Annotated in this window: 102 protein-coding genes and 5 pseudogenes (2 of these 107 cut by a window edge); 57 read left to right on the top strand and 50 right to left on the bottom strand. The window is 65.4% G+C overall.

The features are described 5' to 3' along the window. The 4 genes from RX327_RS36740 to RX327_RS36725 all read left to right on the top strand — a co-directional run. Nucleotides 1-232, top strand: partial view of a DUF427 domain-containing protein gene (locus tag RX327_RS36740; RefSeq protein ID WP_317248801.1) — the end only. 647 nt of this gene lie to the left of the window's left edge; the window shows 232 of its 879 coding nt (coding positions 648-879); the start codon falls outside the window, past its left edge; the stop codon is at nucleotides 230-232. A 36-nt stretch (nucleotides 233-268) separates the two neighbouring features. After that, a complete protein-coding gene (locus RX327_RS36735) occupies nucleotides 269-2,032 on the top strand; it encodes an MOSC and FAD-binding oxidoreductase domain-containing protein (RefSeq protein ID WP_050382666.1) in 1,764 nt (587 codons plus the stop codon). A gap of 42 nt (nucleotides 2,033-2,074) precedes the next feature. Further along, nucleotides 2,075-2,533, top strand: a complete 459-nt coding sequence (locus tag RX327_RS36730) for a VOC family protein (RefSeq protein WP_202814533.1) — start codon at nucleotides 2,075-2,077, stop codon at nucleotides 2,531-2,533. A 551-nt stretch (nucleotides 2,534-3,084) separates the two neighbouring features. Then, a complete protein-coding gene (locus RX327_RS36725) occupies nucleotides 3,085-3,444 on the top strand; it encodes a hypothetical protein (RefSeq protein ID WP_028334583.1) in 360 nt (119 codons plus the stop codon). 92 nt (nucleotides 3,445-3,536) lie between these two features. Here the strand turns inward: RX327_RS36725 and RX327_RS36720 are convergent, their stop codons facing one another. Further along, the gene (locus tag RX327_RS36720) at nucleotides 3,537-5,195 is read right to left on the bottom strand and encodes an FAD-binding dehydrogenase (RefSeq protein ID WP_317248800.1); all 1,659 of its coding nucleotides are present in this window, start codon (nucleotides 5,193-5,195) and stop codon (nucleotides 3,537-3,539) included. Nucleotides 5,196-5,473: 278 nt separating this feature from the next. On the opposite strand from RX327_RS36720, the gene RX327_RS36715 reads away from it, so the two are divergent. From RX327_RS36715 to RX327_RS36695, 5 genes are all read left to right on the top strand, one after another. Further along, nucleotides 5,474-5,941 carry a hypothetical protein gene (locus RX327_RS36715; protein WP_317248799.1) on the top strand — a complete coding sequence of 156 codons (468 nt, stop codon included), beginning with the start codon at nucleotides 5,474-5,476 and terminating at the stop codon, nucleotides 5,939-5,941. 155 nt (nucleotides 5,942-6,096) lie between these two features. Beyond that, nucleotides 6,097-6,285 carry a hypothetical protein gene (locus RX327_RS36710; RefSeq protein ID WP_038377541.1) on the top strand — a complete coding sequence of 63 codons (189 nt, stop codon included), beginning with the start codon at nucleotides 6,097-6,099 and terminating at the stop codon, nucleotides 6,283-6,285. A gap of 18 nt (nucleotides 6,286-6,303) precedes the next feature. Beyond that, on the top strand, nucleotides 6,304-6,894 hold the full coding sequence (locus RX327_RS36705; RefSeq protein WP_317248798.1) for an SCO family protein: 591 nt from the start codon (nucleotides 6,304-6,306) through the stop codon (nucleotides 6,892-6,894). A gap of 154 nt (nucleotides 6,895-7,048) precedes the next feature. After that, nucleotides 7,049-8,005 carry a transporter substrate-binding domain-containing protein gene (locus RX327_RS36700; protein WP_317248797.1) on the top strand — a complete coding sequence of 319 codons (957 nt, stop codon included), beginning with the start codon at nucleotides 7,049-7,051 and terminating at the stop codon, nucleotides 8,003-8,005. Nucleotides 8,006-8,165: 160 nt separating this feature from the next. Beyond that, complete coding sequence (locus tag RX327_RS36695) at nucleotides 8,166-9,800, top strand: lysine--tRNA ligase (protein ID WP_317248796.1); 1,635 nt, start codon at nucleotides 8,166-8,168, stop codon at nucleotides 9,798-9,800. A 12-nt stretch (nucleotides 9,801-9,812) separates the two neighbouring features. On the opposite strand, the gene RX327_RS36690 is transcribed toward RX327_RS36695, so the two are convergent. Then, the gene (locus RX327_RS36690) at nucleotides 9,813-10,745 is read right to left on the bottom strand and encodes a 2-dehydropantoate 2-reductase (RefSeq protein WP_050382676.1); all 933 of its coding nucleotides are present in this window, start codon (nucleotides 10,743-10,745) and stop codon (nucleotides 9,813-9,815) included. A 259-nt stretch (nucleotides 10,746-11,004) separates the two neighbouring features. On the opposite strand from RX327_RS36690, the gene RX327_RS36685 reads away from it, so the two are divergent. After that, nucleotides 11,005-11,790: a class II aldolase/adducin family protein gene (locus tag RX327_RS36685; RefSeq protein ID WP_225160951.1), complete on the top strand. Its 786-nt coding sequence runs from the start codon at nucleotides 11,005-11,007 to the stop codon at nucleotides 11,788-11,790. Nucleotides 11,791-11,978: 188 nt separating this feature from the next. Here the strand turns inward: RX327_RS36685 and RX327_RS36680 are convergent, their stop codons facing one another. After that, a complete protein-coding gene (locus RX327_RS36680; protein ID WP_317248795.1) occupies nucleotides 11,979-12,632 on the bottom strand; it encodes a helix-turn-helix transcriptional regulator in 654 nt (217 codons plus the stop codon). Between the two features lie 200 nt (nucleotides 12,633-12,832). On the opposite strand from RX327_RS36680, the gene RX327_RS36675 reads away from it, so the two are divergent. Beyond that, the gene (locus RX327_RS36675) at nucleotides 12,833-13,177 is read left to right on the top strand and encodes a DUF952 domain-containing protein (RefSeq protein WP_317248794.1); all 345 of its coding nucleotides are present in this window, start codon (nucleotides 12,833-12,835) and stop codon (nucleotides 13,175-13,177) included. Continuing rightward, entirely contained in the window at nucleotides 13,174-14,271 is a 1,098-nt protein-coding gene (locus tag RX327_RS36670; protein WP_317248793.1) for a quinone-dependent dihydroorotate dehydrogenase, read from the top strand. Before RX327_RS36675 ends, RX327_RS36670 begins: the two co-directional genes overlap by 4 nt. A gap of 267 nt (nucleotides 14,272-14,538) precedes the next feature. Here the strand turns inward: RX327_RS36670 and RX327_RS36665 are convergent, their stop codons facing one another. The 5 genes and pseudogenes from RX327_RS36665 to RX327_RS36645 form a co-directional block, all read right to left on the bottom strand. Continuing rightward, nucleotides 14,539-15,864: an MATE family efflux transporter gene (locus tag RX327_RS36665; RefSeq protein WP_317248792.1), complete on the bottom strand. Its 1,326-nt coding sequence runs from the start codon at nucleotides 15,862-15,864 to the stop codon at nucleotides 14,539-14,541. 113 nt (nucleotides 15,865-15,977) lie between these two features. Then, nucleotides 15,978-16,710 (bottom strand): annotated as a pseudogene (locus RX327_RS36660) (MBL fold metallo-hydrolase). A gap of 22 nt (nucleotides 16,711-16,732) precedes the next feature. Next, nucleotides 16,733-17,038, bottom strand: a complete 306-nt coding sequence (locus RX327_RS36655; protein WP_317248791.1) for a DUF6460 domain-containing protein — start codon at nucleotides 17,036-17,038, stop codon at nucleotides 16,733-16,735. 96 nt (nucleotides 17,039-17,134) lie between these two features. Then, nucleotides 17,135-18,940 (bottom strand): cisplatin damage response ATP-dependent DNA ligase, encoded by a 1,806-nt coding sequence (locus RX327_RS36650; RefSeq protein ID WP_317248790.1) that lies wholly within the window; start codon nucleotides 18,938-18,940, stop codon nucleotides 17,135-17,137. Continuing rightward, nucleotides 18,937-20,013, bottom strand: coding sequence for a ligase-associated DNA damage response exonuclease (locus RX327_RS36645; protein WP_317248789.1), 1,077 nt, complete (start codon nucleotides 20,011-20,013; stop codon nucleotides 18,937-18,939). Before RX327_RS36645 ends, RX327_RS36650 begins: the two co-directional genes overlap by 4 nt. Before the next feature lie 130 nt (nucleotides 20,014-20,143). Between RX327_RS36645 and RX327_RS36640 the strand changes: the two genes are divergently transcribed. The 4 genes and pseudogenes from RX327_RS36640 (at nucleotide 20,144) to pdeM (ending at nucleotide 26,228) form a co-directional block, all read left to right on the top strand. Then, nucleotides 20,144-21,070 (top strand): class I SAM-dependent DNA methyltransferase, encoded by a 927-nt coding sequence (locus RX327_RS36640; RefSeq protein ID WP_317248788.1) that lies wholly within the window; start codon nucleotides 20,144-20,146, stop codon nucleotides 21,068-21,070. A 169-nt stretch (nucleotides 21,071-21,239) separates the two neighbouring features. Further along, nucleotides 21,240-22,466 carry an ABC transporter substrate-binding protein gene (locus RX327_RS36635; RefSeq protein ID WP_317248787.1) on the top strand — a complete coding sequence of 409 codons (1,227 nt, stop codon included), beginning with the start codon at nucleotides 21,240-21,242 and terminating at the stop codon, nucleotides 22,464-22,466. 254 nt (nucleotides 22,467-22,720) lie between these two features. Next, nucleotides 22,721-25,493: pseudogene (locus tag RX327_RS36630) on the top strand (ligase-associated DNA damage response DEXH box helicase). Between the two features lie 63 nt (nucleotides 25,494-25,556). Further along, the gene (gene pdeM, locus RX327_RS36625) at nucleotides 25,557-26,228 is read left to right on the top strand and encodes a ligase-associated DNA damage response endonuclease PdeM (protein ID WP_317248786.1); all 672 of its coding nucleotides are present in this window, start codon (nucleotides 25,557-25,559) and stop codon (nucleotides 26,226-26,228) included. 59 nt (nucleotides 26,229-26,287) lie between these two features. Here the strand turns inward: pdeM and RX327_RS36620 are convergent, their stop codons facing one another. Both RX327_RS36620 and RX327_RS36615 read right to left on the bottom strand, forming a co-directional pair. Beyond that, on the bottom strand, nucleotides 26,288-27,229 hold the full coding sequence (locus RX327_RS36620) for an IS110 family transposase (RefSeq protein ID WP_283089494.1): 942 nt from the start codon (nucleotides 27,227-27,229) through the stop codon (nucleotides 26,288-26,290). Between the two features lie 479 nt (nucleotides 27,230-27,708). Then, nucleotides 27,709-28,572 carry a LysR family transcriptional regulator gene (locus RX327_RS36615; protein ID WP_317248785.1) on the bottom strand — a complete coding sequence of 288 codons (864 nt, stop codon included), beginning with the start codon at nucleotides 28,570-28,572 and terminating at the stop codon, nucleotides 27,709-27,711. A 98-nt stretch (nucleotides 28,573-28,670) separates the two neighbouring features. Here RX327_RS36615 and RX327_RS36610 point away from each other — a divergent pair, with 98 nt between their 5' ends. Genes RX327_RS36610 through RX327_RS36600 form a run of 3 tightly spaced genes read left to right on the top strand, consistent with a single transcriptional unit; the run spans nucleotide 28,671 to nucleotide 31,748 of the window. Beyond that, on the top strand, nucleotides 28,671-29,597 hold the full coding sequence (locus RX327_RS36610) for a DMT family transporter (protein ID WP_317248784.1): 927 nt from the start codon (nucleotides 28,671-28,673) through the stop codon (nucleotides 29,595-29,597). Further along, nucleotides 29,594-30,358 (top strand): MBL fold metallo-hydrolase, encoded by a 765-nt coding sequence (locus tag RX327_RS36605; RefSeq protein WP_050385916.1) that lies wholly within the window; start codon nucleotides 29,594-29,596, stop codon nucleotides 30,356-30,358. The genes RX327_RS36610 and RX327_RS36605 overlap by 4 nt, the downstream gene beginning before the upstream one ends. Before the next feature lie 58 nt (nucleotides 30,359-30,416). Beyond that, on the top strand, nucleotides 30,417-31,748 hold the full coding sequence (locus RX327_RS36600) for a divalent metal cation transporter (RefSeq protein WP_317248783.1): 1,332 nt from the start codon (nucleotides 30,417-30,419) through the stop codon (nucleotides 31,746-31,748). Nucleotides 31,749-31,762: 14 nt separating this feature from the next. Here the strand turns inward: RX327_RS36600 and RX327_RS36595 are convergent, their stop codons facing one another. Beyond that, nucleotides 31,763-32,254, bottom strand: a complete 492-nt coding sequence (locus RX327_RS36595; protein WP_028334605.1) for an Lrp/AsnC family transcriptional regulator — start codon at nucleotides 32,252-32,254, stop codon at nucleotides 31,763-31,765. 147 nt (nucleotides 32,255-32,401) lie between these two features. On the opposite strand from RX327_RS36595, the gene RX327_RS36590 reads away from it, so the two are divergent. Beyond that, complete coding sequence (locus RX327_RS36590; protein WP_050385947.1) at nucleotides 32,402-33,712, top strand: aspartate aminotransferase family protein; 1,311 nt, start codon at nucleotides 32,402-32,404, stop codon at nucleotides 33,710-33,712. Nucleotide 33,713: 1 nt separating this feature from the next. Here the strand turns inward: RX327_RS36590 and RX327_RS36585 are convergent, their stop codons facing one another. The 5 genes from RX327_RS36585 to RX327_RS36565 form a co-directional block, all read right to left on the bottom strand. Further along, entirely contained in the window at nucleotides 33,714-34,496 is a 783-nt protein-coding gene (locus tag RX327_RS36585; RefSeq protein WP_317248782.1) for a TIGR02186 family protein, read from the bottom strand. Beyond that, nucleotides 34,493-35,422 (bottom strand): sulfite exporter TauE/SafE family protein, encoded by a 930-nt coding sequence (locus RX327_RS36580; RefSeq protein WP_317248781.1) that lies wholly within the window; start codon nucleotides 35,420-35,422, stop codon nucleotides 34,493-34,495. Before RX327_RS36580 ends, RX327_RS36585 begins: the two co-directional genes overlap by 4 nt. 347 nt (nucleotides 35,423-35,769) lie before the next feature. Further along, nucleotides 35,770-36,612 (bottom strand): hypothetical protein, encoded by an 843-nt coding sequence (locus RX327_RS36575; protein ID WP_050385919.1) that lies wholly within the window; start codon nucleotides 36,610-36,612, stop codon nucleotides 35,770-35,772. A 142-nt stretch (nucleotides 36,613-36,754) separates the two neighbouring features. Beyond that, nucleotides 36,755-40,372: a hypothetical protein gene (locus tag RX327_RS36570; RefSeq protein ID WP_317248780.1), complete on the bottom strand. Its 3,618-nt coding sequence runs from the start codon at nucleotides 40,370-40,372 to the stop codon at nucleotides 36,755-36,757. 363 nt (nucleotides 40,373-40,735) lie between these two features. Then, entirely contained in the window at nucleotides 40,736-41,323 is a 588-nt protein-coding gene (locus RX327_RS36565; protein WP_317248779.1) for a PadR family transcriptional regulator, read from the bottom strand. A gap of 161 nt (nucleotides 41,324-41,484) precedes the next feature. Here RX327_RS36565 and RX327_RS36560 point away from each other — a divergent pair, with 161 nt between their 5' ends. The 4 genes and pseudogenes from RX327_RS36560 (at nucleotide 41,485) to RX327_RS36545 (ending at nucleotide 47,411) form a co-directional block, all read left to right on the top strand. Next, nucleotides 41,485-41,892 (top strand): nuclear transport factor 2 family protein, encoded by a 408-nt coding sequence (locus tag RX327_RS36560; RefSeq protein ID WP_317248778.1) that lies wholly within the window; start codon nucleotides 41,485-41,487, stop codon nucleotides 41,890-41,892. Nucleotides 41,893-42,110: 218 nt separating this feature from the next. Continuing rightward, nucleotides 42,111-43,898 (top strand): acyl-CoA dehydrogenase C-terminal domain-containing protein, encoded by a 1,788-nt coding sequence (locus RX327_RS36555; RefSeq protein ID WP_317248777.1) that lies wholly within the window; start codon nucleotides 42,111-42,113, stop codon nucleotides 43,896-43,898. 73 nt (nucleotides 43,899-43,971) lie between these two features. After that, a complete protein-coding gene (locus RX327_RS36550; protein ID WP_317248776.1) occupies nucleotides 43,972-45,180 on the top strand; it encodes an acetyl-CoA C-acetyltransferase in 1,209 nt (402 codons plus the stop codon). 19 nt (nucleotides 45,181-45,199) lie between these two features. Beyond that, nucleotides 45,200-47,411 (top strand): annotated as a pseudogene (locus tag RX327_RS36545) (FAD-dependent oxidoreductase). A gap of 305 nt (nucleotides 47,412-47,716) precedes the next feature. Here RX327_RS36545 and RX327_RS36540 read toward each other — a convergent pair. After that, nucleotides 47,717-48,103: a hypothetical protein gene (locus RX327_RS36540; protein ID WP_244482368.1), complete on the bottom strand. Its 387-nt coding sequence runs from the start codon at nucleotides 48,101-48,103 to the stop codon at nucleotides 47,717-47,719. A gap of 284 nt (nucleotides 48,104-48,387) precedes the next feature. Next, nucleotides 48,388-49,005 carry a glutathione transferase GstA gene (gene gstA, locus RX327_RS36535; protein WP_028334618.1) on the bottom strand — a complete coding sequence of 206 codons (618 nt, stop codon included), beginning with the start codon at nucleotides 49,003-49,005 and terminating at the stop codon, nucleotides 48,388-48,390. 130 nt (nucleotides 49,006-49,135) lie between these two features. On the opposite strand from gstA, the gene RX327_RS36530 reads away from it, so the two are divergent. From RX327_RS36530 to RX327_RS36520, 3 genes are all read left to right on the top strand, one after another. Further along, complete coding sequence (locus RX327_RS36530; protein ID WP_317248775.1) at nucleotides 49,136-49,660, top strand: MarR family winged helix-turn-helix transcriptional regulator; 525 nt, start codon at nucleotides 49,136-49,138, stop codon at nucleotides 49,658-49,660. Between the two features lie 93 nt (nucleotides 49,661-49,753). Continuing rightward, on the top strand, nucleotides 49,754-51,121 hold the full coding sequence (locus RX327_RS36525; RefSeq protein WP_317248774.1) for a glutamate--cysteine ligase: 1,368 nt from the start codon (nucleotides 49,754-49,756) through the stop codon (nucleotides 51,119-51,121). 192 nt (nucleotides 51,122-51,313) lie between these two features. After that, nucleotides 51,314-51,820 (top strand): PAN domain-containing protein, encoded by a 507-nt coding sequence (locus RX327_RS36520; RefSeq protein WP_317248773.1) that lies wholly within the window; start codon nucleotides 51,314-51,316, stop codon nucleotides 51,818-51,820. Between the two features lie 103 nt (nucleotides 51,821-51,923). Here the strand turns inward: RX327_RS36520 and RX327_RS36515 are convergent, their stop codons facing one another. The 5 genes and pseudogenes from RX327_RS36515 to RX327_RS36495 all read right to left on the bottom strand — a co-directional run bounded on the left by RX327_RS36515 (nucleotide 51,924) and on the right by RX327_RS36495 (nucleotide 55,856). Then, a complete protein-coding gene (locus RX327_RS36515) occupies nucleotides 51,924-52,490 on the bottom strand; it encodes a nucleotidyltransferase family protein (RefSeq protein ID WP_050385926.1) in 567 nt (188 codons plus the stop codon). Beyond that, nucleotides 52,487-52,834, bottom strand: a complete 348-nt coding sequence (locus tag RX327_RS36510) for an MmcQ/YjbR family DNA-binding protein (RefSeq protein ID WP_050385948.1) — start codon at nucleotides 52,832-52,834, stop codon at nucleotides 52,487-52,489. Before RX327_RS36510 ends, RX327_RS36515 begins: the two co-directional genes overlap by 4 nt. Nucleotides 52,835-52,942: 108 nt before the next feature. Further along, nucleotides 52,943-53,713, bottom strand: a complete 771-nt coding sequence (gene lepB, locus RX327_RS36505) for a signal peptidase I (protein ID WP_317248772.1) — start codon at nucleotides 53,711-53,713, stop codon at nucleotides 52,943-52,945. Then, a pseudogene (tldD, locus tag RX327_RS36500) lies at nucleotides 53,713-55,136 on the bottom strand (metalloprotease TldD). The gene lepB and the pseudogene tldD overlap by 1 nt, the downstream one beginning before the upstream one ends. A gap of 273 nt (nucleotides 55,137-55,409) precedes the next feature. Beyond that, on the bottom strand, nucleotides 55,410-55,856 hold the full coding sequence (locus RX327_RS36495; protein ID WP_152977754.1) for a winged helix-turn-helix transcriptional regulator: 447 nt from the start codon (nucleotides 55,854-55,856) through the stop codon (nucleotides 55,410-55,412). Between the two features lie 143 nt (nucleotides 55,857-55,999). Between RX327_RS36495 and RX327_RS36490 the strand changes: the two genes are divergently transcribed. From RX327_RS36490 to RX327_RS36480, 3 genes are read left to right on the top strand one after another with little or no spacing between them, the layout of a single operon-like run. Then, a complete protein-coding gene (locus RX327_RS36490; protein WP_317248771.1) occupies nucleotides 56,000-56,392 on the top strand; it encodes a DoxX family protein in 393 nt (130 codons plus the stop codon). A gap of 10 nt (nucleotides 56,393-56,402) precedes the next feature. After that, nucleotides 56,403-56,906: a DsrE family protein gene (locus RX327_RS36485; RefSeq protein WP_050385949.1), complete on the top strand. Its 504-nt coding sequence runs from the start codon at nucleotides 56,403-56,405 to the stop codon at nucleotides 56,904-56,906. A gap of 35 nt (nucleotides 56,907-56,941) precedes the next feature. After that, entirely contained in the window at nucleotides 56,942-57,541 is a 600-nt protein-coding gene (locus RX327_RS36480; RefSeq protein WP_244482371.1) for a TlpA family protein disulfide reductase, read from the top strand. 97 nt (nucleotides 57,542-57,638) lie between these two features. On the opposite strand, the gene RX327_RS36475 is transcribed toward RX327_RS36480, so the two are convergent. Then, a complete protein-coding gene (locus RX327_RS36475; RefSeq protein WP_317248770.1) occupies nucleotides 57,639-58,175 on the bottom strand; it encodes an invasion associated locus B family protein in 537 nt (178 codons plus the stop codon). A gap of 12 nt (nucleotides 58,176-58,187) precedes the next feature. Then, nucleotides 58,188-58,526 carry a hypothetical protein gene (locus tag RX327_RS36470; RefSeq protein ID WP_152977753.1) on the bottom strand — a complete coding sequence of 113 codons (339 nt, stop codon included), beginning with the start codon at nucleotides 58,524-58,526 and terminating at the stop codon, nucleotides 58,188-58,190. 230 nt (nucleotides 58,527-58,756) lie between these two features. On the opposite strand from RX327_RS36470, the gene coxB reads away from it, so the two are divergent. The 9 genes and pseudogenes from coxB (at nucleotide 58,757) to RX327_RS36425 (ending at nucleotide 65,917) form a co-directional block, all read left to right on the top strand. Next, nucleotides 58,757-59,596 carry a cytochrome c oxidase subunit II gene (gene coxB / locus RX327_RS36465; protein WP_317248769.1) on the top strand — a complete coding sequence of 280 codons (840 nt, stop codon included), beginning with the start codon at nucleotides 58,757-58,759 and terminating at the stop codon, nucleotides 59,594-59,596. A gap of 81 nt (nucleotides 59,597-59,677) precedes the next feature. Then, nucleotides 59,678-61,294 carry a cytochrome c oxidase subunit I gene (gene ctaD, locus RX327_RS36460; protein ID WP_317248768.1) on the top strand — a complete coding sequence of 539 codons (1,617 nt, stop codon included), beginning with the start codon at nucleotides 59,678-59,680 and terminating at the stop codon, nucleotides 61,292-61,294. Between the two features lie 63 nt (nucleotides 61,295-61,357). Beyond that, nucleotides 61,358-62,296 carry a heme o synthase gene (locus RX327_RS36455; RefSeq protein ID WP_317248767.1) on the top strand — a complete coding sequence of 313 codons (939 nt, stop codon included), beginning with the start codon at nucleotides 61,358-61,360 and terminating at the stop codon, nucleotides 62,294-62,296. 37 nt (nucleotides 62,297-62,333) lie between these two features. Then, nucleotides 62,334-62,498, top strand: a complete 165-nt coding sequence (locus tag RX327_RS36450; RefSeq protein WP_317248766.1) for a CoxF protein — start codon at nucleotides 62,334-62,336, stop codon at nucleotides 62,496-62,498. A 5-nt stretch (nucleotides 62,499-62,503) separates the two neighbouring features. Then, nucleotides 62,504-63,133 carry a cytochrome c oxidase assembly protein gene (locus RX327_RS36445; RefSeq protein ID WP_317248765.1) on the top strand — a complete coding sequence of 210 codons (630 nt, stop codon included), beginning with the start codon at nucleotides 62,504-62,506 and terminating at the stop codon, nucleotides 63,131-63,133. Nucleotides 63,134-63,188: 55 nt separating this feature from the next. After that, nucleotides 63,189-64,085, top strand: coding sequence for a cytochrome c oxidase subunit 3 (locus RX327_RS36440; protein ID WP_317248764.1), 897 nt, complete (start codon nucleotides 63,189-63,191; stop codon nucleotides 64,083-64,085). A gap of 64 nt (nucleotides 64,086-64,149) precedes the next feature. Further along, nucleotides 64,150-64,538: pseudogene (locus RX327_RS36435) on the top strand (DUF983 domain-containing protein). Continuing rightward, nucleotides 64,535-65,305, top strand: a complete 771-nt coding sequence (locus RX327_RS36430) for an SURF1 family protein (protein ID WP_050385932.1) — start codon at nucleotides 64,535-64,537, stop codon at nucleotides 65,303-65,305. Before RX327_RS36435 ends, RX327_RS36430 begins: the two are co-directional and overlap by 4 nt. Before the next feature lie 60 nt (nucleotides 65,306-65,365). Continuing rightward, a complete protein-coding gene (locus tag RX327_RS36425) occupies nucleotides 65,366-65,917 on the top strand; it encodes a GrpB family protein (protein ID WP_050385933.1) in 552 nt (183 codons plus the stop codon). 54 nt (nucleotides 65,918-65,971) lie between these two features. On the opposite strand, the gene RX327_RS36420 is transcribed toward RX327_RS36425, so the two are convergent. Then, nucleotides 65,972-67,570, bottom strand: a complete 1,599-nt coding sequence (locus RX327_RS36420; protein ID WP_050385934.1) for a DHA2 family efflux MFS transporter permease subunit — start codon at nucleotides 67,568-67,570, stop codon at nucleotides 65,972-65,974. Beyond that, nucleotides 67,570-68,841 carry a biotin/lipoyl-binding protein gene (locus tag RX327_RS36415; protein WP_410712123.1) on the bottom strand — a complete coding sequence of 424 codons (1,272 nt, stop codon included), beginning with the start codon at nucleotides 68,839-68,841 and terminating at the stop codon, nucleotides 67,570-67,572. Before RX327_RS36415 ends, RX327_RS36420 begins: the two co-directional genes overlap by 1 nt. 195 nt (nucleotides 68,842-69,036) lie before the next feature. Between RX327_RS36415 and RX327_RS36410 the strand changes: the two genes are divergently transcribed. Continuing rightward, a complete protein-coding gene (locus RX327_RS36410; protein ID WP_050385935.1) occupies nucleotides 69,037-69,753 on the top strand; it encodes a TetR/AcrR family transcriptional regulator in 717 nt (238 codons plus the stop codon). A 6-nt stretch (nucleotides 69,754-69,759) separates the two neighbouring features. Here RX327_RS36410 and RX327_RS36405 read toward each other — a convergent pair whose 3' ends face one another. From RX327_RS36405 to RX327_RS36375, 7 genes are all read right to left on the bottom strand, one after another. Further along, complete coding sequence (locus tag RX327_RS36405; RefSeq protein ID WP_063779938.1) at nucleotides 69,760-70,476, bottom strand: dihydrofolate reductase family protein; 717 nt, start codon at nucleotides 70,474-70,476, stop codon at nucleotides 69,760-69,762. Between the two features lie 121 nt (nucleotides 70,477-70,597). Further along, entirely contained in the window at nucleotides 70,598-71,572 is a 975-nt protein-coding gene (locus RX327_RS36400) for a magnesium transporter CorA family protein (protein WP_050385937.1), read from the bottom strand. Nucleotides 71,573-71,680: 108 nt separating this feature from the next. Next, nucleotides 71,681-72,625 carry a DUF1259 domain-containing protein gene (locus RX327_RS36395; RefSeq protein WP_317248763.1) on the bottom strand — a complete coding sequence of 315 codons (945 nt, stop codon included), beginning with the start codon at nucleotides 72,623-72,625 and terminating at the stop codon, nucleotides 71,681-71,683. A gap of 44 nt (nucleotides 72,626-72,669) precedes the next feature. Next, the gene (locus tag RX327_RS36390; RefSeq protein ID WP_050385939.1) at nucleotides 72,670-72,975 is read right to left on the bottom strand and encodes a hypothetical protein; all 306 of its coding nucleotides are present in this window, start codon (nucleotides 72,973-72,975) and stop codon (nucleotides 72,670-72,672) included. 73 nt (nucleotides 72,976-73,048) lie between these two features. Beyond that, a complete protein-coding gene (locus tag RX327_RS36385; RefSeq protein ID WP_050385940.1) occupies nucleotides 73,049-73,282 on the bottom strand; it encodes a hypothetical protein in 234 nt (77 codons plus the stop codon). A gap of 58 nt (nucleotides 73,283-73,340) precedes the next feature. Further along, entirely contained in the window at nucleotides 73,341-74,732 is a 1,392-nt protein-coding gene (gene chrA, locus RX327_RS36380) for a chromate efflux transporter (protein ID WP_317248762.1), read from the bottom strand. Next, nucleotides 74,729-75,547, bottom strand: a complete 819-nt coding sequence (locus RX327_RS36375) for a sulfurtransferase/chromate resistance protein (RefSeq protein WP_317248761.1) — start codon at nucleotides 75,545-75,547, stop codon at nucleotides 74,729-74,731. The genes chrA and RX327_RS36375 overlap by 4 nt, the downstream gene beginning before the upstream one ends. Nucleotides 75,548-75,891: 344 nt before the next feature. On the opposite strand from RX327_RS36375, the gene RX327_RS36370 reads away from it, so the two are divergent. From RX327_RS36370 to RX327_RS36355, 4 genes are all read left to right on the top strand, one after another. After that, the gene (locus tag RX327_RS36370) at nucleotides 75,892-76,248 is read left to right on the top strand and encodes a hypothetical protein (protein ID WP_244482372.1); all 357 of its coding nucleotides are present in this window, start codon (nucleotides 75,892-75,894) and stop codon (nucleotides 76,246-76,248) included. 96 nt (nucleotides 76,249-76,344) lie between these two features. Continuing rightward, on the top strand, nucleotides 76,345-76,623 hold the full coding sequence (locus tag RX327_RS36365; protein WP_028334653.1) for a metal/formaldehyde-sensitive transcriptional repressor: 279 nt from the start codon (nucleotides 76,345-76,347) through the stop codon (nucleotides 76,621-76,623). 5 nt (nucleotides 76,624-76,628) lie between these two features. Next, the gene (locus RX327_RS36360; RefSeq protein WP_050385943.1) at nucleotides 76,629-77,693 is read left to right on the top strand and encodes a nickel/cobalt efflux transporter; all 1,065 of its coding nucleotides are present in this window, start codon (nucleotides 76,629-76,631) and stop codon (nucleotides 77,691-77,693) included. A gap of 166 nt (nucleotides 77,694-77,859) precedes the next feature. Continuing rightward, entirely contained in the window at nucleotides 77,860-78,948 is a 1,089-nt protein-coding gene (locus tag RX327_RS36355; protein WP_050385944.1) for a Cj0069 family protein, read from the top strand. 485 nt (nucleotides 78,949-79,433) lie between these two features. Here RX327_RS36355 and maiA read toward each other — a convergent pair whose 3' ends face one another. The 3 genes from maiA to metF all read right to left on the bottom strand — a co-directional run bounded on the left by maiA (nucleotide 79,434) and on the right by metF (nucleotide 85,108). Then, entirely contained in the window at nucleotides 79,434-80,093 is a 660-nt protein-coding gene (gene maiA, locus RX327_RS36350; RefSeq protein ID WP_050385945.1) for a maleylacetoacetate isomerase, read from the bottom strand. A 251-nt stretch (nucleotides 80,094-80,344) separates the two neighbouring features. Then, the gene (gene metH, locus RX327_RS36345) at nucleotides 80,345-84,190 is read right to left on the bottom strand and encodes a methionine synthase (RefSeq protein WP_317248760.1); all 3,846 of its coding nucleotides are present in this window, start codon (nucleotides 84,188-84,190) and stop codon (nucleotides 80,345-80,347) included. Nucleotides 84,191-84,193: 3 nt separating this feature from the next. Beyond that, complete coding sequence (gene metF / locus RX327_RS36340) at nucleotides 84,194-85,108, bottom strand: methylenetetrahydrofolate reductase [NAD(P)H] (RefSeq protein ID WP_317248759.1); 915 nt, start codon at nucleotides 85,106-85,108, stop codon at nucleotides 84,194-84,196. A 391-nt stretch (nucleotides 85,109-85,499) separates the two neighbouring features. On the opposite strand from metF, the gene RX327_RS36335 reads away from it, so the two are divergent. Next, nucleotides 85,500-86,513 (top strand): LLM class flavin-dependent oxidoreductase, encoded by a 1,014-nt coding sequence (locus tag RX327_RS36335; RefSeq protein WP_317248758.1) that lies wholly within the window; start codon nucleotides 85,500-85,502, stop codon nucleotides 86,511-86,513. A gap of 150 nt (nucleotides 86,514-86,663) precedes the next feature. Here the strand turns inward: RX327_RS36335 and RX327_RS36330 are convergent, their stop codons facing one another. Together RX327_RS36330 and RX327_RS36325 are read right to left on the bottom strand one after the other, a co-directional pair. Then, nucleotides 86,664-87,524 carry a prephenate dehydratase gene (locus RX327_RS36330; protein WP_317248757.1) on the bottom strand — a complete coding sequence of 287 codons (861 nt, stop codon included), beginning with the start codon at nucleotides 87,522-87,524 and terminating at the stop codon, nucleotides 86,664-86,666. A gap of 21 nt (nucleotides 87,525-87,545) precedes the next feature. After that, the gene (locus tag RX327_RS36325; protein ID WP_317248756.1) at nucleotides 87,546-88,286 is read right to left on the bottom strand and encodes a 3-deoxy-manno-octulosonate cytidylyltransferase; all 741 of its coding nucleotides are present in this window, start codon (nucleotides 88,284-88,286) and stop codon (nucleotides 87,546-87,548) included. 200 nt (nucleotides 88,287-88,486) lie between these two features. On the opposite strand from RX327_RS36325, the gene RX327_RS36320 reads away from it, so the two are divergent. The 6 genes from RX327_RS36320 to RX327_RS36295 all read left to right on the top strand — a co-directional run bounded on the left by RX327_RS36320 (nucleotide 88,487) and on the right by RX327_RS36295 (nucleotide 96,966). Continuing rightward, nucleotides 88,487-89,035: a cytochrome c family protein gene (locus RX327_RS36320; protein ID WP_317248755.1), complete on the top strand. Its 549-nt coding sequence runs from the start codon at nucleotides 88,487-88,489 to the stop codon at nucleotides 89,033-89,035. A gap of 215 nt (nucleotides 89,036-89,250) precedes the next feature. Then, nucleotides 89,251-91,152: an extracellular solute-binding protein gene (locus tag RX327_RS36315; RefSeq protein WP_028334662.1), complete on the top strand. Its 1,902-nt coding sequence runs from the start codon at nucleotides 89,251-89,253 to the stop codon at nucleotides 91,150-91,152. 17 nt (nucleotides 91,153-91,169) lie between these two features. Continuing rightward, nucleotides 91,170-93,041 (top strand): extracellular solute-binding protein, encoded by a 1,872-nt coding sequence (locus RX327_RS36310; protein ID WP_317248754.1) that lies wholly within the window; start codon nucleotides 91,170-91,172, stop codon nucleotides 93,039-93,041. 2 nt (nucleotides 93,042-93,043) lie between these two features. Beyond that, nucleotides 93,044-94,153, top strand: a complete 1,110-nt coding sequence (locus RX327_RS36305; protein WP_317248753.1) for a microcin C ABC transporter permease YejB — start codon at nucleotides 93,044-93,046, stop codon at nucleotides 94,151-94,153. After that, nucleotides 94,153-95,337: an ABC transporter permease gene (locus tag RX327_RS36300; protein ID WP_317248752.1), complete on the top strand. Its 1,185-nt coding sequence runs from the start codon at nucleotides 94,153-94,155 to the stop codon at nucleotides 95,335-95,337. Before RX327_RS36305 ends, RX327_RS36300 begins: the two co-directional genes overlap by 1 nt. Nucleotides 95,338-95,340: 3 nt before the next feature. After that, the gene (locus tag RX327_RS36295; protein ID WP_317248751.1) at nucleotides 95,341-96,966 is read left to right on the top strand and encodes an ABC transporter ATP-binding protein; all 1,626 of its coding nucleotides are present in this window, start codon (nucleotides 95,341-95,343) and stop codon (nucleotides 96,964-96,966) included. 112 nt (nucleotides 96,967-97,078) lie between these two features. Here RX327_RS36295 and RX327_RS36290 read toward each other — a convergent pair whose 3' ends face one another. Both RX327_RS36290 and RX327_RS36285 read right to left on the bottom strand, forming a co-directional pair. Then, nucleotides 97,079-97,921 carry a C40 family peptidase gene (locus RX327_RS36290; RefSeq protein ID WP_317248750.1) on the bottom strand — a complete coding sequence of 281 codons (843 nt, stop codon included), beginning with the start codon at nucleotides 97,919-97,921 and terminating at the stop codon, nucleotides 97,079-97,081. Beyond that, complete coding sequence (locus RX327_RS36285; RefSeq protein WP_317248749.1) at nucleotides 97,914-99,293, bottom strand: leucyl aminopeptidase family protein; 1,380 nt, start codon at nucleotides 99,291-99,293, stop codon at nucleotides 97,914-97,916. The genes RX327_RS36290 and RX327_RS36285 overlap by 8 nt, the downstream gene beginning before the upstream one ends. Before the next feature lie 207 nt (nucleotides 99,294-99,500). Between RX327_RS36285 and RX327_RS36280 the strand changes: the two genes are divergently transcribed. Continuing rightward, on the top strand, nucleotides 99,501-100,298 hold the full coding sequence (locus RX327_RS36280) for a tetratricopeptide repeat protein (RefSeq protein ID WP_317248748.1): 798 nt from the start codon (nucleotides 99,501-99,503) through the stop codon (nucleotides 100,296-100,298). A gap of 168 nt (nucleotides 100,299-100,466) precedes the next feature. Here the strand turns inward: RX327_RS36280 and RX327_RS36275 are convergent, their stop codons facing one another. From RX327_RS36275 to RX327_RS36235, 9 genes are all read right to left on the bottom strand, one after another. Next, complete coding sequence (locus tag RX327_RS36275; RefSeq protein ID WP_317248747.1) at nucleotides 100,467-101,441, bottom strand: type II secretion system F family protein; 975 nt, start codon at nucleotides 101,439-101,441, stop codon at nucleotides 100,467-100,469. Between the two features lie 9 nt (nucleotides 101,442-101,450). Continuing rightward, entirely contained in the window at nucleotides 101,451-102,428 is a 978-nt protein-coding gene (locus RX327_RS36270; RefSeq protein ID WP_317248746.1) for a type II secretion system F family protein, read from the bottom strand. Between the two features lie 11 nt (nucleotides 102,429-102,439). Continuing rightward, nucleotides 102,440-103,903 (bottom strand): CpaF family protein, encoded by a 1,464-nt coding sequence (locus tag RX327_RS36265; RefSeq protein ID WP_317248745.1) that lies wholly within the window; start codon nucleotides 103,901-103,903, stop codon nucleotides 102,440-102,442. Between the two features lie 24 nt (nucleotides 103,904-103,927). Beyond that, nucleotides 103,928-105,196, bottom strand: coding sequence for a CpaE family protein (locus RX327_RS36260; protein ID WP_317248744.1), 1,269 nt, complete (start codon nucleotides 105,194-105,196; stop codon nucleotides 103,928-103,930). Continuing rightward, complete coding sequence (locus tag RX327_RS36255) at nucleotides 105,193-105,945, bottom strand: CpaD family pilus assembly protein (protein WP_050387197.1); 753 nt, start codon at nucleotides 105,943-105,945, stop codon at nucleotides 105,193-105,195. The genes RX327_RS36260 and RX327_RS36255 overlap by 4 nt, the downstream gene beginning before the upstream one ends. A gap of 8 nt (nucleotides 105,946-105,953) precedes the next feature. Then, the gene (locus RX327_RS36250; protein WP_317248743.1) at nucleotides 105,954-107,432 is read right to left on the bottom strand and encodes a type II and III secretion system protein family protein; all 1,479 of its coding nucleotides are present in this window, start codon (nucleotides 107,430-107,432) and stop codon (nucleotides 105,954-105,956) included. 2 nt (nucleotides 107,433-107,434) lie between these two features. Then, complete coding sequence (gene cpaB, locus RX327_RS36245; protein ID WP_317248742.1) at nucleotides 107,435-108,229, bottom strand: Flp pilus assembly protein CpaB; 795 nt, start codon at nucleotides 108,227-108,229, stop codon at nucleotides 107,435-107,437. Between the two features lie 129 nt (nucleotides 108,230-108,358). Further along, complete coding sequence (locus RX327_RS36240; protein WP_317248741.1) at nucleotides 108,359-108,883, bottom strand: prepilin peptidase; 525 nt, start codon at nucleotides 108,881-108,883, stop codon at nucleotides 108,359-108,361. Nucleotides 108,884-109,055: 172 nt separating this feature from the next. Continuing rightward, nucleotides 109,056-109,220: a Flp family type IVb pilin gene (locus tag RX327_RS36235; protein WP_016842642.1), complete on the bottom strand. Its 165-nt coding sequence runs from the start codon at nucleotides 109,218-109,220 to the stop codon at nucleotides 109,056-109,058. Between the two features lie 280 nt (nucleotides 109,221-109,500). Between RX327_RS36235 and RX327_RS36230 the strand changes: the two genes are divergently transcribed. The 5 genes from RX327_RS36230 to RX327_RS36210 form a co-directional block, all read left to right on the top strand. Next, on the top strand, nucleotides 109,501-110,331 hold the full coding sequence (locus tag RX327_RS36230; RefSeq protein WP_317248740.1) for a sterol desaturase family protein: 831 nt from the start codon (nucleotides 109,501-109,503) through the stop codon (nucleotides 110,329-110,331). Between the two features lie 15 nt (nucleotides 110,332-110,346). Then, complete coding sequence (locus RX327_RS36225) at nucleotides 110,347-111,792, top strand: hypothetical protein (RefSeq protein WP_050387199.1); 1,446 nt, start codon at nucleotides 110,347-110,349, stop codon at nucleotides 111,790-111,792. 196 nt (nucleotides 111,793-111,988) lie between these two features. Continuing rightward, nucleotides 111,989-112,492: a pilus assembly protein N-terminal domain-containing protein gene (locus tag RX327_RS36220; protein WP_028334679.1), complete on the top strand. Its 504-nt coding sequence runs from the start codon at nucleotides 111,989-111,991 to the stop codon at nucleotides 112,490-112,492. Between the two features lie 172 nt (nucleotides 112,493-112,664). Next, the gene (locus tag RX327_RS36215; RefSeq protein ID WP_050387200.1) at nucleotides 112,665-113,234 is read left to right on the top strand and encodes a TadE/TadG family type IV pilus assembly protein; all 570 of its coding nucleotides are present in this window, start codon (nucleotides 112,665-112,667) and stop codon (nucleotides 113,232-113,234) included. Between the two features lie 8 nt (nucleotides 113,235-113,242). Next, nucleotides 113,243-113,300, top strand: the start of a protein-coding gene (locus RX327_RS36210; RefSeq protein WP_050387290.1) for a TadE/TadG family type IV pilus assembly protein. It continues 572 nt past the right edge of the window; only the first 58 of its 630 coding nucleotides appear in the window; it begins with the start codon at nucleotides 113,243-113,245; the stop codon falls past the right edge of the window.

The following is a 113,300-nucleotide window of genomic DNA, read 5'->3' as shown; positions in this document are numbered from 1 at the left end:
CTGCAGCTACTACTCCATCGATGAGGCACGTCTGGCGGCATGGGGGTATCCTGACCCCTATCCCGAGGTTCGCGTCATCTCCAACCTGGTGTCGTTCGAACCGGATATCGTCTCGGTCCATCTCGATGGCACCCAGCTCCATCTCGAGCCGGGCCAGACGGTGGTTGCGCATGGCCCAGATCGCAACATCGACGTCTCCGAGGTGGTCCATGAGCCAGGTGGCGGCGGCTAGGAAGCACCTTCGGTCCCTATCAAAGTGGAGTGGGGCATGGCGCGACTGCTGTCGGTGAACGTCGGACTTCCGCGTGATATCGAATGGAAGGGCCGCACCGTACACACCGGGATCTGGAAAAATCCCGTGCGTAGCCGTTGTCGGGTCGGCCGATTGAATCTGGATGGAGACGGTCAAGGCGACCTGAGCGGCCACGGGGGTGAGCAGCGAGCCGTCTTCGTCTACCAGATCGAATCGTATCGCTACTGGCAGGAACGGCTGAAGAGGACCGACTTCGTCCATGGACAGTTCGGCGAGAACTTCACGATTGAGGGATTACCCGACGATGCCGTTGGCATCGGCGACCGTTATCAGATCGGCGGCGCAGTGTTCGAGGTTACTCAGCCCCGCGTGACCTGCTATCGGGTCGGCATTCGGATGAACGAGCCGCGGATGCCGGCATTGCTGACATCCAGCGGCCGTCCGGGGTTCTACTTCCGCGTCCTGCAGGAAGGCGAAGTAGGCGCCGGCGACGAAATCATGAAGGTGGGAGAGGCGAATGAGCGAATGACGGTCGAAGAGATCAACGCGCTTCTCTATTCGCCCAATCATCCACGCGATCGATTGGAGCGCGCCTTGCGGATCGAGACGCTTTCGCCCGGATGGCGCGTGTCGTTTGAGGCGTTACTGCAGAATCAGACGACTGGCGCGGGAAGCGGCAACGCAGGGCTCGCGCCGGCAGCGGCTGCGCATCCGGCTGCACCAGGATTTCAGCCGCTCACGGTGGCAGCGATAGATCAGGAGTCCGCGGACGTCCTCTCCCTGTCGATGCGGCATCCGGACGGTCAGCCGCTGCGACAGGCTCTGCCCGGTCAGTACGTGGTCTTACGTCTTCGACGGATCGGCGGCGGGCCGCCACTCTTTCGCAGCTACTCGCTCTCGGGTCCCCTCTCGACGGAGCGCTACCGGATCAGCGTGAAAGTCGAGCCGGATGGGGCAGCCGGAACCTACCTGCGGGAGCATGTCCGCATGGGCGATGTTCTCGACGTCAGCTCGCCGCGGGGAAGCTTCATTCTGCAGTCGGGAGCGCGGCCCGTGGTGTTGCTCAGCGCGGGAATCGGAGCGACGCCTGTGCTGGCAATGCTTTACGCGCTGGCGGCGGCCCGCTCGACACGGCAGGTCTTGTGGCTGCACACGGCTCGCGACCGGCAGCACCATCCATTTGCCGCCGAAGTCCGCCGACTCATGCCCGCACTCACCCGCGGCCGCAGCTATGTCTGTTACAGCCGGCCAGGCTCGCGCGACAAGATGGGCGAGGATTGCGACGCGACCGGTCACCTGTCGCGATCGGTCCTCGACAAGGTCGGCATCCCGCGAGAGGCGGATGTCTACCTCTGCGGGCCGACTCGCTTCATGGCAGACATGAAAGAGGCGCTCGCAGCCTTGGACGTGGCGCCGGAGCGGATGCATGTCGAAATCTTCAACGGCAGCGAGTCGATGACTCCTGGTGTCGTCGGCGCAGCGACGCGAACTCCTCATCTGCCCAGGGACGACGCCAACACCGGTCCGCTGGTATCGTTCGCGCGAAGTGGCATCGCCGCGCACTGGAAGGCGTCCGCCTACCAGAGCATTTTGGAGCTGGCCGAAGCGTGCGACGTCCCGGTCCGTTGGTCGTGCCGGACCGGTGTTTGTCACAACTGTGAGAGCGGTTTGGTTTCGGGCGAGGTCGCCTATGGACCCCAGCCACTCGAGAAGCCCGCTGACGGCAACCTTCTCGTTTGCTGCTCACAACCGATTCGTGACGTCGTCATCGATTTGTGAGCCTGCGGGCGACGCAAATCAGACCGAAGAGGAGGCGTGGGCGTGATCAACACAACCAGCGCAACCGGCATAAAGCTCTCAGTCGAGGTGATCACGTTGCCGGTGAGCGATGTCCAGCGAGCGTTGCGGTTCTACGTCGACCAGGTCGGCTTCACGCTCGACGTCGACTATTCGCCGAAAGACGCATTTCGCGTCGTGCAGCTCACTCCACCGGGCTCCAGTTGCTCGATACAGATCGGTCGCGGGCTCACCGACGCGCCCGCCGGATCACTTCGCAACGTCTATCTCGTCGTCACCGATGTTGAGGTTGCGCGGAGCCGCCTGCTCGAACGTGGGGTCGAGGTCGGTGAAGTCCGGCACAAGGTGCCCGTTGATGCCTGGGATGGAGGTTTCGCACCCGGGCTCGACCCTGCTCGCAGGGACTACGCCAGCTTCGCCGACTTCTCGGACCCGGACGGCAACAGCTGGGTGTTACAGGAACGGGGGTACCGCAACGTATGACGCGCTTGTGGGAGCATTGACTAGAGAACGAAAGGAGTTCCCATGCGCACAGGCAGGAGCGCGGCGGCGGCTCCTCGCGCTATTGCCTGACCAAGCGCGGCGAGATGCTGAAGCCGATGCTGCAGGCACTCTACGATTGGGGCGAGGCCAACGCAGACACGTTCGGCGTCCGCTTCCTCAGCGCGGAGGCGGACTAGAGCAGGATGAGATCAAGCTGTGGCCGCGAACTGAGGCGCGTTCGCTCTCCCGCCCGCGACGTGGAAGCGTCAATTGCAGAAGTCCGCAAATGGCCTATGCGACAGCCTTGGGCGAGGGACATTTGCGCAATTTCGGAATATTAGAAGAATACGTCTGAGTTGCCCGACGTGTCAAGTTGCTTGGTCGAGCGCGGGCCACTGCCGGCTACTTTGCATGGGGTTGTTTTCGATATTTTGGCGACGGTCCCGTAAGTTCATGCTGCACCGGTCGAGAGAGCCGGTTTCCGGCCGGAACCTTAAGCAAGGAGAGCGCGTTCTCGCGGGATGTTGGGGGCAATCAACAAAGGAATGCTCATGCACATCCGCATCTCTACGGCATCCGTCATCGTTGCGGCGCTCTCGCTTGGAACACCTGCCTGGGCGCAGGTGCAGGGAACGCAACCGAAGGCGCTGCCGCAGGCTCAATCTGACCAGCCCAATGCCATCCGGAGCATACAGGTCGTGGACGTCAAGGATCTCAAGCCTGAGGTCCGGTCAAGGGTCGAGGCTGTCGTCGCAAAGGCAAGCGAAGACGACCTGCGGAACCTTCGCGGTTCCATCGACGCATCTGAAGAAGCGGTATCCGCGCTGAAGGCGAAGGGCCTCAGCTCGGCACAAGTTGTCGCGGTCAATCTCACCAACGGCATTCTGACGCTTTTCACCAGGACGGCCTGATCGCAACACGGCCTGGGGAACTTCCGCTCAGCAAGAAAAGCCCGCTGGTTCACGCCGGCGGGCTTTTCGACTGCACCTCAGAGTAGCACGCGTCAATTCACCGCCTTCGCCGCCGCACGTCCTGCGTTGCGCCCCGAGAACAGGCAGCCGCCGAGGAACGTTCCTTCGAGCGAGCGGTAGCCGTGCACGCCGCCGCCGCCGAAGCCGGCGGCTTCGCCGGCCGCGTAGAGCCCGCGGATGATCTGGTGATCCCTCCCGAACACGCGGGAGTCGAGATCGGTCTCGAAGCCGCCCAGCGTCTTGCGGGTGAGAATGTTGAGCTTCACCGCGATCAGCGGCCCATGCGCGGGATCGAGGATGCGGTGCGGGGAGGCGGTGCGGATCAACTTGTCGCCGATGTAGCGGCGCGCATTGTGGATGTTCATGACCTGCGCATCCTTGACGTAAGGATTGGCGATCGCGCGGTCGCGCGCCTCGATCTGGGTTTTGATGGCGTCGAGCTGCAACAGGTTGTTGCCTGCGAGCTTGTTCATGGCGCCGACGAGCTCGGCGAGATTGTCGCGCACGATGAAATCGGCGCCGTGCTGCTTGAACGCCTCCACCGGCGCCGGCGCACCCTTGTTGGTGGCCCGGCGCAAGGTCATGCGCCAGCTCTTGCCGGTCAGGTCGGGATTCTGCTCCGAGCCCGACAGCGCAAACTCCTTCTTGATGATGCTCTGGGTCAGGATGAACCAGGAATAATCATAGCCCGTGGACATGATGTATTTGAGCTGGCCGAGCGTGTCGGAGCCCGGGAACAGCGGCGCCGGCAGCCGCGTGCCCGTGGCGTCGAACCACATCGCCGACGGGCCGGGCAGGATGCGGATACCGTGGCGCGGCCAGATCGGATTCCAATTCTGGATGCCCTCGACATAGTGCCACATCCGGTCGCGATTGATCAGCCGCGCGCCGGTCGTTTCCGTGATGCCGATCATGCGGCCGTCGACATGCGCGGGCACGCCGGAGATCATGAATTTCGGCGGCTCACCCAACCGCTTCGGCCAGTTCTGCCGCACCAGCTCATGATTGCCGCCGATGCCGCCGGAGGCGACGATCACGGCCGGTGCACGGAAGGAAAAATCGCCGACGACGTTGCGCGAGGAACTTTTGCCGCGCTCGACCGAGGTCGGTTCCAGGATCACGCCGCTGACGCCGTCGACCACACCGTTGGTGACGCTGAGCGCATCGACACGATGGCGGAACCTGAAGCTCAGCCGGCCGCTCTTGGCAGCCTCGCGCGCGCGGCGCTCGAACGGCTCGACGATGCCGGGGCCGGTGCCCCAGGTGACATGGAAGCGCGGCACCGAATTGCCGTGGCCCATCGCGTCATAGCCGCCGCGTTCGGCCCAGCCGACCACGGGGAAGATGCGATGGCCCATCGCGCGCAGCCAGCCCCGCTTCTCGCCGGCCGCAAACGCCACATAGGCCTCGGCCCATTTTCGCGGCCAGAAATCCTCGTCGCGGTCGAATCCCGCGGAGCCGAGCCAGTCCTGCATGGCCAAGTCGAAGGAATCCTTGATACCGAGCCGGCGCTGCTCCGGCGAATCGACCAGGAACAATCCGCCGAACGACCAGAACGCCTGCCCGCCGAGCGATTGCTCGCCTTCCTGGTCCACGACGATGACGCGCTTGCCCGCGTCGGCGATCTCGGTTGCGGCCACGAGACCGGCAAGTCCCGCGCCAATCACGATCACATCTGCATCGTCAGCCATGTTTAGGTCCCCCGTCCCGCAGAGATTCAAGACCGCCTCATTGCGTGCGGTCAACGCCAAATGGACCTTGCCTGTGGCGGCGGAGCACCAAGCACGTGCGCCGCGCTGTTCCAGTTTGGGACCTTTCCCCACTTTCACTGCAGCGTGCGCGCAACACCCAATTTGAATTTGTTTTGACCGGCTTCGCTCGTCTGGACAAAAATCCGCGCGCACAACACGCTCACGATTGTCTTGCATCACAGACCAAACAGATTCGGTTTCGACTGGGGCTGGCCAAAATGAAGTTGATGACGGGGTTGCTCGCTGCGGTTCTCCTGCTGGCGGGAATGGGGGTGTCTCAAGCTGTAGTCAGGATCGCCGACGATCGCGGCGGCAAGATCGGCGTCTATGTCGACAGGTATCAGGACCTGCGGACTTCGGGCGAGACGGTCATCATCGACGGCCTCTGCGCCTCCGCCTGCACCATCGTCCTCGGCGCAATCCCGCACAACCGGATCTGCGTGACCTCGCATGCGACGCTCGGCTTCCACGCCGCCTGGGATTTCGGCTCCAACGGCCGCGCCGTCCCCAATCCCGAAGCCACCCATATGCTGTACCTGATGTATCCGCCGGCGGTACGCAGATGGATTTCGGAGCGTGGTGGCCTGACCCGGCGCATGATCTTCCTGCGCGGCAAGCAACTGCAGGCGCTGTACAAGCCGTGCTACCTCAACGCCCAGGCCTCGGCGCCGAAGCCCGCGCACTAGGCTCCGGCTGCTTCTCTGTTTGACGTTCGTCGGCCATTGGCCTGGGCTTACGTCGGGTTATGGACGAGCAGGCGCCGGAACAGCTCGCCATCATTTGACGGCCTGCGGCCGCCATTGCGCTTGCTGCCTGCCGGAACCGGGCTTATCTCAGGCTCATGATTCAGCCGATCTCCACCCGATCCGAGCTCGTAACGGCTCCACAGACCCGGGTGGCGTTTGCGATCCTGTGGGGCGCGGCCGGTATCGGCGGATTGGCCCTGCTTGCCGCCGCCGCGCTCTGGTTCCACTACGGGACCGCGGTGTTTTTCGAAATGATCACGGCCGGCATCTCCGCCTGCTTCTGACAAGGACGCTCTCGCATCATGCCCCGGACCACGCGCCCATTGGTGATCTTCGCTGCCTTCGCGGGCAGTCTGGCGGTCGGCCTGTTCCTCATGCTGTGGGCGATCGGCGGCTTGCGCACCGTTGCCGCGCCGGCCGCGATCGGCGGGCCGTTCCAGCTGACCGACCAGAACGGCAAAGTCGTCACCGACAAGAGCCTCAAGGGCAAGCCGACCCTGATCTTCTTCGGCTACACCCATTGCCCCGACGTCTGCCCGACCTCCCTGTTCGAGATCTCGGAGGTGCTGAAGGCGATGGGCAAGGACGCCGATCGCGTGAATGCCTATTTCGTCTCGGTCGATCCGGAACGCGACACCGCCACCGCGATGAAGGACTATCTGTCGAGCTTCGATCCGCACCTCGAGGGCCTGTCCGGCGATCCCGCCGAGACCGCCAAGGTCATCAGCTCCTACCGGGTCTATGCCAAGAAGGTCCCGACCAAGGACGGCGACTACACCATGGACCACACCGCGCTGATCTATCTGATGGACCGCGACGGCCGCTTCGTCTCGCCGTTCAATTTGAAGCGGACGCCGGAGGAGGCGGCGGCTGATCTCAAACGGTACCTCTGATCGCCATTTCCGGTTCAGAATTAACCCAATCGGCGCTCGCTTCAGGCGCTGATTCGGCTATAAGCCGTTCAATTTCCTGAAATTGCCGGTTATGCCAAATCCCTCTGTCCAGCCCTTTGCCGTCCGTTCGCGCCAGCTTCGCCTGGCCGCGAGCATGATCGCGGCTGCCTTGCTGGCCCTGGCAGGTCCTGCGATCGGGCAGACGCCTCCAGCGCAGCCGCCGGCGGCCAAGGCGGCTCCTGCGCCGGCTCCGCCCACTAGTCCGGCGCCGGCTGCACCGCAAACCGCGCCCGCGGCCCCGGCGGCAACACAGCCGGCCCCGCCCAAGGCCGCCGCCGAGGCAGCCCCGCAGGCCGTGCCCGGCTTCTGGGACCCGCGCCGGCGACCGGAGCGGCCGGACCTGTCGCGCCTGACCGTGATCCGCTTCCTGACCGAGACCGACTATCCGCCGTTCAACTACACCGGCGCGGACGGCAATCCGGCCGGCTTCAATGTCGATTTCGCCCGTGCGCTTTGCGAGGAGATCAAGGTCACCTGCACGGTGCAAATGCGCCGCTTCGAGACGCTGGTCGACGCGCTCACCTCCAACCGGGGCGATGCCATCATCGCCTCGATGGCGGTGAGCCCGCAGCTTCGCGCCCGCGTCGACTTCACCGATCCCTATTACCGCGTGCCGGCGCGCTTCGCCTCGCGCAAGGACGCGGTAATGCCGGAGATCCGGCCCGAATATCTTGAGGGCAAGAAGGTCGGCGTCATCGCCGGCTCCGCGCATGAGGCCTACCTCAAGGCGATGTTCACCGACGCCGAGATCCACTCCTATCCGGATAACGACGCGCTGCGCGCGGCGCTGCGCCGGGGCGAGGTCGATTTCATCTTCGGCGACGCCATCTCGCTGGCGTTCTGGATCAACGGCACGGATTCCGGCGATTGCTGCGCCTTCTCCGGCGGCCCCTTCGTCGAGAGCCGCTTCTTCGGCGAAGGCATCGGCATCGCCGTGCGCAAGGGCAACGACGTGCTGCGCCAGGCCCTGAACTGGGCGATGTTCCGGATCTGGGAAAAAGGCCGCTTCACCGATCTGTGGCTGCGCTATTTCTCGGTCAGCCCGTTCTAGCTCCGTCATTCCGGGGAGATGCGTAGCATCGAACCCGGAATCTCGAGATTCCGGGTCTGGTGCTGACGCACCATTCCGGAATGACGACAAACTTCCCGTCGTTTTGCATTTTGCCGCGAAAGCGTTAGTTTTCGCGGCCTTTTTGGAGAGAACCTGAGGAATGTCCGTGATTGATCCTTCTGCCAGCCCGAGCGACCTGCGTGCGCTCGCCGAACAATCCAACGCCTGGCCGTTCGAGCAGGCGAAGGCCATTGTCGCGCGGCTGAAGAAGAGCCCGAAGGACGAGGTGCTGTTCGAGACCGGTTACGGTCCCTCCGGACTGCCGCATATCGGCACGTTCGGCGAGGTCGCGCGCACCTCGATGGTGCGCCATGCCTTCCGCGTGCTGACGGAGGACAAGATCAAGACCCGCCTGCTCGCCTTCTCCGACGATATGGACGGCCTGCGCAAGGTGCCCGACAACGTCCAGAACAGAGCGCCGCTGGAAGCCAATCTCGGCAAGCCGCTGACTAAGGTGCCCGATCCGTTCGGCACCCATCCCAGCTTCGGCGCGCACAACAACGCGCGGCTTCGCGCCTTCCTCGACCATTTCGGTTTCGATTACGAGTTCGCGAGCTCGACCGACTACTACACGTCGGGCCGCTTCGACGCGACGCTGCTGCGCATGCTGGAGCGGATCGAGAAGGTGATGGCGATCATGCTGCCGTCGCTGCGCGAGGAGCGTGCGGCGAGCTACTCGCCGTTCCTGCCGATCTGCCCGCGGACCGGCCTCGTGCTCTACGTGCCGGTGACGGCGCACGACGCCAAGGCCGGCACGATCTCGTATGAAGATCCCGATACCAAGGAGACCGTCACCGTTCCTGTTACCGGCGGCCGCTGCAAGCTGCAGTGGAAGGCCGACTGGGCCATGCGCTGGGTCGCGCTCGGCGTCGACTACGAGATGGCCGGCAAGGACCTGATCGATTCGGTGAAGCTCTCCGGCGCGATCGCCAGGGCGCTCGGCGCCACGCCGCCCGAAGGCTTCAACTACGAGCTCTTCCTCGACGAGAAGGGTCAGAAGATCTCGAAGTCGAAGGGTAACGGCCTCACCATCGACGAATGGCTGCGCTACGCCTCGCCGGAATCGCTGTCGCTGTTCATGTATCGCGAGCCGAAGGCGGCCAAGCGGCTCTATTTCGACGTCATCCCGCGCAATGTCGACGACTACCAGCAGTTCCTCGACGGCTTTGCCAAGCAGGACGGCAAGCAGCAGAATCCGGTCTGGCACATCCACAACGGCAAGCCGCCGAAGGGTGACATGCCCGTCACCTTCCAGCTGCTCCTGACGCTGGTCTCGTCGTCGAACGCGGAGAATGCCGAGACGCTGTGGGGCTTCATCGGTCGCTATCGTCCCGGCGTGACGCCGCAGACGCACCCCAAGCTGGACGCGATGGTCGGTTACGCCATCAACTACTACCGCGACTTCGTCGCGCCGACGAAGCAGTTTCGCGTGCCGACGGACGGAGAGCGCGCGGCGTTGCAGAATCTGCGCGATGCGCTCGCCAACATGCCGGCGAACGCGAGCGCGGAGGACATCCAGAACGTCGTCTACGAGGTCGGCCGCCGCGAGCCGTTCCTCGACCAGGTCAAGAAGGGCAAGGACGGCCGTCCCGGCGTCACGCTCGACTGGTTCAACATGCTCTACCAGGTTCTGCTCGGCCAGGAGAAAGGCCCGCGTTTCGGCTCCTTCGTCGCCGTGTACGGCGTGCAGAACGCCGTCAACATGATCGACGGCGCGCTGGCGCGGTCGTCGTAGGGATCGCGGCGCTCATCGCCGCTCGGCCTGCGCCGCGTCGCGCAGGCCGTCGCTGGTGGCGCGCAACAGCGTCAGCAGCAGGCCGTTGAGCGGCGTCGGCACGCCGTGCCGTTCGCCGGCCGCGACGATCGCGCCGCTGAGAGCATCGGCTTCGAACGGGCGTCCCGCGACACGATCGAAATACATCGAGGTGCCGGCGTCTGGCGGATAGGTCAACAACGTCGCCAGCATCAACTCGGCCTCGTCGCGCGCGAGCTGGGCGCCGTCGGCGCGGCCGACATTCGCGGCCTCCTCGAGGATGGCGTGGCACAGCGCCTTGACGTCCGCGCGGCGGAACACCGCCTGCCGCTGCAAGGTGAGCGCGGTGATCGGATTGGCGACCGCATTGAGCAGAAGCTTGCGCCACGCCAGCGTGGTGAAATCGGCGGAGCGCCGCACGCGCATCGCCGTACCATCCAGCAGCCCTTCGAACGCGCGTCCGTCCGTGTCATCGGCAACCGCGAATTCATGCTGGCCGGCGCGGCGGAAACGGACGCGATCCGGCGCCAGCCGCTCGCCGTTGTAATAGACGATGGTCGGCACGACGGTGGCGGCGCCGACCAATGGCGCCAGCCGCTCGGCGTGGCCGATGCCGTTCTGCAGCACCGCGACGCGCGTCCGCGGCCCGCACAGCCTCTGCAGCCAGGGCGCGCTCGATTCCGTGTCCTGCGCCTTGGTCGACAACAACACCCAGTCGACCGGCGTCACCTCCGCCGGATCGGTGAGGGCGCGCAGCGGCACCTCCACCGTGCCTTCCGCCCGCTCGACCGTGAGCCGATCGAGCGGGCGCCGAACACAGGCGATCACGTCATGCTTGTCGACCGCCCGCAGCAGGCCGGTGATGATACCGCCGATGCTGCCGAGGCCGACGATGGCGATGGTCTTGCGGTCGGATGGTCCTGTCATGGCGTAACTCTGGGCTTTGCGGAGTGTGTTGCGTTGGGTTGGAAAGTCAGGCCGCTCATGTGGCTTTCCGCCGCAGCCAACGAAGCCGTCGATCCGCCGTCTTCGCAGCGCATCATCACATAATGGTGGCGAGCCCGCAAAATTCGGATAGCAGGCCATCGGCAATTTCACCGGAGCCTGGCGCCGGATTGCGCTACAGTCGCATCCATAAAATCAGCACGGCCTCCGCCGAGAGGCCGGCACAGATGGGAGCATGCGCATGCAGTTCAGGGTTTCGCCGACATCGCTGCAGGACAGTTCGAGCGCCGAGGAATGGCAGGCGCGGGTCGATCTCGCGGCGGCGCATCGGCTCGCCTACATCCACGGCTTTTCGGAAGGTATTTTCAACCATCTCACCTTGGTGGTGCCCGGCCGCACCGACCGTTACTACCAGATCCCGTTCGGCATGCACTGGTCGGAGGTGACAGCATCCTCCTTCATGGAGGTCGGCATCGACGATGCCGAGGTGAAGCGCGGCGAGGGTGAGGTCGAGCGCTCCTGCTATTGCATCCATGCGCCGATCCACAAGGCGCTGCCGCAGGCCAAGGCCGTGTTCCACACCCACATGCCCTATGCGAGCGCGCTGACACGGCTCGAGGATCCGCGGATCAAGGAGATCGGGCAGACCGAGGTCGGGCTGTCGGAAGCGATTGCCTATGACGATCTCTACACCGGCCCCGCGCTCGATCCCGAGGAAGGCGCACGGCTCGCCAAGGTGATCGGCAACAAGACCATCCTGTTCATGGCCAATCATGGCATCTCGACCGTCGGCGAGACGGTCGCCGATGCGTATGACCGGCTCTATTACATCGAGCGCGCCGCGCAGGTGCAGATCTATGCGATGTGGACGCAGCAGCCGCTCAAGCAATTGCCGCAGCATGTGGTGGAGAAGACCAAGCGCGATTTCCGCGACGACCATCTCTACAACGGCCCGTCCCCGGCGCAGCGGCATTTCGATGCGCTGAAGCGGATGCTGGATCGCAAGGAGCCGGACTACGCGACGTAATTCGCGTCAAACTCCACCGTCGTCCCTGCGAAAGCAGGGACCCATAACCACAGGCTCGAGTTGTGGAAGTGCGCTGGGGCTCCAGCGCGGAGCAGTAACAATCATCGGTGGTTATGGGTCCCGGCGCCCGTGCGCAATTGCGCACTAGGCCGGGACGACACCGTTGTTGTGGCGTCTCGCGATGACCGCTACTGGCTCGCCCACACGACGCGCGCGATCCACGCGACTTCCTCGGCATCGAGCATGCGGTCGGGGTGCTCCGGATTGAGCGATGCGAGTTCCAGCATCTTGGCGGTGCGGCGTCTCAATTCCTTCACCATCACCTCGCCGCCGGTCGTGCGCACCACCACGCGGTCGCCGCGGCGGATCGCGGTCGCGGGTGACACCACGATGATGTCACCTTCGCGATAGGCCGGCTGCATCGAGTCGCCCTCGATCTCCAGCGCATAGGCGTGTTCGTCGGTGGTCGCCGGCAGCGCCACTTCGTCCCAGCCCTTGCCGGCGGGAAAGCCGCTGTCGTCGAAATAGCTGCCGGCCCCGGCCTGCGCGAAGCCGATCAGCGGCACCGACTGTCCGCCGCGCGCGCCATCGCCGAGCAACTGCACGAAGGTCTCCATGCTGGCATTGCTCGCCGCCAGCGCCTTTGCGATCGATTCGGTCGAGGGCCAGCGCTCGCGGCCGTCGGCGGTGATGCGCTTGGACCTGTTGAAGGTGGTGGGGTCGAGCCCGGCACGCTTGGCAAGCCCGGACGGCGACAATCCGGCGCGCGCCGCCAGCCGATCCAGCGCGGCCCAGATCTGCGCGTGGGTCAGCGGTCGGGTGGCTTTGGGCTGTTTGGCCATCGAGGAGATCCCGGATGGTAGGAATTATTGCCTGAAACTTCGATTTTCGCAAATCTGCCGTCGGATCTGTCCCGACACCGCTTGAGTTGCGCCGCCGCCGCCGATACGGTCCCTCGCTCGCCAGATGGCGTCTGGGGCATTCTCCCCTCAAATCCGGATAAAACCCCAAGAGACTCAAGGACAAAAGGGAAGGCCGGCCCGTGCCGATGATCTACAAAATCACCCCCGCTTCGGCCTGGCGCGAGGCCGAACGGCAGGGCGTGTACCGGGGCAGTGCCGACGACAAACGCGACGGCTTCATCCATTTTTCCACCGCCTCCCAGGTGGCCGAGACCGCGCGCAAGCACTACCACGGGCAAACCGGCCTGTTCCTGGTTGCGGTCGATGCCGATGCGCTGGGCGATGCGCTGCGCTGGGAGCGCTCGCGCAACGACGAGCTGTTTCCGCATCTCTATGGCGAGCTCGATGTCGGTGCGGTCACCGAGATCCTCGACCTGCGCGCGCGCTCCGACGGTGGCCACGACGTTCCGGAGCTCAAGCCGTGATCCGTGCCTTCGACGCCTTCTCGCTGCCGCTGCTGCGCTGGTTCGATCCCGAGGATGCCCATCGCATGGCGATCCAGGGCCTGAAGCTGCTGCCGCCGATCCGGCAGCGGCCGGACGATCCCAAGCTCGCGGTGCGCGCCTTCGGGCTGAACTTTCCCAATCCGATCGGCATGGCCGCGGGCTTCGACAAGAGCGCCGAAGTTCCGGACGCGCTGCTGCGACTGGGCTTCGGCTTCGTCGAGATCGGTTCGGTGACGCCGAAGCCGCAAGAAGGCAATCCGCGGCCGCGGCTGTTCCGGCTCGAGCGCGACGAGGCGATCATCAACCGGATGGGCTTCAACAATGACGGTGCGGAGGCCGTGCTGCGGCGGCTCGCCGCGCGCGCCAGCGCCGGCGGCATCGTCGGCGTCAATGTCGGCGCCAACAAGGATTCGCCGGACCGTGTCGCCGACTACGTCAAGCTGATCGAGACCTTTGCGCCGGTGGCGAGCTATTTCACCGTCAACGTCTCCTCGCCGAACACGCCCGGCCTGCGCAATCTGCAGGAAGGCGCGCTGCTCGACGATCTCCTCGCGCACGTGATCGACGCCCGCGAGCGGGTGCGCCAGAAGGCGGGCGACACGCCGGTGCTGCTCAAGATCGCGCCGGATTTGAGCCTTGCCCAGCTCGACGACATCGTGCAGGTCGCGCGTTCGCGCCGGGTCGACGGCATGATCGTCGCCAACACCACGCTGGCGCGTCCCTCGACCTTGCGTGAGGAGAATCGCGCGAAGGAGCAAGGCGGCCTGTCCGGCCGGCCGCTGTTTCGTCTGTCGACGCGCATGGTCGCGGAAACCTATGTGCGCGTCGAGGGTGCATTCCCGCTGATCGGCGTCGGCGGCGTGGACTCGGGCGGCGCCGCGCTGACGAAGATCCGCGCCGGCGCCAGCCTGATCCAGCTCTATTCGTCGCTGGTCTACAAGGGTCTCGGCCTCGTCGACGAGATCAAGCGCGACCTGACCTCGACGCTGCTCCGCACGGGGCGGGATTCGCTCTCCGATATCGTCGGCGCCGATGCGGCGACCATCACCGCCGAGGACTGGCCGGTGAGGTAGTTGCCCGTCGCCCGGATGAAGCGAAATCCGGCTGCGCCCCAACCTCCCCTTGAAAAGGGGAGGTCGCTTTGCTCGCCAGAGCAAAGCGGGTAGGGATCAGCTCTCTCCATGAGCTGCGTCGCCTGTGGCTGACCCCCATCCCGACCTTCCCCCTTTTCAGGGGGAAGGGGAAGAGAACTTCGTAGCCCGGAAGCGCAGCGCAATCCGGGACAGTCTCGTCGCGGCACAGCTCCCCAAATTTCGCTTCGCTTCATCCGGGCTACGGACTTACACAGTCTTGAACGTCTTCCTGAGCAGCGCCGGATAGCGCAGGCCCTGCAGGCCGCCGCGTGCGACGTAGAAGCCGAGCAGCGCGATCCACAGGCCGGTGTTGCCGAACGAGCTGAGCACCCACCAGGTGGCGAGGAAGATCGCGAGCGACGCCAGCATCAGATTGCGCATCTCGCGCGCCCAGGTCGCGCCGACATAGATGCCGTCGAAGCCGAAGGCGAACACGCCGGGCAGGGGTGCCAGGATCACGAACGGCAGGAACTCGCGCGCATAGCGGCGCACGTCGTCGCTGGTCGTCATCAGATTGATCAGCGCCGCTCCGAACAGTGCGAACAGCACCGACACCATCAGCGCAAAGCCGATGCCCCACAGCAGCACCAGCCGGGTCGAATCGGAAAAGCCGCGTGCATCGCGCGCGCCGAATGCGCGGCCGCAGAGCTGCTGGGCTGCGTTGGCGAGGCCATCGAGGAAGAAGGCGCTGACCAGGAGGAAATTGTTGAGCACGGAATTCGCCGCCAGCGTGACGTCGCCGGCGCGCGCGCCCTTGGCGGTGAAGAACAGGAACACGGCGATCAGCGCCGCCGTGCGGATCATGATGTCGGAGTTCACCGCCAGCAGACGCATCAGTTTTGTGCGATTGAACAGCGTGGCCGCGGGAACCGCGAAGCCGTTTTGCGAGATCCGCCACGCCACGACGATGCCGACCGCAAAACCCGTGGTCTCCGCAAGCACCGCGGCGATCGCGGCACCGGCGATGCCGGCGCCGTAGACCTGCACCAGCAGCACGGTTGCGATCATGTTGATGACGTTGATGACGACCTGGAGCGCGAGGGCGGGATTGGCGCGGGCCTGCCCGACCAGCCAGCCGAGCACGACGTAATTGGCGAAGGCGAATGGCGATGACCAGATCCGGATCATGAAATAGGTTTTCGCCGCGCGCGTCACGCCTTCGCTGCCGCCCATCAGGTCGAACAGCACCGAGGTCAGCGGCAGTTGCAGCGCGATCAGCCCGGTGCCGATCAGGCCGGCAACGATGAAGCCGCGTACCAGGATCGCGGTCTGCTCGCGCGTCTCGCCGGCGCCCAGCGCCTGTGCGGTGAAGGCGAGCGTGCTCATGCGCAGGAAGCCGAACAGCCAGAACAGGCAGTCGAAGATGACGGAGGCCATCGCGACGCCGCCGAGCAGCGCGGCATCGTCGAGCCGTCCGATCGCGGTGGTCGAGACCACGCCGATCAGCGGCGTGGTCAGGTTCGCGACCATCGCCGGTCCCGCGATGGAGAACACCTCGCGCGTCGTGATCTTCGGGTGGATGGGTGCGTGCATGGCTACAGTTGCAAGGAATATTCGCTTCTATCGCGTCAACCGTCGCGCGGCCATGCTGGAATTGTTCTCGGAGCAATGCGATGGCGGAGGGGCAGCCGACAAGGCGTGCATGGTCAGAACACCACGACCATGCCATCGCTTGCCGCCGTGTAGCGCAAATCGTCGACGCGGCCGAGCATGTCGTCGCTCATATGGGTCAGCACCACGCGCTTGGCGTTGATGGCCGGCAAATGCGCTTCCAAGGTCTTCAGGCTGAGATGGTTCTTGACCACCTTCTCGTACATGTAGGCTTCCGCAATGAAAAGGTCCGCGCCATGCGCCAGCGGAATGAGCGTCTCCGTCCATTCGGTATCGGCGCTGTAGGCGAGCGTGCGGCCCTCGGCCTCGACGCGATAAGCCAGGAAAGGCCCGCCGGATTCGCCGTGCACGACCGGATAGGGTGTCACCGTCACCGCGCCGAAGCTGCGCCTTTCGCGCGGCGCCAGCGTGACGACGGACAGATCGAAGCGCTGCCTGGTTTTGGAGGAATGCTCGAACATCACCTCCATCACCGCAGGCAGTTTCGTTTCGATACCTTGAGGCCCGGCAATCACCAGCGGCCGGGTGCGCCGCGAGAATTGCGCGTCGAGCAGGACAAACGGTAGCCCGCCAAAATGGTCGCCGTGGAAATGCGTGATCAGGATCAGATCGATCTCGTTGCAGTCGATCTCGAGCCGCTTCAGCGCCGGCAGTGCCGACGCGCCGCAATCGATCAGGAAGTTGGTCGCGCCCGGAGACGTGGAAGCAGGTGTTGAGCCTGCCGCCGGAGCCGAAAGCATCGCCGCAGCCGACAAAGCGCAATTGCATCGGCAGCGAGCCTTCCTTGGGATCACCGGCCGCGCGGCGCGCCGAAGACGCGCGAGAGCAGCCAGATCGGGATGACGATGACGGCGCCGAGCAGGAAGTAGCGCCAGGCCCAGTTGATCGCGTCGAAGCCGAAATCCCAGATGCTCTGGAACAGCCTGCGGATGCTGTTGAGGATGTTCCACGGATCGAGGCCGATCGCGGCGAGCACGACACCAACCAAAATCGACAGCAGAATCAACCGGAACGCCACAGAGAGCGGCGATCCGCCGAGAAAGCGGTACAGGCCGTCACTGCGGCCGGCCGGCAAGTCCCGGATGTCGTTTGGCATTGCTCTCTCCCGCGGAATCGCCCGCATTATAGGTCACGGCGGTGCACATGGGAAACCCGCGCACCGCGATCAATGGCTGCCATGCACGCTTGGGATTTAACTTCCTGTCATGGAGATTAACATCCGTTCCAGCGTTTCCAGCCGGTCGGCCTCGCGCGGCGGCTTGTCCCAGCGCAAGCGGCTGATGCGGGGAAAGCGCATGGCGACGCCGGACTTGTGTCGCGGCGAACGTTGCAGGCCCTCGAACGCGACCTCCAGCACGAGCCCCTTGTCGCCCTCGTGCACGACATGACGCACGGGGCCGAACTTTTCCGTGGTGTTGCGGCGGACGAAGCGGTCGATCTGAAGCAGCTCCTCGTCGGTGAAGCCGAAATAGGCCTTGCCGACCGGCACCAGTTCGTCGCCGCCATCGCGCTCGGTCCAGACGCCAAAAGTGTAGTCGGAATAATAGGACGAACGCTTGCCGTGGCCGCGCTGCGCATACATCAGCACGGCATCGATGATGTGCGGGTCGCGCTTCCATTTCCACCATTGGCCCTTCGGCCGCCCGGGCAGATAAGGCGCATCGCGCCGCTTCAGCATCACGCCCTCGACGGCGTCCGCGTCCTCGCCGGCACCTGCGCTCGCCGGATCGGCGCGCGCGGCGGTCAGCGCGTCCCAGCTTGTGAAAGGGACGGTGGGCGACAGGTCGATCCGGGGATCATTCAGCCTGGCGACGAAGGCTTCGAGATGCGCGCGGCGTTCGGTGAAAGGCAGCTCGCGCAGATCGTTCTCGTCGTCGCCGAGCAGATCGTAGGCGCGAAGGTGGATCGGAAACTCCTTGATCAGCTTCGGCGAGACGACCTTGCGGTTGAGGCGCTGCTGCAGGACGTTGAAACTCTGCACGCGGCCCTCGCGCAGAATCAGGAGCTCGCCGTCGATCGCGCCGGGCAGGTGCAGCGACGGCACGAGGTCGGGAAAGCTCCCCGTGATGTCCTCGCCGGTGCGCGAATAGAGCCGCGCCGTGATTCGGCCGCGATCGTCCCGCCCCGCCACCGCCTGCACGCGGATGCCGTCCCATTTCCATTCGGCGATGTAGTCGGCGGGATCGAGCGCGGCGAAATCCGTGTCCTCGATCGCATGCGCCAGCATCACGGGCCGGAACGGCGCGGGATCGCGATTGACGGGCTTTTCGGCGCGTCCCTCCAGCCAGGCGAACAGGTCGAGATAGGGCGGGATGAGGCCCGGCCAGATCAGCTCGACCTCATGCGGGTCCTTGTCGCCGAGTGCGGCAGCCGCGGTCTTGGCGAGGCGCGCGGAGATGCCGATTCGCAGCGCGCCCGTGACGAGCTTCAGCAGCGCCCAGCGCCCGGTCTCGTCGAGCTCGTCCAGCCAGCGCGCCAGCTGTGCCGGCAACTCGGCCTTGCCGAGCGTGCGCAACGTGGTGACGACGTCAGTCAGGGTTGGAGGAGGCGGGTTGTTGTGTCGGGTATCGGGGGGCAAGCTTTCTTCACCTCTCCCGCTTGCGGGGGAGGTCGGATCGTTCGGCTGCGCGTCAGCGCGGTCGGGCGATCCGGGTGGGGGCTGTCTCTGCTTGTCGACCGTGTGGAGACACCCCCACCCCAACCCTCCCCCGCAAGCGGGAGAAGGAGAAGATTTCGGCCACATCAGCGCCACCGTCTCCGAGAGGTCACCGACATAATCGTAGGAGAGCCCGAACAGCACCGGGTCGGTGCGCGCCGCGATGAGATCGCGGATCAGCGCGGGCTTGGCATGCTTGAAGCTGAGCGCGCCGGTCAGCGCGGCCAGCGCATAGCCGCGGTCGGGATCCTCGGTCTCGCGGAAATAGGCGACCAGCAGCAGCTTGTTGTTGCGGCCGGGCTCGTAAGCAAGGCGGTCGAGCAGTTCGGCGAAGCGATTCATGCTTCGGCCTCGCCGGCGGACTCGGCTTCGCCAGCGGGCTTGGCCTCGCCGGTCAGTGCGGCCGTCTCGCTCTCCTCCTCGTCGCCGTAGCCGACGAGATCGAGCGGCCGCGCTTTCAGGCCTTTGCTCTGGCACCAATGCACCAGCGCATCTTCCTGGCCATGGGTGACCCAGATCTCGCCCGCGCCGGTCGCGGCGATAGTAGAGGTAAGGCCGTCCCAATCGGCGTGGTCGGAGATCACCAGCGGCAATTCCACGCCGCGCTGACGCGCCCGGGCGCGCACGCGCATCCACCCTGACGCGAAGGCGGTGACGGGATCGGGAAAACGCCGCGTCCAGAGATCGGAGGTCGCCGAGGGCGGCGCCAGCGTGATGGTGCCGGCAAGCGCCGACTTCTTCATGCCGCGCGCGGGCCGGAGCTCGCCGAGCGGAATGCCGCGCTCCTGGTAGTAGTGCGTGATCTTCTCCATGGCGCCATGCAGGTAGATCGGCGCGTCATAGCCGGCCTGCCGCAACAGCGCGATCACGCGCTGCGCCTTGCCGAGCGAATAGGCGCCGACCAGATGCGCGCGCTCCGGAAACAATTTGACGGAGGCCAGCAGCTTCTTCACCTCGTCGCCAGCATCGCCATGCCGGAACACCGGCAAGCCAAAAGTGGCCTCGGTGATGAAGACGTCGCAGGGCACCAGCTCGAACCGGGCGCAGGTCGGATCGGCCGCGTCCTTGTAGTCGCCGGAGGCGACGATGCAGGTGTCCTGGCAGGTCACGGAAATCTGGGCGGAGCCCAATACGTGACCGGCGGGATGAAACGTCACCGTGACGTCGCCGAGCCGGATCTCCTCGCCATAGCGGATGGCTTGCGTCGATCCGGCAAAATTTTCGCCGTAGCGCAGCCGCATCATGTCGAGCGTTTCCTGTGTCGCCAGCACCGCGCCATGGCCGGCACGGGCATGGTCGGAATGGCCGTGGGTGATCACGGCGCGCTCGACCGCGCGGACAGGATCGATATGAAAGCCGCCGGGCTTGCAGCACAGGCCGGCCGGGACGGGCATCAGGATGTCTTGCGGGCGCATCGTCCCTATATAGGCGCTCGATCCGCGATGTTTAGCCGGATCCGCAGGCTTGACCCGTGCATCCATCTCCGGAAAAAGTCCGTGCTTTGATGGATGGCCGGACCCGGCCGAGATTGGTTCCTTAAAGCGAATGGCCCTCCGCCTGTTTCTGTCCTCCGGCGACCTCGTCGCCGACCGCCGCTACGAGTTCGCGCGCGACCTGCAATTGAAGGGCGATCTGCCGGCTGCCGCCGAGCTGCTCGAACAGGCGATCGAGCTTGTGCCGAAATTCCCGTCGGCCTGGTACACGCTGGGCAAGATCCGCCTGGAGCTCGGCCAGCGCGAGGCCGCGATCGCAGCGTTCCGCGGCGCGCGCGATGCCGATCCCGAAGACCGGCATGGCGCCGGCCTTCACCTGATGCAGCTCGGCGTCGAGGCCGTCAGTTCGATGCCGCCGGGCTATGTGCAGACGCTGTTCGATCAATATGCGCCGCGCTTCGAGGCCGCGCTGGTCGGCGATCTCGGCTATCGCGGCCCGGCGCTGCTGTTCAAGGCGGTGCTGTCGGTGCGTGCGGGCGCCAAGAAGCCGGCCTACTTCAAGCGCACGATCGATCTCGGCTGCGGCACCGGGCTTGCGGCCGCCGCCTTCGCCAAGCAGGTCGACCACTTCATCGGCATCGACCTGTCACCGCGCATGATCGACAAGGCGCGCGCAACCGGCCTTTATGCCGAGCTTGAGGTCGACGACATGTTGAAGGCCGTTTCGGCCAAGCGCGAGGCCAGCGCCGAATTGATCCTGGCCGCCGATGCAATGGTCTATGTCGCCGATCTCGCGCCCGTGCTCGCCGAGGCCAGCCGTGTGCTGGTGGCGGGCGGCGTGCTCGCCTTCACGGCCGAGACCCATGACGGCGAAGGCGTCATCATCGGCGAGGGACTGCGCTACGCCCACAGTGCAGCTTACGTGCGCGACTCTGTCGCTGCCGCGGGGCTGACGCTGGCCCAGCTCGACGATCTCTCGGCGCGCAATGAAGACAATATCCCGGCACCCGGACTCGTCGCCGTCGCGGTCAAGCCTTAACGCACCCTCTCCCACAAGGGAGAAGGGAAGAGAGCGCCGCCTCACACTCAAACTTGAGTCTACACGCTACGCATTTGCCGTGACGCGGCATTGCGCCGCAAAGTCATGACTTCGCGCTTGCCCGGCGCAAAGCGGAATGCGAGAGCTTTTCGCCTCAGGGAGAGAAATAATGAAAAAACATACACGGCGCGAGTTCGGCGCCACTGCATTGTCTGTGATCGCCGCGTCCGTGCTGCCCGCGCCTTTCGTCCGTGCCGCCGACAAGAAGTACGACGCGGGCGCCAGCGACACCGAGATCAAGATCGGGCAGACCGTGCCGCATTCCGGCCCCGGTTCGCTCTACGGCGTGCTCGGGCGCATCGGCGAAGCCTATTTCCAGATGCTGAACGAGAAGGGCGGCATCAACGGACGCAAGGTCAAATTCCTCACCATGGACGACGCCTACAGCGCGCCGAAATGCGTCGAGGCGACGCGGCGCCTGGTCGAGCAAGAGGAAGTGCTGGCGCTCTATGGCTCGCTCGGCACCGCGCCGCAGACCGCCGTGCACAAATACCTGAACTCCAAGGGCGTGCCGCAGCTCTTGCTCAACACCGGCGCGTCGAAGTGGAACAACCCGAAAGAATTCAAATGGACGATGGCGGGGCTGCCGCTCTATCCGACCGAGGCGCGCATCCTGGCCCGGCACGTCGTCAGCGTGAAGCCGAACGCGAAGATCGGCATCCTCTACCAGAACGACGATTTCGGTCGCGACTTCCTGGGTCCGTTCAAGAAGGTGCTGGCCGATGCCGGCGGTACCGCCCAGGTGATCATGGAGCAGACCTACGATCTCACCGAGCCGACCGTCGATTCCCAGCTCATCAACCTCTCGAAATCGGGCGCCGACGTATTCTACAACATCTCGACCGGCAAGGCGTCGTCGCAGTCGATTCGTAAGGTGGCCGAGCTCGGCTGGAAGCCGCTGCAATTGCTGTCGGCTGGCTCGACCGGCCGCTCCATCCTGAGCGCCGCGGGCCTCGAGAACGCCACCGGCATCGTCGCCATCCGCTACAACAAGGAGGTCGGCCTTCCCAAATGGGAGAAGGACCCCGACGTGATGGCGTTCGAGGAGCTGCGCAAGAAGTACACGCCGGCGATCGACCCCGACAACACCATCGCCTTTGCCGGCTACGGCCAGGCCGTGACCATGGGCGAGATCCTGCGCCGCTGCGGCGACGAACTCACCCGCGCCAACGTGCTGAAGCAGGCATCGACGCTCGCGGGCTTCCACTCGCCCTACTTCCTCGACGGCGTCACCTACAGCTACACGCCCGAGAACTACACGCCGATGAAGACGCTCTATGTCTCGATCTTCAACGGCAAGGATTGGGACCTCTCCGGCCAGCCGATGACGGAGTAGCGGTGGGAGCACGTTGTTCCTTGACCTCGGCCCCGCTTGCGGGGAGAGGTCGGATCGCATCCTAAGATGCGATCCGGGTGAGGGGGCACAGGTCTCACGGCACTCGCCGCTCGCGGAAGCAGCCCCTCACCCCAACCCTCTCCCCGTGAAGGACGGGGAGAGGGAGTCGAAGCGTCCTGTCGCCGGCCCCTTGCCACCTGCCGCCAGTTCCGTCCGCCCTCGACGAAGCCGCCTGAACCACCTACCTCTTGGGCGTGTCGACGCTCGATCTCTTCTCCGTTCCGCCGTCGGAAACGGCCGATCTCCTGCCGCGCCGGTTTCGCGACTGGTTTGCCTCCCGCGGCTGGTCGCCGCGCGCGCATCAGCTGGCGCTGCTGGAAAAGGCGCGCGAGGACCGCTCGGCGCTCCTGATTGCTCCGACCGGAGCCGGCAAGACGCTCGCCGGGTTTCTGCCGACGCTGGTGGAGTTGAGTGGAGAAGGATTCGACCGCGGTGCTTCTGCTCACCTCCCCCTGAAAGGGGCGGGGCGGCGCGCTCCGGCGCGCGATAGCGCGGCCGAGCGCGACGGGTGGAGGTCAGCCACAGGCACGGAGCAAGCGCCTGACCCCCACCCCAACCCTCCCCGTTTCAGGGGGAGGGAGCCCGACGATCTCGCAAGCGACGAAATTGAATCGAGGGCAGTTCGCCCAGCCCTTATCTCCACCGGCCGTGGCGTTCGCCGCAGCGGCGGCCTGCACACCCTCTACATCTCGCCGCTCAAGGCGCTCGCCGTCGACATCGCACGCAATCTGGAGCGGCCGGTCGCGGAGATGGCGCTGCCGATCAAGGTCGAGACCCGCACCGGCGACACGCCGGTGTCGCGGCGGCAGCGGCAGCGGCGCTATCCGCCGGACGTGTTGCTGACGACGCCCGAGCAGCTCGCACTGCTGCTCTCCTCCGACGACGCACCGTTCCTGTTTTCCTCCCTGAAGCGCATCGTGCTCGACGAGCTGCATGCGCTGGTGACGTCTAAGCGCGGCGATCTGCTCTCGCTCGGGCTCGCGCGGCTCTGGCGCCTCGCGCCGCAGATGCGCGCGATCGGCCTGTCGGCGACCGTGGCCGAGCCGGATCAGCTCGCGCGCTTCCTGGTGCCGCAGCCCGACGGCAAGGAAGCCGCTGCCGACATCGTCGTCGCCGGCGGAGCCGCGCCGCCCGTGGTCGAGATGCTCGATACGCGCGAGCGGCTGCCCTGGGCCGGCCACAGCGCGCGCCACGCGCTCCCTGAAATCTACGAGCTGATCAAGGCGAACAAGACCACGCTGGTCTTCGTCAACACCCGTAGCCAGGCCGAGATGCTGTTCCAGAATCTCTGGAGCATGAACGACGACGGCCTTGCCATCGCGCTGCATCACGGCTCGCTCGACGTCGCCCAGCGTCGCAAGGTCGAGGACGCCATGTCGGCGGGCAGACTGCGCGGCGTGGTCTGCACCTCCTCGCTCGACCTCGGCGTCGACTGGGGCGATGTCGATCTCGTCGTCAATATCGGTGCGCCCAAGGGCTCCTCGCGCCTGATGCAGCGCATCGGCCGCGCCAATCACCGCCTCGACGAAGCCTCGCGCGCGGTGCTGGTGCCGGCCAACCGCTTCGAGGTGCTGGAGTGCCGCGTCGCCATCGATGCCATTGCGGAGAACGCGCAGGACACGCCGCCGCTGCGCCTGGGGGCGCTCGACGTGCTGGCCCAGCACGTGCTCGGCTGCGCCTGCGGCGAGCCGTTCCTCTCCGATGATCTCTACCGCGAGGTCCGCACCGCCGCGCCCTATGCCTCGCTCGCACGCACCGATTTCGACGATGTCGTCGATTTCGTCGCCTCCGGCGGTTACGCGCTGAAGACCTATGAGCGCTTCGCCCGCATCAAGCAGGACAAGGAGGGCCGCTGGCGCGTCGCCAATCCAAAGGTGCGGCAGAGCTACCGCATGAATGTCGGCACCATCGTCGAGGACGACATGCTGAAGGTGCGGCTGGTGCGCTCGCGCAGCGGCGGCCAGGGAAAGGCAGGCGGCTCGACCGGGGTGATCGCGCGCGGTGGCCGACTGCTCGGCGAGATCGAGGAGGCCTTCATCGAGGGCCTCAGCCCCGGCGATACGTTCGTGTTCTCAGGCGAGGTGGTGCGCTACGAGGCCCTGGTCGAGGATCAGGTCTATGTCTCGCGCGCGCATGACAAGGACCCGAAGGTGCCGTCCTATATGGGCGGAAAATTTCCGCTCTCGACCTATCTGGCCGAGCGCGTGCGCCGGCTGCTCGACGATAGCCGCGCGTGGGGCGGCTTGCCGGAGCAGGTGCGCGACTGGCTGTCGCTGCAGAAGGACGTCTCGCGTGCCGGCGGTGCGCGAACTCCTGGTCGAGAGCTTCCCCCGCGCCAACAAGCATTATCTGGTCTGCTATCCGTTCGAGGGGCGTCTCGCGCATCAGACCCTCGGCATGCTGCTGACGCGCCGGCTGGAGCGCGCCCGCGCGCGGCCACTCGGCTTCGTCGCCAACGAATATGCCGTGGCGATCTGGGCGCTCGGCGATCTCTCCTTCATGATCCGGGACGGCCGGATCGACCTCGACGCGCTGTTCGATCCCGATATGCTCGGCGACGATCTCGAGGCCTGGCTCGCCGAATCCGCGCTGATGAAGCGCACGTTCCGCAACTGCGCCATCATCTCCGGCCTGATCGCGCGCCGCCACACCGGCGAAGAGAAGAGCCGCCGTCAGGTGCTGTTCTCGACCGACCTCGTCTACGACGTGCTGCGCAAGCACCAGGCCGACCACGTGCTGCTGCGCGCCGCGCGCGCCGATGCCGCCACCGGCCTGCTCGACCTGCGCCGCCTCGGCGACATGCTGGCCCGAATCCACGGCCGCATCACGCACCGGGAACTCGACCGCGTCTCCCCGCTGGCCGTCCCCGTGATGCTGGAAATCGGCCGCGAGTCAGTTTATGGCGAAGCTGCAGACGAGCTCCTGGCCGAAGCAGCCGACGAACTCGTGCGGGAGGCGACGACGTAACGCTGATACTCTGGGGAACAGGACGTGACGGCAAGCGCGCAGGTTTTGCGAGACGGTGACGACATGCGCGTTTCGAGGGTCACGGTGTCGGATGTCGGATTCGTGGCGGATCTCTCCGGCGCGCTGTTCTGGGAGGAGCAGCGCCTGCTCGTCGTCTCCGACCTGCATCTGGAAAAGGGTTCGAGCTTCGCTATGCGCGGCGTGCTGCTGCCGCCTTACGATACCTTCGCGACGCTCGGCCGGCTCGCCGCCGTCATCGCGCGGCACGATCCGCGGCAGGTGATCGCGCTCGGCGACAGCTTTCACGATCGCGACGCCCATGCGCGCCTGTCGGATCCGGACCGCGAGGCGCTCGCGGCGTTGCAGCTACGGCGCGACTGGATCTGGATCTCGGGCAATCACGATCCCATGCTGCCGCGCGATCTCGGCGGCGTGGTTGCGACCGAAGTCGCGATCGGTCCGATCGTGTTCCGCCATGAGCCGACCGGCGCAGCCGGCGAGATCGCCGGGCACCTGCACCCCAAGGCGCGGGTGCCGACCCGCGGCCGCGCGATCGAGCGCCGCTGCTTCGCCAGTGACGGCGAGCGCGCGGTGATGCCGGCGTTCGGCGCCTACACCGGGGGCTTGAGCATCCGCGATGCCGCGTTCACACGGATTTTCGGATCGCCCGGCTTCATGGCCCATGTGCTCGGCGACAACCGCGTCCACGCGTTCGTCGCGTCGCGGTGTTATTGAGGATCGCGTACCACAGACTCAGGGTCGTCCCGGGCAAGCGCAGCGCGACCCGGCAACTGTTATGTCGGCTTGGTCTGCAGGTAGGGCTTTCTGTCGCGCATCATGGCGTTGAGGACCGTTAGGAGCTTCCTGGCGACGGCAATGAGAGCGAGCTTGGCTGGTTTGCCGACCTGTCGCAGCCGCGCGTAGAAGGCCTTGAATGGATCGGCCCGACGAACCGCGTTCAGAGCCGCCATATAGAGGGCGTCACGAACGCGCTTTCGGCCGCCGGCGATCTTGCGTTTTCCACGGAAGGCGCCGCTGTCGACGTTGAAGGGGGCAAGGCCCGCGAGCGCGGCGATCTGCTTCGCTCCAACATGTCCAAGTTCCGGCATCTTCGCGATCAGCTGCATGCAAGCCACGGGACCCACGCCCGGCAGTGAGCGCATCAACCGCGCATCGTCCGCGATCTCCGGCTCGGCCTTGGTCAATGCGTTGATATCGGCCTCGATCTCGGCGATCTCGCCGTCGAGAACCTCAATGAGCCGACTGATCCGTTCGGCCATGGCGCGGTCGTCGGCCTCGCTGCGCCGGTTCTTCTCCTGCGCGCGCATGAGAACCAGTTGGTCCCGCCGTTTTGCAAGCCCTGCCAAAGCGTTGCGGGCGGGATTGGCGGCCCGCTCGGTTGCCGGCTGCATGACCCGGCCAAAGGCCGCCAGCATCCGTGCATCGATCGGATCGGTTTTGGCAAGTTGGCCGCTGGCCCGCGCAAAATCGCGAGCTCGAGCCGGATTGATCCGAGCGAAGCGGACACCGGCCTGGCTTAGGGCCTCGCGAAGCGCGAGGTCATAGGCGCCCGTGGCCTCGAAGACGACCAGCGCATCGCATCGCCAACGCGCCACCTGCTGTGTGATGGCCTGTGCCGCGTTGGCGATGCGCCTGGACACGCCGTCAGCTTCATCAAAGATATCGAGATGCTTCTTGGAGACGTCGATTCCGACATAACGAGGGGGTATGATCACGGTGCCTGTCCCTGTGATGCGAGGTCTGTTGGCGCAGCCTCGTGCAACTGTTCAGGTTGGTAATGGAACGGGCGGGAGGCCGAGCCGGCTCACGGCGTCAAGCGCCAAGGACCCAACGGCTTCCCGCCCAACCCATCATGACAGACTTCCAAGACACAGGGACCCATAACCACCGATGTCGTTGTTGCGCGACGCTGGGCCACCGCCTGCTCTAACAACTCGACCCTGTGGTCATGGGTCCCTGCTTTCGCAGGGACGACGGCGGAGTAGCGGCGCGGTCTCAGCCCTGCGCCGCCTTCGCCTGCCGCGCCGCACATTCGGTGTCGTCCCGGGCAAGCGCAGCGCGACCCGGGACCTAGAACCATCACTGTTCGAGATTGCGCAAAGCTGTGGCCCCAGCGCGGCATCACAACTGCATGCGGTGGTTGTGGGTCCCTGCTTTCGCAGGGACGACAGCGGAGTAGCGGCGCGATCTCGCCCTAAGCCGCCTTGGCCTGCACGCTCTCGCAATACTCCGCCAGCCTGTCCGCCAGCCGCAGTGTCGCCGGGCTGGCTTCGGGGGCGGCGACGAGGGCGACCTCGGTGCGGTTGATCGGCGCAAAGCCCTCCTTCGCCGTCAGCACGCGGTGCTCGGACTGGATCGACATCTCCGACAGGATGCTCAAGCCCATGCCGGCGGCGACCGCGGCCTGGATGCCGGCGAGATTCGATGACGTATAGGCGGTGTGCCAGGCGCGGCCGGCGCTTTCCAGCGCGTGGATGGCGCCGGCACGATAGAGGCAGCCCGAGGCGAAACCGATCAGCGGAACCGAGCCGGCCGTCGTATCGCGCGGGTGGCTCTTGCTGGTGACCCAGTGCACGCGTTCAGGCCAGACCGCGATGCCGCCCTTCTCATTGGCGGCGCGCTTGATCAGCGCCAGATCGAGATCGCCGCGCTCGAGATCACGGTAAAGGAACAAGCTCTGGCCGGAGCGCACGTCGAGCCGCAAGTTCGGATGGCTGCGCGCGAAGGTGGCGAGCAGCTTTGTCAGCCGATAGGCGGCAAAGTCCTCGGTGATGCCGATCCGGATCGCGCCTTCGCTGCCGGGTCGCGAGAGCACGTCACGGGCCTCTTCGGCGAGCGACAATAGCCGCCGCGCATAGGTCAACAGCCGCTCGCCGGCTTCCGTCGGGGTGACATCCTTGCCGCTACGGATCAGCAGCAGCTGGCCGACATCCTCCTCCAGCCGCTTGATCTGCTGGCTCACGGTCGACTGCGTGCGGTGGACGCGCTCACCGGCGCGGGTGAAGCCGCCGGCCTCCACCACCGAGACGAAGCTGCGCAGGAGCTCCAGGTCCAGCATGGCGGCCTCCATTGATAAATCAACTGCATGCCAGTCTATCATTTAATTTCCAAATATCAAGGCGTGGGCCTAGATCATGACCGAAGGAGAATTCGCCCATGTCCGCCGCAACCTCGATGGCCGCCCCGCGCGCCCGCTTCAACACGCTGCCGCTCGCCATCGGCCTGTTCTGCCTGCTCTGGAGCTACGCCTTCGTCGCCGGCAAGATCGGCGTCACCCATTGCCCGCCGCTGATCCTGCTCGCCGCGCGTTTCTCGCTCGCCGGGGTTCTGATCCTCGCCATCTCCTGGCTGCGCCGCGACCAATGGGATCTCACCTGGCGCGATGCGGCGGTCTTCGCCGTGCTCGGCATCGCCAACAACGCGCTCTATCTCGGCCTCGGCTATACCGGGCTGCAATCAGTCTCCGCCGGTCTCGGCGGGCTGATCGTCTCGGCCAATCCGGTGTTCACCGCCATGCTGGCGGCGCTGTTCCTCGGTGAGAGCATGACCTTGCGCAAGGTGATTGGTCTCGTGCTCGGCATCGTCGGCGTCGCCTTCATCGTCTGGCATCGCATGTCGGTCGGATCGGACAGCCCGCATGGCATCCTGTTCACGCTGGCCTCGCTCGCCTCGATCGTCGCCGGCACCGTGCTGTTCAAGCTGCTGGCACCGAAGGGCAGCCTGTGGATCGGCAACGGCATCCAGAACATCGCCGGCGGCCTTGCGGTGATGCCGTTCGCCTTCGCGCTCTCCAGCGTCAGCGACATCGTGCCCAGCATGCGGCTTGCCGGCGCCTTCGCCTTCCTCGTGCTCGGCGGCTCGATCCTCGCCTATTGGCTCTGGTTTCATCTGCTGAAGGTGTGCGGCGCCACCGCCGCCAGCGCCTATCACTTCCTGATGCCGCCGCTCGGCATGCTGTTCGCCTTCCTCGTGCTGGGCGAGCACGTCGAGGCGCGGGACCTGCTCGGCATCATTCCGGTCGCGCTCGGGATCTATCTGGTGACCCGCCCGGCAGCCGCCGCGGCCAACAGGAGTATGTCGTGAGCATCACCATCACGCTGGTCGGAGGCCCCACCGCCCTGATCGAGATCGACGGGTTCCGCCTGCTCACCGATCCGACCTTCGATGCGCCCGGCGAGTATCGATTGCCGCATGTGAAACTGGAGAAGCTGACGGGCCCCGCGCTCGGCGCGCGCGATGTTGGCGCGATCGATGCGGTGCTGCTGAGCCACGACCAGCATTCCGACAATCTCGACCATTCCGGCCGGGATTTCCTCAAAGGCGCGAGGCGCGTGCTGACGACGGAGGCCGGCGCCAGGCGGCTCGGCGGCAACGCCGAGGGCTTTGCACCCTGGGCCTCGACCGAGTTGCAGAAGGGCGGCCGGACGCTCACCATCACCGCGACGCCGGCGCGGCACGGACCGGCCGGGATCGAGCCGTTGTCCGGCGACGTCATCGGCTTCGTCGTGCAGCCGGCAAAACCGGGCCGTCCGGTCTATGTCAGCGGCGACACCACCTGGTTCGACGGCGTCGCCGAGGTTGCGCGGCGTTTCGACTGCTGCGTGGTGCTGCCGTTCGCAGGCGCAGCGCAAACCCGCGGCCCCTTCCATCTCACCATGGACACCAATGACGCGATCGAGACCGCGCGCGCCTTTGCGGACGCGGTGATCGTGCCGGTTCATACCGACGGCTGGGCGCATTTCCGGCAGAGCGCGAGCGACCTGCGCGCGAGCTTCGATACGCTCGGCTTCGGCCGCCGTCTGCGCATCCTCGAGCCCGGCATCGCCACGGTCATCGAGCCGTAGGTTTCGTCCCAGGAACCTTGCCGGTATCCGGCTCGTTGTCAGACGGCTGGAACCGGACATGACGCGGCAAGGGACGATCCCACCACACGACAAACATGACGATGCGCCGGCGGCGAAGCCCCGGCGACAGCCGTTCAGTTTCAGCCGCGTCCTGAAGACGCTCGGACCCGGGCTGATCACCGGCGCTTCCGACGACGACCCTTCGGGGATCGGCACCTACAGCCAGGCCGGCGCGCAACTCGGCTACGGCATCGGTTGGACCATGCTGCTGACGTTTCCGCTGATGAGCGCGATCCAGGAGATCTCGGCGCGGGTCGGCCGTATCACCGGGCATGGCATCGCGGGCAATGTATGCCGGCATTATCCGGGCTGGCTGCTCGCGGTCGTGGTGGCGCTGCTGTCGATTGCCAACACCATCAACATCGCGGCCGACCTTTCGGCCATGGCCGATGCCACAAAGCTTCTGATCGGCGGTCCGGCCATCCTCTATGTGGTGCTGTTCGGCGTCACCTCGGTGGCCGCGCAGATCTTCATGAACTACCGGCGCTACGTCGCTATCCTGAAATGGCTGACGCTCAGCCTGTTCGCCTACGTCGCGGCGCTCGCCTTTGCCAAGGTGTCGTGGATGGAGGCGCTGGCCGGCGTGCTGCTGCCGCGCATCAGCTGGAGCGCCGACTATTTCACGACCATCGTTGCGATCCTCGGCACCACGATCAGCCCCTATCTGTTCTTCTGGCAGGCCTCGCAGGAGGTGGAGGAGCAGCGGGTCGATGTCACCAAGCATCCGCTGATCGAGCGGCATTACGGGGCCCGGCGCGAATTCTCGCGCATCCGTGCCGACACCATCACGGGAATGGCGTTTTCGAACCTGATCGCATTGTCGATCATCGTCACCGCCGCCGCATCGCTGCATGCCACCGGCAAGACCGACATCCAGACCTCGGCGCAGGCCGCCGAGGCGCTGCGCCCGATCGCCGGGCCGTTTGCCGAGGTGATCTTCGCGCTCGGCATCGTCGGCACCGGCCTATTGGCGATCCCGGTGCTCGCAGGTGCGACGGCCTATGCGGTCGGCGAGGGCCGGCGATGGCGGGTTGGGCTGACGCGCAGGCCGAAGGAGGCGATCGCGTTCTATTCGGTGCTGGGGCTGTCGGGCGGCATCGGCATCGCGCTCAACTTCACGCCGATCGATCCGATCGCGGCGCTGTACTGGAGCGCGGTCTTCAACGGCGTGCTCGCGGTGCCCGTGATGGTGCTGTTGATGTTCATGGCCCGCCGCCGGGACGTCATGGACCGCTTTGTGGTCGGCGGCTGGCTGTACTGGCTCGGCTGGCTCTCGACCGGCGCGATGGCGCTCAGCGTGATCGCGATGGGGATCGGCTTCCTGCTGTAGCTTGTTCGAACTCCTCAGCCCTCGCCGAACAGCGAGCTATCGATCTTGGTCGTCGATTTGACCTTTCGCAGGATGATCGTCGTGCGATAGCTCGCGATATCGCTGTCCGGATGCATGAGGCGGTCGAGGATGAACGATTGATAGCGCGCGAGGTCCGAGGACACGATCCGTAGCGAGTAATCCCAATCGCCGGCAATCATGCAGCATTCGACGACCTCCGGAAGGGCGATCACCTTCTTCTCGAAGCGCGCGAAGGATTCCCTGTTCTGTTGCTTGAGACGGACCTCGACGATCACGTCGAACCCGAGTCCAACCCGCGTCGGGTCCACCAGCGCCACATAGGAGTTGATGACGCCGGCCTCTTCGAGGGTGCGAACGCGTCGCATGCAGGGGGCGGACGAGAGGCCGATCCGTTCGGCCAGCTCGAGATTCGTGATGCGCCCCTCGACCTGCAGCACGTCGAGGATCTTCCGGTCGATCTCGTCGATCACGATCGTGGTTCCCATTTCTTTCGCATTTTCGATGTTTTACGCAATTGATTGTAGAAGAAGGGCTGAAATGCATCTCAAATCGCAATGTCATTGCCCTCCCGCGCGCATAAGATGTGATGCGAGGGTTCTTTGATCGCTGCGACCGAGCAGCAAGGAGCGGGCATGGCCGGAAATGACGACAAATCCTTTTGGGATCGCGCGCGGCGGCACCTCATTCGCTACGGTGGGACGTTCGCTCCCGTCATCATCGAGCGCGCCTCCGGGTCCTTCGTCTATGACGCCGACGGCCGGGCCATCCTGGATTTCACGTCCGGACAGATGAGCGCCGTGCTCGGTCATGGTCACCCGGAGATCGTCCAGACCATCACCGAGCATGCCGAACGGCTCGACCATCTCTTCAGTGGCATGCTGACGCGCCCAGTCGTCGCGCTGGCCGAACAGCTTGCGGGCCTGCTGCCGCCGGCGCTTGATCGCGTCATGCTGCTCAGCACGGGCGGCGAGTCGAACGAGGCGGCCATCAAGATGGCCAAGCTCGCCACCGGCGGCTTCGAGACCGTCGCGTTCGCGCAGTCCTGGCACGGAATGACGTCTGGCGCGGCCGGAACGACCTATTCGGCCGGCCGCAAGGGTTATGGTCCGGCGCCGGTCGGCTCGCTCGCGATCCCGACGCCGAACCCCTATCGCCCGCGCTTCGGCAATGCGGCTGATTGGCGGGCCGAGCTGGCCTACGCCTTCGATCTGATCGATCGCCAATCGACCGGCTCGCTTGCCTGCATGATCGCCGAGCCGATCCTCAGCTCCGGCGGGCTGATCGATCTACCCGAAGGCTACCTTGCCGAGCTGAAAGAGCTGTGCCGGGTACGCGGCATGCTGCTGATCGTCGATGAAGCCCAGACCGGCCTCGGTCGAACCGGCGCCATGTTCGCTTTCGAGCGCGACGGCGTCGTGCCTGATATCCTGACCTTGTCGAAGACGCTCGGCGCCGGCCTGCCTCTGGCCGCGGTCATCACCTCCGCCGAGATCGAAGAGCGGTGCCATGAACGTGGCTTCCTGTTCTACACGACGCATGTGTCGGATCCGATGCCGGCTGCGGTCGGCCTGAAGGTCATCGAGATCATCTTGCGCGACCGATTGGTCGAGCGCGCCAGGATCGCGGGCACGCGGCTGAGGGATGGGCTCCTCGCGCTTCAGAATCGGTTCGAATGCATCGGTGACGTGCGCGGCAGGGGACTGATGCAGGGCATCGAAATCGTGCGCGATCGTTTCAGCAAGGAGCCTGACGAAGCGCTCGGAACGCGCGTCTCTCAGCGCTGCATGCAGCTTGGACTGAGCACCAACATCGTTCAGTTGCCCGGCATGGGCAGCGTATTCCGGATCGCCCCGCCGCTGACAATCAGCGACGACGAGATCGATCTTGGCCTCTCGATCCTCAGCGACGCGTTCGAAAGCGCATTGCAAAGCAGGGCTGGCTAGATCAATCCTTGCGGAACACGATTGAGGCCATCCAGCCGGTCATCAGCGCCATGAACGCGGTGATCAGGCCGTAGACAAGGCCGTTGTGCCGCGCCGTGGTGGCCACGAACTGCTCGAATCCGACCTTGACGATCTCGAACGCGGTCTCGGTCTTGGTCACCAGCGCGCCGTCGGAAAACAGCTTGATCTCGATCTCATAGGTCCCGATCGGCACCTCACCGGGCAGTGGAATGCCGGTGCGGAACAGCGTTGGTGTCAGGAACGTCACCGCCGAGGTCGCCTCACGGTACAGCCCGTGCTCGGAGCGCAGCCGCACGAAGGCGCTGCGGAACGCATCGTTCGGCACCACGTCGGCGTAATCGCCGCCGACCCGCTGCGTCAGCAGCACGTTGTTGAGCCCGATCTGCTGCCGCCTTGCGATCTCGGGCGAGGTGATCGCATCGAAGGGGCGGTTGGCGAACAGCGCGAGATAGCTCGGCACCTGCAGGAACTGCCGGTAGTCGGTGTTGATCCAGATGCCGAAGGTGCGCTCCTTGCGCCGTGTCACCATGTCGGCGCGCGGGCCCCTCACGGTGACGACGAGATCGTAAGCCGTGCGGTCGGCGGGCGTCGTGGCGTCCCTCTCGACCGAGCCGAACAGCACCAGCTCCTCGCCGGAATAGTTCGGTGTCACCGTGACGCGGTGGTTGGAGACCGACACGATCAGCCGCTCGGCATGAGCGGGCGCGGCCGCCAGGCTGGCGGCGGCGAGGCCGATGATCGCGAGCGCCGCGCGCAGCCTCATGGCGGGGCTCCGCCGGTTTCACGGATGCTGAACAGGTCCTGCGGCTGGATCACCAGCTCGATCGCGAAGCGGACGCCGACCGAGAGGATCAGCAGGCCGAGCAGCAACCGCAGCTGCTCGCCGCGGATCTTCTGGCCGGCGCGGGCGCCGAACTGCGCGCCGGTGACGCCGCCGACCATCAGGATCAGCGCCAGCACGGCGTCGACGAGGTGGTTGGTCACGGCGTGCAGCATGGTCGCGAACAGCATGGTGACGAGCGTCAGCACCATCGAGGTCCCGATCACCGTCGAGGTCGGCACCCTGAGCAGATAGATCATGATCGGCACCAGGATGAAGCCGCCGCCGATGCCCATGATGGCGCCGATGAAGCCGATCACGATGCCGACCACCACGACCGGAATCACCGAGAGATAGATCTTCGAGCGCTTGAACCGCATCTTCAGCGGCAGGCCGTGGATCCAGCCATGGCTGCCGGGCTTGCGCAGCGTGACGGGGCGGCCGCCGCGGGCGCGCAGCATCGCGCGCAGGCCCTCGGAGAACATCAGGCTGCCGACGGTGGTGAGCAGCACGACGTAGGAGAGCGCGATCATCAGGTCGAGCTGGCCGAGCGCGCGCAGGAAGGTGAAGGTCCACACCCCGAGCGTGGTGCCGAGCGTGCCTCCGATCAGCAACACCGCCGCCAGCAGCGGGTCGATCGCGCGTCTGCGCCAATAGGAAATGGCACCGGAGAACGAGGAGGCCGCGATGTGGCTCGCGACGGAGGCGACCGCCACCGCCGGCGTGATGCCGATGAAGATCAGCAGCGGCGTCATCAGGAAGCCGCCGCCGATTCCGAACATGCCCGAGACGAAGCCGACCGCGGCGCCCATGACGAGCACCAGGAAGACGTTGACCGGAAGATCGGCGATCGGAAGGTAGAGCTGCATGCGCGTCGCTTCTTGTCGGTTCGCCGCGAACTCGGCACAAGGCCGCATTACGGCGTGATGTCGTTCTGGTCGGGCATTCTCCGGCTGAACGAATCCGGTCGGCGCGCAAGACGCAGGCGAACGCGGGTCGATTGCCGCGTTCTTGCATAACCGAATTCGGCGGGGGGAGGGACTAAAGAATCCGCTCCCGGGGGCATTTTTCGCCGCATCCGGCCGCCGTGCTGCGGACGTGGTTGATGATTCAGATTAATGACGCCCGTGTCGCCTTGTTTGAGCATGATCTCCGCGCAAACGCGTTCCGCGTTTGTCGCGAGGGAAAACCGCTCCGCACTTTGCCGGATCATGCTTTAGGGCCGATCGACAGGCCTGGTGATCAGGTTCAGCGCGAGCGCTTCCTTCGGGTTCAGCCAGCGGATATCGGAGGTTTGCGACATCGCCTCGACGATCGCGGAGGAGACGCCCATCTTGGTCATGTAGCCCAGCACCATGCCCTGGATGCGTTGTGCCTCGGCGAGGGGATCGCTGACCGGCGCGCTCGTCGTGAAGCGATGCACGCCAAGCCGCGAGCCCGCGATGCCATAGCGGGTCTGGCCGCCGGCATAGACCAGGACGCAAGCGCTGGCGCAGGACGCGGGGCGGAGCTTGCCCGAGGCATCGGCGGTGGCGACCGCGGTGACGAGCCCGCGCGTGCGGATGACCTCGCCCATGATGGCGGCCTGGTTCAGCGCGCCGCCGGGCGACGACAGCAGCACGACGTCGCCTGGTGCGAGACGCGCCTCGCTGAGCCGGTCGCGGAACCAACTCGCGCTGGCCGAGCCGATCTTGCCGCTGATCGCAAGCGCCCGCCGGCCGCGGCCCGATCCGTCGATGTCGACGTCGGGAATCACCGCGGACGTCATGCTGGCCGCGATGTAGGTCTCGCGCCAGAAGTCCCAGGCGCCCGGCGTCGACAGGTCCCGGTAAGCCTGGATGGCGACGCTCGACAACAGCAGCACGAAGATGATGATGGACCAGAGCGAGAACCGGAAGGCGCGGGGCGGCGATGCCGCGTTCCCTTGCGGCGTCGGCGGAGGCGAGGCCGAGGGGCGCGGGGCAAATGGAGACGGCGCCTGCCGCGGCGGCGCAACCCGGGGACCGGTCGGCGACGAACGGTGGCCCGTTCCATCATCCTGGCGATCGTCGACAGACAAGCCTGACCCTCCGGAACGTACGCCGACGGCGCGGAACTGCGCGCCTGTCTACACGGCCGAAGGTCGGAGGTATAGGACAGCGGCGCCGTCAAGGCGCCGCAGCCGTCTCGAACCTAACGCGCGATGAGATTAGGTTGAATCGTCATCGCGCCTTAGCTCTTTGTTTGAGCTTGATCTTTTCGGAAAACCGCTGCACACTCTTCCGGATCATGCTGTAGTGAGCTGGAGCGGCGAGCGCCGCTGTCCGCTTCGAGGGTTGCTTGACCGGTTTCGCCGCTGCGGGCTGCGCGGCCGCGCCATCCCAGCCGCCGGCGGGCGCTGCGACATTGACGGCATCGTCGGGCTGCGGCTCGGCGCTGAAAGTCTGGATCGCGAGCTTGGCGGCGGCGAGCGATTGCGGGTCGAGGCGCTTGGCGACGTCGTCGCGCTTGCCGGCCGCGTCCGCATCGCCCTGCGCGGCCGCCAGGCTGAACCATTTGTAGGATTCGGCGAGGTTCTGCTCGACGCCGATGCCGCGGGCATAGAGGATGCCGAGGTTGAACTGGCTGTCGGCGACGCCGCGATCGGCCGCCTTGCGGAACCACTGCGCCGCGCTCTTGTAGTTGGCGCCGCGCCCACCGCCGTCGGCGTCGAGCACCGCGAGATTGTGCATCGCCTTGGCGTTGCCGCGCTCGGCGGCCTGGGTGTAGTAGCGGCGGGCGATGTCGGCGTCCTTCTTCACGCCAAGGCCCTTTTCGTAGAGCGTGCCGAGGCGGAAGATCGCGGGCACCACGCCGGCCTGCGCCGCGCGGTCGTACCACTTCGCCGCTTCGTCGTAGTTCGTGGCGACGCCCTTTCCTTCGGCAAAACGCACGCCGATCTCGTAGGCCGCGGTTGCATCGCCCTTCATCGCGGCGGTGCGCAGCGCCGGACCACCGATTGCATCGGGCAGCTTCTCGCCCGCCGGGATCTGGATCATGGCGAGCTTGCCGCCGAGCGGCGGCGCGGTCGGAATCGTGCCGGTGACGTCGTTAGCAGCGGCCGTTGGCGCCGCGGTCGGCTCAGGCGCGACGGCGGGTGCGGGCGCGATTGCCGGTGGGATCGTCACCTGCGCGCTGTCGAGCGTGTTCGGCGCCGGAGTATTGTTGGACTGGCGGCCGAGCGGGGTCGGCGAGGTCATCGACGGCCCGGGCACGCCAGACGGCGCAGCCGGGGCGGGCGCGAAGGAATTCTCGGCAGGCGGCTGCATGGGCGGCGTGGCCGGCTCGCTATGCTCGATCGCCGGCACCTGCGGCGCGGAGCTGGTGTCGAGCAGGTTCATCGCCATCTTGAAGGTGCCGAGCACGATCACGACCACGCTCGCGCCGACCAGCAGCGAGCGGATCTTCGCGGTGATGGTCGAAGGCTGTGCCTCCGGCGCGCCAGTCGCCGGCGCGCCGGCCGCAACCGTGCCGGCCTTGGCGGCAGCCGCCTTCGCGGCCTTGTCGGCCTTCTCCTTGGCCTTGGCTGCAGCCTTGCTCGCGGCGCGCGCCGCCTTCTCGTTGACGGGTTGCGCGGCAGCGGCCTGCGCGGCGCGGCGCGCGGCGGCGATGAAGCTCGATGTCGAGACCGGCTCCTTCTTGCCGGCGGGAAGATCGCTGATCGCGCGCTCGGAATCCGCGATCCGCTCCGACGGCGAAGCGACGCGGCCGGAGGGGCGTGTGCCCGGCTCGAGCGGATGATCCGGCGGCAATTCCGGCGCGAGCGCGGTCCTCGCGGGCGCGGTGTGCGGCTCCAGGATTTCGCTGATCGCACGCGGCGGCAGCGGCGGCGGCGGCGCGCTCTCGACCGGCTGCGCGGCATGGAATTCGCGCGGCGCGGACATGAAGTGCTCCTGCGCCAGCGCAGGATTGGGCAATTCGGGCCTGTACGATTCAGGCTTGTACGCTTCAGCTTTGGACTGCGCGATCGGCTGCGACATCGCCGGGCGCGGCATTTCCATCCGCGGAGCTTCCATCCGCGACTCGGCCGGCGCGGGAGCAGGCGGCGCGGTGCGCACCGCGCGCAGATCGCCCTCGATCATCGAGAGGCGATCGACGACGTGGCCGAGTGCGCTGTGCACGGCCTCGAGCGAGTCCTGGGTGTGCCGGTTGGTCTCGGCCTGGCTGAAGCGGATGTCGGAGAGCTCGCGCTTCACCATGTCGACGATGCCGCTGTCCATCATCGGCTGCGGCGAGGAGGTGTTGACGTTGCGGGCGGCGTCGGCAAGCGAGGCGATGTGGGCGTGCTGCGCCTCGAGGTGCCGCATGATGTCGTGCAGCGCTTCCTCGACCCGGCCGAGATTGCCGGAGCGCTGGTCGGCGGACTCCAGGCGCTCGAGCAGATAGGAGACGCGCTGTTCGAGATGGGTGAATGCCGACGAACTGTCGTTGCCGACCTGCAGGCGGTCGATCCGCTCCGACAGCGAGCGCAGGGCGCCTTCGATGGCATCGGTGTTGTCATAGCCGGCCGGCCGCTCGCGGGTCTCCAGCGTCGAGGCCAATGCGGCAATGCGTTGCTCGATCCCGGCGAAGGCATCGCCATGGCTCTCGGCGCGCGACATCTGCGACAGCTGGTCGACCTTCGCGGCCAGCGCATGCACGTCCCCGGAGAGCTGCAGCAGCGCCTCGTTGGAGGCCACGTTCGAGACGATGCCGCGCAGCGCCGAGATCGCGCCTTCGAGCTGCTGCACTGTCGAGGGATCGTCATTGGCGCGCAGGATCAGATCGAGCTTGGCGCCGAGATTGCGGATCGCCTCGTCGTAACCGGTGAGTTGCTCGGCCGGCGTCAGCGTGCGCAGCACCTCGCGGATTTCCGACAGCGCGCGTTCGATGCCGGCGATCGCCTGGCCCTGGCCGTTGCGGCCCTCCTGGCGGAGCTCATCGATCCGGTGATGCAGCGAGCGGATCTCGTTCTCGATCGATTCGATCGCGCGCCGCGGCATCGCCTCGGTGATGGCGGCACGGATTTCGGCAAGCTCGCTGCGGAAGGCGTTGATCGCCTGCTCGGTATTGTCGGGACGCTGCAGCGACTCGATCTGGCTCGTGATCTTGAGCAGGTGGCGCTCGAGCGATGAGAAGTCGGGTCCGGCCGGCGCAGGCGGCGGCGCATAGGCGGCCATCGGCGGAGCCGATTGCGGCATCGGCGGCGCGCCGCGCGGCGGCATCTGCCGTTGTGCCGATCCATCGAGCTCGTTCTGGCGCGCGGCGATCTCCGCGATCGCGAAATCGAACGAGGCCGGGCTCAGTGGCGGCGAGGGGCGATAGACCTGGGCTGCGGCACGCTCGACCGCCTCCGCCTGGCGCAGCCTCTCCTCCAGTTGCCGGTCATGCATCTGCGGCTCGCGCTGCATCTGCGATTCACGCATCGGCTGTGGCTGCGGTTCGCGCGCCGGCTGCGGCCGCGAAATTTGCGACAGCCGGGCATCGAGGCGCGAAATCGCGTCGTTCAGCTGCCGCGCGACGGCGGGCTGGCCGCGCGGGACTTCGGCGCGCACCGCTTCGGCGCGCGTCAGAGGCTTGGAAATCCGTTCGATCTGCTGGGTGATCGCGTCGAGCCGCTGGTGGATGTCCGCGACTTCGCGGCTCTCCCGGCTCGGCATCGGCTGCCGTTGCTCCATGCGCCAATCCGGCGGGCTCGGTTCACCGACGGTGGAGTTGAGCCAATCGTTGAGTGACATGCCGGCTCTGCGCGCAGCAGCTTCGGCCCGCTCCCGGACGGATGGATCGATGCCGTCAACACTCCACGATACGCGCGAATTCATGACTCTGTCCGGTTCCGACTCCGGCGCCCCACCCGGCGCCTCCAGCCTCCCCACGCATTCCCGTTAAGAGACAATCGAATTCTGCGCCGGGCGTCTGCCTCAGCTGCTGACTTTTTCCCGTCACGGTAAATAACGGGTTAAGGAATGCGGCCAACGGGCGCTAAAGTTAGGGAATCCGGGAACCTGTTGCGCCGGATCAGGACAGCGACTTGTGTCGCCGCCAAATTTCTCCTTCCCCCTGAAAAGGGGGAAGGTCGGGATGGGGGTTTGCCGCGGGCGACGCTGTATGTGGAGCGAGCGGATCCCCACCCGCTTTGCTCTGGCGAGCAAAGCGACCTCCCCGTTTCAAGGGGAGGTGGGTGCCTAGCCGTTGCTTTCGCGCTTGCCGTCGTCGAGCGGCAGCACGTTGCTGCGGCCGGACATTGCCGAGAGCGCGTCGAGCGCCTCGCCGCACCATTCCACCACCATGTGCTCATGGCGCATGCCGAGGCGCAGGCTGAGCATCTTGCCGACATCGGCCGGCGGCGCGGTGCCGTCGGGAAAGCGCTTGTTGAGCAGGCGCTCATAGCGCTCATATCGGTCGCGGTGATGCTCCAGCCGCGCCATCAGGTCGGTGCGCAACGGCTCGATGTCGACGCAGTCGAGCGCATAGAGCCGGACCAGAAGGTCATCCTTGATCGAGGGCGGCACGCTCGGCCGCGCCGCCCAGTGCTTCAGCGCCGCGCGGCCTTCGGCGGTCAGGGTATAAACCAGCTTGTTGGGCTTGCCCGATTGCACGACCTCGCGGCCCTGGATGTAGCCGCGGTCGCGCAGCTTGGAGAGCTCGCGGTAGATCTGCTGGTGGTCGGCCTTCCAGAAGAAGCCGATCGAGGAATCGAACGTCTTGGCGAGCTCGTAGCCCGTCATCGGACGTTCCGTCAGGCATGCGAGGATCGCGTCGCCCAGTGCCAACGCCCACCTCCATCTCAGTTCCCAAGACGACCATTCTCAAGCTCGCTTGACTTTATGCGTTAGTGTGCATATGCGTCAATATGCATATGGTGATCGGCGTGCCGCCCTGTCGCGCGCGGCCGATGTTCAGGCTTCTTAACCCCGCCGCAGGAGACGTCCGAATGAGCAAGCCGGGCCTCGACAAGTGGTACGCCTACATGAAGTCTCATGACCGCACCGCGCTCTGGGATCTTCTGCACCCCGACGCCGTGTTCGAAAGCCCCGTCGTTCACACGCCGCAGCGCGGGCGCGACATCACCTTCAAATATCTCTCCAGTGCCGAACAGGTGCTCGGCGGTCCGACCTTCACGTATCTCGGCGAGTGGCGCAATGACACCGGCGCCGTGCTCGAATTCAAGACCATGATCGACGGCATCGAGATCAACGGCGTCGACATCATCAGCTTCGACGGCGAGGGACGCATCACGCACTTCAAGGTGATGGTGCGTCCGCTCAAGGCGATCAACATGCTGCACCGGATGATGGGCGAGGAGTTGATGAAGCAAAGCGGCGCAACGTCGCAATCGTAAAGCATGATCCGGAAAAGTGCGTAGCGGTTTTCCGAAAAGATCATGCTCAAACAAAGAGCTAAAGCGCCATGACGTTTCAAGCCAATCTCATCGCGCTTTGGTGGCGATAGCATCTGCCGCGGACCTCCGGAACCGGATAAGGTCCGCTCCAACAAACCCAAGGACGCGCTGCGCAGCGTCCGTCGCATATGCGGCCACGTGCCAGCCGGGAGACCAGCATGCCGATCTATAAAGCCCCCGTCGAAGACGTGAACTTCCTGCTCAACGACGTCTTCCAGATCGACCGCTACGACAATCTGCCGGGCTTCTCCGATGCGTCGAGCGACGTGCGCGAGGCGATCCTCGGCGAAGCCGCCAAGCTCGCCGAAGAGGTGCTGCAGCCGCTGAATCGTGTGGGCGATCTCGAAGGCTGCAAGCGCGCTGACGACGGCAGCGTCACCACGCCGAAAGGCTTCAAGGAAGCGTTCAAGCAGGTCGTCGAGGGCGGCTGGCTCGGCCTGTCGGCGCCGACCGAATATGGCGGCCAGGGCCTGCCGGTGACGCTGAGCCAGGCGGTCAACGAATTCCAGATCTCCGCCAACATGGCGTTCTCGATGTATGGCGGCCTGACCATGGGCGCGACCGCGGCGCTGCTGGTGCACGGCACGCCCGAGCAGAAGAAGATCTACGTCCCGAAGATGGTGGCCGGCGAATGGACCGGCACCATGAACCTCACCGAGCCGCATTGCGGCACCGACCTCGGCATGCTCCGCACCAAGGCGGTGCGCCAGGCGGACGGCAGCTTCAGGATCACCGGCACCAAGATCTTCATCTCGGCCGGCGAGCACGATCTCGCCGATAACATCATCCATCTCGTGCTCGCCCGCATCGAGGGCGCGCCGGCCGGCATCAAGGGCGTGTCGCTGTTCGTGGTGCCGAAATTCCTGGTGAACGCCGATGGTTCGATCGGGCAGCGCAACGGCGTCGTCTGCGGCTCGATCGAGCACAAGATGGGCATCCACGGCAACTCCACCTGCGTGATGAACTACGACAACGCCACCGGCTGGCTGATCGGCGAAGAGAACAAGGGCATGCAGGGCATGTTCGTGATGATGAACGAGGCCCGTCTCGGCGTCGCCGTGCAGGGCCTCGCGCAGTCCGAGGTCGCCTATCAGAACGCCGTCGCCTATGCCCGCGAGCGCATCCAGGGCCGTTCCCTCACCGGCGTCAAGGCGCCGGACAAGCCGGCCGATCCGATCATCGTGCATCCCGACGTGCGCCGCACGCTGCTGTCGATCCGCGCCTTCAACGAGGCCGCGCGCGCTTTCGTGATCTGGACCGCGCTGAAGAGCGACGTCGCCCACCGCTCCGAGGATCCCAAGGACCGCCAGGCCGCGGACGACCACATGGGCCTGATGACGCCGGTGCTGAAGGGCTTCCTCACCGACTACGGCTTCGCCAACGCGGTGCAGGCGCAGCAGATGTATGGCGGACACGGCTATATCGCCGAGCAGGGCATGGAGCAGTTCGTGCGCGATGCGCGTATCGCCATGATCTACGAAGGCGCCAACGGCATCCAGGCGCTCGACCTCGTCGGCCGGAAGCTGCCGCGCGACGGCGGCCGCGCCATCATGGCCTTCTTCGGCGAGGTCATGGCCTTCGCCAAGGAGAATGGCGGCGACGAGGCACTGAAGCCCTTCATCACGCCACTCTCCACCTCGCTCGGCCACCTCCAGCAGGCCACGACGTGGCTGATGCAGAATGCGATGGCGAAGCCGGACAATGCCGGCGCTGCCGCAACCGACTACCTGCATCTCTTCGGCTTCGTCGCGCTCGGCTATATGTGGGCGAAGATGGCCAAGGTGACGCAGGACAAGGCCGCCGCTGGCACCACGCCGTACCTCAACACCAAGCTCGTGACCGGCCGCTTCTTCATGGAGAAGCTGCTGCCGGAGACTGCCGTGCATCTGGCCCGGATCCAGAGCGGCAGCGCCACCACGATGGAATTGGCCGCGGAAGCGTTCTGAAAAATTGTCGCCGCACCGCTGCGGCGGCGTGTCCTTCCGTATATATTATGATCCTCATATCAAGGAGGGCGTCATGCCTGAGGCATTCATCTACGACCACGTTCGCACCCCCCGCGGCCGCGGCAAGGCGGACGGCGCGCTGCACGAGGTCACGGCGCTCGCGCTCGCCACCGTGCCGCTGAAGGCGCTGAAGGACCGCAACAATCTTCCGGAAGATTCCGTCGACGACGTCATCCTCGGCGTGGTCGATCCCGTCGGTGAAGCCGGATCCGACATCGCGCGCTTCGCCGCGCTGAAGGCGGGCCTCGGCGACGCCGTTCCCGGCGTGCAGATCAGCCGGTTCTGCGCCTCCGGCCTCGATGCCGTGAACTTCGCTGCGGCGCAGATCATGAGCGGCCAGCATGAGCTGGTGATCGGCGGCGGCGCCGAATCCATGAGCCGCGTCGGCATCGGCGCCTCCGGCGGCGCCTGGCCGATGGATCCCTCGATCGCGGTGCCGGCCTATTTCATGCCGCAGGGCGTCTCGGCCGATCTGATCGCGACCAAATACGGTTTCTCGCGTGACGACGTCGACGCCTACGCCGTGCAAAGCCAGCAGCGCGCGGCCAAGGCCTGGGACGAGGGGCGCTTCGACAAGTCGGTGGTGCCGGTGAAGGACATCAACGGCCTCACCATCCTCGCCAAGGACGAGCACATGCGTCCCTCGACCACGATGCAGTCGCTGGCGCAGCTGCAGCCGTCGTTCACTATGATGGCGCAGATGGGCGGCTTTGACGGCGTCGCGGTGCAGTCGCATCCCGAGATCGAGCGCGTCAACTACGTGCATCACGCCGGCAATTCGTCGGGCATCGTCGACGGCGCCGGCGCCGTGCTGCTCGGCAGCAAGGAAGCGGGCGCGAAGCACGGCATGAAGCCGCGCGCGAAAATCCGCGCGTTTGCCAACATCGGCTCCGAGCCGGCGATGATGCTGACCGGTCCGGTCGACGTCACCGAAAAGCTGTTCGCGCGCTCGGGCATGAAAAAGTCGGACATCGACCTGTTCGAGCTCAACGAGGCCTTCGCCTCCGTCGTGCTGCGGTACATCCAGGCTTTCGACATCGACAGCGCCAAGATCAACGTCAATGGCGGTGCCATCGCGCTCGGCCATCCGCTCGGGGCCACCGGCGCGATGATCCTCGGCACCGTGCTCGACGAGCTCGAGCGCACCAACAAATCCACCGCCCTTGTCACGCTGTGCATCGGCGGCGGCATGGGCACCGCGACCATCATCGAGCGGGTGTGAGGCGAGGGGAGCGAGCAACATGGCCTACAAGAATTTCAAGGTTGAGACCGACGCAGACGGCATCGCGCTCGTCACCTGGGACATCCCGGGCCGTTCGATGAACGTGCTCGACGAGACCTCGACCCAGGAGATCGGCGAGATCATCAAGCAGACGACCAGCGATCCCGCGATCAAGGGTGTCGTCATCACCTCCGCGAAAGAGGCGTTCTGTGCGGGCGCCGACCTGTCGATGCTCGAAGGCATGAACCAGGCCTATGCGAAGGTCTTCAAGGAGCAGGGCGAGACCGCGGCGAACCAGATGCTGTTCGACCAGAGCCGCCGCTTTTCGCTGGTGCTGCGCGATCGAGACGTCGGGCAAGCCGTGGGCGGCCGCGATCAACGGCCTCGCGCTCGGCGGTGGCTTCGAGATCACGCTGTGCTGCCACTATCGCGTCGCCGCTGAGAATCCCAAGACCCGCCTCGGCCTGCCCGAGGTCAAGGTCGGCCTGTTCCCCGGTGCCGGCGGAACGCAGCGTGTGCCGCGCCTGGTGCAGCCGGCGGACGCGATGCAATTGCTGCTCAAGGGCGAGGCGGTCAATCTGACCCGCGCCAAGGCGCTGAACCTCATTCACGCCGTGGTGCCCGCCGCCGACCTCGTCAAGGCGGCGAAGGACTGGATCAAGGGCGGCGGCAAGGCCGTCGCGCCCTGGGACGAGAAGGGCTTCAAGCTTCCGGGCGGTCCGGTGTTCTCCAAGGCCGGCATGATGATGTTCCCGGCCGGCAACGCGATCTACCGCCGCGAGACCTACGACAATTATCCGGCGGCGCGTGCGATCATGAGCTGCGTCTATGAGGGCCTGCAGCTGCCGATCGACGCGGCGCTGCGCGTGGAATCGCGCTACTTCGCCTCGGTGCTACGCTCGAAGGAAGCGGCCGCGATGATCCGCAGCCTGTTCCTCTCGATGCAGGAGCTCAACAAGGGCGCGCGCCGTCCGAAGGACGTAGCCCCGACCAAGGTGAAGAAGATCGCGGTGATCGGCGCCGGCTTCATGGGCGCGAGCGTCGGCTACGTCTCGGCCCGCGCCGGTCTCGACGTCGTCCTGATCGACCGCGACCAGGAGAGCGCCGACAAGGGCAAGGGCCACGCCAAGACTGTGGTCGACGGCCTGATCGCCAAGGGGCGGATGAAGCAGGACGCGGCCGACGCCATCCTGGGGCGGATCTCGGCCACATCAGACTACAACGTGATCTCGGACTGCGACCTCGTCATCGAGGCCGTGTTCGAGGACCGCAAGGTGAAGGCCGAGACCTTCGCCAAGGCGCAGCAATATCTCAAGCCCGACGTGATCTTCGCCTCGAACACCTCGACCCTGCCGATCACCTCGCTGGCCGAGGGCTTCAAGGACCAGGGCAAGTTCGTCGGCATCCACTTCTTCTCTCCGGTCGAGAAGATGATGCTGGTCGAGATCATCAAGGGCAAGAACACCGGCGATCTCGCGCTTGCGACCGCGCTCGACTACGTCCGGCAGATCGGCAAGACGCCGATCGTCGTGAACGACTCTCGCGGCTTCTTCGCCAACCGCTGCGTCGGCCGCTACGTCGCCGAAGGCAACGAGATGTTCCTGGAAGGCGTGCCGCCGGCGATGATCGAGAACTGCGCCAAGATGGCCGGCATGCCGGTCGGCCCGCTCTCGTTGTCCGACGAAGTCGCGCTCGACCTCGGCCTCAAGATCATGAAGGCGACGGAGGCCGATCTCGGCCCCAACGCCATCAATCCCGATCAGAAGAAGCTGATGGTGGAGATGGTCGAGAAGCAGGGCCGCCTCGGCCGCAAGAACAGCAAGGGCTTCTACGATTACCCCGAGAAGGGCAAAGGCCAGAAGAGCCTGTGGCCGGGCTTGTCAGCGCTGCAGCCGAAGCAGCTCGACCCTGACACGCTCGACATCGAGGAGCTGAAGCAGCGCTTCCTGGTGGTGCAGGCGGTGGAGGCCGCGCGCACGGTGGAGGACCACGTCATCACCGATCCGCGCGAGGCGGATGTCGGCTCGATCCTCGGTTTCGGTTTCGCTCCGTTCACCGGCGGCACGCTGTCCTACATCGACTTCATGGGTACGAAGAAGTTCGTCGAGCTCTGCCGCAAGCTCGAGGCGAAATACGGCTCGCGCTTCACCCCGCCGAAACTGCTCGAGGAGATGGCGGCGAAGGGCGAGACCTTTTACGGCCGCTTCGCGCCGAAGAAGCAGGCGGCGTAAACTTCTGAGGCGAACTCGCGCAGGATCAAGCCGGTCATCGATCCGACTTGATCCTGTTGTGCGACGGTCATGCGCGTCAAAGTCCCGCCACGCTCGTTCCCCACTGGCACCACGCTGCTGGCATCACTCTTGCTCGTCGATCGCCGGGGCGACGATCAGCGTGAGGGTGTCGTGCGATGAGTTCTGCGTTCAAGGAAGGTGCCGCGGAGATCGCGGCGAAGGATTCCTTGTCTTCCCTGCGGTCGTCGCGGTGGCGGAAGCCGCTGCGTCTGCGGGGCAAAGGCCCGTCATGGGCCGGCCTCGCGCTACTCGTTCTGGCCGCGGATTTTGTGCTCGCCGCGACGGTCTGGCAGGCCGTCAATTTCTTCCGCCATTGAGCCGTCAGTCTCCGGTGAGAGCAAGGCGCCGGCGAGATAGGCGAACTGGTTGAAGGCGAGACAGGCGACGACGATCGGAGCGCCGGTGGCAAAGGAGAAGCCGTCGGATTGGAGCACGATCGCCGCGAGCACCGCGACCAGCGGCGACTCCAGCATCAATGTCCAAACCCGAAAGTACAAACTGGTTGCCAGCCCAACCAGGGTGCTGGTCAATAAAAGGGTAAAGGCGATCGTCACATTTTTAGACCAGTTGGAGCGGAGGGCGCGCCGCAGGTCATAGTCGGTTAGTTGGATCGCTCGAACAAGGACGGCCACGCCCTCAGCCGAAAGTAGTCTTAATCGGTAGAATGCCGATTAAATTGATTTTGTTCCAGCACGTCTTGAAGGTTTGCACCGTTCATTTCTCCCTGAGGCGCGGTGGACCTGGTCGGCCGGCGGCTTCATCAGATAGGAGAGCACCATCCGCTCGGTGGTCGGGACAAACGCCTCGACCGGCATGCCCGGCAGCAGATGGGTCGTGGCCAGCTTCTTCCTGTCGAAAATTGTCGGCAAGGGGCCGGCCGCGTGGTGCCACGAGGCCGGCCATGTTCGGTGCGAGCTCAGGCCGCCTTGAGCAGGCCTTCCTTCTTCAGCGCCTCCTGCACCTTCGGGCGCGCCGCGACGCGGGCCTTGTAGGCCGTCACGTTCGGCAGGCCGGAGAGATCGAAGCCGAGCCGGTCCTGCGCCCACATGATCATGGTGAAGAGGTAGCCGTCGGCGACCGTGAACTGGTTGCCCATCAAATAGTCGCGTCCGGTGAGCTGGCTCTCGACATATTTGAACTTGCCCATGGCGCGGTCCTTGAAGAAGGCCTTGGCGTCGTCGGCGAGCACGGGCGAGAACATCGGACCGAGATTCTTGTGCAACTCGGTCGTGGTGTAGTTCAGCCATTCGAGCAGCTTGTAGCGCTCGTTGGAGTCCCTCGCCGGCGCCAGCTTCTTGTCGGCGGCCTTGTCGGCGATCATCTGGATGATGATCGGCCCCTCGGTGACCATCTCGCCGGTATCGAGCGCCAGCGCGGGCACCTGGCCCTTGGGGTTCACCTGGAGGAAATCGTCGCCGTTTTCGAGCTTCTTGGCGCGGAGATCGACCTTGACCAGGTCGTAGGGCAGCCCGGCCTCGAGCAGGGCGATATGGGGGGAGAGGGAGCAGGCACCGGGGGTGTAATAAAGCTTCATAGGGGTATTCCTTCCCTTGTTCTTGGCGTCCGGAGAGGGATTGCCTACATGCGCCTGCATGAAATAGTCAAGATTGATGCAGATGCATTCAGTGCGGTACAGTCGGTGCCGGGACCCTATGAGCTAGACCATGAAACGCAAACCATCGACCGAGGCAACAGCCGCCTGGATCCGCCTGATGCGGGTGCAGAGCCGCGTGCTCGATTGCGTCGAGCAGGACTTGAAGAAGGCCGGCTTCCCACCGCTGGCCTGGTATGATGCGCTGCTCGAATTGTCGCGGGCGCCCTCGGGCGAGCTGCGGCCGGTCGAACTCGAGCGGCAGATGCTGATCCCGCAATATTCCACCTCGCGGCTGATCGACCGCCTGGTCGACGAGGGCCTGGCCTCGCGGCGCGAATGCAAGATCGACAAGCGCGGCCAGTTCGTCGAGATCACGGAAGCCGGCCGCGAGTTGCAGAAGCGGATGTGGGGCGCCTATTCGGCTGCGATCGAGAAATATGTCGGCTCGAAACTGTCCGATGCCGACGCCACCAGGCTGTGCGGTCTGCTCGACCGGCTCGGCTGCGCCTGCGGCGACGCCAAGGGCGACGTCAAGAACGAGACCAAGGCTGATAGCAAGGCTGCGCCCGCGCGAGACGGCGTGCCTGCCCGATGATATTGCTGATTCCATCATCCGCAGCCGTTGTGGCTCGCGGATGTCCCTGCCACCGCGCGCCTTCGATCGAAGCGCCCTTGAGTTGGATTATCTATGGCGCGAGACCAGATCGATATGACGCCGCTGCAATCACGCGACGAACTCGTCGCGTGGTTCGAGGCCGGCTGCAAGGAGTCCGAATTCCGCATGGGCACCGAGCACGAGAAGACGCCGTTCACGCTCGAAGGCCACCATCCGGTGCCGTACGAAGGTGCGCGCGGCATCGGCGCGCTGCTCGAAGGCATGAAGCTCCTGCTCGGCTGGGAGCCGATCATGGAGCAGGGCAACATCATCGGCCTCTACGACGTCACCGGTGGCGGCGCGATCTCGCTCGAGCCCGGCGGACAGTTCGAACTGTCCGGCGCGCCGGTCGAGAATGTGCACCAGACCCAGGGCGAGTTGATGGCGCATCTGGCACAGGTGCGCGAGATCGCAACGCCGCTCGGCATCGGCTTCCTCGGGCTCGGCATGACGCCGTCCTGGTCGCGCGCCGATATCCCGGTGATGCCCAAGGGCCGCTACAAGATCATGACCAATTACATGCCGAAGGTCGGTCAGTACGGCCTCGACATGATGTACCGGACTTGTACCGTGCAGACCAATCTCGACTTCTCCTCCGAAGCCGACATGGTCAAGAAGCTGCGCGTCTCGCTCGCGCTCCAGCCGGTCGCGACGGCGCTGTTCGCCAATTCGCCGTTCACCGAGGGCAAGCCGAATGGCTTCCTGTCTTTCCGGTCCGAGATCTGGCGCGACACCGACAACGCGCGCGCGGGCATGATGCCGTGGGCCTTCGAGGACGGCATGGGGTTCGAGCGCTATGTCGACTACGCGCTCGACGTGCCCATGTATTTCGTCAAGCGCGGCGAGGAATACATCGACGTGTCCGGCTCCTCGTTCCGGGATTTCTTCGCCGGCAAGAATGCCGCCTTCCCGGGCGAGCGTCCGACGCTGTCGGACTGGGCCAACCATCTCTCGACGATCTTCCCGGAAGTGCGGCTCAAGCGCTATCTCGAGATGCGCGGCTCCGACGGCGGTCCGTGGGGCCGCTTGCCGGCGCTGCCGGCGTTCTGGGTCGGGCTGCTGTACGACGACGTTTCGCTCGATGCCGCCTGGGACATGGTGAAGCACTGGACCGCGCATGAGCGTCAGGCCTTGCGCGATGACGTGCCGCGCTTCGGCTTCAAGGCGCGAATCAAGGACCGCTATCTGTTCGAGATCGCCAAGGAGTGCCTCGTTCTGGCACATGCCGGCCTGCGCCGGCGCGGCCGGATCGACCAGCTTGGCCGCGACGAGACCCGACACCTCGAGCCGCTCGATCGCATCATCGATTCCGGCCGGACGCCGGCGGAGGAGATGCTGGAGAAGTTCAACGGTCCCTGGAAGGGCTCGGTGGAACCGGCCTACCTGGAATACGCCTTCTAATCCCCGCTTGGGCCCCAATCCGGGCGTGAGGCGCGCGCGAACGGCGGTGGTGTCGCACCCGCCGTTCATCCGCCGTACAGGTTCATGGCGTTCAAATGACGCCCCGCGAAACGCGCGGGGCTGCGCGAATTTGAAAGCAATCTCATGGAGATAGGCCGCCTCTTTAGGGCGTGTGTGGTGATGTTTGCGGTCATGATGGCTGCTGTCGTCGCGCGCCCGGCACTGGCGCAGACCAATTTCGACCGTCCCGGCGGCGACTATCTCAATGCGCCGGTGACGACGGGCGATCCGGCCGATTGCGCGCTGACCTGCGAGCGTGACCGCCGTTGCCGCGCCTGGAGCTTCAACTATCCGACCGATACCAACAACAGCGCGGTGTGCTGGCTGAAGAGCACGGTGCCGGCACGGGTGCAGAACGTCTGCTGCGTGTCCGGGGTGCGCGGCGCGGGCGTGGTCGAACCGCGCAACGGCGCCATCGAAACCTCGATCGATCGCCTCGGCGGCGACTACAAGAATTTCGAACTGAAGAGCAGCGACGGCGACGAGGCCTGCAAGGCCGCCTGCACCGCCGACAACAAATGCCGTGCCTTCACCTATGCCCGCCCCGGCTACACCGGGCGCGAGGCGCGCTGTTTCCTGAAGAAGGAGATCAAGCCGCCGCGCCGCAAGGCCGGATTCACGTCGGGCGTGGTGCGGTGAATCCGTAGCCCGGATGGAGCGAAGCGTAATCCGGGACCGCGCTCACCGCGGATGGGCCTGTCCCGGATTTCGCTGCGCTGCATCCGGGCTACGCGACGACAGGCTACTCCGCCGCCAGCACCGTAATCTCCGGCCACAGCGCCTTCCAGCGCGCCGCCTTCGTCACATAGTTCGCCGGCGAAAAATTGGGGGTTCGGTTCGGCCGCACGATCATGCCGGCGACATCGTCGAAACCGTTCGGCGCATAGACGTCGTAGCCGCACGTGGTGCGACGGATGCCGATCTGCGTGTTTTCGGTGAGGAAGCGATCGATGCCGTCGGTCGAACGCGACAGCGCCGGGTAGGGCAGGCCGTGCTTGTCGGGATACCAGAGATGGACGCGGGCTTGGTTGCGCACCTCGATCGCAACACCGACATGGCGAAGCCGTGCCTTGAGCTCGCGGATCACCGCGTCCTCGGCCTCCCACGAGATATCCGGATCGAAATAGAAGATGTCGTGGTCGCTGATGCCATGATCGGGCGGCCGGCCGGTCAGCGCGTTCCACACGGTCTGCACCAGGCAGCCGGCGACCAACCACGCATCGGGCAGACCGAGGCGGTACAACTCGTCGGTGATGGCTTGATTGGCCGGGTTGCGCAGCGCCGCGGTGAGGAATTCGTCCTGGGTCACGACGAGGCGGTCGCGTCGTAGCCCCGGACCGCCTTCTTCGACGCCAGCGTGCGCCAGTGCCGGCGCAGCAACGGCTCGACGGTGGCGCGGTTGGCCTTCGACAGGCGGATCAGGACCATCGGGTAGTCGCGGTAATGATCGGTGAAGTAGAACACCTTGGGCTGATGCTCGACCAGCATGTCGCGCTCATCCGGCGGGACGCCCGGCATCACCAGGCTGTCGCCGTCCTCCTTGAGCCGCACCAGCATCTTGTTGCGTACCTTCAGCGCCGGCGTGCCGTAGGAAGAGCCGTCCTCGACGTCCGGCCACGCCAGCGCGATGTGCCTGATGTCGTCGAAGGTCACCGCGATCATCCCACAAGGAATGTAGCCCGGATGGAGCGAAGCGAAATCCGGGACATCTTGCCGAGTGGGAGATCCCGGATTGCGCTGCGCTCCATCCGGGCTACGCGTCTACTGCACCGAGGTGAAGAAGCGGGCGAGTCGGAAGCCTGAGAGCCAGGTCCACACCGGCTGACCGCGCATGCCGAGATCCCAGGAGCCGAGCACGGCATCGGCGCGGCCGATCAGATTGTCGATCGGCAGCAGGCCGACGCCGCCGGCGCGCAGCGGCACGCGGCTGTCGGCGGAATTGTCGCGGTTGTCGCCGAGCACGAAGAGATGCCCGGCCGGCACCGTCACTTCGGGCGTGTTGTCGAGCGGGCCGTTGTCGCGCATCTTGAAGATCAGATGCGAGACGCCGTTCGGCAGCGTCTCGACATAGCGATAGGCAGGCTCGCTGCCGCCACGGTCGTCCTCGGCGGCGCCGACGCCGTCGGGCTTCAGCTCGGCGGGACGGTCGTTGATGAAGAGCTGGCCCTGCCGCATCTGGATGCGGTCGCCGGGCAGCCCGACCACGCGCTTGACCCAGGCCTGCGAGCGATCGCCGGGCCAGCGGAACACGACGACGTCGCCGAGCTTCGGCGTCTCCGCGAACACCCGGCCGCTCTCGGGCAGGCTGATCTGAATCGGCAGCGACGAGGTGCCGTAGCCATAGGGGAATTTCGAGGCTAGCAGCGCATCGCCGATCAGCAGCGTCGGCTCCATCGAGCCCGACGGCACGTAGAACGGCTCGGCCAGCGCGCCCTTGGCGATGAAGACGACGGCCACGATCGCGGCCAGTTGCACGGCCTGCCCGCGCCAGCTGGTCGGCTTGGCCGTCACGACTTCGTTTCCGCTGCTCACTAGCCCGTTCCTCCGACCGTAATCCGTTCCATCCTGAGCGTCGGCTGGCCGACGCCGACCGGCACGCCCTGACCGTTCTTGCCGCAGGTCCCGATGCCGGTATCGAGCGCAAGGTCGTTGCCGATCATGCGGATGCGATGCAGGTCGGTCGGTCCGTTGCCGATCAGCATGGCGCCCTTCAGCGGTGCGCCGATCTTGCCGTTCTCGATCTTGTAGGCCTCGGTGCACTGGAACACGTATTTGCCCGAGGTGATGTCGACCTGGCCGCCACCGAAATTCGCGGCGAACACGCCGTTCTTGACCGAGGCGAGGATCTCGGCGGGATCGCGGTCGCCCGCGAGCATGTAGGTGTTGGTCATGCGCGGCATCGGCACATGGGCGTAGCCCTGGCGACGGCCGTTTCCGGTCGGCTTCATGTTCATCAGCCGCGCGTTCTGGCGGTCCTGCATGTAGCCGACGAGGATGCCATCCTCGATCAGCACGGTGCGGTTGGTCGGCGTGCCCTCGTCGTCGATCGACAGCGAGCCGCGCCGCGAGGCGATGGTGCCGTCGTCGACGACCGTGACGCCCTTGGCCGCGACCTGCTGGCCCATCAGGCCCGCAAACGCCGACGTCTTCTTGCGGTTGAAGTCGCCCTCCAGGCCATGGCCGACCGCTTCATGCAGCATCACGCCGGGCCAGCCGGCGCCCAGCACGACGTCCATCTCGCCGGCCGGCGCTGGAACCGATTCCAGATTGACCAGCGCCTCGCGCAGCGCGCCGTCGGCGGCCTCGCGCCAGGATCTGCTCTCGATGAATTCGGCATAGCCGGCACGGCCGCCATAGCCCTTGCTGCCGCTCTCCTGGCGGTCACCCTGGCCGGCGACGACGGAAATGTTCACGCGCACCAGCGGACGGATGTCGCGATAGCTCTCGCCATCGGGCCGCAGGATCTCGACGACCTGCCAGGTCGCGCCCAGGCTGACGCTGACCTGCCGCACCCGCGGATCCTTGTCGCGCAGGTAAGCGTCGATCTCGGCGAGCAGCTTGACCTTGGTCTCGAAGCCGGCCCATCCAGCGGGTTCTCGTCGCCATAAAGCTTGATGTTGGTGTGGGCCGGCGCCGCGGCGAAAGTGCCAGCATAGCCGCCGCGCACGGCGGCGACCGCGTCGGCGGCGCGAATCAGCGCCGGCAGCGACACGTCAGAGGAATGGGCGTAGCCAACCGCGTCGTCCTTGACGGCGCGTAGGCCAAAGCCTTGCGAGGTGTCGTAGGTCGCCTGCTTCAGCCGCCCATTGTCGAACATCAGCGCTTCGGTCTGGCTGTATTCCAGGAACAATTCGCCGTCGTCGGCGCCTTCAAGGCCGCGGGACACCTCGCGGCGGACGGCATCGCGGTCCAGATTGGCGCGGTCGAGCAGGGAGGTCGTGGCGGGATTGGTCATGGTCACTCCGACGCAATGCGATTGCTTGGCGATTCCTCGTCATCCTTGCCTGAAGCGCAACTGATTGCCAGTGGGGAACCCGGAAGCCAGGGATTTCGGGGAATTGAAGCAGAGACGAGCGGAAAACTCATCTTACAACCCGGAAACCTGTACCAGTCCCGGTTCAGGCCCGGACGGCGATCACCAAACATAGTGGTTGGGGTGGCAAACCGGGAGTGCCTGCGACTATGCGGTCGATCACAGTGCCCCGTCGGGCTCCTCACCTTGTCGTCATCACCTTGAGCGCCGATCCGCCTTCAGCGGCTGGCTTTCGCGCTCGGCTGCATCGCCCGATTGCGGCTTCGGCTGCGCGGTGCCCTGCGCCGAGGTCGGAAAGCCATGCTCCTGCGCCCAGCGGTACAGCTCGTCGAACACCGGCTTGAGCGCCTTGGCCGACGGCGTCATCTCGTACTCAACCCGTGGCGGCACCTCGGGATAGACCGTGCGCTTGACGAGGCCGTTGGCCTCGAGATCGCGCAGCTGTGTGGTCAGCATGTGCTGGGTCACGCCGGGGATCGACTGGCGCAGCTCGCCGAACCGGCGCTTGCGCTCGACCAGTTGCCAGAGGATGTCGCCCTTCCATTTCCCGGCCAGCACCGACAGCGCGCGATGAAATTGCGCCGACAGGTCGCCGTTGCACGGTTCGGACGCCGCCGGAGGCTCGGCAGGCTCAATAGTCATCTTTTTCATACTACCTCACAAAAAGCATCCTACTTGTTCTTTTCATCTTACTCCCGAATTTAGTGCACCGAAAGCCGCGGGCCAGCCGCCGATCGGTCGGGTGGCCGCGCGGCCCGGCCTTACGAACAACTCGGGAGTCATCAATGTCAGTTGCAGTTGCCGCGGCGCCGTCGCGCTGGAAATCCGTCAGCCTCTGGGTCGTCAGGGGACTGCTCGCCTTGGCCTTTGCCGCTGCGGGCGCCGCCAAGCTTTACGGCGTGCCGATGCTGGTCGAGGAATTCGAACACATCGGGCTCGGTCAATGGTTCCGCTACTTCACCGGATCGCTGGAGCTGCTCGGCGCGGTCCTGATCCTGCTGCCCCCGGTCGCGGCGTTCGGCGGCGTGCTGCTCAGCTGCATCATGGTCGGTGCCACCATCAGCCATCTGTTCGTGATCGGCGGCTCGCCGGTGCCCGCCCTCGTGCTGCTGACATTGAGCGCGATCGTCGCCTACGCCAAGCGCAGCCAGTTCGCCCTGCTCGCGAGCGCGCCGTGAAGTGAGCGCGATGCGAGTCTCTCGCCACAAGCTGACGGTCGTGACCGGGCTGGTGCTGGCCTTCGCGGTGCCGTTCGCCGCGACAATGCTGCTCACCGGTTCGGTAGCGGCGGTCTCCAAACCCGAGCCGAAGAAGCCGGAGCCGCGCGTGCACCACCTTGTGTTGCCGATCAACAGCGACGATCCGGCCACGATGCGGGCGCTGATCTCGACCGCGCTCAACCTCCCGAAATATTATCGGGAGCGCAACGAGCCGTTCGAGATCGAGGTCGTCGCCTACAATACCGGCGTCCATATGCTGCGCGCCGATACCTCGCCGGTGAAGGATCTGTTGCGGGTGGTGCGGGGGCTCACGCCGGACATCCGCTTCGTGGTCTGCGAAGCCACCAAGCTCGGCATGGAGCGCGCCGAGGGTCATCCGCTGGTCCTGCTCGATCATGTCGACCTGGTGCCGAACGGACCCGGGCGCATCATCGAATTGCAGGAAGCCGGCTGGTCCTACATCCGGTCCTGAGCGAGGTGACGATCAAGCCGAGCGGAGAACTTGTCATGACGTCAGCTCACGCACCCTCACGCCGCGCCGTCGTTGCCGCCATGATTGGCGCCGGCGCCTCGCTCGCAATGCCCACCGGAGCTGTGCGCGCAGCGTCGGGACCGCCGCAATTCGGCACCATCCGGCATCAGTTCACGCAGGTCGAAGGCGCCCGCCCGGTGCCGCCGGTGGCGATCCCGGCGATTGCCGGAGGCGCGATCGATCTCACCGCGTTCAAAGGCAAGATGGTGCTAGTGAACTTCTGGGCCACCTGGTGCGCGGCGTGCCGGACCGAGCTGCCGATGCTGGATCGCCTCGCCGCCAGCGGCCGCAGCGATCTCGTGGTCGTCGCTGTCAGCACCGATCGCAACCGCGCGCCGGTCGCGCCCTATGTCAAGCAGCTCAAGCTGCGCCATCTCGCGATCGGCTTCGATCCGGGCGGCCTCGTCTCGCGCGTCGACGCCGCCGAGGTCGACACGCCGTTCGCGCTCTACGGCATGCCGATCTCGTTTTTGATCGGCATCACCGGACAAGTCGAAGGCTACATGACGGGGGAGGCGGACTGGCTGTCCGCGGAGGCGAGCGGGCTGTTCGATTATTATGCGGGCGTCCGCTGAGATGGCATAGCCCGGATGAAACGCAGCGAAATCCGGGACTGGTTCATCCGCGATGAGATCGGCCCCGGATTGCGCTTTCCGGTGCCGCTCGGCGCCCCTAGGGCAATTTGTCATACCCCTCCGCCAGGCCATTCAGGCTGAGCGGGAAGCCGATGCCTTCTTCGGGGGTCTCGAAGATGATGAAGGTCGCGGTCTTGGCGCTGCGCAGCTGGCCGAGCAGCTTGTCGTCCATCACCACTTCCGCCACGCAGCCGTTGGGCAGGCATCTGACGAAACCGGCGCGGCCGACGTCCTGGTTGTCGAGCTTGAGTCCGAGGCCGGAGGGCAGCAGCACACCCAGCGGCGCCACCACGCGCATCAGGCGGCTCTTCTGGTCGGCGGTTTTCAGCACGATCACGGTCAGGCCGGCATTGGAGCGGTCTTCTGCCACCACGCTCTGGATCAGCGCGCATTGCTCGGTCTGGGCGCCAGGCGGGGTATCGCAGCGGATCTGCCAGTCGCCATGGACGGAGCGCACCGCGCCCTGCGCATTCGCCGGCTGGGTCAGGCCAAGAGAAAGGCCGAGGCAGAAGGCCAGAATCGCGTGGCCGCCGAGCCAGCCGGCCATCGTCAAACGAATGTTCGAAGCGCCCATCCGGGTCGATCCTTATAGATGTTCGGTCGGTCCGGCCGTCCGGCCGCCGGTAGCACGCGCGCCACGATGCGCTTCCCGGAAGCGAATCATGATCTCATCTTCTTGTTTGAGCATGATCTTTCGGAAGACCGGTCTCCACTTTTCCGGATCATGCTCAGGCGTCGACTGATACCGCAATGACGGCGCCTTGAAGGCGATCTTGGAGCCATTCTCGCGCCGGATTGGGGCAGCCCGCAGCGAATCAGGTTCCTGAGCGCTGCCCTGTCTGTGGGTACATCCGGTAATCCCCCTGTCAACTGCATGCGGCTTCGTTTCGGCGACTTTCGCTTGATTTTGCGGGAAAAATCGCAAGCGGCAGCTTCATCGCAGGCGCATGGCTTTCGGCCCCACTACTGCATTGCGAGCGCCGGAGAATTATGGTTTGAGAGGCTTGATTTCGCGTTCTAGCGATCTGGCCCCCGTACCCACCTTGACTCAGAGACGGGTATGTCCGGAAGGCCGTTTGTCAGGGCGGATCGTGCTGCATTTTCGGCCACATGCCGGGGGTGCTTTGGGGAATAATGCAAGGGAGCGCGAGCGGCATGAAGATGTCGATTGGCCGGTTGGGCAGGCAATTGCTGGGGTTGGCGGTGGCGGGTGTGGCGTCTGTCGCCGCGGGATCGGCCTTCGCCGAAATGGGGCAGCCGGCGCCGTGGGAGCACACGCTGCAGGAAGGCGTGACCCCGGTGATGGACAATATCGTCTGGTTCCACAATTTCCTGTTCGTGCTGATCACCCTGATCACGCTGTTCGTGCTGGCGCTGCTGGTGATCGTGGTCATCAAGTTCAACGCGAAGGCCAATCCGGTGCCGTCGCGGACCACTCACAACACGCTGATCGAGGTGGCCTGGACGCTGGTTCCGGTGCTGATCCTGGTCGGCATCTCGGTGCCGTCGTTCCGGCTTCTGTTCCTCCAGCTCGACATTCCGAAGGCTGACCTGACCGTCAAGGCGACGGGCAAGCAGTGGTACTGGTCCTACGCCTATCCCGACAACGGCAAGTTCGAGTTCGACTCGCTGATGGCCCAGGACAAGCAGCCACGCCTGCTCGGCGTCGACAACGAGATGGTGGTGCCGGTCAACAAGGTGATTCGTGTCCAAGTCACCGGCGCAGACGTCATCCACGCCTTCGCGCTGCCGGCTTTCGGCGTCAAGATCGACGCCATTCCGGGCCGGCTGAACGAGACCTGGTTCAAGGCCACCAAGACCGGCATGTATTACGGCCAGTGCTCGGAGCTGTGCGGCAAGGACCACGCCTTCATGCCGATCGCGGTCAGGGTCGTCAGCGACCAGGAATTCGCGACCTGGGTCGAAGGCGCGAAGAAGAAGTTTGCGACCAACCCGGCGAATTCCTACGCATCGGCTGGTCAGGCGGCGCAGTAAGCCTCACGGCTTACGGCGCGGATGGAATAAGGGCGACGGGACCGCAAGGTCCGAGAGGGACTGCAAGGCAGGATTTTGAACATGGCGACAGGCGCAGCGACACACGACGATCACGCCCATGATGATCACGCCCACCATCCGACCGGATGGCGGCGTTATGTCTACTCGACCAACCACAAGGACATCGGCACGATGTACCTGATCTTCGCGGTCATCGCCGGCGTCATCGGCGCCCTGATGTCGATCGCGATCCGCGCCGAGCTGATGTACCCGGGCGTGCAGATCTTCCACGAGACGCACACCTACAATGTGTTCGTGACCTCCCACGGCCTGATCATGATCTTCTTCATGGTGATGCCCGCGATGATCGGCGGCTTCGGCAACTGGTTCGTGCCGCTGATGATCGGCGCCCCCGACATGGCGTTCCCGCGCATGAACAACATCTCGTTCTGGCTGCTGCCGGCGTCCTTCGCGCTGCTCCTGATGTCGACCTTCGTCGAGGGCGAGCCGGGCGCCAACGGCGTCGGCGCCGGCTGGACCATGTACGTGCCGCTGTCGAGCTCCGGCCATCCGGGCCCGGCCGTCGACTTCGCGATCCTGTCGCTGCATCTGGCGGGCGCCTCGTCGATCCTCGGTGCCATCAACTTCATCACCACCATCTTCAACATGCGCGCGCCGGGCATGACCTTGCACAAGATGCCGCTGTTCGTGTGGTCGATCCTGGTGACCGTGTTCCTGCTGCTGTTGTCGCTGCCGGTTCTCGCCGGTGCGATCACCATGCTGCTCACCGACCGCAATTTCGGCACGACGTTCTTCGCACCCGACGGCGGCGGCGACCCCGTGCTGTTCCAGCATCTGTTCTGGTTCTTCGGTCACCCCGAGGTGTACATCCTGATCCTGCCCGGCTTCGGCATGATCAGCCAGATCGTGTCGACCTTCTCGCGCAAGCCCGTGTTCGGCTATCTCGGCATGGCCTACGCCATGGTCGCGATCGGCGGCATCGGCTTCGTGGTGTGGGCGCACCACATGTACACGGTCGGCATGTCCTCGGCGACGCAGGCCTACTTCGTCGCGGCCACGATGGTCATCGCCGTTCCGACCGGCGTGAAGATCTTCTCATGGGTCGCCACGATGTGGGGCGGCTCGATCGAATTCCGCGCCCCGATGATCTGGGCGGTGGGCTTCATCTTCCTGTTCACGATCGGCGGCGTCACCGGCGTCGTGCTGGCGAACGCGGGTGTCGATCGCGTGCTCCAGGAAACCTACTACGTCGTCGCGCACTTCCACTACGTGCTGTCGCTCGGTGCGGTGTTTGCGATCTTCGCCGGCTGGTACTACTGGTTCCCGAAGATGTCGGGCTACATGTACAACGAGACTTTGGCCAAGGCGCATTTCTGGGTCACCTTCGTCGGTGTCAACCTGGTGTTCTTCCCGCAGCACTTCCTCGGCCTGTCGGGCATGCCGCGCCGCTACGTCGACTATCCCGACGCCTTTGCGGGCTGGAATCTGGTCTCGTCGGTCGGCTCCTACATCTCCGGCTTCGGCGTGCTGATCTTCCTCTACTGCGTGATCGACGCCTTCGCCCGCAAGGTGCCGGCCGGCGACAACCCCTGGGGTGCCGGCGCGACCACACTGGAGTGGACGCTGTCCTCGCCGCCGCCCTTCCACCAGTTCGAAGTGCTGCCCCGCGTGCAGTAAGTCCACGACAACGCGGCGCACTTAAGGGTGCGCCGCGCCTTTTGAGAGAAGCGAGACCTGATCTTGTCGGTTGTCGATCACAACGCCATCGAGTTGCCCCGGATCTCCGAGGCCGAAGTGGGCGACTATCTCGCGCTGCTCAAGCCCCGGGTGATGTCGCTGGTGATCTTCACCGCGCTGGTCGGGATGGCGATGGCGCCCGGGCATTTCCATCCCGTGCTGGCGATCACCTCGCTGCTCTGCATCGCGGTCGGTGCCGGCGCCTCCGGGGCCCTCAACATGGCGCTCGAAGGCGACATCGACGCCAAGATGTCGCGCACCGCGAACCGGCCGATCCCGCGCGGCCGCATCACCCGTCCCGAAGCCATGGCGTTCGGCATGACGCTCGCCTTCTTCTCGGTGATGACGCTCGGCATCCTCGTCAACTGGATCGCAGGCAGCCTGCTCGCCTTCACCATCTTCTTCTACGTCGTGATCTATACGATGGGCCTGAAGCGCTGGACCGCGCAGAACATCGTGATCGGCGGCGCCGCCGGCGCGCTGCCGCCGGTGGTGGCCTGGGCTGCGGTGACCGGCACGGTCGACGTCGAGCCGCTGCTGCTGTTCGCCATCATCTTCTTCTGGACCCCGCCGCATTTCTGGGCGCTGGCGCTGTTCCGCTCCGACGACTACGCGCGCGCCGGCATTCCGATGCTGCCCAACGTCGCCGGCCCCGACGCGACCCGCCTCCAGATCCTGCTCTACACCATCGTGCTGATCGCGGTCGCCGCGGCGCCCTGGGCGCTCGGCTATTTCGATGCCGTCTACGGCATCGTCTCGCTGATCCTCGGCGCCGGCATGCTGTGGCTTGCCATCGAGGTCTATCGCCGCCGCGAGGGTACGGCTGCCAACCGCGCCACGCGCCGGCTGTTCGCCTTCTCGATCCTCTATCTGTTCGCGCTGTTTGCCGTCCTTCTCGCCGAGGTCGTGGTCCGCGCGATTGCGCCTGTCTTCATCGGATAGGGAGCCGGGGGGCAAGATGGGGGCGCATGGGATATCAATGGACGAGAAACCCGAGCCAGATGGAATCGTCCTCACCGAGGCGCAGAAGAAGAGCCGTCGTCAGCGTTCGATCGCAATCGCGCTCGCGCTCGGCGTGCTCGTGGTGCTGTTCTTCGCCGTCACCATGGTCAAGGGACCGGCAGTGCTAGTGCGGCCGCTGTGAGTGAGATGGCGAACCAGGGACCGCAGCAGGGTGAGGGCGCCAAGGTCACGCGCCGCACGCTGACGCGCGACGCGCTGGTCGCCTCGATCTGCGGCGGCGTGGTCGCGCTGATGGTCGGTGCGTCCTACGCGGCGGTGCCGTTCTACAACTGGTTCTGCCGTGCCACGGGCTTCAACGGCACGACGCAGGTCGCGACCTCGGTGCCTTCGGATGCGCCGCTCGCGCGCACCATTGCGGTCAGCTTCGATTCCAACGTCGCGCCCGGCCTGCCCTGGAAGTTCGAGCCGGAGCAGAGCGAGATCGAGGTCAATATCGGCCAGGTCGTGACCGTCTTCTACACCGTGACCAACCAGGCCGCGCGCACCACCGCGGGCCAGGCCGCCTACAACGTCGCGCCGCTGACGGTCGGCTCCTATTTCCAGAAGATCAACTGCTTCTGCTTTACCGAGCAGACCATGGCGCCCGGCGAGAAGCGCGAGATGCCGGTCGTGTTCTACGTCGATCCGGCGCTGGCCAAGGACAGCGAGAACGACACGCTGAAGACGATCACCCTGTCCTACACCTTCTTCCCCGTGCGCGACGCCGCGCCGAAGCCCGTGGCGGCGGGCGAGGCGGAGCAGCGCAAGGGCGGCTAGTTTTGGAATTTAAGATTTAAGACGTGCCTTGCGGCACGCGAATGGAGAGACGGCAATGGCTGAGGCGCAAGTCAAGCATCACGACTATCATCTCGTCGACCCGAGCCCGTGGCCGGCCGTCGGCTCGCTCTCGGCCTTCATCATGGCGGTCGGCGCGATCGCCTGGATGCACCACATGTTCTCCGCCGCGCCGATCGTGTTCGGCGTCGGCACCGTGGGCGTGCTCTACACCATGGCGAGCTGGTGGGGTGATGTGATCAAGGAAGCCCAGTACAAGGGCGACCACACCCGCGTCGTGCAGCTGCACCACCGTTACGGCATGATCCTGTTCATCGCCTCCGAGGTGATGTTCTTCGTCGCCTGGTTCTGGGCCTATTTCAATGCCGCGCTGTTTCCGGCCGACGCCGTCCATGCCACCCGCGATGCGGTGTTCGGCTGCGGCCTCGGCACGCAGCCCGGCGCCTGCTCTGTCCCCGGCACCTGGCCGCCGAAGGGCATCGAGACTTTCGATCCCTGGCATCTGCCGCTCCTGAACACGCTGATCCTGCTCACCTCCGGCACCACCGTGACCTGGGCGCACCATGCGCTGCTCGAGAACGACCGCCAGGGCCTGAAATACGGCCTGATCCTCACCGTCGTGCTCGGTGCGCTCTTCACCTGCGTGCAGGCCTATGAGTACAGCCACGCGGCGTTCTCCTTCGCCGGCAATGTCTACGGCGCGACCTTCTTCATGGCGACCGGCTTCCACGGCTTCCACGTGCTGGTCGGCACCATCTTCCTGCTGGTCTGCCTGTTCCGGGCCTATGCCGGCCATTTCACGCCGAAGCAGCATCTCGGCTTCGAGTTCGCCGCCTGGTACTGGCACTTCGTCGACGTGGTCTGGCTGTTCCTGTTCCTCTGCATTTACGTCTGGGGACGCGGCGCCGAGACCATGGCCCACGCCGCCCACTAATTGCCGGCCGACGTGCTAAGAGGGGGCGGCCGAATGGCCGCCCCTTTGTTTTTGAAGAGAACCGATGACCGATACCCCGCCGACCGTCACTGAGAGCGCACTGCGCGGCATCGCCTGCCGCTGCCCGCGCTGCGGCCAGGGCAAGCTTTATGCGGGCTTCCTGACGCTCGCGCCCGCGTGCGACCGCTGCGGCCTCGACTACGCCTTCATCGATACCGGCGACGGCCCGGCGATCTTCATCATCATGCTCGCCGGCGCCATCGTGGTCGGCTGTGCGCTGGTCGTCGAGGTCAAGTACCAGCCGCCGTTCTGGCTGCATGCGGCGCTCTGGCTGCCGCTGATCCTCGCCACCACGCTGCTGCCGCTGCGTGCGATGAAATCGCTGCTGATTGCGCTGCAGTTCCACCACAAGGCGGCGCCGAAGGCCAATTGATCGAGCGCGACCCGAAATGAATGATACGACGACGCGCCGGCCGAGCGCGGCCGGCTTCGGCATTTTCACGTTGATCCTGATCGCGGTGTTTATCGCCCTTGGCTTCTGGCAATTGCAGCGCCGGGTCGAAAAGCACGCGCTGATCGGGGCGCTCGATGCGCGGCTGGCCGCCCCGACCGAGGCGCTGCCGCCGCCGTCGGCATGGCCGACGCTGACCTCCGCCAAGGATGAATTCCGCCGCGTCACGCTGACCGCGACCTATGCGGAGCAGCCCGACGCGATGGTGTTCAGCTCCGGCTCCGCGGTGCGCGACGACATTTCGGGTCCGGGCACCTGGGCGTTGCTGCCGGCGAAGCTCGCCAGCGGCGAGACCGTCGTGATCAACACCGGCTTTGTCCAGAACACGATGCAGGATCGCGCCTTCGAGGATCGCGTCGTCGGCCGCCTCGTCACCGGCGCGCCGGTTGAGCTGACGGGCTATATCCGCTTTCCCGAGCCACCGGGCCGGCTGACGCCGAAGGAAGATATCTCGAAGCGGCTGTGGTTCGTGCGCGATCATCGCGCGATGGCGCAAGCGCTCGGCTGGGGCCAGGTCGCACCGTTCTATATCGACCTCGAGGCCCCGGTGCCCGACAGCGGCACGCCGAAGCCCGGACCGCTCAAGGTGCGGCTCAAGGACGACCACATGCAGTATGCCATCACCTGGTTCTCGCTGGCTGCCGCGGTCACGATCGCCTTCGGCCTGTGGTGGCGCGGCCACCGGCGGCGCGCCTCTGGTCGAACCTAGCCTCATCATGGTTTGATTGACCCGCGAAGGAGACCTCGCGGCAAGCAATCAGGGTGTGCCATGGAGAAATACGGCGCCGGGCCAATCGTTGTCCTCGACTATGACCCCAACTGGCCGGCCATGTTCGCGACGGAGCGCGCGGGGATCGAGCACGCGCTCGGCTCGCTGGTCCTGGCCATCGAGCATGTCGGAAGCACCGCGGTTCCGGGCTTGCCGTCGAAGCCGATCATCGACCTGATGGTCGGTGTCCCCAGCCTCGCGGAGGCGCGGGAATGCTGCATCAAGCCGATCGAGGCGCTCGGCTACAACTACATACCGGAATACGCGGCGTGGCTGCCCGGTGAGTTGTTCTTCCGCAAGGGCCCTCCGGGGCCGTGGACCCATCATCTGCATCTGATGGAGCCATCCAATCCGCGCTGGGAAACGCTGCTGGTGTTTCGCGACTATCTTCGCGCGCACCCCGAGGCGGCCCGCGCCTACGCGGATACCAAGCAGGCCCTCGCTGCCGCCGCAAGAGAGGACATCGCGGCCTATCGCAACGGCAAAACGCGTTTCGTCGAGGAGACGACCGCGAAGGCCCGCGCGTGGCGCGCGGACCTGTCCGGTCGATAGCGCGGCCGCGCCACGTCTGCATTCTGCCGTAGCGCATCCATGCCCGCGCCGGGATCAATGACCCATGGGAGCGGGGCCGCCGAGCTTGACCTTGCGCAAGGTCAGCGCCAGCGGGATGGCGGAGAGCGAGATCAGCATCAGGACCCAGAACGCATCCATGTAGGACAGGAACGAGGCCTGGGTCTGCACCTGCTGCCCGATCCACTGGATCGCCTGTTGATGCGCCTGCGCCAGCGAATTGCCCTGGGCGACGAAGAAGTCGGTGACCTGGTGCAGCGTGTCCTGGTATTGCGGGCTTGACGGCGTCACCTGCTCGACCAGCCGGCTCTGGTGGAATTGCTGGCGATGCGTCAGCACGTTGGACACGATCGAGACGCCGATCGAGCCGCCGGTGTTGCGCGCCGCGTTGATCAGCGCGGAGGCCTGGTCGGTCTTCCCGGCGGGAATGCCGTCATAGGACGCCGCCATGATCGGCACGAAGATCAGCGGCAGGCCGACGCCGATCAGCATGCGCGAGCGCGCCATGAACCAGAAGCCGAGATCGCCATAGACGTTGGTCATGCTGTACATGGAGGCGGCGATCACCAGCGCACCGGTAACGATCAGGTATTTCGGCTGCACCCTGGCGGCGAGCCGGCCGACGGCGAACATCATCATCATGGTGACGACGCCGCCGGGCGAGAGCACGAGGCCGGCCCAGGTCGCGGTGTAGCCGAAGTCCTGCTGCACCAGCTGCGGCAGGAATTGCGTGGTCGCGAGCAGGATGGCGCCGGTCGCCAGCATCACCAGGAAGCAGGCGCCGAACTGCCGGGTTGCGACCATGCGCAGGTCGATCATCGGATTGCGCCGGGTCATCTCCCACGGGATCATCAGCACGAACGCCGCGGCGCAGATCGCCGCAAAGGTGATGATGAAGGGCGAGGCGAACCAGTCGTCCTCGAGGCCGCGGTCGAGCACCACCTCGAGCGCGCCGAGGAAGGTCGCGACCAGCGCGAAGCCGATGAAGTCGAACCTGTTGTCCTGGGGCTGCACTCCCTTGGCTTTCGCGGTCGCGGGCTCCTGCAGCACGGCGGCGATCAGCGCGATCGCGAACACGCCGACCGGCGCGTTGATCAGGAAACACCAGTGCCACGACAGGTTGTCGGACAGCCAGCCGCCGAGCGTCGGCCCGACCACCGGCGCCACCACGACGGCAATGCCGAACACCGCGAACGCCTGCCCGCGCTTGGCCGGCGGGAACGCATCGGCGAGAATCGATTGCGCCACCGGCACCATGCCGCCGCCGCCGAGACCCTGCAGGATACGGAACAGCAGCAGCGCGTTCAGATTGGGCGCAAAACCGCACAGGATCGAGCTGACCGTGAAGATGCCGAGGCAGATCAGGAAGAAGGTCTTGCGCCCGAGCGTGCGGGCGAGAAAGCCGGAGGCGGTCAGGATGATGGCGTTGGACACCAGATAGGTGGTGACCACCCAGGAGGCCTCGTCCTCGCTCACGCCCATGCCGCCGGCGATATAGGGCAGCGCCACGTTGGCGATGGTGGTGTCGAGCACCTCCATGAAGCTCGCGAGCGCGACCACGATGGCGATCAGCCAGGGATTGACGGTGACGCTCGGAGCCGGAATGCCCTTGGCATCGATCGCGGCGACACTCATCACAGCCTCCGGAGGCTCGACTTCTCAAGGCGCTCGAAGAGGGACGGCGCGGCATCGATCCGCACCGTCGGGACAACGGACATGCCCGGGCCGAGCGCGACGTCGGCCGGCGGGTTGTCCATCACGATCTTCACCGGCACGCGCTGCACGATCTTGACGTAGTTGCCGGTGGCGTTCTGCGCCGGCAGCAGCGAGAACGCGGTGCCGGAGCCCGGCTGCACGCTCTCGACATGGCCCTGGATGGTGCGTCCGGGATAGGCGTCGATCTTCATCGTCACGCTCTCGCCCGGCCGCATCTTGTCGAGCTGGATCTCCTTGAAGTTCGCGGTGACCCAGGTCTGGTCGGGCACGAACATCGTGAGGTTGGTGCCTGCCTGGGCGAACTGGCCGACCGCGGCCGACAGGTTGACGACGCGGCCCGGCTGCGCGGCGATGACCGTCGTATAGGACAGATTGAGCTTGGCCTGGTCGCGCTGCGCCTCGGCCTGGGCGAGGTTGGCGACCGCGCTCTTGCGCTGCGCCTTCAGCGACTCGACCTGGCGCTGCGCGAGGTTGAGCGTCGCCTGCGCGTTCAGCAGCGCAGCCTGCTGCTGATGCAGCTGCGAGGTGAACTGCTCGGAATTCTGCACCGTGCCGTAGCCGGATTGCTCCAGATGCTGGTAGCGCGTCGCCTGCTGCTGGGCGAACACCAGCGCCGCCTGCGCCTGGTCGACCTGCGCCTGATTGGCAGCAATCTGCGCCTGCTGCACGTCGAGCTGCGCATCGACATTCTCGATGCTGGCGCGCGCGGCCGCGACCTGCGCCTCGGCCTGCGCCAGCGCGACGCGATAGTCGCGGTCATCGAGCCGGGCGATCACGTCGCCGGCCGCGACGTGCTGGTTGTCGGTGACCGGGACGGCGGTGATGTAGCCGGAGATCTTCGGCGCGAGCGCCGACTGCCGCGCCGCGATGAAGGCGTCGTCGGTGGATTCGAAATGCGCGCTGTAGTCCATGTAGAGATAGCCGCCGCCGATCGCTGCGGCGAGCAGCACGGCGCCGATCGCGGAGACGACCGGACGGCGGCGGAGAAAGCTGCGCCGTGTTGCCTTGCCGATGACCTCCGGCGGGATTGTTGCCGGCGGGGCGGGCTGCTTGCCCGCGGGATGCTCCTGCGCCGGAGCCCGTGCGGTGACCGCGGGCCGGTCAGGCTCATGGGAGGCCGGAGCCGAGGGGGCACCCTCGATGCCCTGGTGGCCCGGTTGGTCGCGCTCCAAGACAGTGTCTTCAAACATGATGGCGGCTCCTGCTGTCAGGCGAGTGCCTTCACAAAAGGAACGGAACCGTTCCGTTCTATGCGGCAAATAGTCCCGCCACCGTGCGCCGTCAATAGAAACGGAACTGTATCGTTCTATTTACAACAAGATGTGATAAGGCTATATTGCCTGATATTGCCGGCCTGACCGGCCCATCGAACCCGGGTCGATGCGATGACCACCAGCACCCTGAAGAAGCCGCGGGCGCCGAAAACCAGGCCGGTCGAGGTGCGCGCCGGCCGGCCGCCGAAGGAGCTCGCCGGTGAGGTCGATGCGCGGATTCTCGATGCCGCGCGCAAGGTCTTCCTGCAGCGCGGGTTCGAGGGCGCGAGCATCGACGAGATCGCGGAAGTCGCGCGCTCCGGCAAGCGGACGATCTATGCGCGCTTCCGCGACAAGCGGGCGCTGTTCACGGAAGTGGTGACGCGAGACATCCTGGCACGCATCGCCGAGTTCAAGGCCGATCCGCCGGTCGGTGCGACCATCGAGGAGCGCCTCACCAGCGTTGCCTCGACCCTGCTGCATTGGGGCTTCGATGCCGACCGGATCGGCCTGATGCGGCTCGCCATCGCGGAGGCGCACCGCTTCCCGGATCTCGCCGCCAACGTCAACCGCAGGGCGCGCGCGCTCAGCACCGAGCTCGGCATTCACCTGCTGCGCGACCTGACGCAATCCGACGAGCTCGGCAAGCTGCCGGCCTTCGCGCCGGAGCAGTTGCCGACCACGGCGCGGATGTTCCTCGACATCATCGCGGTGCCGATGCTGCTCCGGGCGCTGTTCGAGGTCGACCTGAAGGCGCTCGATCCCGAGATCGACGCCCATGTCGCGCGCGGCGTCGCGTTCTTCGTCGCTGCGTGCCGGACCGGCTGGGTGGAGAATCCCAAGCCATAGGCGCGCTCAATCGGGCGCGCGCTCTACCGCGTGACGCAGCCAGACCATGCCGCCTTCCAGTGTCTCGCAATGGGTGAGCCGGAGCGATTGTCCGGCGCCGGGGCGGTCGCCTTCGGGGCCGTGATAGTCGACGATGCTTTGCGATCCCGCGACGCCGTCGACCGCCGGAAAGATCAGCGTGCTGAATTCGTCGATCAGCCCATGCTTGAGGAAGGCGCCGTTGATCCCGCCGCCGCCTTCGAGCAGCAGCGTCCTGGCGCCGAACAGCGACGCGAGCTGCGCCATCGCGCCCGGCAGATCGTCGCCCTTCGTGCCTGCAAAGATGTAGGACGCACCGTCCTCGCGCAGCTCGGCGAGATGTGCATCGGACACCTGCTCGCCCAGCACTGCGACGGCGTGATCGCCGCCGACATTGTCCTTGCCGAAATGCACGCGGCCCGACGGATCGATGCCGACAGCAAGCTTGCGGCCGTTACGGTTGCCGAGATGCGCCTCGCGCGGCAGCCTCAGTGGGTTGGTGATATGCCGCTCCGTTCCCTTGGCCATCTCGTTCATGGTGATGCGGCCGATGATCCATCCATCGGCATCGAAGCCGTCATGGATCCGTTCGTAGTGCGAACGCAGTACGTCGGCCGGAATCCCGGCGGCGGCCTTGGTGAAGCGGCTGGGATGAAGCCGGCCGTCGATCGACGTGCCCATGTGGCAGATGATGTGGGGGCGCATAGGCTGAACTCTTCGGTGGGGGATGACCACGCTAACGGGGCGAGTGGGGCAGTTTCAGATTTATAGACGCGCAGGCAGGTTCTCAACGCGGATAACGCCGCGGCGTTTCAACTTCGCTTGTTTAGTCGAACCAGCCGTGCCGCTTGAACCAGAGCACCGGCAGGATGCCGCTGGCGATGATCGCGGCCCAGGCCAAGGGATAGCCGAAGGTCCAGCTCAGCTCCGGCATCTCCTTGAAATTCATGCCCCAGACCCCGACCAGGATGGTCGGGGGAACGCCGACCACCGACACGATGGTCAGGATCTTGAACAGGTCGTTCTGCTGGATGTTGATGAAGCCGAGCACGGCGTCAAGCAGCAGCTGGATCTTGTCCGACAGGCGGGTCTCGTAATCACCCAGCGAAGCCACATCCTTGGAGACGGCCTCGAGCCGGCGCTTCGATGCCGACGTGATCCATTCATTGCCGACGTCGTCGGCGAAGCTCGCGACCCGGCCGACGCCGAGCAGCACGTCGCGCGCCTTCGCCAGGCGATCGGCGAGTTCGCCGATGTTCTCCAGCGCCTCGCGCAGCCTGCGGCTGGAGCGCACTGGACGTTTGCTCCGCACCAGGCCGCCCTTGAAGACGCCTCGCGACAGCCTGTCAGTCTTGGCGCCGAGATGCTCCAGCACGTCGGCGCCGCGATCGATCATGGCCTCGAGCAGCGCGGTGAACACGCACATGCCGTTTTGCAGGCTCTTGTCGGTGCCGATCCGCTTCATGACGTCGTCGAACGTGGTCAGCTTCGCGAACCGCACTGTGACCAGCACCTTTGGGCCGATCACGAAGCCGATATTGGTGATCTCGGCTTCGTTGTTGTCGTCGAGCCGCACCGCCGGCGAGCTCAGATAGAGCCGGTCATGATCGGTGATCAGTCGGCTCGACGCCTCGATCTCGCTCAACGATCGCTCGGACGGGACGCGGATGTCGAGCGCGCGCTCTACGAACTGCTTTTCGTCCTCGGTGGGTTCGAGCAGATCGATCCAGATGATCTCGGAAGGCAATTCCGCGCCGATACTCCGCCAATCGGAGGTCGCCGACCTGTACAGCTTCAGCAATGATCGGGCTCCATGCATGGGGACTTGCGGTCCACACTAATTGCGCGGACGGCAAGCCAGTTCCATGCACTTGGGCGAGCCCGGTCCTTCGCCGGAAGCGGAAGATCCTTAGCTCTTGCTGCTCGCCGTCTTATCGAGCGCGGCACGCAGGCCCTTGGCGAGCTTGACGGCGTCGTCATTGGCCCAGAAATGCATGAAGAACAGGCGCGGCTGTTCGTCCAGCATGTGGCTGTGCAGCGCGGTGACGTCGATGCCGTGCGTCCGCAGCGCCATGATGACGGGGTTGACCTCGTCATTTGTCAGCACGAAATCGCCGGTGATCGCCGCCTTGCCGCCGCCGGTCGGCTGGAAGTTGATGCCGATGGCGACGCCCATCGGGCCAACCGGGCTCAACGCCATGCCCTCTTCAGTGATCGGATCGCGACGGGGCACATTGAACTGATAGACGCCGCCATTGGCCTGGCCCTTGACGCCGATGATCTGATCGAGCTGCGCGGTATCGAGATCGATGGTCGGCGGCGGCGCGGCCGGCGCTGCGGCCTTGAGCGGCGTCTTGCTTTCCGCAAGGCCATCTCGGATCGCGGCGGCGATCTTGACCGGGTCGCCGTGGCCGGCGACGTGCATGTAGAAGGTGGCCGGGCTCGCGCCGAGCAAATGGTTGTGCACGGCCGTGATCTGCAGGCCGTTTCCGATCATCTTCAGCATCACAGGGTTGATTTCGGATTCGAGCAGCACCAGGTCGCCCATCGCCATGACGTCGTCGTGCATGGGCTTGAAGGCAACCCAGCCGCCGAGCGCCAGCGCCGGCTTGATGGTGATGCCGTCGAGCGTCACCGTCAGATCGCTCCGCGGAAAGCCGTAGCGATGCACGTCACCGGTGACGGAGGGCTTTCTGCCCAGCGTGTCGTCGACCTTCTGCCAGTCGATCGCCTGCGCATGTGCCGACGAGACGAACGGCTCGGTGAACACCTGCCAGTCGATCCTTTGCGCGCTCCCGCCGGTGGCGAAGAGGCAGGCACTGACGCCGATCAGCGCCGAAATCGTGTGTCGCATTGGATTGCTCCCTTGAACCTCTTTCGATGCTTCGGATCGTGGCTCTATTGCTTCGAGAGCCCGACAATGGTGCGGAACCCGGCGATGTTCTGCACCGAGATTTCGACGGGATCGCCGAAGCGGACGGCATTGAAGATCAGGCCGTCCTGGACCTTGAACGGTTCGATCCGGTCCGGAGATAACCGGATCAGCAGCGTGTCGTTGCGTTCATCGACGCGATCGACGACGCCGCACAGTGTCTCGCTCCCTTGCGGGTGGACCATCGCCGCCTGCATTGTCACGGCCGCCTCCTGCCGCTCATCGAGGGCGGCCGGCGCTGCCAGGGTTGCGCCCGGCCACAGCACGGCCATGCACAGGGCCACAATTGCTCTCATCATGTTGTCACTCCATCGATCGGTTGACGGCTCTCGGGCGCGCGGGAGCTCAGTCCCGCTCCTTGACCTGGCCGCTGCCGTCGATCACGAGCCGCACCGGCTTGCCGTTCTTTATCGCCTTCGCCGTCGTGCCTTCGGCCGTCGACTTGACCTCGCTGATCTCGGCGTAGCCGGCGGCGCGAAGTTTTGCGACGAGTTCGTCCAGCGTCAGGGCATGGGCCGGCATGACCGCGCCCGCGATCGTCAGGGCGAGAATCAAATGGGAGAGTCTTCCTGTCTGCATGGTTGTTCTCCTGGTTGTGTTGTGCTGCCCCAGGTTCCCAAGCTGCGCGCCGCTCCGCTCAGATGATGCCGACAAGGCGCAGCAGTACGCCCGTGATGCAGGAGGCGGCGAGGACGCTGAGCATCCCCGCATTGAAGCGGAAGATCGCGATCGCGGCGGCGATCGACAACGCCAGCGCCGGCCAGTCGAGGCTAGCAGGCACCGGCGCGTCGAACGACAGGCCTAGCCCGTGCACCGGGAATGTTTGCCGAAACAGCGTGTGCAGCGCGAACCAGATCGACAGATTGAGGATCACGCCGACCACGGCGGCGGTGATCGCCGAAAGCGCGCCCGCCAGCGCCTTGTTGCCGCGCAGCGCCTCGATGTAGGGGGCGCCGACGAAGATCCAGAGGAAGCAGGGTGTGAAGGTGACCCAGGTCGCGAGCAGTCCGCCGAGCGTCGCTGCCAGCATCGGCGACAGGCCGCCGGGATCGCGGTAGGCCGCCATGAAGCCCACGAACTGCAGCACCATGATCAGCGGGCCCGGTGTGGTCTCGGCCATGCCGAGGCCGTCGAGCATCTCGTGCGGCTTCAGCCAGTGATAGTGCTCGACCGCCTGCTGGGCGACGTAGGCCAGCACGGCGTAGGCGCCGCCGAAGGTGACCAGCGCCATCTTGCTGAAGAAGATGGCGATCTGGGTGAACACGTCGCCGGGTCCCAAGGCAATCAGCAGGGCGAACACCGGCACCAGCCAGAGCGCGAGCCAGATGGCGCCGACCCGCAAGGTGCGCGATGCGTTGGGACGGACATGGTCCGGCACCGCTTCACCGAGCATGCTGTCGATCACGGCGGAATTCTTGCCGCCATGCTCGATCGCCGCAAATTCGCTCCGGCCGAGGCGTGCGCCGACCAGCCCTGTGACCGCGGCGGCGCCGATGATCAGCGGAAACGGCACGGCGAAGAAGAAGATCGCGACAAAGGCGATCGCCGCGAGCGCGATCATCACCCGGTTGCGCAGCGCGCGCTTGCCGACGCGTACGACGGCCTCGACGACGATGGCGAGCACGGCGGCCTTGAGGCCGAAGAACAGCGCCTCGACGAAGCTGACATTGCCGAAGGCGGCATAGATGTAGCTGAGTCCCATGATGGCGATGATGCCGGGCAGGATGAACAGCCCGCCCGCCATCAGGCCGCCGGCGGTGCGATGCATCAGCCAGCCAACATAAGTCGCGAGCTGCTGCGCCTCAGGTCCCGGCAGCAGCATGCAGTAATTCAGCGCATGCAGGAAACGGCCCTCGGAGATCCACCTCTTCTCCTCGACCAGGATGCGGTGCATCACCGCGATCTGGCCCGCGGGCCCGCCAAAGCTGAGGCAGGCGACGCGTATCCAGACCAGCAGCGCCTCGTTGAAGGAGATGCCGTGCGCGGGCTCATGCCCGCGCGCCTTCGCTGTCGTTGCGACGTCGGTCATGGCTTCACCTTGCTGGTCGGCCAGTTGTGCGTCTCCTTGGTCGCATCGCGGCACCATCGGTAGAAGGCGTCGTAGAGCAGCAGCCCGGCGCTCAACTGTTCGAGGTCGTCGTCGAACATGCGCGACAGGCCGAGCGAGGCGGCGAGCAGCCCGGGCGCCTCCGGCGAAAGCTCGAGCCGCGCGGTATCGGCCGCCCGCACCATCGTCGCGAGCCGCTCCAGCGCCGGCGTTGCGATCCCGAATTCCTCGATCATCACGTCGAAGGTGCAGAGCTCGCCACGGTGGCTCCAGAACACGTTCTCGATATCGAACGGCGTGGCGTCGAACCGTTCGGCGACCGCCTCGACCTCCGCCGATGTGACGAACAGGAACACGGCCGCGGGATCGACGAAGCGGCGGATCAGCCATGGACAGGCGATGCGGTCGATCTTCGGCCGCGATCGCGTCACCCAGACGGTGCGACCCCGCCCGTCGCGTTTTGGAATCTTGTCGGCGGGAACGGTCGGTAGCTCCGCTTCCCGCCAGCCGAGGTGGCCGCCCTCGAGAATCTCGGCCGCGATGTTGCTGCAGCGGAGCCAGGCGGCGGTGCCTTCGGAAAGCTTCTGTCCCTTCTGGCAGACCACGACCACGGACTGCCCGGTGAAACGGGAAGCCCAGTCCTGGACGCCGAGATGGGAGTAGCGGACCGCGCCCGGGATCAGGCGCGGATCGGCAGCGAAATCTTCATCGAGACGAACGTCGACAAGCGTCGGCGCCTTCGCCGTGCCGATGAGACGGGACAATTTTTCTGATGAGATCGATGTGTATGACGACATGGTGCGCCCTTGGTGACAGGACGCGATTCTTGGGCATGTCGCCTCGCGGGGAGATCGCACATCCCCGTACACACATCAAAAACCCTGATCTCCAGGCTGTCAACCTGACTTTGCCAAATCCCGCAGCTATCGCCGATCGACTGTCACGAAAACTTCATCGCGCAGCTTGGAACAAGCATCCGTGGACTCAGGCCGATGGGGTCACCTCTCCGCCTCCGGCGAGATGCGAATAGGAACATACAATTCGCTGCCGAGTTGCGCGGTGGCAGGGACCAACTCAGGTAGATGCCGACACCGCGAACGTGTCGCGCTCCCGCCTGCATTCATTGGAGCAATGCCGATTGATGGACAGTCATTATTGGCATGCGACGCCTGTTGCTCTTGTCGTTATGCTGCTCATCACAACAACCGGCGGCGCTCTCGCCCACGATCACCAGCACCCCGAATTGAACGGTTGGTACGAGGGCTTGCATAGCAGCAAGGGTCCCTGCTGCGATGGCACGGATGCGCAGCACATCGACGACGTCGACTGGGAAACCAGGAATGGCCATTATCGGGTGCGCATCGATGGCGAGTGGGTTGACGTTCCGAACGAAGCCGTCGTGCCCGGACCGAACCTGTCCGGCCGACCCATCGTGTGGCCCTACTACATAGACGGTCACCCGAAGGCGCGTTGCTTCATGCCCGGCAGCATGGGCTGACGCCCGCCGCTGACATCCCGCCGCCATGTCTCGATGCGCGCCCGGCCGGCCGACAGCATGGTTGACCAATATAGGGTACCCCCCTATATTAGGTTCATGTCGCATACCATCAAGCACAAGTCCAAGCTCGTCGGCCGGGTTCGCCGCATCAAGGGCCAGCTGGAGGCCGTCGAGCGCGCGCTGGAGTCCGAGATTGGTTGTGCCGACGTGCTGATGCTGGTGGCCTCGGTCCGCGGCGCCATCAACGGGCTGACCGCGGAATTGCTCGAGGACCATATCCGTCATCACGTCGTGGATCCCGCTCACGAGAAGGATCCCGAGAAGGCGCAAGGCGCCGCGGACCTGATCGACGTCGTTCGTACCTATTTGAAGTGAGTACCATGACCGACCTGTCTCAGCTGCTCCAGCAGAGCAGCGCGCATGCGTGGCTGTTCGTGCCCAGCGCGATCCTGCTCGGCGCACTGCACGGGCTCGAGCCCGGCCACTCCAAGACGATGATGGCGGCCTTCATCATCGCGATCCGCGGCACGGTGGTGCAGGCGGTGCTGCTCGGCCTGGCGGCGACGATCTCGCACACCGCCATCGTCTGGCTGGTTGCGCTCGCCGGACTTCATTTCGGCCAGCAATGGTCCGGAGAACGCAGCGAAGCCTGGCTGCAACTGGCGTCGGCGGTGATCATCATCGCGATCGCGGCCTGGATGGCCTGGCGCACCTGGCGCGAGCAGGCTGCCGAACACGATCATCACCATCATCACGACGAAACGCGCCAGCTTGTCTTGGCCGGACAATCGCTGTCGCTCGAGGTCTTCGAGGACGGCGCGCCGCCGCGCTGGCGGTTGCGAAGCGAGGCTGGAGCGCTGCCGGCGGCCGGCGATGTTGATGTCGTGACGATCCGTCCCGACGGCAGCGAGCAACGCTTTCGCTTCGCGGGCAGGGATGGCTATCTGGAAAGCATCGACGAAATTCCGGAGCCGCATGCCTTCAAGGCGCGCGTCTCGGTCCGCGCGGACGTGGCGGAAGTCCTGTTCGAGGAGCATGACCATGCGCATATGGATCTCGGCGATGAGGACGACGCGCATGCGCGCGCGCACGCCGCCGACATCCGCAAGCGCTTTGCCGGACGCACCGTGACGACATGGCAGATCATCCTGTTCGGCCTGACCGGCGGGCTGATTCCGTGTCCGGCGGCGATCACCGTGCTGCTGCTCTGTCTCCAGCTCAAGCAGTTCAGCCTCGGCTTTGTGCTGGTGCTTTGCTTCGGCATCGGGCTTGCGCTCACCATGGTCTCTGCCGGTGTTGCGGCCGCGCTGAGCCTGCGTCATGTCGAACGTCATTGGGCCGGTTTCAGCCGCTTTGCCCATCGCGCGCCCTACGTGTCGGCCGCGCTGATCGTGCTCGTCGGCCTCTACACCGGCTGGCTCGGGTTGCACGCGATCACGGCGTGATCCGGGATCACGGTGTGATCCGGGATCGCGGCCCGATCCGCTTCGCCCCACCTCCATCTTGAAACCTGCGCGCGGTGGTCTAGATTTGCCTCAAGGGGACAAGGCAGACTCCCCGTGAGACCTCGGTCCAAGCTCTGCGCGACATTCACCGTCGTGGAGCTTTCACATGGACACCGAACCACACACACGTCGTCGTTCCGAAAATCGTCGTTGCAAAATCGCCATCCTGTCGCGTGGCGACGCCGCGTCGCGCCGGGAGGCGACCCGACAAAACAGCCGTTTCGTCCGCGTCTTCGAAGCGCTCGCCGCTTCGGGCATCGAGGCCGTTCCCGTCGTCTATGACGAGACATTCGCCGATGCCGTCCGCGACCAATTGCTGACGATGGACGGCGTTCTCGTCTGGGTCGATCCGATCCATCAGGGCAAGACGCGCGCCGCCCTCGATCCGCTGCTGCGCGAGGTCGCGGCAGAGGGACCGTGGGTCAGCGCGCATCCCGACGTCATCCTCAAGATGGGCGTCAAGGACGTGCTGTACCGGACGCGTCACCTGGGCTGGGGCGCCGACACCCGTCGATACGCCACGGTCGATGCGTTCCGCGCCGAATTTCCCCCGCGCTTGCGCGCGGCTGGTCCGCGCGTGCTCAAGCAGAACCGCGGCAATGGCGGGCAGGGCGTCTGGAAGGTGGAAACCGTGCCGAACACCGACGCGACGATTCGTGTGTTGCATGCGCTGCGCGGCAGCCAGCCGGAGGAGATGCCGCTGGGCGACTTCATGGCGCGCTGCGAGCCGTATTTCGGCTGGGGCGGCTGCATCATCGATCAGGCGTTCCAGCCGCGCCTGCCCGAGGGCATGATCCGTTGCTATGTCAGCGGAGCGAAGGTCGCAGGCTTCGGGCACCAATTGATCAAGGCCCTGATCCCGCCGCCCCCGCAAGGTCCGGATTCTCCGGAAGCGCAGCCCGGACCGCGCATCATGCATGGCCCCGATGCGCCGCAATTCCAGGCACTGCGAAGCTTGATGGAGGACGAATGGATCCCGCAGTTGATGGCGGCGCTGACGATCGATGAAGCGTCGCTGCCGGTGATCTGGGATGCCGATTTCCTCTACGGTCCACGCGATGCTGATGGTGCCGACACCTATGTGCTCTGCGAGATCAACGCGAGCTCGTGCTTCGCGATCCCCGACGAAGCTCCGGCGGCGATCGCCCAAACGGTCAGGGATCGCATCGGTCGGAACATGGCGAGCGTGAGGTGAGCATGCCCTGCAGGCTCCCTGTTTCTACCCATTGCTCGGGGCCCATGGGTGCGATCGGCACCCGGCTTTCCTTGCGCCCTCTGTTCAAGGGAGGGCGGAATGAGATGCAAAGCTCGGATAGATCATGTCGCGAGAACGCGGAAGTGTGTCACAGACGACGCTACACATTCGGAGTCGTCCCCGCGAAAGCAGACCCATAACCACCGATGGTCATTGTTGAGCAGTGCTGCAACGACGAGTCGCCTCCACAACAAATCGCCGCGGAATTGCGGCGCATCCTCACCGTCGTCCCGGCCTGGTGCGCAATTGCGCACGGGGGCCAGGACCCATAACCACAAATACTGATTGTTGAACGATGCTGGAACGACGAGTCCCATCCACACCATCCGCCGCGGCGTATGGGTCCCTGCTTTCGCAGGGACGACGATCGAGAGAACCCGGCACACGTTTGCGCCTCTGCCTGTCCCTTGCAGCGCGTCTGCAAACTACTTCGCCCGCATCGCTTCCGGCGTATCCGGCTGCGCGGACGGATGCGCCTTGGCGAATGCCGGCAGCGCCATGGCGGTCTCGTGGATGCGCTTCACGGTCGGCCAGGGCGACAGGCTGATCTGCTGGTTGATCGCCGCCGTGACGTGGCCGACCAGGCAGATGTCGGCAAGGGTGGGCGCATCGCCGTGACAGAGCCGGCCGGTCGCCTTGTGGCCGGCGAGGTGGCCCTCGAGCGCCGCCAGCGTCTCGACCGTCCAGTGCCGCCGCCACGCGTTCTGCTGGCTGTCGCGCAGATCGAGCTCGCGGTCGAGATAGCGCCGCACCCGCGGCGTCAGCAGTGGATGGCCCTCGCAGGCGACGATCAGCGCCAGCCCGCGCACCCGGGCGCGGCCGAGCGCATCCGCCGGCAGCAGCGGCGGGCTCGGGTAGGTCTCGTCGAGCCAGTCGATGATCGCGAGCGACTGGAACAGCACCGTGCCGTCGTCGGTCACCAGCGCCGGCAGCGCCATCTGCGGGTTGATCTTGCGATAGGCATCGGTGCGATGCACGTCCGCATCGAGATCGACGAAGACGACGTCGGCGGCCACGCCCTTGAGGTTGAGCGCGATCCGCACCCGAAAGCTCGCCAGCGAACGCCAGAAGGAGAAGAATTGCATGGAGTGCACCCCGCATTTCTTCCCCTCTCCCCTTGTGGGAGAGGGTCGACGCGATGCAAGGCATCGCGGACGGGTGAGGGGTCTGTCTCCGCGGATAGGGAGCCCTCATCCGCCGCGGATTTTGTCCGCGACACCTTCTCCCACAAGGCGAGACGGGAAGAAAGGTCTACCCAGCCCCGTAGCCCGGATGAAGCGCAAGCGAAATCCGGGATCGCCGGGTCAAGCCCGGCGATGACAAGTCTTGGTGAGGCCTACCCAGCCCCCACCTTCTTCTTGCGCCAGGCGAGATGCACGGCGCAGGTGCAGCCCTGCGGATGCGAGGCCAGCTCCGCGTCGTTGGCGGGCGTCGCGGCGGGCGCGATCGCCGATCCCTTGGCGCCGTCCTGCGAGGGGATGTAGTTCAAGACCGGCGCCAGCCAGCGCTCGGTCTCCGCCACCGTCATGCCCTTGCGTGCCGCGTAGTCCTCAACCTGGTCGCGCTCGATTTTGCCGACGCCGAAATAATAGCTCTCGGGGTTCGCGAAATAGAGCCCTGATACGGAGGAGCCCGGCCACATCGCAAAGCTCTCGGTCAGCTTCACGCCGGCCGTGTTCTCGGCATCGAGCAATTCGAACAGCGTCGCCTTCTCGGTGTGATCGGGCTGGGCGGGATAGCCGGGCGCCGGGCGGATGCCCTCATATTTCTCGAGGATCAGTTCGTCCGCCGACCAGGTCTCGTCGGGCGCGTAGGCCCAGAATTCCTTGCGCACGCGCTGGTGCATGCGTTCGGCGAACGCTTCGGCGAGGCGGTCGGCCAGCGCCTTGCACAGGATCGAGGAGTAGTCGTCGTTGGCGCTTCTGAAGCGGTCGGCGACCGCGTCCTCGCCGATCCCTGCGGTGACGACGAAGCCGCCGATGTAGTCGGGCACGCCGGCAGGCGCGATGAAGTCGGAGAGCGCGGCGTTGAAGCGGCCCTCGCGCTTCTCGAGCTGCTGGCGCAGCGTGTGCAGCGTCGCGATTGGCCGGCTCTCGTCGGCATAGAGCACGATGTCGTCGCCTTGCGCATTTGCCGGCCAGAAGCCGATCGTGGCGCGGGCCCGGAACCATTTCTCCTTCACGATGGTGTCGAGCATCTTGCGCGCGTCGTCATAGAGCGAGCGCGCGACCTCGCCGACCTTGGCGTCGTCGAGGATGGCGGGGAAGCGGCCGGCGAGCTCCCAGGTCTGGAAGAACGGCGTCCAGTCGATGTAGGGCACGAGCTCGGCGAGATCGTATTCGTCGAAGCTCTTCAACCCGAAGAAGGCCGGCTTCTTCGGCGGCGCCGCCGCAAAGTCGATCGCGACCTTGTTGGCGCGGGCGTCAGTCAGCTTCAGGCGCTTCTTGTCCGCCTGCGCGCGCAGATGCGCCTCCGAGATCCTGGCGTATTCGGCCCGCACCTCGGCGGCGTAGGCCTCACGCTTCTCGGGCGAGAGCAGCGAAGACGCGACGCCGACCGCGCGGCTGGCGTCGTTGACGTGCACGACGGGACCGGCGCGATAGCTCGGATCGATCTTCACGGCGGTATGCACGCGGCTGGTCGTGGCGCCGCCGATCAAAAGCGGCAGGTTCATGCCCTGCCGTTGCAGCTCGCCGGCGAGGAAGCTCATCTCGTCGAGCGAGGGCGTGATCAGGCCTGATAGCCCGACGATGTCGGCCTTCTCCGCCTTCACCGTCTCGACGATCTTGGCGGCCGGCACCATCACGCCGAGATCGATGACCTCGAAATTGTTGCACTGGAGCACGATGCCGACGATGTTCTTGCCGATGTCGTGGACGTCGCCCTTCACCGTCGCAAGCACGATCTTGCCGGCGGACGAGGAGCCCTCGGTGCCGATGCCGTTCGCGAGGTTGCGCGCCTTCTCCTCCTCCATGAACGGCATGAGGTAAGCAACCGCCTGCTTCATGACGCGCGCGGACTTCACCACCTGCGGCAGGAACATCTTGCCGTCGCCGAAGAGGTCGCCGACCACGTTCATGCCGGCCATCAGCGGCCCCTCGATCACGTCGAGCGGGCGCGACGATGTCTTGCGGGCCTCCTCGGTATCCTGCTCGATGAACTCGGTGATGCCGTGCACCAGCGAATGCGACAGCCGCTTCGCCACCGGCCATTCGCGCCAGGCGAGATCGGCTTCCTTGCCTTCGGTCTTCTTGCCGCGGAATTTTTCGGCGAGCGCCAAGAGGCGTTCGGACGCGCCGGGATCGCGGTTGAGGACGACGTCCTCGCAGGTCTGGCGCAGTTCCGGATCGATGTCGTCGTAGACGATCATCTGTCCGGCATTGACGATGCCCATGTCCATGCCGGCCTTGATGGCGTGATACAGGAACACCGAGTGCATGGCCTCGCGCACCGGCTCGTTGCCGCGGAAAGAGAACGACAGGTTGGAGACGCCGCCCGAGATATGTGCGCCCGGCAGGTTCTGCCGGATCCAGCGCGTCGCCTCGATGAAGTCGACGCCGTAATTGTTGTGCTCCTCGATGCCGGTCGCGATCGCGAAGATGTTCGGATCGAAGATGATGTCCTCGGGCGGTAAGCCGACGCGGCCCACCAGGATGTCGTAGGCGCGCTTGCAGATCTCGGTCTTGCGCGCGAACGTGTCGGCCTGGCCGGCCTCGTCGAACGCCATCACCACCACGGCCGCGCCGTGGCGGCGCGCGATCCGGGCTTCGTGGATGAACTTCTCCTCGCCTTCCTTCATCGAGATCGAGTTGACGACCGGCTTGCCCTGCACGCATTTCAGGCCGGCCTCGATCACGGAGAATTTCGAGGAATCGACCATGACGGGGACGCGGGCGATGTCGGGCTCGGCGGCGACGAGGTTGAGGAAGGTCACCATCGCCGCTTCGGAGTCGAGCAGGCCCTCGTCCATGTTGACGTCGATGATCTGCGCGCCGTTCTCGACCTGGTCGCGCGCGACCTGCAGTGCGGCGGTGTAGTCGCCGGCGGTGATCAGCTTGCGGAAGCGGGCCGAGCCCGTGACGTTGGTACGCTCGCCGACATTCACGAACGGGATGGCGTCGGTCAGCATGAACGGCTCGAGGCCCGAGAGCCGCAGGCGCGGTTCGATCACCGGCACGATGCGCGGCTTGTGCGGGGCGACCGCGGCGGCGATCGCCGCGATATGGTCCGGCGTGGTGCCGCAGCAGCCGCCGACGATGTTGACGAGGCCATCGCGGGCGAACTCGCCGATCAGGCGGGCCATGTACTCGGGCGTCTCGTCATACTGGCCGAACTCGTTGGGCAGGCCGGCATTGGGGTAGGCGCACACCAGCGTGTCGGCGACGCGGCCGATGTCGGCGATATGCGCGCGCAGATCCTCGGCGCCGAGCGCGCAGTTGAAGCCGATGGTGATCGGCTTGGCGTGCCGCACCGAATTCCAGAACGCCTCCGGCATCTGGCCCGAGAGCAGGCGGCCGGACTTGTCGGTGATGGTGCCCGACACCATCACCGGCACGTCGATGCCGAGTTCTTCGGTGATCTCGGCGATCGCATAGAGCGCCGCCTTGGCGTTGAGGGTGTCGAAGATGGTCTCGACCAGCAGCAGATCGACGCCGCCGTCGATCAGCCCGCGGATCTGCTCGCCGTAGGATTTGCGCAGGTCGTCGAAGGTGACGGCGCGGTAGCCGGGATTGGAAACGTCCGGCGAGATCGAGGCGGTACGGTTGGTGGGGCCGATGGCGCCGGCGACGAAGCGCGGCTTGCCGTCTTCGGCGCTCACCCGCTCGGCGGCGGTGCGCGCCAGCCGAGCGCCCTGCAGGTTCAGCTCATAGGCGAGGTCCGACAGGTCGTAATCGGCCTGGGCGATCGAGGTCGTGGAGAAGGTGTTGGTCGCGACGATGTCGGCGCCGGCGCGCAAGTAAGCGGCGTGGATGTCCTCGATCGCCTGCGGCTGGGTCAGGATCAAGAGGTCGTTGTTGCCCTTGATGTCGCGGTGGAAGTCCGCGAACCGCTCGCCGCGGAAGGCGGCCTCGTCGAGCTGGAGGTTCTGGATCATCGTGCCCATGGCGCCGTCGAGCACGAGAATGCGTTCGCGGGCAGCCGCGAGCAAAGCGTTACGCTTGGGGGAAACGGGAACGGACATGTGTCAGGCAGCTTTCTGGGCACCGTTCGGCCGAATGCCGAGCAAATGGCTGATCGCGAATACGAGGTCGGCGCGGTTCATGGTGTAGAAGTGGAAGGTGTCGACGCCGTGCTTGGCGAGCTTCTGCACCTGGCCGGCCGCGACGGTCGCGGCCACCAGCTTGCGCGTCTCGGCATCGTCATCGAGGCCGTCGAATTTCGCGGCAAACCAGTCCGGCACGGTGGTGCCGGCGCGGGTGACGAAATTGCGCGCCTGCTTGAAATTGTGCATGGGCATGATGCCCGGCACGATCGGGATGTCGATGCCGCGGGCGCGGACGCGGTCGCGATAGCGGAAGTAGAGGTCGTTGTCGAAGAACACCTGGGTGATCGCGCGCGTCGCCCCGGCATCGACCTTGGCCTTGAGCGTGTCGATGTCGGCGTCGAAGTCGCGCGCCTCGGGGTGCTTCTCCGGATAGGCCGACACGCTGACTTCGATGTCGCCGTGCCGCTTCTTGATTCCGGCGACGAGGTCGGCCGAGTTCTGGTAGCCGTCGGGATGGCTCGAATAGGGCGTGCCGATGCCGCCGACGGGATCGCCGCGCAAGGCCACGATGTGGCGGACGCCGACCTCGTGATAGCGGTCGACGATCTCGTCGATCTCGCCGCGCGAGGCGCCGACGCAGGTCAGATGCGCGGCGGGCAGCAGCGCGGTCTCCTTGAGGATGCGGGCGATGGTAGAATGGGTGCGCTCGCGGGTCGAGCCGCCGGCGCCATAGGTCACCGAGACGAATTTCGGCTCGAGCGGGGCAAGCCGCTTGATGGTGTCCCAGAGATTGCGCTCCATCTCCTCGGTCTTGGGCGGAAAGAACTCGAACGAGATTTTCGGCGCCTTGGGCGCACGCGGCGCGTTCGGCACGGAGGAAATGGTCTCGGTCATGATACGCAAGGGCTCCGCAACTGGAGGGCAGACGTCCGGCCTGGATATGAAGGCCCTAAGATAAGCCAAACGCGTTGGATCAAACAGCCCATCGGATATGGGAAATTGCCCATTCGTGGCGCAGATTCGGCAAAAATTGACTATGCGGTATGTTCGGTGGGCAGTCCGTCGACTTCGCCGAAGACGACATTAACATATTGAAAAATATTAATAAAGTAGATTGTTTGCAATTGATTGGAGAACGAAATCGATTGTGGGTAGCGTGGTAAAATGATGAGTCATTGCATGTCGTCCCAAAGCCGACGGCTGCCGGCGCCGGCGTTCCGCCGCGGGACTGGTCTGCGCGGCCGGGGCCTTTGTCGCCTCCTGGCGCCACACTAGGTTGACGGCCATGATTCCGCTCTCCGTCCTCGACCTGTCCGTCGTCACCACCGGCACCAGGCCGGCTGTTGCGCTCCGCAACAGCATCGACCTGGCACGCCATGTCGACGGGCTCGGCTATCTCCGCTACTGGCTCGCCGAGCATCACAACCTCGCCTCCGTCGCGAGTCCTGCGCCCGACGTCATGATCGGGCAGATCGCAGCGGTGACGCGGCACATCCGCGTCGGCTCCGGCGGCGTGATGCTGCCCAACCACGCGCCGCTGGTGGTGGCCGAGCGCTTCAAGATGCTGGAGGCGCTGTTTCCCGGCCGGATCGATCTCGGCCTCGGCCGCGCGCCGGGCACCGATGGTGCGACGGCCTACGCGCTGCGCAGCCGGCTCGATCGGCGCGAGGGCGACGATTTCCTGGAGCGGCTGCACGAGTTGATTCTGTGGGAGACCCGCGAATTCCCTGCGGGACACCCCTACAACAACGTCGTCGCGATGCCCGACGATTCGCCGCTGCCGCCGATCTGGCTGCTCGGCTCGAGCGACTATTCCGCCGAGCTCGCGGCCCAGGTCGGGATGGGCTTTGCATTCGCGCATCATTTTGCCACTCACGATGCAATTGCGGCGATGGCCAACTACCGCGCGCATTTCAAGCCGTCGGGCTGGCGCGCGACGCCGCAGGCGATCCTCGCGGTTGCGGTTGTTACGGCGGAGACCGACGCGGAAGCCGAGCGGCTTGCGCTGTCGATGGACCTCAACCGGCTGCGCCGTGACCGCGGTCAATATCTGCCGCTGCCGAGCGTCGAGGAGGCGATCGCCTATCCGTATACGGACGCCGAGCGCACCTCGATCCTGCGCAACCGCTCGCGCCTGTTCGTCGGCAGCCCCGCGACGGTGATAACGAAGCTGGAGCCGCTGATCGCGGCGACCCAGGCCGACGAGCTGATGGTGATCACCGCCGTGTACGACCACGAGGCGCGCAAGAAATCGTATTCGCTGCTGGCGGAGGCGTTCGGGCTGGCGAAGAGGGCATAAAGGAAGAGGGCATAAAGGTTGTCGTCCCGGCGAAGGCCGGGACCCATAACCACCGATGGTAATTGTTGCGCGACGCTTGAACGACGAGCCCCATCCCGGCCCCCGTGCGCAATTGCGCACCAGGCCGGGACGACGTACGGCGCGTGCGGCTCAGTCCTGCGTCTCGCTGAACGTCGCCCGGAACGGATGTCCCGGATACACGCCGACGATGCGGAATTCGCGCGAGAAGAATTTCAGCTCCTCGATCGCGAAGGCGAGGCCCTTGTCATCGGGGTGGCCATCGACGTCGGCATAGAACTGCGTGGCGAAGAAGTTGCCGTCGACCATGTAGCTCTCGAGCTTGGTCATGTTGACGCCGTTGGTCGCAAAGCCGCCGAGCGCCTTGTAGAGCGCGGCCGGCAAATTGCGCACCCGGAACACAAAAGTGGTGACCAGCGGGCCCGCGCCTTGGGACGCCCATTTCGGCTCGCGTGCCAGCACCACGAAGCGCGTGGTGTTGTGCGCCTCGTCCTCGATGTCCTCGGCGAGAATGTCGAGGCCGTAAATTTTTGCGGCGAGACGCGAGGCGATCGCGGCCACGGTCTTGTCCTTGCGCTCTGAGATGTCGCGGGCGCTGCCGGCGGTGTCGGCGTGCACGATCGGCTTGATGCCCAGCTTGCGGATGATGCGCCGGCACTGGCCGAGCGCATGGACATGGCTCTCGACGCTCTTGATGTCTTCGAGCCTGGTCCCCTTCACCGCCATCAGCTGGTGCCGGACCGGCAAGAACCATTCGCCGATGATGAAGAGGCCCGACGCCGGCAGCAAATGATGGATGTCGGCGACGCGGCCGGCGACCGAGTTCTCGATCGGGATCATGCCGAGATCGGCTTCGCCCGACGAGATCGCCGACAGCGCGTCCTCGAAAGTGGCGCAGGGCATCGGTTCGGCCTCGGGATAGGCCTCGACGATGGCGATATGGGAATTGGCTCCAGGCTCGCCCTGGAATGCGATCTTCAGCTTCTTGGTCATGGGTGGCCTTTTACCAGCCGGTCAGGCTTTGGAAAGTATTCTGCGGGCGGTTTCGAGATCGGCCGGGGTGTCGACGCCGCGCGGGACGGTATCGACGATGGTGACGTCGATCCGCATCCCGGCCTCCAGCGCGCGGAGCTGCTCGAGCTTTTCCTGCTGCTCCAGCGGCGAGGGCGGCAGCGCCACGAACCGCTCCAGCGCGGCGCGGCGGTAGGCGTAGAGGCCGATATGATGGTAGCGCGGCCCGTCGCCATAAGGCGCGGTGGCGCGGGTGAAATACAGCGCGCGCAACCGGTTCGGCCCGATCGGCGAGCCGACTGCCTTGACCACGCTGGGGGCCTGATCCTCCTCCTCGGTATGGATGCGCGAGGCCAGGGTCGAAATGTCGACCGCGGGATCGTCGAGCGCCGGCATCACGCTGCGGATGGTCTCGGGGCTGATGGTCGGGAAATCGCCCTGCAGATTGACCACGATCTCGGCATGGCCGGCCGGGTCGAGGGTCGTCATCGCTTCATAAATCCGGTCCGAGCCGGACGGATGGTCGGGACGGGTCATCACGACCTCGCCGCCGGCAGCCTTCACCGCATCGGCGATCTCCGGCGTGTCGGTGGCCACCGCGACCCGGCCGATTGCAGCGGCTTCGGCCCGGCGCAGCACATGCACGATCATAGGCAATCCCGCGATGTCGGCGAGCGGCTTGCCGGGCAGGCGGGTGGCGGCCATGCGGGCCGGGATCAGCACCAAGGTACGGGGATCGGTCATTCGTGTCGGGGCCCGTCCGGCCTGCGGAAATTGCCGGGGAGGAGGTTGAATTCGGCGCGCTTATACGGGTTGCCAGACCCCGGGCAAACCGATATCTCAACCCTGCTTGGGGCGGTGCGATAAGGCCGATTCCCAGGTCTTTCCCCGCGGCCGTATTCCCGGCCTGAAGTCGACATTCAAGGCCCGGAGCCTGACCCAAAATGGACTCCTTCGAACTCAACAAAATCCTCGGTGCGGTTCTCGGCACCTGCATCGTCGTCCTGGTGATGAGCTTTGCCGCCAGCGCGAAATTCGCGCCGAAGCTGCCGGAGAAGCCGGGTTTTGAGATCGCTGTGAAGGAAGAGTCCCATGGCGGTGGCGGCGAGGCCGCGGCGGCCTCCTCCGAGCCGATCGAGAAGCTGTTGCAGACGGCGTCCGTCGAGAAGGGCGCCGCGGCCGCCAAGAAGTGCCAGGCCTGCCACACGTTCGAGAAGGGCGGCCCGAATCGGGTCGGTCCGAACCTCTATGGCGTCGTCGGCGAGCCAAAGGGCCAGGGCCGTGGCTTCAACTTCTCGGCCGCCATGAAGGCCAAGGGCGGCAACTGGACGTTCGACGACCTCAACAAGTTCATCGCCAATCCGAAGGGCTTCATTCCTGGCACCGCGATGGGCTTCGCCGGCATCCAGAAGGATTCCGAGCGCGCCGACGTTATCGCCTATCTGAATTCGAACTCGGAGCACCCGGCTCCGCTCCCGACCGCCTCGAAGTAGCGATTTGCTTCGCGCAAGCATGCGGATGAAACGGCCAGGCAATGCCTGGCCGTTTTTGCATGGGGAATCCGCTGTCGCGGGCTTGTTATCGGGACGTTTCGCCGCACCGATATTGTTCCCGGGCCAATATCATGAGGAAAAAGCAACGTAATTTGTCGAACCGTTGCCTTATATTGGGTCCCATGTAAGCGGGGCCGCAAGCAGGAAGACCGAATTTGGCGATCACCCGACGACACCTCCTTCAAGGCAGCGCACTGGCGGCAATGGCTCCGGCGCTCGGACTCACCCCCGGCCTGTCGGCGATCACGCCGGCCTTCGCCGACGATGCCCCCAACGGGCTGAAATGGCGGCATGCCTTGTCGCTTTTCGGGAATGTCAAATATCCGGTCGACTTCAAGCGCTTTGACTATGTCAATCCGGATGCGCCGAAGGGCGGGTTTGTCCGGCAAATCTCAATCGGCACTTTTGATAATTTCAACATCGTCGTCTCGGGTGTGAAGGGCTCCATCGCAGGCGCTGTCGCCCTCATTTATGAATCGCTGACGACACCTTCGCTCGACGAAGTCTCAACGGAGTACGGATCGCTGGCGGAGGCAGCAAGTCACCCCGACGACTTCTCTTATGTCGTTTATCGTCTGCGCCCTCAGGCAAAGTGGCATGACGGAGCACCGGTTACTCCGGAAGATGTGATCTTCTCGCTCGACGCCTTCAAGACTCATCACCCTATGTTTTCTGCCTATTACAGCCATGTGGTAAGGGCGGAAAAGATTAGCGATCGCGAAGTGAAGTTTGTCTTCGATATGCCTGGCAACCGCGAATTGCCGCAGATCGTGGGTCAACTGACGATTTTGCCGAAGCACTGGTGGGAAGGCACCAATGGCCAAGGCCACAAGCGCGATATCTCCGCGACGACGCTGGAGCAGCCGCTTGGATCGGGACCGTATCGGATCAAGGAGTTCGTCGCAGGACGGACGGTGACTCTTGAGCGCGTCAAGGACCATTGGGCGCGCGACCTCGCGATCAACGTGGGGCGCAACAACTTCGACGAACTTCGCTACGAGTATTTCAGGGATCCGACGGTTGCGATTGAGGCATTCAAGGGCGATCAGATCGATTGGCGCTTGGAGAACAGCGCGAAGGCATGGGCAACCGCCTATAATTTTCCTGCTGTCACCGACAAGCGCGTGGTGCTGGAAGAGTTTCCGAACCGCAGTTCGGGCATCATGCAGGCCTTTGTCCCGAACCAGCGGCGCGCCAAATTCAAGGATCCGCGTGTTCGCCGCGCCCTGAATTACGCGTTCGACTTCGAGGAGGTCAACAAGCTGCTCTTCTTCGGCCAATACAAGCGCATCATTAGCTACTTTGATGGCGCCGAGGAGTTGATGGCGACTGGGCTGCCGCAAGGCAAGGAGCTCGCCATTCTTGAATCCATGCGTGATCAGGTGCCTGCCGAAGTATTCACGACGGTCTATGCGAATCCGGTCGGCGGCAATCCAGAAGCAGTGCGCGAAAATCTCCGTGAAGCATCTCGTCTGCTCAGGGAGGCTGGGTATGAGGTGCGAGACAGGAAGCTCGTGGATGCAAAGAGCGGAGAGCCGTTCTCCATCGAATTGTTGAGTGAGGATCCGAATTTCGAGAGGATCATGCTGGCTTACAAGCCGGCGCTCGAGCGGCTCGGATTTTCGATCACGGTGCGTACGATTGATCCGATCCAATATGAGAACCGGCTTCGCAGTTGGGATTTCGACGTCGTCACCGCATCCTGGGGTGAATCCCTGTCACCCGGAAACGAGCAGCGTGAATACTGGGGATCGAAAGCTGCAGACAACGCCGGATCGCGCAATATTGCCGGCATCAAGAGCCCGGTTATCGACAAGCTGATCGAACGGGTGATTTTTGCGACGGATCGCGAGGATCTCGTCGCGGCGACAAAAGCGCTCGACCGCGTGCTATTGTGGAACCATTACGTCGTCCCGCAGTGGAATTATCCTAAGGTGCGTACAGCGCGCTGGGATCGCTTCGGCCGTCCGGCAGAGTTGCCGAAATATGGCCAATCGGGATTCCCTGCGATCTGGTGGTACGACGCCGACAAGGCGGCCAAGCTCAAGCGTTCATAAAACTCAAGGATCCGCGCATGGCGCTATTCTCCCGTCGGCACGCACTCGGTCTCGGCATCGGTGCGTTGAGTGCTGCAGGCTTGCGTGCTGCGCCGGCGGTGGCCGACAACGGAACCGAGATGCACGGCATGTCGGTGTTCGGCGACCTGAAATATCCGGCGGATTTCAAGATATTCGACTACGTCAATCCGAAGGCGCCGAAGGGCGGGGCGTTCTCGGTGATCCCGTGGGTGCGCGGTTACAACCAGTCCTACTACACCTTCAATTCGCTGAACGCCTACGTCCTCAAGGGCGAAGGCGCGCAGGGCATGGACATGACGTTCGCGACGCTGATGTCGCGCGCCAATGACGAGCCCGACGCGATGTACGGCTATGCCGCGAAGTCGGTGCAGATCTCGCCGGACAAGCTGGTCTACCGCTTCACCATGCGCCCCGAGGCGCGCTTCCATGACGGCTCGAAGCTGACCGCGCAGGATGTCGCCTTCTCGCTCAATACGCTGAAGGAAAAAGGCCACCCTCTGATCCAGGTGCAGCTGCGCGACTTCGTCAAGGCCGAGGCGCCCGATGACGCGACCGCGGTGGTGACCTTCGCGGCGGGGCGCGCCCGCGACGTGCCGCTCTATGTCGCCGGACTGCCGATCTTTTCGAAAGCCTATTATGCGTCCCGGCCGTTCGATGAATCGACGCTGGATATTCCGCTCGGCTCCGGTCCGTACAAGGTCGGCAGGTTCGAGGTCAATCGCTACATCGAATTCGAGCGGGTCAAGGACTGGTGGGCCGCCGATCTGCCGGTTTGCCGCGGCAGCTACAATTTCGATGTCGTGCGCTATGAATTCTATCGCGACCGCGACGTCGCCTTCGAAGGTTTCACCGGCAAGAGCTATCTCTATCGCGAGGAGTTCACCTCGCGCATCTGGGCGACGCGCTATGACTTTCCGGCGGTGAAGGATGGCCGCGTCAAGATGGAGGTCGTGCCCGATGACACGCCATCCGGAGCGCAAGGCTGGTTCATCAACACGCGACGCGAGAAATTCAAGGACCCTCGCGTGCGCGAGGCCCTGATCAACGCTTTCGATTTCGAATGGACCAACAAGACCATCATGTACGGCGCCTATGCCCGTACGGTGTCGCCATTCCAGAACTCGGACCTGGTCGCGGACGGGCCTCCCTCGCCTGAGGAGCTGGCGCTGCTCGAGCCGTTCCGCGGCCAGGTGCCCGATGAGGTGTTCGGCCTGCCGTTCGTGCCGCCGATGTCCGATGGTTCCGGCCAGGATCGCGCGCTGCTGCGCAAGGCGGTGCAGCTGCTCAACGAGGCCGGCTGTGTCGTCAAGGACGGCAAGCGCGTGCTGCCGAACGGCGAGCCCATCACCATCGAATTCCTCAACGACGAGCCCTCGCTGCAGCCGCACCATGGGCCTTACATCAAGAACCTCGGCACGCTTGGCATCGAAGCAACGTTCCGCCTCGTCGACGCGGTGCAGTACCGCGCCCGGGTGGATGACTTCGATTTCGACATGACGATCCAGCGCTTCAGCATGTCGGCGACGCCGGGCGACGCCATGCGCTCGTTCTTCTCCTCCCAGGTCGCGAATACCAAGGGCTCGTACAATCTCGCGGGCATCGCCAGCCCGGCCATCGACGCCATGATCGAAAAGATCATGGCGGCTGACAGCCGCGAAGAGCTGACCGTCGCCTGCCGCGCTTTCGATCGCCTGTTCCGCGCCGGCCGCTACTGGGTACCGCAATGGTACAACAAGACGCACCGGCTGGCCTATTGGGACCAGTTCGGCCATCCGCAGAAGCTGCCGCGTTATGCCAACGGCGTCGGCGCGCCGGACATCTGGTGGCATGAGCCCGCCAAGGCGGCCAAGCTCGAGCAGGCGAAATAGCCATGAGCGCCTATATCGCCCGCCGCATCCTCCTGATGATCCCGACGCTGCTCGGGATCCTCTTCGTGTCCTTCATCGTGGTGCAGTTCGCGCCCGGCGGCCCGGTCGAGCGCGTCATCGCGCAGATCAACGGCGCCGACACCGGCGGCACGTCGCGGGTGTCGGGAGGCGGCGGCGATTTCGGCGCGCAGCGCGGCCAGGGCGCGGGCGCAGGCGCCGCCATCAACTCGAAATACCGCGGCGCGCAGGGGCTCGACCCCGATTTCATCAAGAAGCTGGAGGTGCAGTTCGGATTCGACAAGCCGGCACCGGAACGCTTCGCGCTGATGGTTTGGAATTTCGCCCGTTTCGATTTCGGCAAGAGCTATTTTCGCGACGTCAGCGTGATCCAGCTGATCAAGGAGAAGCTGCCGGTCTCGATCTCGCTGGGGATCTGGCTGACACTGATCACCTATCTGATCTCGATCCCGCTCGGCATCCGCAAGGCGATCAAGGACGGCACCCGCTTCGACACCTGGACGTCGACGGTGCTCGTGCTCGGCTATGCCATTCCCGGCTTCCTGTTCGCGATCCTCCTCATCATCCTGTTTGCCGGCGGCTCGTTCTTCAACTGGTTTCCGCTGCGCGGACTGACCTCGGACGGCTGGTCGCAGTTTCCCTGGTATTGGAAGATCATCGACTATTTCTGGCATCTGACGCTGCCCTTGATCGCCATGGGGCTCGGCGCGTTCACCACCATGACGTTCCTGACCAAGAACTCGTTCCTTGACGAGATCCGCAAGCAATACGTCATGACCGCGCGCGCCAAGGGGTGCAGCGAGAACCGGGTGCTGTACGGCCATGTCTTCCGCAATGCGATGTTGATCGTGATCGCCGGCTTCCCCGGGACCTTCATCCACGCCTTCTTTTCAGGCTCGCTTCTGATCGAGACCATCTTCTCGCTGGACGGGCTGGGGCTGCTCAGCTTCGAGAGCGTGCTCAACCGCGACTATCCCGTCGTGTTCGGCACGCTCTACATCTTTTCGCTGGTCGGTCTCGTGATCAACCTGATCTCCGACCTGACCTATATGTGGATCGACCCCCGGATCGATTTCGAGGCGCGGGAGGTCTGATGACGATGCTCGCGCCCCAACCGGTCGAGACCTCGACGCAATCGCCGCTCGGCGAGGCCGTGCCCGCCACGCACCACGGCTTTTCGCCTTCGCCGCTCAACAGGCGGCGGTGGCAGAACTTCAAGGCCAACCGCCGCGGCTACTGGTCGTTCTGGCTCTTCATCGCCCTGTTCGTGGTCTCGCTGTTCGCCGATTTCATCGCCAACGACAAGCCGCTGGTCGTCAAATATGACGGCCGTCTCTACTGGCCGGTGATCTTCACCTATGCCGAGACGACCTTCGGCGGCGACTTCGAGACCGCGGCCGACTATCGCGATCCGTACTTGCAGAAGCAGATCGCCGCCAAGGGCGGCAGCATGATCTGGCCGCCGATCCGCTACTCCTACGACAGCCGCAACCTCGATCCGCCGACGGCGGTGCCCTCGAAGCCGACCTGGCTGTTGACCGAAGAGCAGTGCAAGGACGTGGTGAAGCGCAAGGGACTGACCGGCTGCCGCGACCTCGAATATAACTGGCTCGGCACCGACGATCAGGGTCGCGACGTGGTGGCGCGGCTGATCTACGGCTTCCGCATCTCGGTGCTGTTCGGCCTGACGCTGACCATCCTGTCCTCGATCATCGGCATCGCCGCCGGCGGCGTGCAGGGATATTTCGGCGGCTGGACCGACCTCATCTTCCAGCGCTTCATCGAGATCTGGACGGCGATTCCCTCGCTCTATCTTCTCCTGATCCTGTCCTCGGTCCTCGTGCCCGGCTTCTTCGTGCTGCTCGGCATCCTGCTGCTGTTCTCCTGGGTCTCGCTGGTCGGTCTGGTGCGGGCCGAGTTCCTGCGCGGGCGCAACTTCGAATATATCCAGGCGGCGCGGGCGCTCGGCGTCTCCAACCCGGTCATCATGTTCCGCCACCTGCTGCCGAACGCGATGGTCGCGACCATGACGTTCCTGCCCTTCATCGTGTCGAGCTCGGTGATGACGCTGACCGCGCTCGATTTCCTGGGCTTCGGCCTGCCGCCGGGATCGCCTTCGCTGGGCGAATTGCTGTCGCAGGCCAAATCCAACGTGCAGGCACCCTGGCTCGGCTTTTCCGGCTTCTTCTCGGTCGCGATCATGCTGTCGCTCCTGATCTTCATCGGCGAAGCCGTGCGCGACGCCTTCGATCCGCGCAAGACGTTCTCGAAGGGCTGAGGTATGGACGCCATCAACCAGCCCTTGCTCGATGTCCGCGACCTCTCGGTCGCCTTCGGCCGCTCGCTTGCGGTCGACGGCGTCTCGTTCCAGATCAAGCGCGGCGAATGCGTCGCGCTGGTCGGCGAATCCGGTTCCGGCAAGTCGGTCAGCGCGCTCTCGATCCTGAAGCTGTTGCCCTATCCGAACGCGTCGCATCCCACCGGCGCGATTCGCTTCCGCGGCCGCGACCTCCTGACCGCGTCCGAGCAGGAGATGCGCGAGATCCGCGGCAACGACATCTCGATCATCTTCCAGGAGCCGATGACCTCGCTCAATCCGCTGCACACGATCGAGGCGCAGATCGGCGAGATCATGTCGCTGCACAGGGGCGTCAGTGGCGCGGCGGCGCGGGCGCGGACGCTGGAGCTATTGGGCCAGGTCGGCATTCCCGAGCCCGAGACGCGGCTGAAGAGCTATCCGCACCAGCTTTCCGGCGGTCAGCGCCAGCGCGTGATGATCGCGATGGCGCTCGCCAACGAGCCGGACCTTCTGATCGCGGACGAGCCGACGACGGCGCTCGACGTCACCGTGCAGGCGCAGATCCTGGCGCTGCTCGCCGAGATCCGTTCGCGGCTCGGCATGAGCCTGCTGTTCATCACCCACGATCTCGGCATCGTCCGCCGCATCGCCGACACCGTCTGCGTCATGAAGGGGGGCGTGGTCGTCGAGCAGGGACCGGTCGAGCAGGTCTTCAAGACCCCGAAGCATCCCTATACGCGCGACCTGCTCGCGGCGGAGCCGAAGCCGGATCCGGCGCCGCCGCAGCCGGATGCGCCCGTCGTGATGTCGGCCGACGATCTCAAAGTCTGGTTTCCGATCAAGCGCGGCCTGATGCGCAAGACGGTCGGCCACATCAAGGCGGTCGATGGCGTCAGCGTCGCCGTGCGCAAGGGCGAGACGCTCGGCGTGGTCGGCGAATCCGGCTCCGGCAAGACCACGCTGGGGCTCGCATTGCTGCGGCTGATCTCCTCGGACGGGCGCATCGTGTTCCTGGGCAAGGACATCCAGGGCCTGCGCTTCAAGGAGATGCGGCCGTTCCGGCGCGACATGCAGATCGTGTTCCAGGATCCGTTCGGCTCGCTCAGCCCGCGCATGTCGGTGGCCGACATCATCGCCGAAGGCCTGTCCGTGCATCAGCCGAATCTGTCGCGCGAGGAGCGCGAGGTGCGCGTCGTCAAGGCGCTGGAGGATGTCGGGCTCAATCCGGATACGCGTTTCCGCTATCCGCATGAATTCTCCGGCGGCCAGCGCCAGCGCATCAGCATCGCGCGCGCGGTGGTGCTGGAGCCGGATTTCGTCGTGCTGGACGAGCCGACCAGCGCGCTCGACATGCTGTTCCAGGCGCAGATGGTCGACCTCTTGCGCGAGCTCCAGCGCAAGCGCGATCTCACCTACATGTTCATCTCGCACGATCTGCGCGTCGTCGCCTCGCTCGCCAGCCATCTCATCGTGATGAAATCGGGCAAGGTGGAGGAGGAGGGGCCCGCCTCCGAGCTGTTCAGGAACCCGAAGAGCGACTACACCCGCGCGCTGTTCGCCGCCGCCTTCCGCATCGAAGCGGCCGGCGACGGGGCTGTGGCGACCTGACTGTCGTTCCGGGGCAACGCGCAGCGTTGAACCTCAGGTGCGCAATTGCGCACCGGGGAACCTCGAGATTCCGGGTTCGATGCTTCGCATCGCCCCGGAATGACGGAAGCAATTATAGCCGCTTGATCGCCAAGACCTCGCTGTCGGCGGCCTTGATCCTGGCGATGGCAGCCTGCGTGTTCTCCACCACCGTTGCCATGTGATGGGCGTTGGCGTGCACGATCGTTGTCGCGTCCCGGACGATGGCGACATGGCCCTTCCAGAAGATCAGATCGCCGCGCTGTAGATGCTTCGATTCGGCGGCCGTCAATTCGCGGCCGAGGCCTTCCTGCTGCATGTCGCTGTCGCGCGGGCAGCCGATGCCTGCGGCGGTGAGCGAGATCTGCACGAGGCCCGAGCAGTCGATGCCGAGGCTGCTCTTGCCGCCCCACAGGTAGGGCGTGCCGACGAAGCGCTCGGCGATCGCAACGAAATCATCTGCCATCGTGTCGAGCGGCGCGAGATGCCGGCGTGGCAGGTGCCAGCCTTCGCGGGTCACCGCGAACGCACCGTCCTCGCGGACGATCGCGAGCTTCGTCCCCATCGCCAGCGCCTCGACCGGCGGCAGCTTGATCGAGGCGCCCGGAAACGCCAGCGTGCGCAGCGCCGTGACCTTGTGCGTCGGGACGGCGCCTGGCTTGGCCAGCGCGGCTTCGGGAATCCAGCCGACATAGCCGTCATCGGCGAGCTGGCCCCAGGCCCAGCCTTCGCCGTTGCGATCGTACACCGTGACGCGCTCGCCCCAGAGCGCCTGCGTCATCTGTTCGGCATCGCTCGCCGGCGCCTGGCGCAGCGGCGCGATGGCGTCGCCGACCTCGAGCACTTCGCCTTCGACGAAGCGCAAGGCCTTGACCTTGCCCTCGAGATATTTCGCCGCGAGGTCGGCGCGGGCCGGCGTCAGACGGGGATCATGCATAGCGCTCGCTCAGCAATGTGTAGAGGGCGCGAGCGGCCTGGCACTCGCCGCCTTCGGGCCGCGCCGGCTTCGCCGACGGCGTCCAACCATAGATGTCGACATGCAGCCAGCTCCCGGCGTGCTCGACGAAGCGCTGCAGGAACAGCGCGCAAGTGATCGAGCCGGCGAAGCCGCCGGACGGCGCGTTGGTGATGGTGGCCGTCTTGGAGTCCAGCCAGGCATCGTAAGGCGGCCACAGCGGCATGCGCCACAACGGATCGTTCTCGCTCGTCGCACAAGACGCGACGTCGGCGGCCAGCGTCTCATCATTGGTGTAGAAGGGCGGTAAATCCGGCCCCAGCGCGACGCGGGCCGCGCCCGTCAGCGTGCCCAGATCGATCAGCAGCTCGGGCTTCTCCTCGTCCGCCAGCGCCAGCGCGTCGGCGAGGACGAGCCGGCCTTCCGCGTCGGTATTGCCGATCTCGACTGTGATGCCCTTGCGCGAGGTGAAGATGTCGAGGGGGCGGAAGGCATTGCCGGCGACCGCGTTCTCCACGGCCGGGATCAGCACGCGCAGCCGCACCTTCAGCTTCGCGTCCATCACCATGCGCGCGAGTGCCAGCACGTTGGCGGCGCCGCCCATGTCCTTCTTCATGATCAGCATGCCGCTCGACGGCTTCAGGTCGAGTCCGCCGGTGTCGAAACACACGCCCTTGCCGACCAGCGTCACCTTGGGGTGATCCGGATCGCCCCAGCCGATGTCGATCAGTCGCGGCGCGCGGCTGGAGGCCATGCCGACGGCGTGGATCAGCGGGAAGTTCGGCGCGAGCTCGTCGCCGTCGATGCAATTGAAGGCAGCACCGAACCGCATCGCGAGGTCGCGCGCCACCTCGGCGAGTTCCGCCGGACCCATGTCGTTGGACGGCGTGTTGATGAGGTCGCGCGCCAGCGCCGCGGCATCCGCCATCCGGATGATCTCCGCCGTGTCGACGCCATCGGGCGGCACCAGGCGGACCTCGGGAGCCTTGTTCATGCGATAGCGGCCGAAGCGATAGCAGCCGAGCGCGAAGGCGAGCGCGGCAAGTCTAGTGTCGTACGGCGCATTGGCGAAGCGGTAGATGCCCGGCGGCAGCAGGCCGGGCAGGGCGCCGGGCCGGAACGGATCGCGCGCCTTGTGGTCGGCGTCCTCGAGACCGAACAGCACCTGCGCGATGCCGCCGTCGGCCGCCGGCAGGACGAGCAATTTGCCCGCCTTGGCGGCAAAGTCATTGGCCGCCGCGAACTGGCGCGCCGGCGCCGGCAGCTCGCCCTGAATCGCATCCCATGTCGCCTTGGTGACGAAGGTGATCGGCGTGGCGGCGGTCGTGGGGGCGGTCTCGAACACGGATGGCATGCGGCTCTCGGCTGTTCTGGCGTCGTTGGTGGGCTACTACACGCCTTTCGCCACAGATGGTAGCGCGCCAACGGTTCACGCGACGTGCAGGGCCGGAACCGGAGCGTCGGCTGCCGGCGACGCCAGTTAACCAGACGTTAGGGTTAACAGTCTATTGCTGGCATGCTCGGCTGGAACCGTTCGCCCGATTTCGTGAGTCACAGTGCCATGTGTCGACAGTCCAATCTGACCCGGCATCTCGCTTCCGCAGCCCTTCTGGCGATCCTGGCCGCAGGGCTTGGCGGTTGCCAGACCATGTCCGACGTGGCGGGATCGATCACGTCGCGGTCCGATCCCACGCCCGATGATCCGCGCCGGGCCGTCGAGGCCTATGGCGAGCGCTATCGCAAGAATCCCAAGGATGTCGCCGCCGCGGTCGCCTACGGACAGGCCTTGCGCGCCAACGGCCAGCGCGCCCAGGCCGCCGCCGTGCTCGAGCAGGCGACCATCGCCAATCCCGGCAACAAGGCGCTCCTCGCCCAGTACGGCCGCGCACTCGCCGACAACGGCAATTCGCAGGCTGCATTCGACGTGCTGAGCCGCGCGCACAGCCCGGACAATCCGGACTGGCGCATCCTGTCGGTGCAGGGCACCACGCTCGACAAGATGAACCGGCACGAGGAGGCGCGGCGCTATTACGCCAGTGCGCTCAGGCTGGCTCCGGACGAGCCGTCGGTGCTGTCCAATCTCGGCCTCTCCTACATGCTGACCAAGGATTTGCCGAAGGCGGAAGAGACGCTGCGCCAGGCCTATGCCAGCGCCCGCGCCGACACCCGGATCCGGCAGAACCTTGCACTGGTCGTCGGCCTGCAGGGCCGCTTCGCGGAGGCGGAAACAATCGTCAAGGCCGACCTGCCGTCGGATGAGGCCGCGGCCAACGTCGCCTATCTCCGCGACATGCTCAACCGCAAGGACGGGCCGCGGACCGCGTCGCGTGCGGCGCCGGTCGTCGCCAAGGACGACTAAACCAAACGCGGCAGCTCCGCCTCCCCTTGAAAAGGGGAGGTCGCTTTGCTCGCGAGCGCAAAGCAGGTGGGGATCATCTCTCCACGAGCGGCAGTGTCTGCGGCTGACCCCCATCCCGGCCTTCCCCTTTCAGGGGGAAGGAGAAGGCAGCCGCGCAGGCGACGCAACTCAATGCATCGTGGCGATCTTGATGTAGGACGGCCCGAGGATCACGATGAACAGGCAAGGCAGGAAGAACAGGATCATCGGCACCGTCAGCTTCGGCGGGAGGGCGGCGGCCTTCTTCTCGGCCTCGTTCATGCGCATGTCGCGGTTCTCCTGCGCCATGACGCGCAGGGAGTGGCCGAGCGGGGTGCCGTAGCGCTCGGATTGCTGCAAGGCCATGCACACCGACTTCACGCCTTCGAGGCCGGTGCGGCGCGCCAGGTTCTCGTAGGCGGTCTTGCGATCCTGCAAATAGGACAGTTCCGCGGTGGTCAGCGCGAACTCCTCCGACAGCGCGACCGACTGCCCGGCGATCTCGTTGGCCACTTTCCGGAACGCCATCTCGACCGACATGCCGGATTCGATGCAGATCAGGAGCAGGTCGAGCGCGTCGGGAAATGCACGCTTGATCGAGAGCTGGCGCTTGGCGATCGCATTCCTGAGGAACAGCATCGGCGCCTGAAGGCCGAGATAGGCAGCGCCGATGCAGATGCCGATCTTGAGCGTGAGCGACCAGTTCGCGCCGGCAATGAAGAATGTATAGATGATTGCGCCGATCAGCATCAGGATCGGCGTGACCGCCCGCGCAGCCAGGAAGTAGACATAGGGGGCGTGGCCGCGATAGCCCGCCATCACCAGCTTCTCGATTGCCGCTTCCTGAGCCAGCCATTTGGTGAGGTTCAGGTCATCCACCATCTTGGAGACCGCCTGCTTCGGCGTCTGCCGCAGCGTCACCTTCTCCGACCTGGAGAGGCGTTCGCGCTCGCGCTGCCGCAGGCGCTCGCGCTCGCTGGCGACCGCCTTCATGCGCTTGTTGAGATCGCCGCCGGCCAGCAGCGGCATCACCAGCGTGTAGACCGTCGCGCTTGCCGCGAAGAAGGCAAGCAGCATGGTCATGAACCTGACGTCGTGGAGCTTGGCGACCAGAATATCAATCATGCGGCACCGTCAGAAATCGAAGTTGATCATCTTCTTCATCACCATGATGCCGATCGACATCCAGACGACGCAGCCGACCAGCATCAGCTGGCCCATCGAATTCGTCCACAGCAGGGCGATGTAGTCCGGCGTCGTGAGATAGACGAGGAACATCACGATCGGCGGCAGCGAGCCGATGATGCCGGCCGAGGCCTTGGCTTCCATCGACATCGCCTGGATCTTCTCCCGCATCTTCTTGCGGTCGCGCAGCACCTTGGAGAGGTTGCCGAGCGCTTCGGAGAGGTTGCCGCCCGACTTCTGTTGGATCGACACCACGATGCCGAAGAAATTGGCTTCCGGCAGCGGCATGCGCTCGTAGAGCCGCGCGCAGGCCTCGCCCAGCGGCATGCCGATCGCCTGCGTCTCGATGATAGCCAGGAACTCGCTGCGCAGCGGCTCGGGAGAATCGGCGGCGACGACCTTGATCGATTCGAACAGCGGCAGGCCCGCCTTGATGCCGCGAACGATCACGTCGACCGCGTCGGGCAGCGCCTTCAGGAACGCCTTTTCCCGCCGCTTCTTCAGGAAGCCGAGCAGCCAGCGCGGTGCGCCGAGGCCCATGGCAAAGCCGATGCCGGCCGCGCCGAGCATGCCGCCACCGGCCAGGAATGCCGCGCCGAACCCGAATAGGCCGAGAGCGCCGGAGATCATCCAGAACTTCTGCTCCGACCACTCCAGTCCGGCCTGCGAGATGCGCAGGCCGAGCGGGACTTTCTTGTCCTTCTGGCGCCGCGCCTCGAGCTCCTTCAACGATCCTTCGACCTGCTCGCGGCGGGAGCGCTGCGTGCGGTCGGCGTTTCGTGTCGTCGTGGGTTCGCTGCGCGCCACCGACGCCCGCCGCGACTCGGCCTTCTTCTCCCCCGAGAGGTAGGGATACAGGAAGACCCAGGCGATGCCGCCCACCGTCGTGGCGGCGAGGAAGGCGAGAGCCAGAGTTTGCATCTGCATCCTGCGTTCCCCTAGACCGGCGCCGGCGCGTCGGAGGCATCCAGCGCCGCCGCAAGCCGCTTCTCTTCGTTGTAGTAGCGCGCACGTTCCCAGAACTTCGGACGGCCGATGCCCGTCGAGCGGTGCCGGCCGATGATCTTGCCGTTGGCGTCCTCTCCGACCATGTCGTAGAGGAAGATGTCCTGGGTGATGATGGTGTCACCTTCCATGCCCATCACCTCGGTGATGTGGGTGATGCGGCGTGAACCGTCGCGCAGGCGCGCGGCCTGGATGATGACGTCGATCGAGGCGCAGATCATCTCGCGGATGGTTCGCGAGGGCAGGGAGAAGCCGCCCATCGTGATCATGGATTCGCAGCGCGACAGCGCTTCGCGCGGGTTGTTGGCATGCAGCGTGCCCATCGACCCGTCATGGCCGGTGTTCATGGCCTGGAGCAGGTCGAACGCCTCGGGCCCGCGGACTTCGCCGACGATGATGCGTTCGGGCCGCATACGCAGGCAGTTGCGCACCAGTTCGCGCATGGTGACCTGGCCCTCGCCCTCGATGTTGGGCGGACGGGTCTCCAGCCGCACCACATGGGGCTGCTGGAGCTGGAGCTCGGCGGCGTCCTCGCAGGTGATGACGCGCTCGTCGTGCTCGATGTAATTGGTCAGACAGTTGAGCAGCGTCGTCTTGCCCGAGCCTGTACCGCCGGAGATCAGCACGTTGCAGCGGACGCGGCCGATGATCTGGAGGATCTCGGCGCCTTCCGGCGAGATCGCGCCGAACTTGACGAGCTGATCCAGCGTCAGCTTGTCCTTCTTGAACTTGCGGATGGTGAGCGTCGGGCCGTCGATCGACAGCGGCGGCACGATGGCGTTGACGCGGGAACCGTCGGCGAGGCGCGCGTCGCAGATCGGCGAGGATTCGTCGACGCGCCGGCCGACCTGGCTGACGATGCGCTGGCAGATGTTGAGAAGCTGCTGGTTGTCTCGGAAGCGAATGCCGGTGCGCTGGATCTTGCCGCCGACCTCGATGTAGACGGTATTGGCACCATTGACCATGATGTCGGCGATGTCGTCGCGCGACAACAGCGGTTCGAGCGGACCGTAGCCGAGGACGTCGTTGCAGATGTCGTCGAGCAGCTCTTCCTGCTCGGCGATCGACATCACGATGTTCTTGATCGCGATGATCTCGTTGACGATGTCCCGGATTTCCTCGCGCGCGGACTCCGAATCGAGCTTGGCGAGCTGGGCGAGGTCGATCGCCTCGATCAGTGCGCCGAAGATGGTCGCCTTGACCTCGTAATAATTGTCCGAACGCCGGGCTTCGACGGCCGGGGCAGGCGGTGGCTTGCTGGGTGCCAGCGGCGGCGACGAGATCGCCGGTGCGACGGGCTCGCGCGACATCGCCGGCGCGCCGGCTGGCTCCGGCGTCTGAAACGCGGGCTTGGGTGCCCGCACGTCCCCATCGTTTCCGCTACGCTTACCAAACACGACGTCTTGACTCCACGCGGACCACTATTTGGACCGCAGCTTTTCGAGCAGGGGCGACAGGAAGGACCCCCTCGGCTTCTTGGTCTCGCCGCGGCCTGTCAGCCGCTGCGCCATCTGAAGAAACATCTCGACCGCGCGGTGATTGGCGGAGATCTCCGCGATCATCTGGCCGTTGTTGGCTGCCGAGCCGAAGATCTGCGGCTCGAACGGGATCGAGACGACCGGCTGGCTCTCGATCGCCTTGGCGAACTCCGTGGCGGCGATTTCGGGCCGTTTCGGCACGCCGACCTGGTTGAGGCAGTAGAGCGGCGGCCGGTCGTTGGGCCGCGCGGCCTTCAACAGATCGAACAGGTTCTTGGTGTTGCGCAGGTTGGCGAGGTCAGGGGCGGCCACGATCAGGATGTCGTCCGCTCCGATCAAGGCGCGCTTGGTCCAGCCGGACCATTGATGCGGAACGTCGAGCACGATGCAGGGCATGGTGGAGCGCAGCGTGTCGAACACGGCGTCGAAAGCGTCGGTGCCGAAATCATAGACCCGGTCGAGCGTCGCAGGCGCCGCCAGCAGGCTGAGGTGGTCGGTGCATTTCGACAGCAGTCGGTCGATGAAGGCGGTGTCGACGCGGTCGGGCGAGAACACGGCGTCGGCAATGCCCTGCGGCGGATCCTGGTTGTAGTCGAGCCCGGCGGTGCCGAAGGCGAGGTCGAGATCGGCGACGACGGCGTCCATCGCGAGGTCGCGCGCGATCGCCCAGGCGACATTATGGGAGATGGTGGAAGCCCCGACGCCACCCTTGGCGCCGACCACGGCGATGATGCGGCCGACCGCCTTGGCTTCCGGCGCCGAGAACAGGTTGCAGATCGAGCGCACGACGTCGATCGCGCCGACCGGCGCGAGCACGTAGTCGCTGACGCCGCGGCGAACCAGCTCGCGATAGAGCGTGACGTCGTTGATGCGGCCGATCACGACCACGCGGGTGCCGGCGTCGCAGACGGTGGCGAGCTGGTCGAGCCCGCTCAACAGATCGCTGCGGCCGTCGCTCTCGAGCACGATCACGTTCGGCGTGGGAGCCGAGCGATAGGCTTCGATCGCGGCCGCCATGCCGCCCATCTGGATCTTCAGGTGGGCCTTGCCGAGACGGCGATCCTCGCCGGCCGCCTGTACCGCGGCGGCAGTCTCCACGGTTTCGCAGAAGGCCTGGACCGAGACGCGCGGCGCAGGCGCAATATGCTCCTCCACGGCCTGCGGCGGGGCGTCCGTCTGCTCTTCGGAGTTTTGCTGCGCGTAGGTGATCATTTTCCTGTGTCGCTTAGCTTGGCCCTGTCGGACTCGGGATAGGTCGTGGCGGTGGTGGTGCCCTTGCGATACTTGTCGAAGGCGATGTTGCGACGCGACGTATAGGCAGGGGTCTCCGCGCGCGGCTGCACGAGGTCGGTCGGGTCTTCGACCATGGCTGCAAGGTTGCGCTGATTGGCGCAGCCGAAATTGTAGTACTGCTTGTTCTCGATGTAGGACCCGTTGTGGATCGACGGGCCGAGATCTTCCGGCCAGAGGCCGCACGGCCCGGCGACCGCTTTCATCTTTGGATAGTTCACGCGGATCGCGGGCATCTGGCGCGGATCCTCGGGATGGTATTTGCGAACCAGGATCCCGCGCGGCGGCACGCCGGCGGCGGTGAACGTGGCCTGGATCTCGCGCAGCGATTCCTGGGCGGTCCGTGCGTTCGGCGTGTCGGCGGGAACGTCGATGGTGACGGCGCCGGTCCCCTCGCGCATCCAGTCCTGCGCCATCCCCATCACCTCGGCGCGCTGCTCGGCAGTCAGGCCGCCGCGGCTGCGGCCGACGAAGACCACGATCGTGCGATCAGCCTCGGTGACCGCGATCGGATGACGCTGGCGATAGTCGGCCGGCGCGTTCACCATCGCGAAACTGTTGTCGGCGGCGTGCTGGCAGGCGCCCAGCGTCATCGCGAGGCTGACGAGCGCTCCGGCGAGAGCGATACCGCGCTGGTAACCGGCGGATGTCCTGGATGTGGTCTGTGTCATCGTCCGCCTCAGTCCGTAATGAAGCCGTAAGTGCCGCGGTAATTCCGCGCCGGCTCGGTGCGGCCGGGCACGCCGTAGACGCGATTGATGCTGCCGAGCAGGTCGGCCTGCGGATCGGACGCGTTGGCGAAGCCGTCATCCGGCCGCGACAGGTCCTTCGGCGCCACCGCGCGAACGACATAGGGCGTCACGATCACGACCAGTTCGGTCGTGTTGTTGACGAAGTCGCGGCTGCGGAACAGCGCGCCGATGATCGGCAGCTGGTCGACGCCGGGCAGGCCGTTGATCGCCTGCTTGGTCTGCTGCTGGATCAGGCCGGCCATCGCCATCGAGCCGCCCGAGGGAATTTCCAGCGTGGTCTCGGCGCGGCGGGTCTTGATCGAGGGGATGGTCGTTCCGCCGGCGCCGCCAGTCAGCGAGTTCTCGTTCGACAGCTCCGAGACTTCCGTCATCACGCGCAGGCTGATACGGCCCTCGCTCAGCACCACGGGCGTGAAGTTCAGCGAGATGCCGAACTTCTTGAAGTTGACGGTCTGAACGCAATTCCCGATCGCGCCTCCCGTTGTCGTCTGACAGGTCACGCCGGTCGGAATTGGAAATTCGCCGCCCGAGATGAAGGTCGCCGATTCGCCGGAGATCGCAGTCAGGTTCGGCTCGGCGAGCGTCCGCACCACGCCTGCGCTTTCCATGGCGCGCAGCGTCGCCGACACCGATGGAGCCGCGCCGAATGATGTGGTGAGGTTGTTACCGGGCACCAGCGCTGCGTTGTTCGCCGTGAACGGGTTCGAATTGGTGAAGCTCACCACGGAGGTGCCGTAGTTGAGGTTGGCGGAGAGGTCGATGCCGAGCTGCTTGACGATGTTGCGCTGGACCTCGGCCACCGTCACCTTGAGCATGATCTGGTCGCGGCCGCGCACCACGATCGAGTTCACCACCTTGTCGGGGCCGCCGACCAGCCGCGTGGCGATCTCGCCGGCCTGCTGCGCTTCGATCGGGCTCGCCGCGCTTCCGGTCAGCATGACGCCCTCGCCGACGCCCTCGATCTGGATATCGGCATTCGGCAGTGCGGCGCGCAGGGCCGCCCGCACGCCGTTGAGGTCGCGCTTGACTGCGATGTCATAGGCCGCAATCTGCTGACCGGCGGAATCGAAGAACACGATGTTGGTCTGGCCGACCGCCGCGCCGATGATGTAGGCGCGCTGCGCCGAGCGGACCACCGCATTGGCGATCTTGGGATCGGCGACAAGCACGTCCTTGATGTCGCGCGGCAGGTCGATCACGATGGACTTGCCGATGCCGAGCGAGAGGAAGCGCGCGTTGATCTGGCCGTCCGCCGCGGCGGGAGCGGCGCGGTAGTCGCCCGCCACCACCGGCGTCAGTGCCGGGTTGAGCGTGAGCGCCGCGACGGCCGAGAACGACAATGCGCGGACCATGAAGGCCCGCATCGTCCGTTGAGTTGCCCCGCCCTTCATCACCTGTGTCCTCATGGTCACTTCTGCATCGTTGCCTGGTTGGCAACGCCAAAGCGGATGACGTTGATCGTCTCACCGCGTCTCTGGTGGTTGTCTTCGGCCCTGACGTCGGTCCCATTGTTGTCGGCGATGCTGCGCAGCGCCAGCGACAGGACGCCACTCTGGCGCGCGCGCGCCAGCGTCTCGGTCTGGTCAGGCTTCAGCTCCAGCGTCACCGTCTTGCCGATCAGTGCGTTGGTGCCGTCCTTTTCCTTCGGCGCCTGGTCGATCGCGAGCACGCGGATGTTGGCGAGAATGACCTCGGAATTGACGATGTCGGCGCCGTTGCGGTCGGGATTCTTGTCCCGCTTCGACAGCAGGACGTCGACCCGGTCATTCGGCAGGATGAAGCCGCCGGCCCCGGTCTCGGGAGAGATTTCAGTCGACACCGCGCGCATCCCGGACGGCAGGATCGCGGCCATGAAGCCGGAGCCTTCGGCCCTGACCAGCTTCTGCTCGCGGATCGGCTCGCCCTGCATCAACGGCACGCGTGCGATCGAGCCGGCGACGTCCTTGATGGCGTCGGCGTGGTTGTCCTTGCGCATGAAGCTGGCGCTGGCGGTCGCCGCCGGCCAGGTCTGCCACTGCAGATCTTCGGCCTTCACCGCCTGGCCGAGGCCAATGTCGGAGCGCGCGACCAGGATGTCGACCGTCGGCAGCTGCGCAACTGGCGGAGGAGCCGCCGGCTTGTCGTCGCTTCCGCTCGCCAAATAAAGCGCCGCAAGGCCGGCGCAGCCTGCAATTGCCAGGACCAGAATGCGGGCCTTATCCATTACGCTTCACTTTCCAACAATACGCCGCGACGCTGCCGCCGCCGTGATCGGCAGTTGACCAGCTATTCGTCAAAGCATGGTTAATGAGGCGTATCTAAATCGCCTTAACGGGCGGTTACCGCTGCTTTCTCAGCGCATGGCGAAGTGCGCGAGATCGATCGTCTTGATCCAGTCCGTCTCGGGATAGATCAGGAGGGCGCCGAGGGCGAGCGCGATGCCGTAGGGAATGCCGCTCTCCTTGGCGTGCAGCCGTGCGAGCCAGGCCTGACCCGCCAGCCCGTAGGGCAGCGGCCATTGCCGGAACTGGAGCAGGAGCAGCGTCAGCGCGCCGCCGAACAGCGAGGCAAACACCAGATAGGGCAGCAGATGCTCGAACCCGAACCAAAGGCTGGCCGCGGCCGCGACCTTGGCGTCTCCGCCGCCGACCCAGCCCATCGCGAACATGCCGAACGCCACCACGAGAACCAGCGCGCCTGCGCCGGCATGGGTGAGGATCTCGTGGACGCCCATCCCGGTCAGCGGCGCCAGGACAAAGAAGCCAGCCACCAGCGCCAGCGAAATCCGGTTCGGGATCGTCATGGTCAGGAGATCGCTCGCCGCCGCAAAGGCCATCAGGGCCGGAAACAGCATCAAGCGTGCGATGTCGAGGATCATGAATTCATGCCGTCAAGCTGGAGCTGCGGTCGAGACCCGACGCTAGCGGCCAATGGTGAACAATCGGAAAAGGATTGCCGGCACATTCTACGCAGGCAGCCGATCGGCCCCCGACAAATAGCAAAGGTCCCGGGATTGCCGGGACCTTTGATGCGAATTCGTCGAAGCCGGCTTACTTCAGCGAGCCCGAGATCGAGTTGAAGGTACCCGAGAGCTTCGTGCCGACGCCGTTGACTGCAGCGATGATCGCGATGGCGATACCGGTGGCGATCAGGCCGTACTCGATGGCGGTCGCGCCCGATTCGTCCTTCACGAAGCGCGAAACGAGGTTCTTCATAAAATCACTCCTGTGTACACGTGGCTGGTCGAACTAGATTTGGTCTCGCCGGCGTTCTCAGCACCGTGACCATTGCGGCACCCTAGTGTTGGACGATTTCGGTGCAGTTAATTTGATCGCATAAACTCTGCGGGAACCCGCTGTTGTTGCGCACAGTAAATTTGGCATTAAGCGGTCCGCTCAAATTGCAGATTGTTGCTGCGATCCGGCGCCCGGCGCCGATTCACGGCTCCTTAAGCGCGCATCTATACCCATGGGGCTTCCGTAGTATGAGGCTGCCATGTCCACCCTTCCGATCGAAGTCATCGAGATGCTCGGCCAGACGATGATGAGGGTGGTGCCGATCACGATCGGCCTCGCGCTGTTCTTCACGGTGCTGACCCGCTTCTGGGCCTGCAATCCCGGCGCGCCGTGGTGGCGCAAGCGGGAGATCGTCACCGACATCTGCTACTGGTTCTTCGTCCCGGTGTTCGCCCGCGTGCTGCGCATCGGGCTGCTGGTGGTGGGCGCGGCCGCGGTATTCGACGTGCACGGTGCCGACGATCTGATCTCGTTCTATGAGAACGGACACGGCCCGCTGGCGCAGCTGCCGCTCTGGCTGCAATCGATCATCTTCCTGGTCGCGTCAGATTTCATGCTGTACTGGCTGCATCGGCTTTTCCACGACGGCGGCTTCTGGAAGTACCACGCCGTCCATCATTCGTCGGAGGAAATCGGGTGGATCTCCGCGGCCCGCTTCCATCCCGTCAATCTCTTGCTCGGGACGATCAGCGTCGACGTCGTGCTGCTGATGGCCGGTATCTCCCCCAACGTCATGATCTGGGTCGGCCCGTTCACCACCTTCCATTCGGCCTTCGTGCACGCCAACCTGAACTGGACCTTCGGACCGTTCAGATACGTGCTGGCGACGCCGGTATTCCACCGTTGGCACCACACCTCGCTCGAAGAGGGCGGCGACACCAATTTCGCGGGGACGTTTCCCATCTGGGACGTGCTGTTCGGCACCTTCCGCATGCCCGAAGGCAAGCTTCCGGATGATTACGGCGTCGACGCCGAGCAGGGCGTGCCGGCCGAAATCGGCGGACAGCTGGCCTATCCGTTCCGTCATTGACCGGACTGTGCGCGCATGAGTGCTGAGACCGCAACCATCCCACAGGCGCGGGCCTCGGTGTTCGCCGAAGTCCCGGCCTGGTTCTGGATGGCGTGCGGCGTCTATGCGCTGCTGCTGTTCGTCGGCGACAGGCTGCTCGCCGATTCCGACACCTACTGGCAGATTGCCGTCGGTCGGTGGATCCTCGACCACCGCGCATTGCCGTCGGTCGATATCTATTCCTTCACCAAGGCGGGTGAGCCTTGGGTGTCGTCGTCCTGGCTGGCGCAGGTTCTGTTCGCGAAGGCCTACGACCTTGCCGGGTGGACCGGGCCCGCGGCGCTGGCCGCGGCTTGCGGCGCCGCCACCTTCGCACTGCTCACCGGCATCCTCGGCCGCGCGCTGCCGGCGATCCATGCGAGCCTGATCGCGTTGGCGGCACTGGTGCTGACATGCGGGCATCTGCTGGCCCGTCCGCATGTGCTTGCGCTGCCGATCATGATGGTCTGGGCGAACGGCCTGATGGTCGCCAGCGAACGTCGCGCGGCCCCCTCGTTCTGGCTGCTGCCGCTGATCGCGCTCTGGGCCAATCTGCATGGCGGCTTTCTGTTCGGCCTGGTGCTGGCCGGCGCCTTCGCGCTCGATGCGCTGTGGAACGCCGCGCCGGCGCAAAGATTGCCGCTGGCGCTGCGCTGGGCCGCGTTCGGCCTCGGCGCGCTGGCCGCGTGCTGCGTGACGCCCTATGGCTGGGGAACGATCCTCGCCTCGCTGAGGATTCTCAGCCTCGGTGAACTGCTGCATCTCATCGCGGAGTGGATGCCGGCGAGTTTCAGCCACCTCGATGCGTTCGAGCTGACCATTCTCGGCCTGATCGGCGCCGTGCTCTATTGCGGGGTGAAGCTGCCGCTGCCGCGGATCGCCCTGGCGCTGGGCCTGCTGCACATGGCGCTATCCCACGTCAGGAATCTCGAGCTCTTCGCCCTGCTGTTGCCGCTGGCCGCGCTGACGCCGGTGGCAACCCAGTTCGGCCTGCATGCCGCAAGCGTGGTCCGGCTGAGGGCCATGCCGGCCGCGATGCTCATCGCCGCGCTCTGCGCCTCGACCTGGTTCATTGCGGTGCGTCGGGACATGTCGCCGCCGACGATCCATTCGCCCGCTGCCGCCGTCGACGCGCTGAAGGCGCACAACGTGCAGCGCGTGCTCAATGATCTGCAGTTCGGCGGCTATCTGATCTGGCGCCAGGTGCCGGTGTTCGTCGACGGCCGTGCCGAGCTTTACGGCGAGAAATTCGAGATCGCCTATTACCGTGCGCTCCAGCTCAAGGACGTCGACGGCTTCCTCGATCTGCTCAAGACCTACGGAATCGATGCGGTGATGCTCGATCCGGCAACGCCCGCCTCCAAGTTTCTCGATCACATCGATGGATGGCAGCGCCTTTACGCCGACGATCGCGTGGTGGTGCATGTGCGTGCCGCCGGCTAGGCGGCGGTCTCCGCAGGGGCGTTTTTCCGCGGGATCACCGGGCCGCTGGCCGATCCGTTCCGGAAGTTGTGACATCGGCGCAATTCAGCGGTCGATTTTTGCTCTTCTTAAATGAATTGCCGTCAGATTTGCCTGCGTCGGGCGCCGGTCCGCTGCGTATCGCTTTTGCCGGCTTGTTAACGTCCCGGGGTAAGGTATGTCGTTTCAGTCCCAGCGTATTCGCGCCGTCGCGCGCATTGGATTCATCTCGCTGGCCGCAGCCGTTCTGTGGCCCGCATTCGCAACGGCGGCGCCGGATCCGGACCGGATCGCGGTCAATGTCGATCAGGCCAAGCTCGTCAAGCTGCCCGGCGGCATCTCCACCATCGTGGTCGGCAACCCGCTGATCGCCGACGTCACCCTGCAGAATGGCGGCGTTGTCGTCGTGACCGGCAAGGGCTACGGCGCGACCAACTTCATCGCACTCGACCGCACCGGCCAGGTGCTGGTGGATCGTCAGATCCAGGTCGAAGGTCCGACCGACCAGTTGGTCACGGTCTATCGCGGCGTCGATCGCGAGACCTACAGCTGCATGCCGGTCTGCCAGCGCCGCATCACCCTCGGCGACGGCGAGACCTACTTCAAGTCGACCATGGACCAGGCCGGCTCGCTCAACAGCCAGGCCTCCGGCTCGGGCGCGGCCGCGAAGCCGCAGAACTAGCGCGTGTCCGCGCCAGCGCTTCACGCGCCGGGGCAGCCGCCTGCCGCAGGCGGTCCATCCGACATGGTTAAGAAAAGCCTGACGGATCGGGTCGCTCTGTCTCGATCCGGCGAAATACTTCGACAATGAGTCCTGGGGTAGTTGTTGCCGCCATGTTGATCCGGGGTCGTTGATGCCGCTGCCCGCTCATTCTTTCGCGCGCCTCCTCCATCGCTTTCGCCGAAACCGCCGGGGCGCGACCGCGGTCGAATTCGCGATGATCGCGCCGCTGTTTTTCGGACTGCTGTTTGCGATCATCGAAGTGGCGATGATCTTCTTCGCGAGCCAGGTGCTGGAGACGGTGACGCAGGATTCCGCGCGCATGATCATGACCGGTCAGGCGCAGGGCGCAAGCTACACCCAGCAGCAGTTCAAGAACTATGTCTGTGGCCAGGTCAGCGCGCTGTTCGATTGCGTCAATGGCATATCGGTCGACGTGCGCAGCTATCCCGCTGCGACGGGCTTCAGCAGCGTCAACATCGCGCCTCCGATCGATTCCAACAACGCATTCATTCCGACCATGAAATGGTGCCCCGGCAAGGACGGCGACGTCGTGGTGGTCCGGCTATTCTATCAGTGGCCGCTGTTCGTCACCAAGCTTGGCTTCAATGTCGCCAACCTCGCCAACGGCAAGCGGCTGCTGACCGCGACCGCGACATTCAAGAACGAGCCATCCGGGACCGCCGGGGCGACATGCTCATGAGCAACGTCATGAAAACTCAGGCAGCGGCCTTGCTGCGCTCCGTCGCGACCCTCTGCAATGACCGCC

This window comes from Bradyrhizobium sp. BEA-2-5, assembly GCF_032918025.1.
In the GTDB taxonomy this organism is placed as follows: Bacteria; Pseudomonadota; Alphaproteobacteria; order Rhizobiales; family Xanthobacteraceae; genus Bradyrhizobium; species Bradyrhizobium pachyrhizi.
Note: the sequence above shows the minus strand (reverse complement) of the source record. Positions and strands in the feature narration are given on the sequence as shown.

Bases quoted from the DNA above. Each gene is read 5' to 3' on its own strand.
- RX327_RS36490 (WP_317248771.1), top strand. From the start codon at position 56,000: ATGTCAGTTGCAGTTGCCGCGGCGCCGTCGCGCTGGAAATCCGTCAGC.
- RX327_RS36495 (WP_152977754.1), bottom strand. From the start codon at position 55,856: ATGACTATTGAGCCTGCCGAGCCTCCGGCGGCGTCCGAACCGTGCAAC.
- RX327_RS36330 (WP_317248757.1), bottom strand. From the start codon at position 87,524: ATGACCAAGAAGCTGAAGATCGCATTCCAGGGCGAGCCTGGAGCCAAT.
- RX327_RS36300 (WP_317248752.1), top strand. From the start codon at position 94,153: ATGACGATGCTCGCGCCCCAACCGGTCGAGACCTCGACGCAATCGCCG.
- RX327_RS36310 (WP_317248754.1), top strand. From the start codon at position 91,170: ATGGCGCTATTCTCCCGTCGGCACGCACTCGGTCTCGGCATCGGTGCG.
- RX327_RS36685 (WP_225160951.1), top strand. From the start codon at position 11,005: ATGCAGTTCAGGGTTTCGCCGACATCGCTGCAGGACAGTTCGAGCGCC.
- RX327_RS36385 (WP_050385940.1), bottom strand. From the start codon at position 73,282: ATGCAGACAGGAAGACTCTCCCATTTGATTCTCGCCCTGACGATCGCG.
- RX327_RS36580 (WP_317248781.1), bottom strand. From the start codon at position 35,422: ATGCAGCTCTACCTTCCGATCGCCGATCTTCCGGTCAACGTCTTCCTG.
- RX327_RS36240 (WP_317248741.1), bottom strand. From the start codon at position 108,883: ATGATCCTCGACATCGCACGCTTGATGCTGTTTCCGGCCCTGATGGCC.
- RX327_RS36295 (WP_317248751.1), top strand. From the start codon at position 95,341: ATGGACGCCATCAACCAGCCCTTGCTCGATGTCCGCGACCTCTCGGTC.
- RX327_RS36450 (WP_317248766.1), top strand. From the start codon at position 62,334: ATGGACGAGAAACCCGAGCCAGATGGAATCGTCCTCACCGAGGCGCAG.
- maiA (WP_050385945.1), bottom strand. From the start codon at position 80,093: ATGCAATTCTTCTCCTTCTGGCGTTCGCTGGCGAGCTTTCGGGTGCGG.
- RX327_RS36230 (WP_317248740.1), top strand. From the start codon at position 109,501: ATGTCCACCCTTCCGATCGAAGTCATCGAGATGCTCGGCCAGACGATG.
- RX327_RS36615 (WP_317248785.1), bottom strand. From the start codon at position 28,572: ATGCTGGACCTGGAGCTCCTGCGCAGCTTCGTCTCGGTGGTGGAGGCC.
- RX327_RS36255 (WP_050387197.1), bottom strand. From the start codon at position 105,945: ATGACACAGACCACATCCAGGACATCCGCCGGTTACCAGCGCGGTATC.
- cpaB (WP_317248742.1), bottom strand. From the start codon at position 108,229: ATGGATAAGGCCCGCATTCTGGTCCTGGCAATTGCAGGCTGCGCCGGC.
- RX327_RS36305 (WP_317248753.1), top strand. From the start codon at position 93,044: ATGAGCGCCTATATCGCCCGCCGCATCCTCCTGATGATCCCGACGCTG.
- RX327_RS36260 (WP_317248744.1), bottom strand. From the start codon at position 105,196: ATGATCACCTACGCGCAGCAAAACTCCGAAGAGCAGACGGACGCCCCG.
- RX327_RS36600 (WP_317248783.1), top strand. From the start codon at position 30,417: ATGACGCGGCAAGGGACGATCCCACCACACGACAAACATGACGATGCG.
- RX327_RS36645 (WP_317248789.1), bottom strand. From the start codon at position 20,013: ATGCGCCCGCAAGACATCCTGATGCCCGTCCCGGCCGGCCTGTGCTGC.
- RX327_RS36415 (WP_410712123.1), bottom strand. From the start codon at position 68,841: ATGTTTGAAGACACTGTCTTGGAGCGCGACCAACCGGGCCACCAGGGC.
- coxB (WP_317248769.1), top strand. From the start codon at position 58,757: ATGAAGATGTCGATTGGCCGGTTGGGCAGGCAATTGCTGGGGTTGGCG.
- RX327_RS36735 (WP_050382666.1), top strand. From the start codon at position 269: ATGGCGCGACTGCTGTCGGTGAACGTCGGACTTCCGCGTGATATCGAA.
- RX327_RS36595 (WP_028334605.1), bottom strand. From the start codon at position 32,254: ATGGGAACCACGATCGTGATCGACGAGATCGACCGGAAGATCCTCGAC.
- RX327_RS36375 (WP_317248761.1), bottom strand. From the start codon at position 75,547: ATGTCGTCATACACATCGATCTCATCAGAAAAATTGTCCCGTCTCATC.
- RX327_RS36390 (WP_050385939.1), bottom strand. From the start codon at position 72,975: ATGGCCGTGCTGTGGCCGGGCGCAACCCTGGCAGCGCCGGCCGCCCTC.
- gstA (WP_028334618.1), bottom strand. From the start codon at position 49,005: ATGAAGCTTTATTACACCCCCGGTGCCTGCTCCCTCTCCCCCCATATC.
- RX327_RS36410 (WP_050385935.1), top strand. From the start codon at position 69,037: ATGACCACCAGCACCCTGAAGAAGCCGCGGGCGCCGAAAACCAGGCCG.
- RX327_RS36485 (WP_050385949.1), top strand. From the start codon at position 56,403: ATGCGAGTCTCTCGCCACAAGCTGACGGTCGTGACCGGGCTGGTGCTG.
- RX327_RS36215 (WP_050387200.1), top strand. From the start codon at position 112,665: ATGCCGCTGCCCGCTCATTCTTTCGCGCGCCTCCTCCATCGCTTTCGC.
- RX327_RS36370 (WP_244482372.1), top strand. From the start codon at position 75,892: ATGGACAGTCATTATTGGCATGCGACGCCTGTTGCTCTTGTCGTTATG.
- RX327_RS36440 (WP_317248764.1), top strand. From the start codon at position 63,189: ATGGCTGAGGCGCAAGTCAAGCATCACGACTATCATCTCGTCGACCCG.
- RX327_RS36715 (WP_317248799.1), top strand. From the start codon at position 5,474: ATGAAGTTGATGACGGGGTTGCTCGCTGCGGTTCTCCTGCTGGCGGGA.
- pdeM (WP_317248786.1), top strand. From the start codon at position 25,557: ATGCGCGTTTCGAGGGTCACGGTGTCGGATGTCGGATTCGTGGCGGAT.
- RX327_RS36520 (WP_317248773.1), top strand. From the start codon at position 51,314: ATGATGGCTGCTGTCGTCGCGCGCCCGGCACTGGCGCAGACCAATTTC.
- RX327_RS36700 (WP_317248797.1), top strand. From the start codon at position 7,049: ATGATCGCGGCTGCCTTGCTGGCCCTGGCAGGTCCTGCGATCGGGCAG.
- RX327_RS36360 (WP_050385943.1), top strand. From the start codon at position 76,629: ATGACCGACCTGTCTCAGCTGCTCCAGCAGAGCAGCGCGCATGCGTGG.
- RX327_RS36695 (WP_317248796.1), top strand. From the start codon at position 8,166: ATGTCCGTGATTGATCCTTCTGCCAGCCCGAGCGACCTGCGTGCGCTC.
- RX327_RS36665 (WP_317248792.1), bottom strand. From the start codon at position 15,864: ATGCACGCACCCATCCACCCGAAGATCACGACGCGCGAGGTGTTCTCC.
- RX327_RS36285 (WP_317248749.1), bottom strand. From the start codon at position 99,293: ATGCCATCCGTGTTCGAGACCGCCCCCACGACCGCCGCCACGCCGATC.
- RX327_RS36680 (WP_317248795.1), bottom strand. From the start codon at position 12,632: ATGGCCAAACAGCCCAAAGCCACCCGACCGCTGACCCACGCGCAGATC.
- RX327_RS36320 (WP_317248755.1), top strand. From the start codon at position 88,487: ATGGACTCCTTCGAACTCAACAAAATCCTCGGTGCGGTTCTCGGCACC.
- RX327_RS36710 (WP_038377541.1), top strand. From the start codon at position 6,097: ATGATTCAGCCGATCTCCACCCGATCCGAGCTCGTAACGGCTCCACAG.
- RX327_RS36250 (WP_317248743.1), bottom strand. From the start codon at position 107,432: ATGAGGACACAGGTGATGAAGGGCGGGGCAACTCAACGGACGATGCGG.
- RX327_RS36590 (WP_050385947.1), top strand. From the start codon at position 32,402: ATGGCCGGAAATGACGACAAATCCTTTTGGGATCGCGCGCGGCGGCAC.
- RX327_RS36655 (WP_317248791.1), bottom strand. From the start codon at position 17,038: ATGCCAAACGACATCCGGGACTTGCCGGCCGGCCGCAGTGACGGCCTG.
- RX327_RS36720 (WP_317248800.1), bottom strand. From the start codon at position 5,195: ATGGCTGACGATGCAGATGTGATCGTGATTGGCGCGGGACTTGCCGGT.
- RX327_RS36395 (WP_317248763.1), bottom strand. From the start codon at position 72,625: ATGCGACACACGATTTCGGCGCTGATCGGCGTCAGTGCCTGCCTCTTC.
- RX327_RS36355 (WP_050385944.1), top strand. From the start codon at position 77,860: ATGGACACCGAACCACACACACGTCGTCGTTCCGAAAATCGTCGTTGC.
- RX327_RS36235 (WP_016842642.1), bottom strand. From the start codon at position 109,220: ATGAAGAACCTCGTTTCGCGCTTCGTGAAGGACGAATCGGGCGCGACC.
- RX327_RS36570 (WP_317248780.1), bottom strand. From the start codon at position 40,372: ATGAATTCGCGCGTATCGTGGAGTGTTGACGGCATCGATCCATCCGTC.
- RX327_RS36610 (WP_317248784.1), top strand. From the start codon at position 28,671: ATGTCCGCCGCAACCTCGATGGCCGCCCCGCGCGCCCGCTTCAACACG.
- RX327_RS36690 (WP_050382676.1), bottom strand. From the start codon at position 10,745: ATGACAGGACCATCCGACCGCAAGACCATCGCCATCGTCGGCCTCGGC.
- RX327_RS36635 (WP_317248787.1), top strand. From the start codon at position 21,240: ATGAAAAAACATACACGGCGCGAGTTCGGCGCCACTGCATTGTCTGTG.
- RX327_RS36430 (WP_050385932.1), top strand. From the start codon at position 64,535: ATGAATGATACGACGACGCGCCGGCCGAGCGCGGCCGGCTTCGGCATT.
- metH (WP_317248760.1), bottom strand. From the start codon at position 84,190: ATGTCCGTTCCCGTTTCCCCCAAGCGTAACGCTTTGCTCGCGGCTGCC.
- RX327_RS36405 (WP_063779938.1), bottom strand. From the start codon at position 70,476: ATGCGCCCCCACATCATCTGCCACATGGGCACGTCGATCGACGGCCGG.
- RX327_RS36365 (WP_028334653.1), top strand. From the start codon at position 76,345: ATGTCGCATACCATCAAGCACAAGTCCAAGCTCGTCGGCCGGGTTCGC.
- ctaD (WP_317248768.1), top strand. From the start codon at position 59,678: ATGGCGACAGGCGCAGCGACACACGACGATCACGCCCATGATGATCAC.
- RX327_RS36290 (WP_317248750.1), bottom strand. From the start codon at position 97,921: ATGCATGATCCCCGTCTGACGCCGGCCCGCGCCGACCTCGCGGCGAAA.
- RX327_RS36480 (WP_244482371.1), top strand. From the start codon at position 56,942: ATGACGTCAGCTCACGCACCCTCACGCCGCGCCGTCGTTGCCGCCATG.
- RX327_RS36275 (WP_317248747.1), bottom strand. From the start codon at position 101,441: ATGATTGATATTCTGGTCGCCAAGCTCCACGACGTCAGGTTCATGACC.
- RX327_RS36420 (WP_050385934.1), bottom strand. From the start codon at position 67,570: ATGAGTGTCGCCGCGATCGATGCCAAGGGCATTCCGGCTCCGAGCGTC.
- RX327_RS36525 (WP_317248774.1), top strand. From the start codon at position 49,754: ATGGCGCGAGACCAGATCGATATGACGCCGCTGCAATCACGCGACGAA.
- RX327_RS36475 (WP_317248770.1), bottom strand. From the start codon at position 58,175: ATGGGCGCTTCGAACATTCGTTTGACGATGGCCGGCTGGCTCGGCGGC.
- RX327_RS36585 (WP_317248782.1), bottom strand. From the start codon at position 34,496: ATGAGGCTGCGCGCGGCGCTCGCGATCATCGGCCTCGCCGCCGCCAGC.
- RX327_RS36640 (WP_317248788.1), top strand. From the start codon at position 20,144: ATGGCCCTCCGCCTGTTTCTGTCCTCCGGCGACCTCGTCGCCGACCGC.
- RX327_RS36555 (WP_317248777.1), top strand. From the start codon at position 42,111: ATGCCGATCTATAAAGCCCCCGTCGAAGACGTGAACTTCCTGCTCAAC.
- RX327_RS36225 (WP_050387199.1), top strand. From the start codon at position 110,347: ATGAGTGCTGAGACCGCAACCATCCCACAGGCGCGGGCCTCGGTGTTC.
- RX327_RS36270 (WP_317248746.1), bottom strand. From the start codon at position 102,428: ATGCAGATGCAAACTCTGGCTCTCGCCTTCCTCGCCGCCACGACGGTG.
- RX327_RS36530 (WP_317248775.1), top strand. From the start codon at position 49,136: ATGAAACGCAAACCATCGACCGAGGCAACAGCCGCCTGGATCCGCCTG.
- RX327_RS36550 (WP_317248776.1), top strand. From the start codon at position 43,972: ATGCCTGAGGCATTCATCTACGACCACGTTCGCACCCCCCGCGGCCGC.
- RX327_RS36280 (WP_317248748.1), top strand. From the start codon at position 99,501: ATGTGTCGACAGTCCAATCTGACCCGGCATCTCGCTTCCGCAGCCCTT.
- RX327_RS36445 (WP_317248765.1), top strand. From the start codon at position 62,504: ATGGCGAACCAGGGACCGCAGCAGGGTGAGGGCGCCAAGGTCACGCGC.
- RX327_RS36650 (WP_317248790.1), bottom strand. From the start codon at position 18,940: ATGAATCGCTTCGCCGAACTGCTCGACCGCCTTGCTTACGAGCCCGGC.
- RX327_RS36725 (WP_028334583.1), top strand. From the start codon at position 3,085: ATGCACATCCGCATCTCTACGGCATCCGTCATCGTTGCGGCGCTCTCG.
- RX327_RS36335 (WP_317248758.1), top strand. From the start codon at position 85,500: ATGATTCCGCTCTCCGTCCTCGACCTGTCCGTCGTCACCACCGGCACC.
- metF (WP_317248759.1), bottom strand. From the start codon at position 85,108: ATGACCGAGACCATTTCCTCCGTGCCGAACGCGCCGCGTGCGCCCAAG.
- RX327_RS36705 (WP_317248798.1), top strand. From the start codon at position 6,304: ATGCCCCGGACCACGCGCCCATTGGTGATCTTCGCTGCCTTCGCGGGC.
- RX327_RS36220 (WP_028334679.1), top strand. From the start codon at position 111,989: ATGTCGTTTCAGTCCCAGCGTATTCGCGCCGTCGCGCGCATTGGATTC.
- RX327_RS36560 (WP_317248778.1), top strand. From the start codon at position 41,485: ATGAGCAAGCCGGGCCTCGACAAGTGGTACGCCTACATGAAGTCTCAT.
- RX327_RS36425 (WP_050385933.1), top strand. From the start codon at position 65,366: ATGGAGAAATACGGCGCCGGGCCAATCGTTGTCCTCGACTATGACCCC.
- chrA (WP_317248762.1), bottom strand. From the start codon at position 74,732: ATGACCGACGTCGCAACGACAGCGAAGGCGCGCGGGCATGAGCCCGCG.
- RX327_RS36325 (WP_317248756.1), bottom strand. From the start codon at position 88,286: ATGACCGATCCCCGTACCTTGGTGCTGATCCCGGCCCGCATGGCCGCC.